Below are 115,343 nucleotides of genomic sequence, written 5' to 3'. Positions count from 1 at the left end.
GGCGGCGCGCTGGAAAGCCGCCTCGGCCTGATCCAGCGTTGCCTGATCCGCCGCAATGTTTGCCTTGTCCTTGTCGACGGCGGCGCGGGCAATACGGTCGTCCATTTTGAGGATCAAATCGCCAGCCTTGATATGCTGGCCGTCTTTTGCGGATATTTCCGTGACGAGACCGGCCTGAAGCGGAGCTATATTGGTAATGTCGGCCGCAACCGCCCAGCCAGTTGCGGCTGCATCCATCGGCAATGTCGCTTTGCCGGCAGCGACGGTGCTGACCGTGGGTGGGCCGCCATTGCGCCTTCCGCCACCCTGCCTCTGACCTTGCTGCGGCGCAGACTGGCCGTTTTGTGAGGGCTGCGTCGTCGCTCCGGCGGGCGCTTTGGCCGTCGTCGTTTCCGCCTGTGGTGAAACGCTGGCGAATTGTTTGAGATAGGGGATTTGGTCGAGCGGCAGGCGATCCTTGAAATACCACGCGCCGACGGCTGCGATGGCAAGGACGCTGAGGGCGGTCCAGAAACGTTTCATCTGACGGTTCCGCTTATGAGAGCGATACATGTTTACCGAACATGTGCGGCAAGCCTTGGGAGCAGCTTTTCCCCACAAGACACCCAATGCGCTGCGAAAGCACCTTAAACTTTTGTAATGGCGACGACAACGTCAGCTGGCATATCGCCTTGCGATGCAAGGCATATGGCGGCTTTCCGCATATGTTCGCCGCTGGGTTCAATGCAAGGCGGCTGAGGGTCTACGCCCCGGCTTCGATATGGAAGAGCGCGTTGATTTCCGCAAATCGCGATGGAAAGTAGGAAGAAAACCAGTCGCGCTTGGTGAGTAACTTGAACCACAGACTGGTTCTCCAACCATGCTCGGCCTGTCGGCATCTGAAGCACACCGGGCTCGCTTGCCCCTTTGGTTCCGACCAAACGAAAAAGCCGCCTCGTTTCAGAGGCGGCCTTGATGCGAGCGGTAAGATGTCGAGCGTCAGAAAGCCCGGATGGCGTTGCGTGTCGAGAGTACGTCCTCGGCGACATTGCCCGTCGTTGCGGGAACGGAGCCAACGAGATCCAGGAACTTATAAAGTTCGGTGGCCTGCGAATTCGTGACGTAGATGATGTCGCGATCCTGCATCGGGAACTTCGTGCTGGCGAAGAAGGTCGAGGGATCGCGAAGGTTGGCACGGAATATGACCGGAATTTCCTGGCCCGGGAATTTGGAGGTATCGATGCCGAGCTTCACGAGAAGATCGCGTCTGACGATACGATAAATATAGACCTGAGCGGGGTCCGCGCGGGAATCGAGCAATCCACCGGCCTTGCCAAGTGCATCCGACAGTTTGAGATCGGCGTCCTCGAACTCGAAACGTCCGTTGAGGCCGGAAGCGCCGAAGGCCAGATAGGTGCGGCGCTCACGCTCCACCATGATCGTGTCGCCCGGAACCACATAGATGTTCTCGGTGGGCGTGCTGACGAGATGATTGTAGTTGACGCGCGCAGTCTTTCCGCGACGGATCAGCGTAACGTAGGACTCGATATTCGGGGCGCTGAGGCCCTTTGCATAGGAGATGACGTCGAGAACGCGATCACCCGCTTCCGAAAGCTGGACCTTCGTGGGCTCCTTCACGTCGCCAAGCACGGAGGCCTGGGCGGAACGGCTGGAAATCTTGGTGATGAGAACTTGTGGTTCGATGGCGCGGTTGGCCAGCCGTTCTTCGATTTCGCTCTGAACGTCCTCGACATTGCGACCCGTCGCGCGGATCTTGCCGGCGTAGGGAACGCTGATATTGCCCTCCCGGTCCACCGTCTGGTTTGGCAGGCTGATATAATTGCCGGGACGGCTGCCTGCGTCGGCGGGAATGAAGAGGCCACCCGCCTGGCTTTCGAAGATCGCGACCTGCACCACGTCGCCGACACCCATCGGCAGCGCCGGAACGCCACCCTTGCCGCCGCCGAAGCTGCCGAGCAGGGTACTGGTGGTGGTATCGCCGACATAGTTCAGGACGGAGCTGTTCACATCGATGAGCGCGTAGTCGACGCCTGCGGTCTTCTTCTTGTCCTTGGTGCCGAACTTTACGGAAGCGTTGGATTCGATTGTCGCCGCATCAGGCCCTGATGCCGCAGTGACCGTGCAGCCTGCCAGTGCTGCAGAGGCAAGCAGAATCGAAACATTCAATAAACGCATTTGGTCCTCAAAATGAATTTTGTCCGAAAAGGAAATGACCCGGACGTCGGTATAATTTATAAAATAAGCACTTCATAAAGGATGCCGATAAAGGAAACCCTAATCGGCATTACATTCGTTCAGCAGAATCGCGTTCCGCAATATTGACGCTTTTATCAGGCATATGCCCAATTTCAGGCGCTGCTTCAAGTTCATTCAAAGTTCAAATGCGCCACCAAAGCCGGCACAACGCTCAATATCTCGCGTACCCGAATGGTGTGAGTTTTAGCCAGCCAGACGCCATAATCTCTTTGATTGCTGCAATGCGCTAGTGCAGTTTTGTCACGCTTGCGGGGTTTCTTTGGCGATTGATTCAAAGTATTGGTTAATCAATTGTTTTGCCAACATCTTTTATAATGCTGCTCCCTCATCAGGCCCGTGCTGCCAGCGCAAAATTCACGGTATCGGCAAATTCCCGCAGAAAACGTTCGCGGGAGAAGCGGGCGGCGTTGTCGATGCAGGCGTTCTTGTCGAAACGGTCGGAATTGTCGACGAATTCCTGGACGGCGGCGCAGATGGCCTCGGGGGTCTGTTCGCCGAAATAGAGGCCGGTCGGCTGGTTTGAGGCGCCGAGCGGAATGACGGTTTCCAGCACGCCGCCTTTGCCATAGGCGATGACCGGTGTGCCGAGCGCCTGGGATTCGACCGGCACGATGCCGAAATCGTCTTCCGCGGCGAAGACGAAGGCCTTGGCTTCCGCCATGTATTTGTGAAGTTCTTCATTGCCGACAAAGCCGAGGATTTCGACGTTGGGCGTGGCGATTTCACGGATGCGTTTCATGTCCGGGCCATCGCCGATGACGACCAGCCGACGTTCCGGCATCTTCGCAAAGGCTTCAACGATCAGATGCACCTTCTTGTATGGCACCAAACGTGAGGCGGTGACGAAATAATCGCCTTTCCAGTCGGAAGGGGAGAGATGGGAGGTGTCCACCGGCGGATAGATCACGGTAGAATCGCGCCCGTAACATTTGCGCACGCGGCTGCGAATGAATTTGGAATTGACCGTCATCAGGTCGACGCCGTGCGAGGTGCGAATGTCCCACATGCGGATGTAGTGCAGGATCGCGCGCGCGATCCATGAAGCGAACCCGCGATTGAGCCTGGTTTCCTTCAGATACTGGTGCTGGAGATCCCACGCATACCGGATGGGGCTGTGAATGTAAGAGACATGAAACTGGCCAGGGCCGGTGATGACGCCCTTGGCGACGGCATAACTTGAGGAAATCACCAGATCGTAGCCGCTCAGATCGAATTGCTCGATGGCGATCGGCATCAGCGGCAGATAGGAGCGATATTTTTTCCGGGCGAAAGGCATTTTCTGAATGAAGGAGGTGTTGACCGGGCGGCCGCCGAGGAACCCTCGGTCGCGCTCGCTCATAAAATCGACGAGGCAAAAGAGATCCGCGTGAGGATAAATTTCAAGAAGGTTGTGAAGCACTTTTTCGGCGCCACCTCTGTCGGTGAGCCAGTCATGCACGATTGCCGTCTTCATGATTTCCTCAATAATTTCAACGTAATAAAAATTTATAATCCGCCCTGGAATAAAGCTCGGCGGTGTAGAATATCAGGTCGGTCTGCAGCCCTTAAAAACACGGCTGGTGGAGGCAAATGACGTAACGATTAATAGGAAAGTGAGGGTATGTCTGGCGTAATCTGGTGTTGGTATAATCCTCAATAGCACTTTGTTCGCAGATGCGAAATATCCAACCTGCTTAATTCGCTTCCTCGGTTTCCCGGCCGAAGGCCAGCCGCGCCCCTTCCTGCAGCGATATTGATACCTGTCGATGGCCGGAAGCCGCGCCTTTTTGGGCTGAAACCTCGATTTTTCTGGCTTCACGCTTTGTTTTCGTCTCCGCCGAATCTGCCTTCCCATTTTGTCCAGCCAATGAATTCCGTCATCCCGCGGCAAGGTCATTGACAAGGCGTCTTATCGAGATATTCTGTTATAAAGATGCATATAACATAATAATGGAATACGTAAGGTTGGAACTAAGAGCTGGGAGCTTAACAATGAGACGTAAACTTGCATTTCTCGCCACCGCCGCTTTGTTGCTTGCGCCGGGTGTGATGATGGCTCAGGAAAAGGGCGGCGTCATCAACGTCGCCACGATCGGCGAGCCGCCGACGCTCGATCCGATGGCCTCGACGGCCGATCTCGTCGGCATCGTCACGCAGCATATTTTCGAAACGCTCTACACCTTTGACAAGGGCTGGAAGGTGACCCCGCTTCTAGCGGAAAGCCTGCCTGAAATCAGTGCTGATGGTAAAACCTACACGATCAAGCTGCGTCAGGGCGTCAAGTTCCATGACGGCAGCGACATGACCTCCGAAGATGTCGTCGCCTCGCTTGGCCGCTGGATGAAGATCGCCTCGCGCGGCAAGCAGGCCGCAGGGTTCATCGAGAATATCTCCGCACCGGATGCAGGGACGGTGGCGGTCACCCTCAAGCAGCCCTATGCGCCGCTGACCTCGCTGCTCGCCTTCAACAATTCGGCGGCGATCATCCTGCCGGCTGAAAAGCAGGCGGAGCCGATGGCGGAATTCATCGGCACCGGTCCCTACATGCTGAAGGAGCGCAAGGCCGACCAGTATATCCAGCTCGTCCGCTTCGACGGCTACAAGTCCCGCGATGGCGAAAGCGACGGTTACGGTGGCGCACGCCATCAATATCTCGATGAAATTCGCTTCGTTCCGGTGCCTGATCCGAATACCCGTGTCGAGGCCGCCGTTTCCGGCCAGTATGACTATGTCGATTCCATTCCGGTCGAATCTTTCGACAAGGTGAAGTCTTCGTCGGCGTCGCAGCCGCTGATGCTGAAACCTTTCGGTTTCCCGGTCTTCGTGTTCAACACCAAGGAGGGACTGTCTTCCAAGCTTGAAGTGCGCAAGGCGATAACCGAGGCGCTGAACATGGAAGACATGCTGGCAGCCGCTTTCGGTAGCAAGGATTTTTACGCGCTTGACGGCGCCTATTATCCCGACAATTTCTCCTGGCACACGGAAGACGGCGTCGAGGGCAATTACAATGTCGGCAATCCGGAAGCTGCTGCGGAAAAGCTCAAGGCGGCCGGTTATAATGGTGAGCCGCTGCGCATCCTCACCAGCCGCCAATATGAGTTCCACTACAAGATGGCGCAGGTCGCTGCGGAATATCTGAAGCTTGCCGGCTTCAAGGTGGATATGCAGGTGGTGGACTGGGCGACGCTGACGCAGCGCCGCGCCGACCCGAAGCTCTGGGACATCTATATCAGCCACAGCCCTTTCCTGCCGGAACCGGCGCTGATGGGCGCGCTGTCCACCAGCTCGCCGGGCTGGTGGGACACGCCGGCGCGCAAGGCGGCGGTTGATGCCTTCACCTCCGAAGCCGATCCGGACAAGCGTATCGCGCTCTGGGCCAATGTGCAGAAGACGATCTATGCCGAGCTGCCGCTCATCAAGATCGGTGATTTCAACGCCGTGGCGGCCAAGTCCAACAAGCTGGAAGGCGTCGATCCGGCTCCCTGGCCGTATTTCTGGAACGCCTCGGTTACGAAGTAAGGCCGGTTTGGCAATCGAGTGCCGGGTACTGCATCCGGCACTTCCGTCGCCACGGACCTCCTGTCCTTGCCGCGTCTCCATCCTCGTCCCTGTGCTTGTCACAGGGATCCAGCCAGCCCAAGTCCTCGGGCTGGGAGGAGTCGTTCCGCCGCGCAGACACGCGTCGGCTGGATTCCTGTGACAAGCACAGGAATGAGGGGAGTATCAAGCAGACGCGGAAGGTCCGAATTTTTACGACCATAAGTGCCGGAATTGTCGGCACTTATCGACAACTCTATTCAACCGTCGCTGGTCGCGGCTCATCACGCGCTTTGGAGCTTTTATTCTTGATACGGTATATTTTCCAGAGACTTGCCGGAATGATCGTGGTGATGTTCCTCGTCGTCACCATCGTTTTCGTCATCCTGCGCGTCACGCCCGGAGATCCGGCTGCGGTGATGCTGGGGCCGGATGCCTCGGCGCAGGACATAACGGAGCTGCGCACCCGGCTCGGTCTCGATCAGTCGCTTGGCGTGCAATATGTCTATTATATCGGGCAATTGCTGAAGGGCGATCTCGGCCAGTCGATCTTTCTCAACATGCCGGTCGGCGCAGCACTTCTGGATCGGGCGGAACCGACCTTCTTCCTGACGATCTTTTCGCTGCTGATCGCCAGTGCCATCGCGCTTCCCATCGGCATTTATGCCGCTTACCGGCGCGGTTCCTTCGTGGATCAGGCCGCCACCACCATTGCGATGCTGGCGGCGAGCATTCCAAGCTTCTGGCTCGGCCTCATCCTCATGCAGTTCTTCGCCGTCCGGCTCGATATGTTCCCGGTCTCGGGATATGGAGGTCCAGGCGCAAGCTTCCTCGAGCGCATGTATCACCTGACCTTGCCGGCAATCGCGCTCGGCCTCGTTTCCTCGGCCCTCATTTTGCGTTTCACCCGCGCCTCGATGCTGGATGTTCTCGGCGACGATTATGTCCGCACCGCCAGAGCCAAGGGTGTCAAGGAGCGGCGGGTGGTGATGAAACATGCGCTGAAGAATGCGCTCATTCCCATCCTGACCGTGCTTGGTCTCACCGCCGCCGTACTGATTTCCGGCGCGGTCGTCACGGAAACCGTCTTCGGCCTGCCCGGCATCGGCAATCTTGTCGTGTCGGCCGTGTTGCGACGCGATTATCCGGTCATTCAGGGCGCGCTTCTCGTCATCGCCGGGCTTTACGTGCTCATCAATTTTGCCATCGACATGCTGTATCTGCTGGTCGATCCGAGGGTTCGTTACTGATGGCCGATATCACCTCCACCGCCCAGCCGGCGCGCAACCCGACCGTCCTGTTCATTCGGCGTCTCCTGAAGCGCAAGACGGTCGCCGCCGGTCTGATCGTGCTGCTTGTTTTCGTGCTGCTTGCCGTTTTCGCACCGATGATCGCGCCTTATTCGCCGTCGAAACTGTCGATCGTGAACCGTCTGAAGCCGCCGAGCGAACTCTACTGGTTCGGCACCGACGAATTCGGCCGCGACGTCTTTTCCCGCACCATCTTTGCCGGAAGGCTATCGCTTCTCGTTGGGGCCGCCGTGGTGGCGCTCTCGGCGTTGATCGGCATCACGCTCGGCCTGCTTGCCGGTTTCTTCCAGAAGCTGGATACGCCGATCGCGCGGTTGATCGATGCCATGATGGCGTTTCCGGATATTCTGCTGGCTATCGCGCTGGTGGCCGCGCTCGGCCCGTCGCTGACGACTGTCATCATCGCACTTGCCGTCGTTTACTCACCGCGTCTTGCCCGCATCGTGCGCGCTTCGACGCTGGTGATCCGGGAACTGCCCTATGTGGAAGCGGCCAAGGCGCTCGGCATCTCCACCTTCCACATCATGACGCGGCATGTGCTGCGCAATCTGATCTCGCCAATCCTCGTGCAATGCACCTTCCTTTTCGCCAGCGCCATGCTGGCCGAGGCTGGGCTTTCATTCCTGGGGCTTGGTGTCAGCCCCGAAATTCCGACCTGGGGAACCATGATCTCCGCCGGCCGCCAATATATCGGCCAAGCGGACTGGATGACCTATTTCCCCGGCTTTGCCATCATTCTTTCCGTGCTCTCGCTGCAAATGGTCGGCGATGGGCTGCGGGACATGCTCGACCCAAGACTGCGAAGGGATTTGTAATATGACGTCCGGTGAACAGGCGAAAGCGCCTCTTCAAGCTCCCATTCTTCTCTCCAATGTGAAACCCGTCGGCTTCGGAAAGGGCGCGCCACAGGCCTCGACCGATATTCTGATCGGCGGCGATGGCAAGATCGCGGCGGTCGGGCCTGCCCTTCAGGCGCCGGCGGATGCGCAGCGCATCGATGCGAAGGGCGCATTCATCTCGCCCGGCTGGGTGGATCTGCACGTGCATATCTGGCATGGCGGCACCGATATCTCCATCCGTCCCTCCGAATGCGGGGCCGAGCGCGGCGTGACGACGCTGGTGGATGCCGGTTCGGCAGGCGAGGCGAATTTCCACGGTTTCCGCGAATATATCATCGAGCCCTCGAAGGAACGCATCAAGGCCTTCCTCAATCTCGGCTCCATCGGGCTCGTCGCCTGCAACCGCGTGCCGGAACTGCGCGACATCAAGGATATCGATCTCGATCGTATCATCGAATGTTACGCCGAAAACAGCGAGCATATCGTCGGCCTCAAGGTGCGGGCGAGCCACGTCATCACCGGTTCCTGGGGTGTTACGCCGGTCAAGCTCGGCAAGAAGATCGCCAAGATCCTGAAAGTGCCGATGATGGTGCATGTGGGCGAACCGCCAGCACTTTACGACGAGGTGCTGGAAATTCTCGGCCCCGGCGATGTCGTGACCCACTGCTTCAACGGCAAGTCCGGCTCCAGCATCATGGAAGACGAGGACCTGTTCAATCTCGCGGAACGCTGCGCCGGTGAAGGCATCCGGCTGGATATCGGTCACGGTGGCGCATCCTTCTCCTTCAAGGTGGCGGAATCGGCGATTGCGCGTGGCCTTTTGCCCTTCTCGATCTCCACGGATTTGCACGGCCATTCGATGAATTTCCCGGTGTGGGATCTGGCGACGACCATGTCGAAGCTACTTTCGGTGGATATGCCTTTCGAAAATGTGGTCGAGGCCGTCACCCGCAATCCCGCCTCCATCATCCGCCTGGACATGGAAAACCGCCTCGATGTCGGTCAGCGCGCCGATTTCACGGTTTTCGATCTTGTCGATGCCGATCTGGAAGCGACCGATTCCAATGGCGACGTTTCGCGTCTGAAGCGGCTGTTCGAGCCGCGTTACGCGGTCATAGGTGCAGAGGCCATTGCTGCGAGCCGTTATGTGCCAAGAGCGCGCAAGCTCGTGCGTCACAGCCATGGTTATTCCTGGCGCTGAACCAGATTGGAGGCGCGGAGGGGCAGTCAGCCCCTCCGCCTTCCGCAGAGATTATGGGATACCCGTCCCGGCATTATGAGGAATTCGCGTGAAACAGTCTTCGCTTGAGGCAGAGGGGCGTCATTCGCCCTACGACCGGCTTGCCGCGCTCGGCATCTCGCTGCCGCCACCGCCGCCGCCGATCGCCAATTTCGTCACGCATGTGGTGGAAGGCAATATGCTTTATCTTTCGGGACAAGGCCCGAGGGAGGAGAACGGACACCTCTACGCCGGCAAGGTAGGTGCCGAGATCGGGCTGGATGAGGCGTACCAGCATGCGCGACTCACCGGCATCAATCTTCTTGCCGTCATGCATGAGGCGCTGGGGACCTGTCGCGGGTGAAGAAGGTGGTCAAGCTGCTCGGCATGGTCAATGCCGTCAGCGATTTCCGCGATCATCCGAGCGTCATCAATGGCTGCTCCGATCTCTTCATCGATGTGTTCGGCGATGCGGGACAGCACGCCCGCTCCGCCGTTGGTTTCGGCTCGCTGCCGGGCAACATCACCGTTGAGATTGAAGCGATCATCGCGCTGAGGGATTGAGGCCGTTCAATGGTTGCGCCAGCCCATCAGCTTCTCGATCCTTTCGGCCGAAACCCTGACCTGTTCGGTGTAGTGGTTCTCGTCCGCCAGCACCTTCTGTTCCGGCAGCACGATGGAAATCGTCGCCACGCATTCGCCCCTGTTGTCGCAAATCGGCGAGGCGATGCAGGCGACAGCGTAGTCGGACTCGGCGACCTGTATCGACAGCCGGTCGTGGAAGGCAGCGCCCGCCGATTGCGACAGGGTCTCCGGGTTGATTTCCGCGCGGCCCGTGGGCGAGGTGCGGGCGCAGCGTTTGAACAGTTCCACGCGTTCCGCCTCCGGCAGATGCCCGACGAGCAGCCGGCCCGACGCCGTCCAGTTCAGGGGAACGCGGGTGCCGACGCGCGAGGCAACCTGAAAATGGCTGGGACCATCGGCCATGGCCAGCACCAGCATATGGTCGCCATCGCGACCGCAAAGCTGGACGGTCTCGCCCGCATGGCGGCAGAGATCATGCATTTCGTGGGTCGCGACACCCATGAAATCCAGCGAGCGGGCATAGGCAAGGCCGTAGTGATAAAGCCGCGCGCCGAGCCAGATGTTGCCATCGGCATTGCGCGCCAGCATGTTCTTTTCGACAAGATCGTCAACGATCACATAGACGGTGGAAAGCGGCGCCTTGATTGCCTTGGCAATAGCGTAAGCGCCGGCTGGCGATCCGGTTTCGTAAAGGTAATCAATCACCTGAAGCGCACGGTCGATACCGCTGACGCGCGAGCGCTTGGCCCCTTTCGCGTCCGGGTTTTCCTCGGTCGGGGACAGGGCGGGTGAAGACAATTCGTCCAGTCTATGGGCGTCCAATTTCCGGCTCCTCATGAGTTTTGAGAAGCTATTACATTATTATGGCATATATGTCGATGCCCATCGCATCGCAAAGACAGGAGAAAGACATGACCGAGGATATCAGAAGCAGGATCGGCCTTCGCCCGGTTATCAACGTCTCGGGCACCATGACGTCGCTTGGCGCTTCCATTGTCGTTCCTGAGGCAGTTGAGGCCATGGCGGCGATCCTGCCGCAATTCGTCGAGATTAACGATCTGCAGCGGAAGGCAAGCGCGATCATCGCAAGGCTGACGGGCGGCGAGGCCGGTTTCGTGACAGCATCCTGCTCTTCCGGCATCAGCCTTGCGGTTGCGGGGGCCATTACCGGTAACAATCTCCTGGCCATCGAAAAGCTGCCTGATACCGCGCCGGAAAAGAACGAGGTGCTGGTGCAGATGGGGCATGTGGTGAGCTACGGCGCGCCGGTGGATCAGGCAATCCGGCTCGCCGGCGGCAAGGTGGTCCTGGTCGGGCAGGCGACGTCCACTCATCGTTTTCACATGGAAAACGCCATCACCGACAAGACGGCGGCGGCGGTTTATGTCATCTCGCACCATGTTGTTGATTACGGCCTGCTGCATCTTTCCGAATTTGTCGAGATTGCCCACGCCAAGGGCGTGCCGGTTATCGTTGATGCGGCTTCCGAATATGATCTGGAGCTGTTTCTGGCCACGGGTGCGGATGTCGTGCTCTATTCCGGCCACAAGTTCCTCGGCGGTCCCACCTCCGGCATCGTGGCCGGCAAAAAGGAACTGGTGCGCAACGCCTTCCTGCAGAATATGGGAATCGGCCGCGGCATGAAGGTCGGCAAGGAAAGCATCTATGGCGTCATGGCGGCACTGGAAGCCTGGGAAAAGCGCGACCATGCCGGCATCCGTGAGCGTGAGACCGGCTATCTCAATCTCTGGAAGGATACGCTGGATGGCCGCCCCGGCGTGACGGCGCTGATCGAGCCGGATCCGACCAATAACCCGCTCGACAGGCTGCGCGTTATCATCAATGCCGAGGAAGCGCACATCACCGCCTGGGACCTGACGACGGCACTAGCGAGAGGCAACCCGCCGATCATTACTCGCGACCATGAGGTGGAGCATCGCTATTTCTATCTCGACCCCTGCAACCTTCATCCCGGACAGGAAACCATCGTGGCGTCGCGTCTGGCGGAGGAACTGGACAAGGCGCGCGCCTCCAACGAGGTGATTGCAACTCCGTTCGACGACCGCAGCCGCCACCGTTTCGATGGCATGCTGCGCTGGCCGGATTAAGGGAAGCGAGGGGGCCACTTGTTTCCTCTCCCCTCGGGGAGAAGAAACTCGCGGCAACTGCCCGCCCAAGCATTGCAACCAGAATAATAGAAGGGACCGATCATGACCATGCCGCAGGCAGCACCGATTGGTGCGGAAGACGCCGTGCTTTCCGTCCGCAATCTCACCACGTCCTTTCACGTGGATGGCGGCTGGAAACCCGTGGTGCGTGATATTTCCTTCGATGTCGGGCCGGGCGAGACGGTCGCGATCGTCGGTGAAAGTGGCTCGGGCAAAAGCGTCACGTCGCTCTCGATCATGCGGCTACTGGATCGGGAAAGCAGCAGGGTTCAGGGCGAAATCCTGCTTGGTGGGCGCAACCTGCTGTCCCTTTCCGAAGATGCCATGCGGCAGGTGCGGGGCAACGAGGTCGCGATGATCTTTCAGGAGCCGATGACCAGCCTCAATCCGCTATTCACCATCGGTGACCAGATTTCCGAAGCCTTGCTGTGTCACCAGCCGATGTCCAGGGCGGATGCGCGGGCTGAGACGATCCGCCTTCTCGAAAAAGTCCGTATTCCTTCGGCCTCATCGCGTTTCGATGAATATCCGCATCGCTTTTCCGGCGGCATGCGCCAGCGCGTGATGATCGCCATGGCGCTCGCGTCCCGGCCGAAGCTGCTGATTGCCGACGAGCCGACGACGGCGCTCGACGTGACCATTCAGGGCCAGATACTGGACCTCATCAAGACGCTTCAGGAAGAGGAAGGCACGTCGGTTCTGTTCATCACCCATGATATGGGCGTGGTGGCTGAGATCGCCGACCGCACCGTCGTCATGTATCGCGGCGAGCAGGTGGAAGTCGGCGCGACGGCCGATATTTTCCATCGCGGCAAACATCCCTATACCCGGGCGCTTTTGTCCGCCGTTCCGGTTCTGGGCTCCATGACAGGTGAGGAAAGACCGCTCCGGTTTCCCATCGTCAGCACCACCACGGGGGAAACGCAGCAGCCGGCGCGCCCGGGCGATACCGTCGATGCGAGTGCCCAGCCAGTGCTGAAGGTGGAAGGGCTGACCAAGCGCTTCGACATTCACTCCGGCCTTTTGGGACGGCTCAGCGGCCGCGTGCATGCGGTGGAGAATGTGTCCTTTGATCTGCGAGCCGGCGAAACATTGTCCTTGGTCGGCGAAAGCGGTTGCGGTAAATCGACAACGGGACGTGCGATCATGCGGCTGATCGAGCCGGATGCCGGTTCGGTGGTGGTCAATGGCGAGAATATTCTCGCTCTCGACAAATCAGGCATGCGCGAGATGCGCAAGACGGTGCAGATGATCTTTCAGGATCCTTTCGCCTCGCTCAATCCACGCATGACGGTGGGTGCGGCGATTGCCGAACCATTTCTGGAGCACCGCATGGGAAGCGCCCGCGAGGCGAAGGATGTCGTGGCTGACATGCTCAAAAAGGTCGGTCTCTCGCCCGATATGGCGGCGCGTTACCCCCACGAATTCTCGGGCGGCCAGCGCCAGCGCATCTGCATCGCCCGCGCGCTTGCACTGCAGCCGAAGGTGATTGTCGCCGATGAGAGCGTTTCGGCGCTGGATGTTTCGATCAAGGCGCAGGTCATCAACCTGATGCTGGATTTGCAGCAGAGCCTCGATCTCGCCTTCCTGTTCATCAGCCATGACATGGCGGTGGTGGAACGCGTCAGCCACCGGGTGGCGGTGATGTATCTCGGCGAAATCGTCGAGATCGGCCCGCGCGCGGCGGTCTTCGACAATCCGCAGCATGATTACACCCGCAAGCTGATGGCCGCCGTGCCGGTGCCGGATCCGGACCGCAGAAACACCCGGCGAAATGCCGCGAATGACGAGCTGAAAAGCCCGATCCGAGCGGTCGACTACGTGGTGAAGCCGCGTGAATACCGCGAGGTCTCGCCCGGCCACCTTGTCGCCTGTTAAAGCAGGTTAAAGACCCGGTACGTCGGACGTCGCGAAAGGCACACGGTAGCCGCGCTGGAAAGTTTCGCGCTGTCCGAGCTGGCGATACCATTGCTGTACCGCCGGAAAATCGTTGAGGTCGATTTTGTGGCGCGCGAAACGCGAGACCCATGGCCAGATGGCGATATCGGCTATGGAGAAATCTCCGGCGATGAATTCCCGGCCTGTCAGCCGGTCGTTCAATGTCTTGTATAGCCGCTCCACATCCGTCGTGAAACGCGTCTCCGCAAAGGGTGCCTGTCCGGCATTATAGGTCAGGAAATAATGGGCATAACCGAGTGTCGGGCCAAAATTGGCGCCCTGCCACATCAGCCATTCGGTGACGGTCAGCCGCGCAGCCTTGGAGGCAGGCAGAAGCCGCCCGACTTTTTCGGCGAGGTAGATCAGGATCGCATTCGATTCCGTCAGGATGGTGCCGTTATCGCGATCGGCGATCGCCGGGATTTTCGAGCCGGGATTGATGCGGGTATAGTCGGCTGAGAATTGCTCGCCTTTTTCGATGTCGATGGCGTGGCTGACATAGGGCAGGCCGAGTTCTTCCAGCGCAATCGAGATTTTCAGGCCGTTGGGGGTGATCCAGGTATAGAGGTCGATCATGCTAATCGAACATCGCCTCATCCAGCGGCAAAGCCCGCCTGCCTTTCTTGCCGGTCACGTCGGAAAGATCAGCATAAAGACCGCGCAATGTCAAAACCAGCTGGACGATGCGCGGATCGGTGACGCGATAGATGACCTGTTTGCCTTCCCGCGAGCCTTCGATCACGCCGGCGTCGCGTAATTCGGCTAGCTGCTGGGAAAGGGTCGGCTGCTGGATGCCGAGCTCATATTCCAGTGCTGAAACGGAGGCTTCCGTTTCCATGAGATAACAGACGATGGCCAGGCGATTGGCGTTGGCGACAAGCTTCAAAAGCTCGCTCGCTTCCACCACGCTGCGGCAGATGAGATTGGAAACCGGTTTCGTCACGATTACAGGCCCATTTTTCAAACTATAAAAAAGTAAATTGTATTGTGATAAATTTCAATGGCTTGATTAAGATTCGTTTGGCCGGATCAAGCATTTTTCAAAATCTACAGGATTAGTAGATTTCTCTTTCGCTTTCCGGACAAGGATCGCCAAAACGTTCCTCGAAAACATTCTATAAAAAAGTAGATTGATTGCGAAATGAGGTGTCGACATGAAAATCGGGGTCCATCCCAACAATCTGCATTTGCGGCTCGCCCGGCTCTGGCCCGGCGCGTTTGATAAATTCGATCCGGAGTTCGTGCCCTATCGCGAAGGGCGCGATACGGCGGCGCTTCTGGAAAAGGGCGACATCCATTTCGGCGGCACGGGTTCGACGCCGCCCATTGAGGCGGATGCGCGCGGGCTTTCCGCAGCCTATATCGCGGCCTCTGCGCCGAGGCCAGCAAACGGCGCGATCCTCGTGCGGCGGGATAGCCCGATCCGTTCCGCCGCCGATCTCTCGGGAAAGCGCATATCGCTGATCGACGGATCGTTTCACACCTATCTTCTGGCGCGCAGTCTGGAAGGGGCCGGGCTTGGTTTAGCGGACGTGACACGCATCGAAAGCGGCGACAGCGATAGCCTTCGCGACCTCGTGGAAGGCCGCGTCGATGCCTGGGTGACGATGTCGCCACGGCTCGAAAAAGCCCTGACCCATGAAGAGATCAGTCTTCTGGTCCGTTGCGGCTCCACCATTCCCAACCGCTCGCTGTTCTGGACGCTTGCGCGTCACACTGTGGCGCTGGAGAGGCGCGAGGCGATTGCCGCCGAACTGGACCGCGTTGGCCGGGCCGTCATGGCGGATATAGACAGGGCCGCAGCCCTTCTTGCCGCCGAGCCGGGAAGCGAAGGCGACGCGCAGTCATGGGCAAAGGTGCTGCGCTCGCGCGATCTTTCGGTGGTGCCCGCTGCCGAAAATATCCTTGCCGAACAGCAGGAGGAGGCCGATACGCTTTACAGGCACGGTCATTTCTCTTTACCGGTTCTGACGGGGCAATCAGCCAGCGCGGGAGGCGACAGATGAATGTTTTCTGGTACATGTGCGCGCCCGATGGCGCTTATCCCTGGCAACCGGAAGGTTCCCGCAAGGTCGATCTCGGTTATTACAAGCAGCTGGCGCTCGCTTACGACCAGCTTGGTTACACCGGCGCATTGTTTGCCACCGGCGCGCATGACGTCTGGGTTCTGGCGGGCGCGCTGCTTTCCTATACCGAGCGGCTGAAGTTTCTGGTCGCCATTCATCCCGGCCTTGTCGCGCCAACGCTGCTCGCCAAAATGGCGGCGACGCTTCAGGAGTTTTCGCGCGGACGTCTGCTGATCAATGTCGTCTCGGGCGATGCCAAGATGCTCGGCGCTTACGGCATGACCATGCCGCATGACGAGCGTTACGATATGGCGGATGAATATCTGCAGATCTGGCACCACCTTTTTGCCGGTGAAACGGTCGATTTCAAGGGGCGGCATTTCCAGACGGAAGGCGCAAAGCTGGCGTTGCCGGTGGGGCAGGGCATCGAGCCTCCGCCATTGTGGTTTGGCGGCTCCTCGGACAAGGCCATCGACGTCGCGGCCAAACATGTCGAGACCTATCTTTCCTGGGGTGAAACGCCGGACCAGATCGGCGCAAAGGTCGATCTCGTCAAGGCGCGGGCGGAAAAGCTCGGCCGCGAGCTGGAATACGGCATTCGCCTTTATGTTATTGTCCGCGATACGGACGAAGAGGCCTGGGCCGCCGCCGCCGATCTTTACGGGCGCATGGATGAGCGTGCCATTGCCGCCAATCAGCGTTTCGTCGGCAAGACGGATTCCGTCGGCCAGCAGCGCATGACGGCGATGCATGGCGGGCAGAAACCGGAGAACCTGCGCGATCTGGAAATCGCACCCAACCTCTGGGCCGGCATCGGCCTTGTGCGGCCGGGGCCGGGAACCGCGATTGTCGGTTCGCCGGATACTGTCATCCGCACGCTGGAGGCCTATAAGAAGGTGGGCGTGAATACCTTCATCCTTTCCGGCATGCCATTGCTGGAAGAGGCTTTCCGCTTCGGGGAAAAGGTTCTGCCGCGTCTTGATGTATCGCGGGAAGTCTCGTCGGCCAAACAATTCACCTGGTCGACCTTGTTCGATCGCGACCTCTCTGCAAAGGCATCGTGAGCATGGCCTTCCGGGAGTGGAGAAAAAAGACATGACGGCAAGTCCGGCAACAACAATTGCACAACGGCGCATCGGCCCGCAGCGTGTGGCTGAGCGCGCGCTTGCCGTCCTGGACAAGGCGCTCGGCGCGGTCGCCGCCGCCATTCTTGCCACGCTTCTTGTGGTGGTGCTGGTCAATGTCACCCTGCGTTATCTGTTTCACACCGGCTTCATCGGCGCAGAAGACCTCGGCATCTGGCTGCATGTGGCGATGATCGCGGTCGGCGCGCCGCTCAGCCTCAAAAGCGCGCTTGCCATGCGGCTCGATGTTTTCGTGCGGTTTTTGCCTCAGCGATTTCATGCGGCAACCGAAGTTCTGGCCGATGCCTTCTCCTTCGTCGCGGCGCTTATCCTCGCCTTCGGCGGGGTTGAAATCGCTGCGATGCTGGGCGGCACCTCTCCGACGCTCGGCCTGCCGGAATGGGTGCGGTTCGGCTTTCTCGGCGCTGGCGGCGCGCTGATCCTTCTCTATCTCGCGCTTCAGCGTGTCAGTGAAGGCAAGACGCTTGCCGTTCTCGCGTCTCTCGCCATTGCACTTGTGGCCTATGTTGGCCTGCCGGAAGTTTTCGTTGATACGACACTGCCGCCAAGCCTGTTTCTGGCGCTCACGGCGGCGTTGGGGTTGGTGCTGGCGGCACCGCTCGCCCATGCCTTCCTCGCCGCAGCTTACGTGGCGATCGCTTTCGGCAGCACCTTGCCCGAGCCGGCCATCGTTTCCTCGACGGTAACCGGCATGTCGAAATTCCTGCTGCTCGCCATCCCCTTCTTCCTGCTGGCCGGAAGCCTGCTGACGGAATCGGGCGTTGCCAACCAGCTGGTTCGTTTCGCCGCCGCCATGGTCGGACACCGGCGGGCGGGTTTGGCGCAGACGACGTTGTTGACCAGCGTGCTGTTTTCCGGCGCATCCGGTTCCTCGGTCGCCAATGCCGCCTTCGGCGCCTCGACGTTCCAGCCGGAACTGGTCAAGCACGGCTATCCGCCGGCGCAGGCGGGTGCGATCATTGCCGCCACCTCGGTGCTCGACAACGTCATCCCGCCCTCCATTGCTTTCTTGATCCTTGCCACAGCCACTAATCTGTCGGTCGGCTCGCTGCTGGTGGGCGGCTTCTTTGCCGGCGGGCTGATGGCGGTCTGCCTTGCGGTGGCGATCCATTTGAGCGTGCGCAGCGTCGATACCCTGCCGCGCGCCACGGGAGTTGAACGCTGGCGCTCCGCCATCGCCGCCATACCCGCCTTCGGCCTCGGCGTCATCGTGGTGGTCGGCATCCGCATCGGTATTGTCACCACCACGGAAGCGGCCGCACTTGCAGCACTCTACACGCTGCTTCTCGGCTTCGGGTATCGGCTGGGCGCGCGTCGCATTTTTGCAACCTTCCGGCAATCGGCCGGCGAGGCAGCGGCCATCGGCCTTCTGATCGGCACGGCGGGTCCTTTCGCCTTCCTGCTGGCGGTGGACAACGTCTCCGGCCTCGTGACCGATTTTGTCACCCTGCTCGGTGGCAGCAAGATCGCGGTGCTTCTGCTGTCCAACCTGATCCTGCTCGTGGTCGGGCTGGTGCTGGATATTGGTGCTGCCATCCTGCTCTTCGGCCCGATCCTGCTGCCCGCCGCAGTGGCCGCCGGTATCGATCCGATCCATTTCGGCGTCATTCTCGTGGTCAATCTGATGATCCATGGCCTGACGCCACCGCTCGGCATGCTGATCTTCGTGGTCAGCGGCGTCACCCGCATTCCGGCGACAGCGCTTTTCCGGGCCGTCGTTCCCTATCTTGTCTCTCTTCTCGTTTCCCTCGCCATTCTGTGCGCCTGGGCCATTATCTTCTAAATCCGGGGTTTTATTCATGACTACTATCGATCGTCGCAATCTCCTGAAATTCTCTGCCATAGGTGCAGCGACGTTTGCCGCGCCCGCGTTCGTGCGCAGTGCAAATGCCAAAACCCGTAGCATTACGGTCGCTTCCCTGTTCGCCGACGACAAGCCGGAGACGAAAATCTGGGTGAAGATCAGCGAACTGGTGGAGGCAAAGCTGCCCGGCCGTTTCCGTTTCAACATCGTCAAGAGCGGTGCACTGGGCGGCGAAAAGGAAGTGGCGGAAAACATCCGGCTCGGATCGGTTCAGGCGAGCCTGTCCACCGTCTCCTCGCTTTCCGGCTGGGTGCCGGAGCTGCAAATCCTCGATCTGCCTTTCCTGTTTCGCGATGCAGACCATGTGCGCAAGGTGGTGACGGGCGAGACCGGCAACGACTTGAAGACGAAGCTCGGCGCGCAGCAATTCGTTGCCGCAGACTTTATCAATTACGGCGCGCGCCATCTCCTGACCAAGGAACCCGTGACCAGACCGGAGCAACTGGAAGGCAAGAAAATCCGCGTCATCCAGAGCCCGCTGCACACCAGGCTCTGGAGCGCCTTCGGCACCACGCCCGTCGGCATCCCGATCACCGAGACCTATAATGCGCTGGCGACCGGTGTCGCCGATGCCATGGATCTGACCAAGTCCGCCTATGCCGGGTTCAAGCTTTACGAGGTCGTGCCCTATATGACCGAGACCGGCCATATCTGGGCCTCGGGTGTCGTCTATTACGGTGCGACATTCTGGAACCAGCTGGATGACGAAGAAAAGAAGGTTTTGCTGGAAGCATCGAGCGAGGGCGCGCAATATTTCAACCAGCTGATCGTTGAAGACGAAGCAAAGTCCGTCGAACTTGCGATTTCCAAGGGCGGCAAGGTTCTGAAGCCGGAAGCCCTCGACGAATGGCGCAAGGGCGCGCAGGGCGTGTGGCAGGATTTCGCCGGCACGGTTGGCGGCATCGGGAAGATTGAGGCTGTGCAGTCCGCATAAAAACGCCGGGCCTGACCCTGTCGAAAAAAGACCCCGTGCGTCAGCCAGGCGCACGGGGTTCTTTTTTTACTTGCTATCAGTGCGAAGCGCCCGAGCCGCCGACGGCGACGATGGAGAAGGGCTGGCCTTCCACCGCAACCGTGCGGGTCTCCTTCAGGCTTTCAGCATCCACCACGCGGACAAGGGCGTGGCGCGGGTCGGAAATGGCCACCTGACCATCGGCAACCGCAAGGCGCGGACGCGGATCACGCCAATGGCCATCCTTGCTATAGGGTTCGGTCACCCTTGCCTTGCGGGTAATGGCGCCTTCCAGCACGTCCAGCACATGCAGGTCGCCGTCTTCCGTTAGAATATAGGCGTTGCGCGGATTGGCGGGATCGAGAATGAAGTCGACGCGCCGGGTCGGCAGCTCGATGAGGCGGAACGCATCCTTGCTGTCTGGATCGATGAGGACGACCTTGTCCTCGCCGTAATTGCCGAGGAAGAACTGCATGGATTTGCCGCCAAGCAGCGTGCCGGTATAGGCCTTCGGGAAATCCTCTGGATAAGCCAGCATCTCAAGCTTCGGGCCATCCGTGCCGCCGGGCCGGGCAACCAGAATGCCTTCCTTGCAGCCGAAGGCGGCGAGCCTTGCGGATGTCGCCTCGCCATGCAGATCGGTGCATGTCGCCTGCTCGCCGACCTGTTTGCCGTCCCTGTCGAGAACGCGCAGACCGATACGGGGCGGCAGCGTATCGGGTTTCGTTTCGATTTCGGTGTCGGGCACGGAAACGAGAACGTAACGACCCATCGTCACCGCCACGCCGTGATGCGGGGCTGTCGTATCGATGGTGCGAACCTTCGCCTTGCCATCCAGCAAGGCCGCCTCATCGATGATCTCCGCCTTGCCGCCATGGTCATAGAAAAGGATGGCATGGTCGTCATGCGGCACGACGTGGAAAGGACGCTTGCCCTCGAAGGTGACCGGCAACAGCGCCGCATCTTCCACGTCCAGATCGCGATGCTCACCGTGATCGGAGAAGACGATGCCGGACTTGATCACATGCACCATGTCGGCATCCGACTGGGTGGCGAAAACCGTCTTGCCCGACGCGCTGGCGGTCAGCGCCGCATATCCTTTCAGATCGTAGCGCCCGAGTTCCTTGCCGGTTTCGAAATCGATTGCGCGTACGACCGGCTCGCTGTGATCGGCGACGAATAGCCGCCATGCTGTTACGCCGTCCTTGCTTTCTTCCGCATGCGCCATGCCGGAGGCAAGGGACGTGGCTAGCGCCAGGCATGTGGCGAGCGCGCCCACGCCAAGTTGCCGGTGAAGGGAGAATCTCATGGTGTTCCTTCCAGACGTTGTCATCCTCATGCTGATAAGGGCCGGTATCGAGGCCTTTGAGGATGTTTGTAATGTTATTACGTTACAAGTTACGTATTAGCATTATACGCAGGGTTCATGTCAACCGACGTGGACGTCGAACTGCTGAAAATCTGGAAGTATGTATCGGTGACGCGCGGAAGAGCTGGGGCTTCCGTGTCAGGCCACAAACGCGACGTCATCCTCGGGCTTGACCCGAGGATCCATATCCTTCAACGGCGCGTGGATCCTCGCCTCAAGGGGCGAGGATGACGGAAGGGGAGGTTGCGACGCTGAAGGCAGGCGCGTTGCAGCGCCTGCCTTTGCAATGATTAGCGGATGTCTTCGGGCAGAACGTCCGAAGGAATGTTCTGGTAGGAAACCGGGCGCATGAAGCGGCGGATCGACATGGTGCCAACAGAGGTTGCGCCGAAGTTCGTCGACGCCGGGTAGGGGCCGCCGTGAACCATGGCTTCGGAAACTTCAACGCCGGTCGGGAAACCGTTGGCGAGAACGCGGCCGGCCTTGCGCTCCAGGATCGGCAGAAGCTTGCGGCCGAGTTCAGCATCGCCGGCATCCAGATGCAGGGTTGCCGTCAGCTGGCCTTCGAAGCTCTTTGCCACTTCGAGCATTTCTTCGGTGCTGTCGACCGTCACGATAAGGCCAAGCGGTCCGAAGACTTCTTCGGCAAGCGCGTGGTTGGCAACCCAGTCCTTGCCGGAAACCCGGTAAAGATAAGGCGTTGCATTGCGCAGGTTGCAGGTGGTGGTCAGCACGTCGCGCACGCCGTTGCCGGCGGCGATACGGTCACGGCCGTCACGATAGGCGGCGGCGATACCGTCCGTCAGCATGACCTGCGGGCCGACTTCGGAGAGGGCCGCACGGGCGGTTTCCGCAACCGCATCCGCCTGCGACGACAGAACGACGGCGATGCCGGGATTGGTGCAGAACTGGCCGGCGCCCATGGTGAGCGAGCCCGCCCAGCCCTTGGCGATGGCCTCGCCGCGGGCGGAAACGGCTTCCGGCAGCAGGAACATCGGGTTGACGGAGCCGAGCTCGCCGAAGAAGGGGATCGGCTCGGGGCGCTGGGCGCAGAGATCGAACAGCGCACGGCCGCCGGCAAGCGAGCCGGTGAAACCGACCGCCTTGATGCGCGGATGCTGCACGAGCGCGGAACCGACATCGCGGCGGCCGCCCTGGATCAGCGAGAAGACGCCGGGATGCAGGTTGTGCTTCTTGACGGCGGCGAGAACGGCTTCGGCAACGATTTCGCCGGTGCCGGGATGGGCGGAATGGCCCTTGACCACAACAGGGCAGCCGGCTGCGAGAGCGGCGGCCGTATCACCACCGGCCGTCGAAAAGGCGAGCGGGAAGTTGGAGGCGCCGAAAACCGCGACGGGGCCGATCGGGCGCTGCATCAGACGGATATCCGGGCGCGGCAGCGGCTGGCGGTCCGGCAGCGCTTCGTCATGGCGGCGGTCCAGATAGTCGCCCTTGCGGATATGCGATGCGAAAAGGCGAAGCTGGCCAACGGTGCGGCCGCGCTCGCCCTGCAGGCGTCCTGCGGGCAGGCCGGTCTCGGACGAGCCGATTTCGGTGATGGCGTCGGCGCGGGCTTCGATCTCATCGGCAATCGTATCGAGGAACGCGGCGCGTTCTTCGCGGGTGGTGTAGCCGTAGCTCCAGAAAGCCTCTTCGGCTGCTTCACAGGCCGCATTCACCAGATCAACGGTGCCGACCGAAAAATCGAAAGCCTCGCCATGTGCAGGTTCGCTGCGGAATTTTGCATCCGTTGCGACCCATTCTCCTGCAACCAGATGTTTGCCGTGCGGCTTGAAACTCATTGTGCTCTTCCCTGAAAATCTGATCCTGTGTGGAAAAATCCACCCGACACCGTGACACCGGACCGAAGGGCGACAACGTGAACGCCATCAGCCGCGATCCGCGCCCGGTTGCCTTCTGCCTTAGCCCGTGTGGGGCCGCAACGAAAGGCGGTTTCGCAACTATTTGACCGAAAAGTGTGATTAATCGGGCGATGCGTGAAAAAGACGAGCTTCCGTTTACGTGCGGGGCGCTCTATTGTGACGCCATGATGACAAATAGACTTCCGAAATATGTCGCCTGGTCGGTGTTTCTGCTGATCGTGATCGTTACAGTCTGCCCGATCGGCTTTCGGCCGCATACGCTGACGACGGTCGGCATCGACCGCGCCGCCGCCTTCGCCCTCTGTTCGGCGGCCTTCGTGCTGGCCTATCCACGTTACTGGCTTGCCGTCGTCGTCGCGGGTGTCGTGGCGGCTTTCGGTATCGAGGCGCTTCAATTTCTGTCGCCCACGCGCCATCCGCATATGACGGACGCAGTCGTGAAAGCCGCCGGCGCCATCGCCGGCGGGCTTGCCGCTTTTTCCTGGCTTCAGTTCAAGGCGCGATTGACCGCAAGCTGACAGGGCCGCGCGGTCGATATTCCCTTGCTCAGAGACCCCGGCTTGCGAGCCCGAAGCGGCCATGCGACAGCGTGCGTTCGATGCCGCGCAGTTCCGCCAGCCCCTTCAGTCGGCCGATGGCGGGATAACCCGGCTGTGCTCCGCGCGTCAGATCGTCGAGGATTTCCTGCCCGTGATCGGGACGCATCGGGATGGTGTGGTCTTCACGGCCTTCGGCGCGACGGCGGCTTTCCTCTGAGAGAAGTGCCGCGATGACGGCGACCATGTCGGTTCCGCCTTCCAAATGTTCGTCCTCGAAGAAAGAACACGGCACGGTGTCCGTGTCGCGTGTCACATTGCGCAGATGCACGAAATGGATGCGATCGGCAAAGCGGCTGGCGATGAAGGGCAGGTCGTTATCCGCCCGCGCACCGAGGGAGCCGGTGCACAGCGTCACACCATTGGCGCGGCTGTCCACCTGGGACAACATATGGGCGTAGTCGGCCTCCGTCGAGAGGATGCGCGGCAGGCCGAGCAGGGGCCATGGCGGATCATCGCCATGGGCGCAGATGTTGATACCCACCTCCTCGGCAACCGGCGTCACCTCCGAGAGAAAGTCGATCAGGTTCTGTTGCAGCCTGTCGCGGTTGATGCCGTGATAGGAGCGCAGTTTTTCGAGAAGCTGGGCAAGCGTGTAACCATCCGCCGAGCCGGGCAGGCCTGCGCCGATATTACGCCCGAGCGCGGCGATCTTCGTGTCTGGCATCTCGGCGAAACGTTTCGTCGCTTCCTCCACCAGCCAGTCCGGATAATCCGCCTTCGCCTCCGGGCGCTTCAGGATATGAATGTCGAAGGCGGCGAAGTCGGGAAGATCGAAGCGCATCGCCTTTGCGCCGTGTCTGGTTTCCCAGCGAAGATCGGTGCGGGTCCAGTCCAGCACCGGCATGAAGTTGTAGCAGACGGTGCGGATGCCGGAGGCGGAGAGGCGGCGCAGCGTTTCCTGCCAGTTGTCGATGTGATTTTTCCAGTCGCCCGTCTGGGTCTTGATGTCTTCGGAGACCGGCACGCTTTCCACCACGTCCCAATAAAGCCCGCCGGCCCTGATCGCCTCATGCCGTTTGGCGATCTCGTCCACCGGCCAGACATCACCTGTGGCGATGTGGTGCAGCGCACTGACGATGCCTTCCGCGCCTGCCTGAGCCGCATCCTGAACCGTGACCTTGTCGACCGGGCCGAACCAGCGCCATGTATGTCTCATCTTCAATCCTCAAATATCATTCTGCGGAAAATGTCAGTTGCACCTTGCAGGCGGCGGAGCGGTCTCCGGCCTGTTCGAAGGCGGCTTTCGCTTCGCCAAGCGGGAAGCTGTGGGAAATGATCGGCCGCACATCGATCCCGCGAGACGAGATGAGCCGGGCGGCAATGGCGAATTCATCATGAAAACGCTGCGAGCCGCGCCAGAAGATTTCCTTGCCCACCAGCGCATTGAGCGGAATGGTAATATCGCCGGTAACACCCACCTGCACGATGGTGCCGCGCGGACGTACGCAGGCAAAGGCGGTGCGAAGCGCGGGGCCTGCGGCGGAGCAATCGAAAATGACGTCGAAATAACCCTTATTGTCCTGATAGGGTAGAAGCGCGTCCGCGTCCTTCGCGACATTGATCGTGCGGTCCGCACCCATGGCGGGCGCGCGTTCCAGTGCTGCGTCTGTGAGATCGGTGGCGACGATGATGCTTGCGCCGGCATGGCGGGCGGCGGCAATCGTCAGCAGGCCGATCGGGCCAGCGCCGGTCACCAGTACCTTGGCATCCTTGAGGTCGCCGGCCTGGGCCACAGCATGCAGGCAGACGGCGAGCGGTTCGGTGCAGGCCGCTTCGGCGGGCGAGGTGGCGTCTGAAAATGCCGCGCATTGTTTGGCGGGAACCACCAGCCGGTCGCGGAACATGCCCTGCTCATGCGGCAGGCGCATGGCGCTGCCCATGAAGCGCATTTCAAGGCAATGGATCGGCTGGCCCTTCAGGCAGAAATGGCAATGGCCGCAGGGCTGCGAGGGATTGACGGCGACGAGTTGGCCGATCGCAAGTCCGCTGACGCCGTCCCCAGCGCCCGCACGTGGCCGGATGCCTCGTGGCCGCAGATGATGGGCTCACGTACCCTGACGGGTCCGAAACCGCCGTCCTGATAATAATGAAGATCGGAGCCGCAAATGCCGCCCGCCGCCATGGTGAGCAGCACTTCGCCGGGGCCGGGTTCCTCTATGTCCTGCGTTTCGACGCGAATATCTTCACGGCCGTATAGGCGTGCCACGCGTGTCTGCATGACGGGGTCCTTTCGAATGCATACATTATTGAAAAAGCTGCGCGGCGCTGACCGCGCAGCTTGGTTTCGTTCAGCGGATAAGGCCAAGCTGCGTGGGCAACCACAGTGTGATCGGAGGTATGAACGTGATCAGCGCCAGGGCCACGAAAAGCGGGATCATCCAGGGCAAGATGGCGAGCGTTGTCCGCTCCACCGACATTTTCGAAATACGCGACAGCACGAACAGCACCATGCCGACAGGCGGGGTCAAGAGACCGATCATCAGGTTCAGCGTGACAATCAGTCCGAGATGGACAGGATCGATACCGTAACGCGCGGCGACCGGCATCAGGATCGGCACCAGAATGCTGATGGCGGCGATGGTGTCGAGAAACGCGCCGACAATCAGAAGCAGGATGTTGACGATGATGAGGAAGGTCCACCAATTGTCCGTCATGCCGAACATGAAGTCGGAAAACAGCTGGGCGGCCTGACTGACCGTCAGCAACCATGCGAAGATCGAAGCCGCCGTGACGATGAAGAGAACGGACGCGGTTGTCTCGATGGTATCGAAGCTGGCTTTGGCCAAAGTCTTGAATGTCATGGTGCGGTAGCGCACCAACCCCAGGAAAAGCGACCAGAGGACTGCGGCGACCGCTGCTTCGGTCGGCGTGAACCAGCCCATCGTCATGCCGCCAATCAGAAGTACCGGCGTCATCAACGCCATCACGGCGGAGAAATCGTAATACCAGTCGAGGGCAACAAGCACGGCGAGGCCGACAAGAACCGCGACATTGAGCGACATGCCGGCAAGGATCATCAGATAGACGGCGACCGGGAAGCTGAAGACGATCACTATTTCCAAGGAGGCTGAAAGCAGTTGTTTCAGCTCGAAGGGCGTGTCGGACCCCCAGCCCTTTCGTTTTGCGAAAATATAGACCGTGACCATCATCAGCACGGTCATGACGACGCCGGGGATGATGCCGGCCATGAAGAGCGCGCCGATCGAGGCGTTGGCCATCATTCCATAGATCACGAAGGGCAATGATGGCGGAAAGATCGGGCCGAGCGTCGCCGAAGCGGCAGTGACGCCGACGGCAGCATCGACCGGATAACCATGATCCTTCATGGCCTTGATCTCGATGGTGCCGATGCCTGCGGCATCCGCAAGTGCTGTCCCCGACATGCCGGAAAAAACCACCGAACCGATGATGTTGACCTGAGCCAGGCCACCCTTCATCCAGCCGACGAGCGCCAGTGCGAAACGGTAGATGCGGCTTGTCACCCCGGCGATGTTCATCAGATTGCCGGCGAGGATAAAGAACGGCACGGCGATGAGCGGGAAGCTTTCGACACCGGCGATCATGCGCTGGGCTGCGATGATATCGGGTGCCACGTCAAAGAGGATGAGATAAAGAAGCGAACTGACGGCCATGGAAACGGCCACCGGCGTGCCGATGATGAGAAGCAGAAGAAATGAACCGATGAGCAAAAGCATGGTTTTAGATTCCCTGTGTGCTTACGGCTTCCTGAGCCTTTTCACGCACGGTTTGCTTGCCGGTGATGTCCTTGATGAAATTGTGCAGGGCACGCAGGAACATCAGCGCGAAAGCGGCGAAAACGGTGTAAAAGACAATGCCGCGCGGCAGGTCGACGGTGACCATGCGCTCATCGCCGACGATTTCCAGATAGCGCCACATCAGCCAGGTGATGTAGGCAAAGAAACCGATGGTGATGAGATCGACGATCAGTTCGAGAAACCGTCCGACGGGTTTCGATACGAAGCGATAGAGCAGGTCGACGTGAATGTGCCGGAACATGCGCACACACATGACCGAGCCGAGAAAAACGACGACGACGAGGCAATTGGCGGCGATCTCTTCGGTCCATGCGAAACTGTTGTTCAACACGTAACGGGTGAAGAATTGCAGGAAGACGCAAAAACCCATGCCCCAGAACACGGCAAGGGTTATCCAGTCTTCCACCGCATAGGGTGAAAGGTCGACCGGGCCGTTTTCCTCCTCGAAGGCGTGCGCCATTTCTTCCACGCTGACGGGCGCGTGCTGCTGGTCAGTCATTGATGGAACTCCAGTCCAGGGGTCTCGGGTGATGGTGTCCCGGCACCTTCGGGCGCCGGGACACGCTCAGACATCACTTGATGGCGCGGATCGCTTCCCAGTCGGCCTTTTCGTAACCGAAATCTTCAAGCTTTACCTTGTCGATGACATTTTTCTCGAAGTCTGCCTTGTCGACCTCGGCCACGGTGATACCCTTGGATTTGAATTCGTCGACCAGCGCCTTTTCACGGGCTTCGATCGTCTTCGTCGTGCGGGCTGCGGCCTCCTGCATCACTTCGGTGAAGATTTTCTTGTCCTCATCCGAAAGGCTTGCCCAGCGGGTTTTGGAGACGAGGGTGTTGAGGTGGTCGACGATGTGGCCCGTCAGAACGATGTTCTTCTGAACTTCGTAGAATTTCTTCGCCTCAATCGTCGTCAGCGGGTTTTCCTGAGCCTCGACGGTGCCGTTCTGAAGCGCCAGATAGACTTCAGCAAAGGCGATCGGTGTCGTGTTGGCGCCACAGGCGCGCGGCATGGCCAGATAGGCGGGAACGTCGGGAACGCGCATCTTCAGGCCGGCCATGTCACCGCATTTTTCAATCGGCCGGTTGGAGGTGGTGTGGCGCGTGCCGTAATAGCTGACGGCGACGATGTGGTTGCCGGTCTTGTCTTCATAGCCTTTAGCAAGCTTCTTGAAGACATCGCTCTTGGTGTAGGCGATCAGATGGCTCGGATCGCGGAAGATATAGGGAAAATAGGTGACACCGATCGGCTTGTGGTCGCGCGCGGCGAAGCTCGAGCCGGAGATGATGATATCCACCGTTCCGAGCTTCAAACCCTGGTTGATATCGGCTTCCTTGCCGAGCTGTGAGGCCGGAAAGACATCGATCTTGTAACGGCCGTCCGTGCGCTTGGCGATTTCTTCTGCGGCCCATACCGAATCCGTATGGAACGGTTCGGACGTCTCATAGACATGCGCCCATTTCAGCGCCGTTTGCGCCTGTGCCGCCAAGGCTGAAAGCAGAATGGCAGCGGTTGCACCCATCAAAGTCGACAATCTGATTTTCATTCTTAACTCCTCCCGAATTAAAGTCAGATTTCTGTTTTTCCCGTCGCCGGTTGCGGCGCGGTCACTCTTCCCCGATCGTTTCCTCCCCGAAACTTTCGGAAAATCTCTTTTGCGACAGCGTCAGATGCTGCCGCATGGCCTCGCGCGCGCCTTCCGGGTCATTCGCCGCGATCGCGTCGCGGATAACCCGGTGTTCCTGAACGGCGAGGATCCACGTGTGCGGTCCCTCGAAATAGCTGGCGAGCTTTTCGAAATAGGGCGAAAGGCTGCGCTCGTCATAGATGAGCCCGGTGAAGCGGTTCAGCGCCGAGTTGCCGATGATATCGGCAATCGCGGTGTGGAAGGCGCGGTCGAGGTTGAGGGCCTGCGGCGAATTGTCGAGCGCGCCGGCCATGCGTTCGATAATATCGTCCAGTTTCGCGATACATTCGGACGTGGCTAGCCTTGCTGCCTCCTCGGCAATCGCGCTTTCGATGATGCAGCGCGCCTGCAGGATTTCGAACGGCCCATGGGCGTCCGGCACCGGCGGCTTTTCCTTGTCCGGCTTGCGGGATGCGTTCACATAAACGCCCGAACCCATGCGGATATGGATATGGCCTTCCACTTCCAACACGATCAGCGCTTCCCGCACCGTGGGGCGGGATACGCCGAAACGCTCCGCAAGGTCGCGTTCCGCCGGCAGGCGCTGACCATCGGTCAACTCCCCCGTCTCAATGAGCAAGCGAATTTGCTCCGCGACCAGCCGGTAAAGGCGGCGCGGCTCCAGAGCCACAAACATGATGTCCTCCCAGCGCGACAGTCTCCTCCAATCGCGCAAGCGGTAAGATGGTCTTACCAATTTCATTAGGGAGCATTTATGCGGTGCTGTCAATCAGCCTTGGCGGAAAAGTGAGCGGCGTAAAGCCTGAGGGCCAGCTTGGCATTGCCGCACTCCGGCACTTTTACCCTTTCCGTCATGCCGGACTTGATCCGGCATCCAGCCAGCCCAAGTCCTTGGGCTGAAAGGACCCTTCTCGCCGCGCAGACGCGCGTCGGCTGGATTCCGGCTCAAGGCCGGAATGACGAAGGGGGGATAGGCTCGCATACGAAATCATTGTTTCGCGTGCCGCCTGATTGGCGTTTCAGCCTTTAGTTATGTGCGAGTTTTAAGTTGCCATCGCTGCCGATTGTGATGTCCAGCTCACCGTAACCGCCAATGGAAAGATGCGTCGTTTCGATCGGATGCGAATGGGTGGCGTTGATGACGACTACCGTTGCGCCCATGCTTTCCCCGGCCTGAATACCGGCAGGGGCGTCCTCGAACACGACACAGTCTTCCGGCGCGACGCCAAGTTTTTCGGCGGCCTTTTTGTAGCCCTCGGGGTCCGGCTTGCCATTCACAACATCCTCGGCGCAGATCATCACCGGGGCGGTGTGAGGCCCGCAGCCGCCAGGCGCAGTTCGGCAAGCGCGCGGGCGGCGGAGGTGACGATCGCCCATTTTCCGGCCGGCAATTTCTCGAGAAATGCCGCCGCCTGCGGTATCTGGAGAATGCCCTCGACATCCTCCATTTCCTTTTGCAGCAGCATATCCGCCTGTTCCTGGATATCGAGGCCGGGAATAGCCTCGCGGCGCACCACTTCCGATGCGCGCATGCCGTGGATGCGCTGCAGGAAAGCATCTGGCTCGATACCGTTTTCCACGGCCCATTCGCGCCACACTCTTTCCACCACCGCAATCGAGTTGAGCAGCGTTCCATCCATGTCGAACAGGAAGGCGGCATATTCGCGCGAAAAGATCTGGCTGGCCGGCGGGACTTTGCTGTGCATCTCATTCTTCCGTTGGACGAGTGGGGTTTGCCACGTGTCTACAGCATCGACAGGCATAACGGAATCGCTTTTCCGCCGCGAAAGCAAATGGCAATCATTTCGCAAACGGGGGCGGATATTGTCTCAGAATCGTACGCGTGAATTCCTCTGCGACTCGCTCAGGGCAAGGCAGGGGGAGGGAGGTCCTCATTTGGTCATACGGGCGTCAGGTTGCAGCAAGGCTGGGGTGCTATCATGAGTTTTTGCAAGTGGTAAAAATACGCAAAATCAAAATGTCATCGTAGTTTTTGAATGTCTTGCATGAGAATTTCCATCGCGGAATTTTCTTAACGAAACCGTCGCTTTAAGGGCGTCGTTAACCATTTGTTAACCATATTCGAGGTACCTAATTGTCAACGATTTGTTTACCAAGATGACCAAAGTGCTAACAGACCAGCGTTCGATCCGTATCAAAGGCCGCTCCTTCCTCGCAGTCGTCCTGTCCCCCGAAGCTCCGCTCGATCAATGGCTGGAAAGGCTCGATGATCTCGCTGCGCGTTCGGCCGGGTTCTTCCTGTCGCGTCCGGTTGTCCTGGATGCGTCCGAACTGTCGCTCGACAAGGCGGGACTGAAGGCACTGCTCGCGGCGCTGACGGAACGCAATGTCGGCATCATGGGGATCGAGGGTGTCCGTCCCTCGATGATCGAACCGGGGATGCCGCCGTCGCTGAAGGGCGGAAAGCCCGCTTCCGATGTCGAGGTGGAGCCGGTTGCTGTCGCCTCCGCCGAATTGCCGGAAGAGAAGCCGCGTGCCGCAGGCGAGGTTCGTGCCGTCGTGCAGTCGCTGGTCATCAACGAGCCGGTGCGCTCCGGCCAGTCGATCATGTTTCCTGAGGGAGACGTGACCGTCATCGGTTCGGTCGCCTCGGGGGCAGAAATCATCGCGGGCGGTTCTGTGCATATTTACGGTGCGCTGCGCGGGCGGGCGATGGCCGGTTCGCTTGGCAATGTCTCGGCGCGCATCTTCTGCCGCAAGCTGGAGGCGGAGCTTTTGGCGATCGATGGCGTCTATAAGGTCGCCGAGGATATTGACGACAAGCTGCGCGGCCAGCCCGTTCAGCTGTGGCTGGAAAACGATACGATCAAGGCCGAAAAACTTGGCTGACGAGATAGAGAAAACAACACAGGAACAGGAGAGCCGTATGGGGAAGGTAGTCGTTGTTACTTCCGGCAAGGGCGGGGTTGGCAAGACCACCTCGACCGCAGCGCTTGGCGCCGCACTGGCGCAGAACAAGCAGAAGGTCGTTGTTGTCGATTTCGATGTCGGCCTGCGCAACCTCGATCTCGTCATGGGTGCTGAACGCCGGGTGGTTTACGATCTCGTCAACGTCATCCAGGGCGATGCCAAGCTGACCCAGGCGCTGATCCGCGACAAGCGCCTCGAGACCCTGTTCCTGCTTCCTGCCTCGCAGACGCGCGACAAGGACAATCTGACGCCCGAAGGCGTCGAATGGGTCATTGCCGAGCTGAAGAAACATTTCGACTGGGTTATCTGCGACAGCCCCGCCGGCATCGAACGTGGTGCGACGCTTGCCATGCGCCATGCGGATGTGGCGGTCGTCGTCACCAATCCGGAAGTCTCTTCGGTGCGCGACAGCGACCGCATCATCGGCCTGCTGGATTCCAAGACGCTGAAGGCCGAACGCGGCGAGCGCATGGAAAAGCACCTGCTTCTGACGCGCTACGATTCGGCCCGCGCCGAACGTGGCGACATGCTGAAGGTCGATGACGTTCTGGAAATTCTCTCCATTCCGCTGCTCGGCATCATTCCTGAAAGCACCGACGTGCTGCGCGCTTCCAACGTCGGCGCGCCGGTTACGCTGGCGGATGCCCGTTGTGCACCGGCCATGGCTTACTTCGATGCCGCCCGCCGCCTGTCCGGCGAGGAGATTCCGGTGGTCATTCCGGGTGAGAAGCGGGGTATCTTCTCGAAAATCTTCGCAAGGAGGGCTGCATGAGCATTTTCAGTCTCTTCCGCAAACAGAAGTCGGCCCCGCTTGCGCGCGAGCGCCTGCAGGTGCTGCTTGCCCACGAAAGGGCATCCTCAGGCTCCGATCTCGTCGCCATCCTGCGGGAAGAAATTCTCGCGGTCATCGCCAAACACGTGCAGATCGACAATGACCGGGTGCATGTGAAGATGGATCGCGACGAGCATGTCTCCATATTGGAGATCGATGTCGAGATCCCGTTGAGCGCCGACCTGCGCGCTGCTTGATGTTTCCTTCGAAAACGCCGCCCATATCGGGCGGCGTTTTCATTTATTCAGCCGTCGTATCAATCGGCTTTCGGAATATCTCCGCCAGATCGCCGGGCAGCGGGCGTTTGAGGTTCATCCCGTTTGGCGGTATCGGCGCGTTGAACCATTTGTCGTAGATTTTTTCGATTTCGCCGCTCGCGTAGATTTCCCCAAGTGCTTCATTGACGGCATCCCGGAAGCCGGTATCGCCGTGCCGGAGCATCAGGCCATAGGGCTGTGGCGGGGCAAGATATTCGCTCGAGATGGAATAGTCCTCCGGACGCCCGGTTTCGGCGACGAAGGATCGCAGGAGAATATCGTCCATGACGAAGGCCGAGGCGCGATTTTCCGTCACCATTTCGAACCCGCCTTCCGTACTGTCATTCTGCAGCACGGCGATATTCATGCCCAGTTTGCGATTGAGCACATTCAGCTGGCCGATATTGATTGTCCCGGTCGTCACCACCACGGTTCGTCCGGCAAGATCGCCGACGGTGGTGAGACCACTCGATTTCAGCGCGACATAGCGCGTGCCGGTGATGAAATGGCTGTAGGAGAACCACACGGCCTTGCGGCGTTCCTCCGTGTTCGTGCTCGCCACGCATTCCATGTCGATCGTGCCGTCATTGAGAAGCATGATGCGATTGCTGGGGGTACGTTTGACGAAGTCGATCTTCAGCTCCGGCAGACCCAGTTTTTTCTTGATGGAGCCGGCCACCCTCAGGCAAAGCTCGATGCTGTAGCCGATCGGCTCGGGGCCTGTGCCCAGATAGGAAAAGGGGACGTTGCGGTCAGCATAACCCAACCGGATGGTGCCGGTCTTGGCAATGGTTTGCAATGTCGGCGGCTGGGTATCGTCGCCGGCCGCAGCGGCGGGCAAAAGACTTAAAACCCCAAGAGCAAGCCACAATGTCGATCTCTGCATCGCGCATCTCCAGCTAAAATAAGTGCCAAAACATGTCTTCGTAAAAAATAGAGGCAGTGCGCCGGCTTGCACCGTCAGTCCCGGTATTCGCCTGGATTTTCATAGGCCTCTTTCAAGGAGGCAGTCATTGGCAGGTTCAGGTTCATGCCGTTCGGCGGAATGGGCTTGGTGAACCATTTCTCATAAAGGCCGTGAATGGCGGGGCCGGTGAATATCTGGCGCAGACTTTCGTTGACCGCCGCCTTGAAAGCCGGGTCGTCGCGCCGGAAAACCAGGCCATAGGGCTCAGGCGCGCTCAGCGTTTCCTCGGACAGCGCGTAGAGATCGGGGTTTTCGGACGTCGCCGCCAGCGCCGCCAGCAATATGCCATCCATGACAAAGGCGGAGGCCTTGCCGGCAACGACGAGTTCGAACGCCTCCTCGTTGGTCTTTGTCGGCATGACGGAGATATTGAGGTTCTTTTGCCGGTTTACGGCATTCAGCTGTTCGATGTTGACGGTGCCGGAGGCGGATGTGACGGACCGCCCGGCGAGATCGGCAAGGTTCTTCAGATTGTCCTGTTTGCGGGAGAGAAACTGCGTCGCGGTCATGAAGTTCGGATAGGAGAAATCCACCATTTTCCGGCGTTCGCTGTTGTTGGTCGTCGCGGCACATTCGATATCGATCTGGCCGCTGCGAACAAGGATGAAGCGGGTCGCCGGCGTGGCTTTGACATATTCGAGGTCGATCCGGTCGAGCTTCAGCCTTTTGCGGATGTCCTCGCTGATTGCCCGACAGAGATCGGTCGAAAAACCGGTAATTTCTCCACTGGGCAGCTGGTAGGAAAAGGGTGGCTCGGCTTCACGGTAACCGATGCGGATCTTTGCGGTCTTGGCGATCTGCTGAAGCGTGTCGCCTTCGTCGGCGGCTCGCAGCGGGGTGATGGGGGCAAAGCATGTGAGGAAAAGGCAAAATACTGCAAGGCGCATTTTATTTCCTTTGGCCGGCGGCCGGTTTCTCAAATCGCTTTTTGTGGTGGGCAATAGGTTTCCTGTAACGAGCGTCCGGTGTCGCCAAATTCGTCCTTACCGACGAGCGTTATGACAGCCCGGTTCTTGAGGACATGGGCAAGCGGGGCCGGCTCGGCGAAATAATAGCCCTGGGCCTCGTCGCATCCGGAAAGCTTGAGCGCCTCGACCTGTTCCCTGTCTTCCACACCCTCGGCGGTGACCCGCAGGCCGATCTGTTCGGCCATATCGATGATGGTGTTGACGATGGCCGAGCACATGGGATTGCCTGGCAGGCCGGACACGAATTCACGGTCGATCTTGATCTTGTCGAAGGAAACATGGGTCAATGTACTGAGCCCCGCATAACCCGTGCCGAAATCGTCGAGCACGAGGCGCACGCCCCTTTCCTTCAGGAGCTTCAGCGCCCGGGCGCTGCTGTCGCGCTCCAGCATCGCCGTTTCGGTCACTTCCAGTTCCAGCCGCTCCGCCGGAAAACCGGACGTTTCAAGCGCCCTGTCGACAATCGGGACGATATCATCATTGCCGAGCTGTACGGCGGATAAGTTGACCGCGAGCCGGATGTCCTTCGGCCAGCTCATGGCGTCCGTGCAGGCCTGTGCCAGCACCCATTCACCCAGAGGTTTGATGAAATTGTTTTCTTCGGCAAGCGTGATGAACCGGTCCGGCGTGATGATGCCAAGCTTGCTGTGCCGCCAGCGGGCAAGCGCCTCATAGGCGACGATGCGGCCGCTCTGCAGATTGACGACGGGCTGGTAATGCAGCTCGAATTCTCGATTTTCGAGGGCGGATTTCATGTCGATTTCAAGCGCATGCTTATGCTGCGCCGCCATGTCCATGCCGGGTTCGTAAAAGACGAAGAGGCCGCATCCCATGGATTTCGCCCGGTAGAGGCCGAGATCCGCATGTTGCAGAAGCTGGGTGCCGGAGGTGCCGTGATCGGGCGCGCAGGCGATGCCGATGCTGGTATCGACGCTGATGTCGCTGCCTTCGAGGTTGAAGCTGCGCGAGACCGCATGCACGACCCGTTTCGCCAAAGCGCCCGCATCCGCCCGACAATCGTCGGTCACCGACTGTATGATCGCAAATTCATCACCGCCGAGCCTGCTCACCATGTCGTTTTCGCCAAGCACGGAGGAAATCCGCGAGGCAACGGCCACCAGCAACGCGTCGCCCGCCGCATGTCCCAGCGTGTCGTTCACAGCCTTGAAGCGGTCGAGATCGAGCAGCATGACGTTGAACGGCTGGCCGGAAGCGGAAAGATGTTCGAGGCGATTTTCCAGCGTCTTCATCAGCAGCACGCGGTTGGGAAGTCCGGTCAGCGCGTCATGATGGGCCATATGTTCGAGCTGCTGCGCCATGTCGCGTATCTGCCGCAGGCGTCCGCGTTCCAGGACCGCCTCACGCAGCGTTTCGATGGCCGTGGCCATGTCGCCGATCTCGTCCCGCCGCTTCTGAAACGGCGTGACGACATCCGTTTCCTCGCGGGCGATCCTTAGCGTCGCCTGCACCAGCGCCGGAACCGGTTTCAGAAAGTGCCGCGCAATCACCGTTACGAGAACGCCGGTCACGGTCAGAACCACGATCAGCGCGATCAGCGAATTGTAGATCAGCTTCCTCTGCGCGCCGTAGAGTTCGTCCGAACCGCCGATGCTGACGGCGACCGCGCCGATCGGTTTTTTCGTTTCGGTGCTGATGATCGGCAGCAGGCCGATGTAGTGGTTCGACTCGCCGATGGTTGCAAAGCCGGTGGCGAAACGGGCGGCCACGGCATCTTTTGAGAAGATGGGATCGGTGGCGAGCGGTTTTTCGTCGTCGTCAGTGGCGTTGTCAAAGGCTGCGGCGATCTGCCTGAAGCCGGCATCGGCTTCGTCGTAACGGAAAAGCCAGACGGCATTTTTGGTTTGCGCGCCGATGAGGGCGAGAACGTCGCTGGGATTGAAGCCGGTGACGAGAATGGATTCGTCGTCGCCGATCGGCTTGTCGGTCAATATGCCGTTGACCTGTCCGTCCGTGTCGGCCGTGACGCTGACATAGGTATAGATGCTGCGCAGCGTGGCGCTGGCGATCTGCGAATTGACGCGGGCCTGGTTGAGCCATTGCTCGCTGGCGGCGGCAACGAACATGTACCAGCCGACAAGCGCCCCGATACTGTAGGAAAAGATCACGCCGCCGAGAAATATCAGGGTTATCTTGCTGGCGAGCGAACGCCGCCGCGAAAAACGGCCCGGTGCCGCCTGCGTCGTTGAGCGAAGCGTGTCACCGGTTTCAGTCTGTCTATCTATCCCCCGATAGGCAGTCTCTTCCATTCGCGATATTCCCCCGCGATGTCGCGTTATAATTGTTTTATGGAATTTTATAGGACATGCATTTCAATGGTGTCTGCTAAATAATTCAACAAAGTTTAGATGCGATTAAGAATTAATCCGTCTTTTTATAGTCGCCGCTTATATAAGGCGCGACGTTCCTGCACCTGAGGTTGAAGGAATCGGTGGCTAACGGTGAGACTCTGAAACAACACCGCTAAGTCAGTATGACAACCTTTGCGCGTTTCTCAAGTCAACTTCTCGGCCTGAATGGACACCGACCTGCCTTGCCAAGCAGCCGATAAACGGCATGTTGTGGGCACTATCCGATTTCAGGGAATATCATCATGGCTCACAGGGGCAAAAACATCGCTCAGCTTTCCGTTCTCATCCAGAGCGGGCATCTCGATCCGCGTGCTCTGGCGGAAGAGACGCTCGATGCGATTGGGAAAGACGACGACCAGGCGATTTTTGTCGGCCTGACGGCAGCGCGGGCGATGGCGGAAGCCGAGAGTGCCTCCAAACGCATTCGCGAGGGTCGTTCCTTTGGCGTGCTCGACGGTATTCCAGTGGCCTGGAAGGATCTTTTCGATCTTGAAGGCATGGCGACCACGGCCGGATCGACGGTGCTGTCGAACGATGCGCCTGCCTCCCGTGACGCGGATGTGGTGACGGCGCTGAAAGAGGCCGGAATGATTTCTATCGGCCGTACCAATATGAGTGAGTTCGCGTTTTCCGGCCTTGGCATCAATCCGCATTACCGCACACCGCGCAATCCTGTCTCCATGGACGGTCACCGTTTGCCCGGCGGCTCGTCCTCCGGTGCGGGCGTCGCTGTGGCCGCCGGTCTGGTGCCGGTGGCAATCGGGACCGATACCGGGGGATCGGTGCGCATTCCGGCCGCGTTCAATGGCGTGGTGGGTTACAAGGCAAGTCGCGGCCGTTATTCGATGCGGGGCGTTTATCCGCTGGCAAAAAGCCTGGATTCGCTCGGGCCGCTGACCCGCACCGTGCAGGACGCCATCTGGGTGGATGCAGCCATGCGTGGCAGATCGGCCGCCGATATCGCGCGTGCGCCTCTGTCCGGCCTGTCGCTCGTGGTGCCCGAAACGGTGTTCTTCGATGGCATCGAGGAGGGTGTGGCGGTCGCTTTCGAGCAGGCGGTGGAACGGCTTGCCCGCGCCGGCGCCTCCGTGCGGCGACAGGCATTCCCGGTCTTTTCGCAATTGTTTGATCTCATCAAGGAAAAGGGCGCGCTGGTGACGGCGGAAGCTTTCGCCCTGCACAAGGCGCGGCTGGAAGGCGCGGATGCTGCGCGCATGGATCCGCGCGTGGTGGCGAGAACCAGGCTCGGCGCGAATATCTCCATGCCGGATTACATCGGCATTCTGGAAGCGCGTGAAAGCATGACGGCGGCGTTTTCCGGGATGATCGGCAAGGACGAACTACTGGTGTCGCCGACATTGCCGCATGTTGCGGCAAAGGTCGCGCCGCTGATTGATAATGACGATGCCTTTTTCGCCATGAATGCGAAGACCCTGCGCAACACCCAGATCGGCAATTTTTTCGATCTCTGCGGTGTTTCCATTCCGTGTGGAACAGGCGAGGCAGGCATGCCGGTCGGCTTGCTGCTTTCCGGCCGGCACGGCACGGACGACCATGTTCTGGGTGTCGCGATGGCTGCGGAAGAGATCGTGCGGGGTTGAGAGGACGGTGCACACAGCCATTCTTCGTCACCCCGGACTTGATCCGGGGTCCAGCGCGATCAAGTCCTTGATCGCGAGAGACTCCTGACGCCGCGCAGACGCGCGGCTGCTGGATGCCGGATCAAGTCCGGCATGACGGAGAGAGTATTTGGCCGTCTCGACCTATAGCCTCACCGCGCCGCCCAGTTGGCGCCGCGGCGGAACATGGTCTTCATCTGCGGCACGGAAAATTCCTTGGCCTGATGGCCGAGCGCCGAATAGAAAACCCGGCCCTTGCCGTATTTGCGTTTCCAGACCACCGGCATCACCACGCCGTCGATCCACCAGGCATGGTCACCGGTGAATTTCGTCGTCGCCAGCACCTCGTTGGAAGGGTCGACATGCATGTAATATTGCTCCGAGGTATAGGGGAAATCGGAAATCCCCTCCATCAGCGGGTCGTCGGGGCGGGTGATGTTGACGTGATAGTCGATGATATTACCGGGATGGGCGACCCATTGGCCACCGATCATGAACTGGTATTCGACGCATTCCCGGAAACTGTCGCCGGCACCGCCGTGAAAGCCGGCAATGCCGACGCCGTTTTCCACGGCGGCAGTGAGGTTCTTGATCTCTTCCTTCTCGATCTTCGACATGGTGACGATGGGGACCACGAGGCTCAGATCATGCACGGAAGGGTCGGCGAAAGCCTCGGTTGAGTGCTCCACATAGACCTTGAAACCATCTTCCTCCAGCATGTCCTTGACGATGGTGGCGCATTCCTGCGGCTCGTGGCCGCTCCAGCCGCCCCAGACGATGAGTGCTTCGCGCATTTATTTTCTCCTCCGGATTATTTGCCGAGCTGGCCGTCGACCAGCGAAGTTTCGAGAGGAGCAGGGCGCTCCGCCTCGGTGGTGATGGAAACGGTCGTGCCGCTGTCCGATGCCGTCTGGAAGGCTTCCATGACCTCCAGCACATGCAGGGCAAGATCGCCATTGGCGCGGTGCGGGCGATTTTCGCGGATCGCATGGGCCATATCCGCTACGCCTATCGAGCGGTAATTACCGTCCGCATAGGGCGACGACAGTGCCTGCGGCTCGAACTGGCCGCCCTTTTTCAGCAATTGCACCTCGCCGCCAAAATGGTTTGGATCTGGCACGATCAACGTGCCTTCGGTGCCGTAGAGTTCCAGCGGCACATGTTTGTGGCCCGCCACATCGAAGCTCATGCCCACCTGCACCACGGCACCATTCTGGAACGCCAGTACACCGGAGACATGGGTGGCAACATGAACGGGGATTTTTTCGCCGTTTTTCGGCTCGCTGGTGATGAGACGCTCGTTGCGTGGTGCGATGGCGAAACCTGCCACCTTGGCAACCGGGCCGAAAAGGTTGACGAGATCGGTGATGTAATAAGGCCCCATATCCAGCATCGGCCCGCCGCCAACCTCGTAATAAAAGGCCGGGTTGGGGTGCCAGCGCTCATGGCCGGGGCACATGAAGGTGGCCGTGCCGCCAATCGGCTGCCCGAGCACACCTTCATCGATCAGCCGGCGTGCGGTCTGGTGTCCGCCGCCGAGGAACGTATCCGGGGCAGAGCCGATGCGCAGGCCCTTTGCCTTGGCCGCATCCGCAAGCCTTTTGCCTTCTGAGAAATTGATGCCGAGCGGCTTTTCCGAATAGGCGTGTTTTCCCGCCTCAAGCGCGCGTAGGCCCACTTCCACATGCGCCTTGGGGATCGTCAGGTTGACGATGATTTCCACGGAAGGATCGGACAGCAACTCGTCGATGCTTTTTGCCTGAAGGCCGAATTCGTCTGCCCGTGCCTTCGCGGCCTCCGCGTTCATATCCGCCAGTCCGCGAATGTCGAGAATGGGAAACGACGCCATGGCCTTGAGATAGGCGCTGGAGATGTTGCCGCAGCCGATGATGCCGATACCGACCCTGTTCATGTGATTTCCTCCCGTAAATCAGAAATGTCTAAGCCTGCTGCCCAGTCCTGCCGGCTAGACCGCTGGCCCCGTGGTGTTCCATGGCGATTCGTAAAGCTCGTAGAGAGCGACGGCCGCAGCCCCCTGCGCCCAGAGCTCATCGCTTGCAACGTCGAAAACCAGTTCCGCGACGCCGGCCAGCGAAGGCGGCACGGCGGCGTTGTAACTGTCGCGAATGCTGGCGATGAAGGGGTCGCCGAGTTCGAGGCTGGAGCCGGTGATGATGACCCGTGGCGGCGCAAACAGCGTGACGATATTGGCAAGTGTCAGGCCGAGTGCTGCGCCTGCGCGCAGGGCTGCCGCAATCAGTTCGTGGTCTTCCGCCGCAATCAGTGCATGGGCATGCTGCATTCCACGGCCGAGCCGGATCGCTTCGGCAAAACGCCCGTCCACGGGGCGAGAGCCGAGAATGGCATTTTCGCCCGCCTGGCTCGCCAGCCGCACCGTACCCTCGCTGGCAAGGCCGATCACGAGGTCGCCGAGATTGTGGCTGAGGCCGCCGGCACCGCGAAACAGCTGGTTCTGGTGCAGAACGCCAAGCCCCAGCGTCTGTTCGAGCGAAATCAGCACCATATCTTCCAGATCGCGGGCATGGCCGAACCAGTGATGGGCGAGCGTGATGGCGTGGGCGTCGCTTTCGATGATGGTCGGCGAATTCAGCCGTGCTGTCATTTCCTCGGCGAAATTGACGTTCACTTCCCGCAGGATGGGGCTGCTGCGGATCTTGCCGGTGCGATGTTCGATGACGCCGGGAAGGCCAAGGCAGACCATGTCCACATCTTCCAGCGACAGCCCGGCATCGACCACACAGCGCCGCACACCGTCCTCCACCAGGTCGGCGATGACGCCGATGGGCTGACGGTCGACACGGATCGGCAGGGCAAGCGTTGAAAGCACGTTGCCGCAGAAATCGGTAACGACGAAGACCATGCGGCTTGCCGCGATCTTGGCGCCTACGACGCGGGCGGCATCCGGGTTCAGCTCCAGCATCACCCGTGGCCTGCCGCGCGCTCCCTCGGTGCGGATATCTCCGAGGTGACGGGTCAAGATCAGCCCGTCATCCAGCAGCGATGCGGTGATCGCCGAAACGGTGGTGGTTGAAAGCTGCGTTCTTTCGCTGATTTCCACCCGGGATATCGGCCCGTGGCGGCGGATGCTGTCAAGCACGCTCAGCCTGTTGATCGCGCGCATCAATTCTGGGTCTGCGGTCTTCATGGGGTCCTGCTGCGATCAATGCCGGTTCGAGAACCGATTTATGTCGGGTTACGGATTAAATAACGGTGTAGGGGAGGGGTGTGTCAAGCTGTTCGCGCAAAAAATCGGCAACCTGCCTTGACATTGGGCGAGGCCTAATGTGAATTAATCCGCATTGGGGAATAAATGAGGAAATCCCCGAGGGAGGATCACCATCATGACGATTTGGCACGCAGGCGCAAGCCTGAGCGGCAGGCTGACAGGCTTTGCCACAACGACAAGCATTGCTCTCATGCTCGGCACCGCCAGCGCCTCGGCCGCGACGGTCGTTAAATGGATGCATGTGGAGCTGGACCCGAAAGCCGTGGCCGTCTGGGAGGAGATTGCCAAGGATTTCGAGACCAAGCACCCCGATGTGGATGTGCAACTGCAATTTCTGGAAAACGAAGCTTTCAAGGCGAAATTGCCGACCCTGCTGCAATCCAACGATGTTCCGGATTTCTTCTATAGCTGGGGCGGCGGCGTTCTTGAGGAACAGTCCAAAACCGGCGCGCTGAAGGATCTGACCGAAGTTTTCGACGCTGATGGCGGCAAGCTTCGGCAGGCCTATAATGCTTCCGCAATCGACGGGTTGTCGTTTGACGGCAAGGTCTGGGCCGTGCCTTACAAGGTCAGCCTCGTCAGCTTCTTTTACAACAAGGAGCTGTTTGCCAAGGCCGGCGTGAAGGCGGAAGACATCAAGAGCTGGGATGATCTCGGCGCCACCGTCAAGAAAATCAAGGAAGCGGGCATCGTTCCGATCGCCGGTGGCGGCGGTGAAAAATGGCCGATCCATTTCTACTGGAGCTATCTCGTCATGCGCAATGGCGGGCAGGCCGTGTTCGATGCCGCCCGCAAGGGCGAGGGCGAAGGCTTCATGGATCCTTCCATCATAAAGGCGGGCGAGCAGCTGGCCGAATTCGGCAAGCTTGAGCCCTTCCAGCCCGGTTATCTCGGCTCCACCTGGCCGCAGGCGCTTGGCGTCTTCGGTGACGGCAAGGCGGCGATGATCCTCGGCTTCGACAATACGGAGGCCAACCAGCGCAAGAATGCGGGTGACGGCAAGGGCCTTGCAGCCGACAATATCGGCCGCTTCGCCTTTCCCGCCGTCGAAGGCGGCGCGGGCAAGGCCACCGACACGCTGGGCGGGCTGAATGGCTGGGCAGTCACGAAGAACGCCTCCAAGGAAGCGCTCGATTTCGCGGCATTCCTGACCAGCAAGGAAAGCGAAGAGAAGATGGCAGCAGCCGGCATGATACTGCCCGTTGCGACGGGTGCTGACGGTGCGGTGAAAAACCCGCTGCTGGCGGATTCGGCCAAGCAGCTTGCCGGCTCCACCTGGCACCAGAACTTCTTCGACCAGACGCTGGGCGCAGCCGTCGGCCGCGTCGTCAATGATGTCTCCGTCGAGATCGTCTCCGGCCAGATGAGCGCGGAAGAGGGTGCCAAGCAAATTCAGGATGCTTTCGAGCTTCGCTGATTTTCGGTTCCATGACGGCGCCGCGCGGGACGCGGCGCCGCAGTATCTGCCTGAATGAAAGCGGATAGAGATGACGGATATTTCCATGACTTCTGCGTCCATAACGGCGCGCGGCGCGACGAAGATAAAGCGCAAACAAAGCTCGGTCGCGCATGACCGGGCGCTGACCCTGCTGGTCTTCCTGCCGCCCGCACTTCTGCTCTTTACCCTGTTCGTCATCCTGCCCATGGGCGAGGCGGCGTGGTACAGCCTCTACCGCTGGAACGGTTACGGCACGCCGACCGATTTCGTGGGTTTGAAGAATTTTCAGGTGCTGTTCGGCAATGCCGCCTTCTCGCAGGCTCTGCTGAATAACGGCCTCATCATCCTGATTTCCGTGCTGATCCAGATCCCGCTGGCGATCTGGCTTGCCATGATGCTGGCGCACCGCTTGCCCGGCGTCGTCGCCTTCCGGCTGGTTTTCTTCCTGCCCTATGTGCTGGCGGATGTCGCGGCCGGTCTGATCTGGCGCTTCGTTTATGATGGCGATTATGGCCTCTTCGCCGCCATCTCCAATTTCTTCGGCTTCGCCAATCCTTACGTGCTGGCCGACAAGGATGTGGCGATCTACGCCGTGCTCGGCGTCATCGTCTGGAAATATTTCGGTTTCCACATGATGCTGTTCATCGCCGGCCTTCAGTCCGTCGACAAGAATGTTCTGGAGGCTGCCGAAATCGATGGCGCTTCCGGCTGGCAGAAATTCCGGTATGTCACGCTGCCGATGCTCGGTTCCACGGTGCGACTGTCCGTCTTCTTCGCGGTGATCGGCTCGCTGCAACTGTTCGACATGATCATGCCGCTCACCGGCGGCGGTCCGTCCAACTCCACGCAGACCATGGTCACGTTCCTCTACACCTACGGCGTCATGCGAATGCAGGTGGGGCTTGGCAGCGCGGTCGGCGTCGTTCTTTTCATCATCTGCGTGACGCTCGCCTTCGGTTACAAAAGGATTTTCATGCGCCATGACTGACACATCCACCTCCGTCCGCATGCCGCTGCAAACCAAGCTTTATCTTTACATATCGCTGAGCCTCATCGCGGCCATCGTGCTCATCCCGCTTCTGACCACGGCGCTCGGCGGCTTCAAGACGCTGGGAGACCTGCGCGTCAACCCGTTCGGCGTTCCGGCCGAATGGCAATGGGCCAATTACGGCGATATTCTCTTCGGCAAGCGCTACTGGCTGCAGATTTTCAACTCGCTGGTCATCGCGCTGTTGACGGTGTTCCTAACGCTGACCGTCTCGGCCATGGCCGCCTTCACCTTCGCGCATGTGAAGTTCTTCGGCTCGTCCTTCCTGCTGAATTATTTCCTGCTGGGGCTGATGTTCCCGGCGGCAACCGCGATCCTGCCGCTGTTCATCCGCATCCGCGATCTCGGCCTGCTCGACACCTATTGGGGTGTGGTGCTGCCGCAGGTGGCTTTCGGGCTCGGCATGAGCATTCTTTTGTTCCGCAATTATTTCCGCAATCTGCCGGAGGAGCTGTTTCAGGCCGCTTTCGTGGATGGTTGCGGCTATCTGCGCTTCTTCTGGCACATTTCGATGCCGCTCTCGCGGCCCATCGTGGCGACCGTCGGCATCGTCTCCTTCGTCGGCAGCTGGAACAGCTACATCCTGCCGCTGATCATGCTGAATTCGGAATCGAAATATCCCTGGCCGCTCGGCATCATGGTCTATCGCGGCGAATTCGGCACGGAATGGCAGCTCGTTCTCGCCTTCATCACGCTGACGATCCTGCCGACCGTCATCGTTTTCTTCCTCGCACAGAAACACATCATCGCGGGCCTGACGGCCGGTGCCGTCAAATCGTGACGTGAAAGGAGCAAAATATGGCTTCCGTCGAACTGAGAGATATCGCCAAGTCCTATGCCTCGCTCGATGTCATTCACGGCATCTCGCTTGATATTACGGACGGTGAATTCATCGCGCTGGTCGGGCCTTCCGGCTGCGGCAAATCCACCCTGCTGCGCATGATTGCCGGGCTGGAGGAAATCACCGATGGGGATATTCTCATCGGCGGCACCGTCGTCAATTCCATGACGCCGCGTGAGCGCAACATCGCCATGGTGTTCCAGTCCTATGCGCTTTATCCGCATATGACGGTGGCTGAAAACATGGGCTTCAACCTGAAGCTGGCCGGCCAGCCAAAAAACGTCATTGAGGAGCGCGTGGCGGAAGCAGCCCGCATGCTTGATCTCGGCAAGCTGCTGGACCGCAAGCCCTCGCAGCTTTCCGGCGGCCAGCGTCAGCGCGTCGCCATGGGCCGCGCCGTGGTGCGCAATCCGGCCGTTTTCCTCTTCGATGAGCCGTTGTCCAATCTCGATGCGAAGCTGCGTGTGCAGATGCGGAGCGAAATCAAGACTTTGCACCAGAAGGTTGGAACGACTTCCATTTATGTCACGCATGACCAGATCGAGGCGATGACGCTGGCGGACCGGGTGGTGGTGCTCAATCACGGCCGTATCGAGCAGCAGGGCACGCCACTCGAACTTTACAAGACGCCTGCCAATCTCTTCGTTGCCGCCTTCATCGGCTCGCCGGCCATGAACCTCATCGAAGGCGTGGTCGATGGCGAGGGCGATCAGCCCGCCGCGCGTCTCAAGGACGGAACCGCGATCCGCATCGCCGCCACACGCAAGGTCAAGCGCGGCCAGCCGGTGACGATCGGTCTGAGACCGGAACATATCGGCTCGACCGTCGGCGGCGATATCTCGCTGTCCGGCAGGACGGTGCTGGTGGAGCCGACCGGTGCGCAGACGCATGTGGTCTTCGAACTGGCGGGCGATCAGGTGACGGCGGTGGTGGATGGTGAGCAGCTGGTCAAGGTTAACACCCCCTTTGCCGCCACTGTCCATCATGAGCGCGTCCACGTGTTCGACAGGGCGAGCGGGCTGGCGCTTTAGCCGCTTTCTGGTTTTTTAGCGAAGAGCGAAATTCTCTCGCCCCTTGGCATTTGGGGGCTTGTTTGAAAATAACCAGCGGTTAGCTTGGCGATTGGGAGAAAAAGCGGTTTACCGCTAAACTGTATCGATACAGGGAGGAGATTTCATGAGAACGATCAAGGGGCCGGGTCTTTTTCTCGGTCAGTTTGCCGGTGATGCCGCACCTTTCAACAGCTGGGACGGCATTACCAAATGGGCGGCGGAAAAGGGTTACGCCGGTGTGCAGGTGCCGACCTGGGCCGGACAATTGATCGATCTCAGAAAAGCGGCGGAATCGAAGGATTATTGCGACGAATTCGCCGGTGTCGCCCGCCAGAATGGCGTTGAGGTGACCGAGCTTTCCACCCATTTGCAGGGCCAGCTGGTTGCCGTTCACCCGGCCTATGACGAGGCCTTTGACGGTTTTGCCGCGCCGGAAGTGCGCGGCAATCCGAAGGCCCGTCAGCAATGGGCGGTGGAGCAGGTGAAGCTGGCGCTGAAAGCCTCGAAGAATCTCGGCATCAAGGCCCATGCGACCTTTTCGGGCGCTCTCGCCTGGCCCTTCATCTATCCCTGGCCGCAGCGGCCGGCCGGTCTGGTGGAAACCGCCTTCGACGAGCTGGCGAAACGCTGGACACCGATCCTCGATTATGCCGATGAGCAGGGCGTGGATGTCTGCTACGAAATCCATCCGGGCGAAGACCTGCACGATGGCGTCACCTTCGAGATGTTTCTGGAACGGGTGAAGAACCACAAGCGCGCCAACATGCTCTACGACCCGTCGCATTACGTGCTGCAATGCCTCGATTATCTCGACAATATCGACATCTACAAAGACCGCATCAAGATGTTCCACGTCAAGGATGCCGAGTTCAATCCGACCGGCCGGCAGGGCGTTTATGGCGGTTACCAGAGCTGGGTCAACCGCGCGGGACGCTTCCGCTCGCTGGGGGATGGACAGGTTGATTTCGGTGCGGTCTTCTCCAGGATGGCGGCCAATGATTTCGACGGCTGGGCCGTGGTCGAGTGGGAATGCGCGCTGAAACACCCCGAAGACGGTGCCCGGGAAGGGGCCGAGTTCGTCAAGCACCATATCATCCGCGTCACCGAAAAAGCCTTTGATGACTTCGCATCTGCTGGCACCGACGATGCGGCCAACCGGCGCATGCTTGGGCTTTGAAAGCATTTCCAGGAAAAGTGTGAGCGGCTTTCCGTGCGGAAATGCGCTTAAAAAAATGCCGAGGAGATATTATGGCTATTGAAGGAAAAACAACCGACAAGGCGAACAGGCGCATTCGCCTTGGCATGGTGGGCGGCGGTTCTGGTGCATTTATCGGCGGCGTTCACCGCATGGCCGCGCGGCTCGACAATCGCTTCGATCTCGTGGCGGGTGCCCTGTCGTCCACGCCGGAAAAATCCATTGCCTCCGGGCAGGAGCTCGGGCTTGATCCGGAACGTTGCTATGGCTCGTTCGAGGAAATGGCCGAGAAGGAAGCACTTCGCGAGGATGGCATCGAGGCGGTCGCGATCGTCACGCCCAACCATGTGCACTATCCGGCGGCAAAGGCATTTCTGGAACGCGGCATCCATGTCATCTGCGACAAACCGCTGACCTCCAATCTGGAGGATGCCAAGAAGCTGAAGGAGGTGGCGGACAAGGCCGATGCGCTGTTCATCCTCACCCATAACTATACCGGTTATCCGATGGTTCGGCATGCACGGGAACTGGTACAGACCGACGCACTCGGGACTATCCGTCTGGTGCAGATGGAATATCCGCAGGACTGGCTGACGGAGGCGGTGGAACAGACGGGCGCGAAACAGGCCGTCTGGCGCACCGATCCGGCGCAATCCGGCGTCGGCGGCTCAACGGGCGATATCGGCACCCATGCCTATAATCTCGGCTGCTTCATTTCCGGTCTGGAAGCCGATGAGCTGGCGGCGGATGTGCACACTTTTGTCGAGGGCCGACGGCTGGATGACAATGCGCATGTGATGCTGCGCTTCAAACCCAATGGCGGCAAGCAGGCGGCCAAGGGTCTGCTCTGGTGCAGCCAGGTTGCGGTGGGTCACGAAAACGGGCTGAAAATCCGTGTTTACGGCGACAAGGCCGGTCTCGAGTGGACGCAGGCCGATCCGAACTATCTGTGGTTTACGAAGCTCGGTGAGCCGAAACAGCTCATCACCCGCGGTGGTGCCGGTGCAGGGGCCGCGGCCGCACGCGTCACCCGCATTCCTTCCGGCCATCCGGAAGGTTACCTTGAAGCTTTCGCGACCATCTATACCGAGGCCGCGCATGCCATCGAGGCTCGCCGCACCGGCTCGGCGTTGGACAAGGCGGTGATTTATCCGACAGTCGATGACGGAGTGAAAGGTGTCGCCTTCGTCACGGCGTGCGTTGAATCCGGCAGGAAGAATGGTGGTTGGGTGAAGCTGTAACAGAGCAGGGGGCGTCAACTGTCCCAAGCTGCTGACAACCCATCCTCGCATTCCACGTCATCCTCGGGCTTGACCCGAGGATCCATTACCCGGTGCGACCATGGATCCTCGGGTCAAGCCCGAGGATGACGGAGGAGGGGTCGTCTTACCATCGATGGGAAAACATAAATGCTGAGCGCATGCGGCTCGTCGCCTTCGTCATCGCTCGGCCAAAGCTTGGACTCCTTGATTAGAGGTTTGGTCTCACCCCATCTGACGACGTTATCAATTAACGCGTGTCGTCTGCTGCTGCGCCCGTTCCGTCACGGGGCAACCGTCCTGAACCTTGGTCCAGGACGAGACGTTGAGTTTCATCTCGCAGCGCGCGAGATAAGAGCCGCCATCGACCTTTAGACAGGATGTTTGGCCGAGTTCGAACATGACGCCGCGATTTCGGCATTTGCAATTGTGGGCATCCGCCAAGGTAGGAATAAGGGCCATGATGAGGCCAAGTATGAGCACTCCAGGACGCATGGCTGAGGCTCCAAGTGACACGCCTCCAGATTATACCTGTCAGAAGGCATAGTCAAAAATGGGCTCTGCCTGCTGATGCACGTGCCCGGGCGGGGATAGCCGCCTCGAATTCTCCCGCGTTCACCCGATCAAAATCGCCCTGATATCATTCACATTCGTCAGCGTCGGACCCGTCACCACAAGATCGCCGGCTGCCTTGAACGCGGTATAGCTATCGTGGGTCACGAGCGACTGACGCGGATCGATACCGGTATTGCGCATGCGCACCAGCGTATCCGGCGTCACCAGCGCGCCGGCTGCATCTTCGACGCCGTCAATGCCGTCGCTGTCGCCGGCAATGGCCCATATGCCCTCTGCGCCCTTCAGTGTCAGCGCAAGGCTCAGCAGGAATTCCGTGTTGCGGCCCCCCTTGCCAGCCGGCCCCCTGCCGATTGTTACCGTGGTTTCACCGCCGGAAAGCAGCACGGCCGGGCCTTTGAGCGGCAGACCCTTGCGGCTGGCGGACAGTGCGATACCGGCCATGACGGCGCCGACATCCTTGGATTCGCCTTCAAGGGAATCGCCGAGGATGAGTGGTGTAAGGCCGAGCCTGACGGCCTCATCAGCCGCCGCCTGCAGGGCGAGCGAGGGTGCCGCGATCATCCTGACATCCTCGTCGATATCGCCGGCCTTCGGTGTTTCCTCACCTTTTTCCAGTACTTTGCGCACCGTTTCGGGAAGGTCGAGTTCATAGCGCGAGACGATTTCCCGCACGGTTTTAATGTCGCTCTGATCGGCAACCGTTGGGCCGGAGGCAATTTCGGAGGGGTCGTCGCCCGGCACATCGGAAATCAGCAGCGACACCACCTTGGCCGGCTTGGCTGCCAGCGCCAGCCGTCCACCCTTGATGCGGGAGAGGTGCTTGCGCACGGCGTTCATTTCGGAAATCGTCGCGCCGCTGGCAAGCAGGGCACGATTGACGGCCATCTTGTCCGCAAGCGTCATGCCTTCGGCGGGGGCGACCATCAGCGCCGAACCGCCGCCGGAAATCAGCGCGATCACCATGTCGTCTGCCGTCAGCCCCTCAACGGCGGCGAGAATGCGTTTTGCCGCTTCCGCGCTCATATCGTCAGGCACCGGATGCGATGCTTCGATGATCTCGATGCGTGTGGTCGGGACAGCATGGCCGTAACGCGTCACCACCACACCGGAAAGATCGACATGCGGCCATGCCGCTTCCAGCGCTGCGGCCATGGCGGCCGAGGCCTTGCCCGCGCCCACCACCACGCATCGGCCTTTGGGCGGGGAGGGAAGGTGGTGGTGCAGCACCTTTGCAGGATCGGCGCTCGCGACTGCCGCCATGAATATCCGGTTGAGGGCGTCTCTTGCGGACGCGTCGTTCCATGTGCTCATCGGTTCATACTCCGATCCAGAGGAAGCCGAGCGCGAACACGGCCGGCAAAGCCTGAATGAATAGGATTTTCATATTGGCGGTGATGGCGCCAAAAATTCCGGCCACCAGAACGCAGGCAAGAAAGAAGACCTTGAAGCTCAGCCCTTCATCACCCTGGATCAGCCCATAGACCAGCCCGGCGGCCAGAAACCCGTTATAAAGCCCCTGATTGGCGGCCAGCACTTTCGTCTGCCGGGCGAAATCCGCAGAAAGACCGAAGGCCCTGCGGCCGGCGGGCTTTTCCCACAGCAGCATTTCCAGAATGACGATGTAAAGATGGATGGCCGCAACCACGGCAATCAGAATGCTGGCGATCATCGGCGGTTTCCTCCAAAACCCTGATGTCCGTGGCACATCGGTTCCCGTGAGAAGAACGGCAGCGAGCGGACAATTCCGTTTTAACGGCGGGACGAGGCGCTGCAAGGCCAGAATCTTCTCTTCCCGTGCAAACTGTTGATGAGTGGCAGTCTGTTGCTTGACTCTTTGCTGAAATAGGAACAAAACAAGAACAGTAGTGATGAATAACCGGAATTGAAACCCGTCATGCCATGCAAAAGCGCGCGGACCAGTTGCTCGTTGTCGAAGAGCTGCGTGAAAGGCTGGAAAGGATCGGTAACGGCCCTCAGCGCCTGCACGAGACCTTGCCTTTCGGCGTGGATGCCATCGACCATCACCTGCCGGGAGGCGGGCTGAAACTCGGTTGCCTGCATGAGGTGAGCGGCGGCGGCAATGGCGCTGCCGATGGTGCGGCGGCGGCCCTTTTTGCTGCCGGTGTGGCAGCAAGGCTGTCCGGCAAGGTTTTATGGTGCGTGACCCGGCGAGATCTGTTCATGCCGGGATTGACGCAGGCCGGGCTGTCGCAGAACCGGGTCATCATCGTTGAATGCCGCGATGAAAAAGGCGTGCTCGACTGTTTCGAGGAGGGCTTGCGCTGCAATGGTTTCGGCGCGGTGATGGGTGAATTGGCGAAGTTGCCGATGAATGCCTCGCGGCGGCTGCAACTGGCGGCGGAAACCTCTGGTGTTACCGGCATCGCCATCCGCCGTTTCCGGCGCGCGGCCGATGCGGCGCTGTTCGGCGAGCCGACGGCGGCGGTGACCCGCTGGCGTGTCTCGGTCCGGCCCTCTTCGCCCTTGCCGGTGCCGGGTGTGGGCAGGCCGCGCTGGTTTCTGGAACTTTTGCGATGTCGCGGCGGCGAAAGTGCTGAATTTGAAGTGGAAGCCTGTGATGCAAAGGGTCGTCTCGCTCTACCTGCCGACATGGCCGACGGATCGCTACCGGCGTCTTTCGGGCAAGGACGCGCCGCCGGTTGAAAAGCCGCTGGTCATGATCGGCCGTCAGGGCAGCCGCCGGCTGGTGCTGGCGCTCGACAGGGCAGCGAAGGCGGCGGGCATCCGGCCCGGCACGCCGGTCAGCAAGGCGCAGGCGCTGGTGCCCGGCCTTCTCGTCGAAAATCTGGATGCGGGCGCCGATGCCCGCGCCCTGCAGCAGCTCGCATTTCACTTCCTGCGCATCTACGCCCCCATCGTCGCCGCCGATCCACCGGACGGGCTGGTGCTTGATACGGCGGGGGCAGACCATCTGCACGGCAATGAGGGGCTGATGCTGAGCGGCATGGTCAACCGCCTGCATGCCGCTGGTTTTGCAGCCCGCGCCGCCATTGCCGATAGCTGGGGAGCGGCCCATGCGCTTGCCCGTTTCGGCCGTGAGGAAATCAGCATCGTGCCGCCGGGTGCCCAGCGGACGGTGATCAGTGGATTGCCGCTTTCCGCGCTCCGGCTGGAGGAGCGTATCGTGTCAGGCTTGAAGGTGCTCGGCTTCCGTACCATTGGCGAACTTGCCGAGGCTCCGCGTGCGCCGCTTACCCTGCGTTTCGGCCCGGAACTCGTTCGCCGCCTTTCCCAGGCTTTCGGGGAGATCGGCGAACCCATAGAACCGGTGCGCGTGGCCGAGCTGGTGGAGGTGCGGCGCGCCTTTCCCGAGCCGATTGCGGCGGCGGAGACGATTGCCCGTTATACACAGAAGCTTGTTACAGGCCTTTGCACAGCGCTTGAAAAACGCGGCCTCGGCGCACGTCGTGTCGATCTGGTGCTGCACCGGGTGGATAGCGGCCTGCAGGCGGTGCGGGCAGGCACCTCCAGACCGGTGCGTGATGTCAAACAGCTGGTTCGGCTCCTGACCGACCGGATCGACACCATCGATCCCGGCTTCGGCATCGAGATGATGGTGCTGACCGCCACCCATGCCGAGCCGCTTGTGGCTGTACAGGCCCGTTCCTCGCTTCTGGAGGAAGGCCGTGCGGACATCGCCGATACGGTGGATGTCATCCTCAATCGCGGCCACAGGGTTTATCGTTATGCAGCGGTGGCAAGCGACGTGCCGGAACGTTCCGTTGCCCCCGTGGCGGCGCTTGCGCCTGAAGATACGCTCGGCTGGCCTGGCCACTGGCCCCGCCCTGTCAGGCTTTTTGCAAGGCCGGAACCCATCGAGACGCTGGCGCTGCTGCCCGACCACCCGCCGCGTTATTTCCTCTGGAAGGGCGTGCGCCACAATGTGCGGCGCGCCGACGGGCCGGAACGGGTGTTCGGCGAATGGTGGAAACGCGACCGGGAAAAGGCGGCCGTGCGCGATTATTTCACGGTGGAAAACGAAAGCGGAGAGCGTTTCTGGATTTTCCGCTCCGGTGATGGCGAACATGCCGAGACGGGTTCGCAGGGCTGGTTTATCCATGGGGTCTTCGCATGAGCACGCCGCGTTATGCCGAGCTGCAGGTGACCACGCATTTTTCCTTCCTGCGCGGCGCAAGCTCCTGCGAGGAGCTTTTCGAACAGGCCAAACGCCTTGGCATCGAGGCTTTGGGTATTGTCGACAGAAACAGCCTTGCAGGCATTCCCCGTGCTTATGAGGCGGCAAGCAACCACGGCATCCGGCTCATCATCGGCTGCCGCCTCGATCTGGATGACGATCTTTCCGTGCTTGTCTATCCCATGGATCGCCCGGCTTACGGGCGGCTTTGCCGGCTGCTTTCCGTCGGCAAGAAAAGGGGAGGCAAAGGCAAATGCCGGCTGACATGGGATGATCTCGTGACCTATGGTGAAGGCCTGATCGTAGTGCTGCTCGCCGATCTCGCCGATGATCTCTGCGCGCTTCGCCTGCGGCGACTGAAAGCCGCTTTTGCGGACCGGGCCTATATGGCGCTAAGCCTCAGAAGACGGCCCAACGACCAGATGCGGCTTTTCGAACTGTCTGGGATGGCCGAAGCCGCTGGTGTGCCGACAGTGGTGACCAATGACGTACTGTTTCATGTGCCCGAGCGGCGCATGCTGCAGGATGTCGTTACCTGCATCCGGCATAATTGCACCATCGACGAGGCGGGTTTCCGGCGCGAACGCCATGCCGACCGCTATATGAAACCACCGGAAGAGATGCACCGGCTGTTTGCCCGTTATCCTGAAGCGCTCTGCCGCAGTCTCGAAATCGCGAAACGCTGCAAATTTTCGCTGAAGGAACTGGTCTATCAATACCCTGAAGAGCGCAGCCTGCCGGGGCTGACGGCGCAGCAGGCGCTGGAGAAGCTCGTCTGGGAGGCGGTGCCAGGGCGTTATCCGGATGGTCTGCCGGAGAAGGTGAAAAGGGCGTTGCATCATGAGCTTGGCCTCATCGGAAGGCTGGAATATGCGCCCTATTTCCTGACGGTGAATGCCATCGTCCGCCATGCGCGCTCGCTTGATATTCTCTGCCAGGGGCGTGGCTCGGCCGCCAATTCGGTGGTCTGTTACGTGCTCGGCATCACTGCCATCGATCCCGTCAAGGTCGATCTCCTGTTCGAACGTTTTGTTTCGGAAGAACGGCGCGAACCGCCGGACATCGACGTGGATTTCGAGCATCAGCGGCGCGAAGAGGTCATCCAGTGGGTTTATGACACCTATGGTCGCGACAAGGCCGCGCTCTGTTCGGTCGTCACCCGTTATCGCGGGCGCGGGGCGCTTCGCGATGTCGGCAAGGTTTTGGGCCTGCCGGAAGATTTGACGAAACTTCTGTCCTCGCAGGTCTGGCGCTGGAGCGAAGGAGTGGGTGAAAAACAGGTGCAGGAGCTGAACCTCAATATGGAGGATAGACGCCTGAAACTCGCCTTCGAGCTGGCCAACCAGCTTGTCGGCACGCCGCGCCATCACAGCCAGCATCCGGGCGGCTTCGTTCTGACCCATGACCGGCTGGACGAGCTGGTGCCGATCGAACCCGCCGCCATGGACGACCGGCAGATCATCGAATGGGACAAGGACGATATCGATGTCGTCAAGTTCATGAAGATGGATTGCCTGGCGCTCGGCATGCTCTCCTGCATGAAGCGCGGTTTCAACATGCTGGAAGAGCGCACGGGCGTTAAATACGATCTCGCCACTGTCCCGCAGGATGATGACCCCACCTATGCCATGATCCAGAAAGCCGATACGCTCGGCACCTTCCAGATTGAAAGCCGGGCGCAGATGTCCATGCTGCCGCGGTTGAAGCCAAAGATATTTTACGATCTCGTCATTCAGGTCGCCATCGTTCGTCCCGGTCCCATTCAGGGCGATATGGTGCACCCCTATCTTCGTCGCCGTGACAAAAAAGAAGAGGAACATTATCCGAAAGAGGAATTGAGAGGCGTGCTGGGCAAAACGCTGGGCGTGCCGCTGTTTCAGGAGCAGGCGATGCGCGTCGCCATCGAATGCGCCGGTTTTTCACCCGGCAAGGCGGATCAGTTGCGTCGCGCCATGGCAACCTTCAAGAATGTCGGCACCATCTCCAAATTCCGGCAGGATATGATCGATGGCATGGTGGAACGCGGTTATGAGCAAGAATTCGCCGAACGCATCTTCAAGCAGCTGGAAGGGTTCGGCAGCTATGGTTTTCCTGAAAGCCATGCGGCCTCCTTCGCGCTGATCGCCTATGCCTCCTCATGGCTGAAATGCCATCATCCCGATATTTTCTGTACGGCGCTTCTCAATTCACAACCCATGGGGTTTTACGCCCCGGCGCAGATCGTGCGTGATGCGCGCGATCATGGCGTGGAGGTGCGCCCGGTCTGCGTCAATAACAGCCGTTTTGATTGTACGCTGGAGCCTACGGGCAAGAAGAATGGCAAGGGTGAGGAGCGGTTTGCCGTGCGGCTTGGCCTGCGCATGGTGAAGGGGCTTTCCAACAAACATGCTGCCGATATCGTCACCGGTCGGCAGGATCGGCCTTTCGCCTCCGTCGACGATCTGTGGCGAAGGGCGGGTGTTCCCGCCGCTGCCCTAGTCTGTCTCGCCGAAGCCGATGCCTTTCTGCCGTCGCTTTCGCTTGCCAGACGCGAGGCGCTCTGGGCCATCAAGGCCTTGCGGGATGAGCCGCTGCCGCTTTTCGCCGCTGCCGCCAGCCGGGAAAACACCGTGGTGGACGAGCTTCAGGAGCCATCCGTCACGCTCAGGCCCATGACGGATGGCGGCGAGGTGGTGCAGGATTACGGCCATGTGGGGCTGACGCTGCGCGAACATCCCATGACCTTCCTGCGGCATGATCTTTCCCGCCGCCGCATCGTCACCTGTGCGGAGGCGGTGCGCGTTCGGGATGGCACATGGCTGGAAACGGCCGGTCTGGTGCTGGTGCGCCAGCGCCCCGGTTCGGCAAAGGGCGTGATCTTCATGACGCTGGAGGACGAGACGGGCATTGCCAATGCGGTGCTGTGGGTCAAAACCTTCGAAAAATACCGCCGTGTGGTGTTGTCAGCCGGCATGGTCGGCATTTACGGCAAGATCCAGCGGGAGGGCGAGGTGGTCCATCTGGTCGCCCACCGGTTGACCGACCTGTCGGAGGCGCTGGCAAGCGTGGGTGAGCGCAACCACGCCTTCCCCCTGCCGCACGGGCGTGGCGATGAGTTTCACCATGGTATTCCGCCGGAAGATCACCGTGCAAACAGGAAACATCCGCCGCCTGCCGCCGATGATGAAGATGAGGTGGAGCGGATAAAGGTCATCTCCCGCAACTTCCACTGAGATGAAGGCTTAGCTCACCTTTTGCGCGCCACGATGTAGGGGCGCCTGTCTTTGCCCCTCGTGGCATGGATTTCCGTGGCCAGAATGTCGAAGCCGCCCGCCATTATATGCCGGCTCAGTTCGGTCGCATTGAACACGCCGGCATAGGGTGCCTTGCCGATTGCCCGCATCACCGGCAGCACAAGGCGGATAAGCGGGTTCATATCGCCGACGCAGGGTGTCTTGGTGATCAACAGTCCCTGCGCGCCAAGCAGGGAATGGATATGCTGCAATGTGCCGGGCAGGTCGCGGACCAGATGAAGATAATTGAAACCCAGCACCGCATTAAACGGCACGTCGCCAGGCAGGATTGCTTCCGCAGTCGTTACGCGGAAGGCAAGGTTCGAAAGAGCGCCGGCGGCGGATTTTCGCTCCTCGGCAATCGCGATCATGTCAGCGGAAATATCCGTCGCAAGGTAGTCTTTGACACCGCCCGCCAGCCGGATTGCCGTTGTCCCGGTGCCGCAGCCCAGTTCCAGCACCCTGTCATCCGGTTTCAGCAGGGCGCGGGTTCGCTCCAGCGTTCGCTCATATCCCGCTTCATCCGAAACTCTGCCCTTTGCATATTTCCGCGCGCTCCGGTTCCAGAAACGGGCGTCGTCGGCAATGCTCATGATGGATGCTCCCCGGACGGCGCTCTTCCGCTTCAGGCGTATCTGCTCTCACGCAATATCCTATCCGGTTTGTTTGACGCTTTTAAGCTGCATCCTCCAGCCCGGCCGTGTCCTTCCTGCGGAACTGGCTGGGTGGCGCGCCGATCACCCGTTTGAAGGCGCGACTGAAGGAGGCTTCGGAATCGTAGCCGAGTTTTTCCGCCGCCAGCGTCACGCGCATGCCCTCACGCAGCCACAACCGCGCCTGATGCATGCGAATGCGCACCACATAACGCGCCGGGCTTTCACCGACCACACGGGTGAAGCGTTCCGCGAAGCTGGAGCGGGACGCGCCCATCAGGGAGGCAAGCTCTTCCACGCTCCAGTCCTTTTCGGGGGTGAGGTGGATGGCGGCCAGCACCCGCCCAAGTTCGGGATTGCGCACGGCGGCAAGCCAGCCGCTGGAATCGCCGCAGCCATATTCCACCCATGTGCGGATCAAGGTCGCCGTCAGGACATCGGCAAGCCGCGCCAGAATGCCGCCGGCACCGACGCGGTTCAGTTCCACCTCGCGCGCCATGGCTTCCAGGAGATGCGGAATGGCCGGGTCGCTTTTGGCCAGATCACTGGTCAGCATCACATCCGGCATAAGCTGCAACAGCGGGTGCAGATTATCCATGTTGAAACGCATGGAGGCGGTAAACGCCACCGTGTCGCCACCGGCGCTGGCGCATTGCATGTCAAAAATGCCCTGGCACACTTCCTTCTTGCCGAACCGGTCGAAGGGGGCGGGCCTCACATCCTCGCCGCTGCCCAGTATATGCGCATGGCCACGGGGCAGAAGCACCGCATCGCCGCATTTCAGCGTCAGCCATTCCCCGGAAGGTTTCCGCAATTTGGCCTGTCCAACACCGATGAAATGAAACCGCGCCGCCTCCTGTTCGGGAAAGGCTGTCGCCCAGGGCGTCGCCATGCGGCAGCGACCGTATTCAACACCGTCAAGCCGCAGGCCACGCAACATTTCCGTCAGTGCATCATTCATGGCAACTCACAAATTCGGACGTTTGGTTAAGGAATGCGGATTTTCTAGCATGGAAACGCCGGGTTGTCACGCATAGGTTACGAGCATCGATTTGCGGGCGACGAGCCGGGCTCCCACCGGCTTCATCACTTTACCATTCTGTTTCAGGGCGCATTTCAGAATGCGCATCAGGAGATTTTCATGAACACCCGGACAATCAACGAACTTGAATATGTGCCGCGCAAAAAGGAGCCGGATGCGAAGTGGGCCGCCGTGGTTTCACTTTCGCTCGGCGTGTTCGGACTGGTGACGGCGGAATTTCTGCCGGTCAGCCTTCTGACACCACTGTCCACCGATCTTTCCATCAGTTCCGGCATTGCCGGCCAGTCCATCACCGTCACTGCGCTGGTTGCGGCGGTGGCTGGTCCCGGCGTCGTCATCGGCACACGCAGCATCGACCGCCGCTGGACCCTGCTCGGGCTTACCATGCTGTTGATCATCTCCAGCACGCTGGCTGCCTTTGCCAATGGTCTTTTCATGCTGTTTGCATCGCGCGTCCTGCTTGGCATCGGCCTTGGCGGCTTCTGGGCCATGTCGGCAGCGCTGGCGCTGAGGCTCGTGCCGCTCGATAAGATGCCGCGCGCCATGGCCATCATTCTGACGGGCGTTTCGGTCGCCACCGTCTGCGCTGCCCCGGTGGGTGCATGGATCGGCGCGACGCTCGGCTGGCGTGCGGCCTTCGTCGTCGCCGGCGTGCTCGGCGTCATTGCACTTCTCGTGCAATTGCTCACCGTTCCGTCCCTGCCGCCAGCCGGCGCGCCGGGTCTTTCCACGATGTTCCGCCTGTTGCAGCGCCCACAGGTCAGGATCGGCCTTCTGACGACGCTGTTCATTGTCGCAGGTCACTTTGCCGGCTTTACCTATGTGCGCCCGTTCCTCGAAGACGTGCCGCAGCTTGGCGTCGAGGCGATCTCGCTGGTTTTGCTGGCCTACGGTATCGGCGGCTTCTTCGGTAATCTCTTCGGCGGTTTCCTCGCCGAGAAAAACACGGCCTGGGCGGTGACGTTCGCCGCCACCCTCATCGCCGCGTCCGCCTCGGTGCTGGTGCTCGCCGGTGCATCGCCCATCGTCGCGGGCCTCGCCATCGCCTCCTGGGGCTTTGCTTTCGGCGCACTTCCGGTGAGCGTGCAGAGCTTCATCACGAGGGTCGCTTCCGATGAGGCCGAAAGCGCCGGCGCGCTTTTGCTCACCACCTTCCAGATCGCCATCTCCAGCGGTGCGGTTCTGGGCGGTCTGCTGATCGACCTTCAGGGCGCAACCATGGTCTTCGTCTTCGTGTCGATCGCCGCACTCCTCGGCGCATCGCTGATGGCGTCGCGCCGGGGTGTGGTGCCGCAGGTCGAGGCGTCGCAGGGGTAAGAAAAACCCGCATTCTCTTGCGGGTCCGAAGATAAGCGAAAGCGTTGCCGCATGTTTCTTCTCCCCGACGGGGAGAAGAAACATGCGGCACCCGCTCGATCCATATTATTCCGTCTTCAAGGCGCCTTGATCGCCTTCTGCGTCCGGTCCTTACCAACCTCGATCACGTGGCGCATGGCCTTCACCGCGGCATCGGCATCCCGAGCCGCAATGGCGTGCACGATGCGCAGGTGATTGGAGGCAATTTCGGCAATGGTGCCGGGTGAGGCTGCCGGTGACGAAAGCTGGAAGGATATGGCGAGTGCCGCTTCGATGAGCCCGCTTGCCGAACGCATGAAGGGATTGCCGGACATATGCGCGACGGCAAGGTGGAATTCGAGATCGACCTTGGCGATGGTCTCCGGCGTATGTTTCGGATTGTCGAACTTGGCGGCGATCACGTAAAGGGAAACGATATCGTCATTCGAGGCCTGAAGGGCCGCAGCGGCAGCGGCGGCCGGTTCGAGCGCGAGGCGGATTTCCGCCAGATGCGTGACGAATTCCTCGTCTATGCCGGCTTCGCAGCGCCAGCCCAGCACATCCGGGTCGAAGAAGTTCCAGCTTGAACGGTCGAGAACGCGGGTGCCGACCTTGGCCTTGGGTTCCACCAGCCGCTTGGCCGCCAGCGTCTTCATTGTTTCACGCAGCACGGTGCGCGAAACCCCGAAACGCAAGGACAGTTCGGCATCATTGGGCAGGAGAGAACCTTCAGCTATTCTGCCCGAAACGATGGCGCTGCCGAGTTCGGAGACCACATGGGCGTGGCTGTTCCGGCGTTTTCGTCCGCTTATCGTCGTTTCGAGCAGCCCCAAGCAAGCCTCCGTTTGCAATTATGCCGGATGCGGTCCGGCCAGTCTCCTGTTTGAATACCAGATGATTGCGCGCTGCAACACGATGAAGACGAAAAGCAGCACGCCGATGACGATTTTCGTCCACCAGGAAGAAAGCGTTCCATCAAAGACGATGTAAGTCTGGATCAACCCCTGGATGAGAAGGCCGATAAAGGTTCCCGCCACCAGCCCCGTGCCGCCGGTCAGAAGCGTGCCGCCGATGACGACGGCAGCGATGGCGTCGAGTTCAACCCCCACCGTCGCCAGCGAATAGCCCGACGAGGTGTAGAGCGTGTAGACGATGCCGGCGAGACCGGAGAGAAAACCGGAAAGCGCATAGATGCCGATCGTCGTTGACCCGATCGGTACGCCCATCAGTTCGGCCGATTGCGGGTTGCCGCCCAGTGCATAGACATTGGCGCCGAAGCGGGTGCGGCTGGCGATCAGCATGCCGGCGGCAAAGACGAGAAGCATCACCATCGCAAGCGCCGTCAGTCTGCCACCGCCGGGAAAGCGGTAATAAAAGCCCTGTATCGCATCGATGAAGGGATGCGAGATCGGCACGGATTGCGTCGAAATGAGATAGGCGGCACCACGCGCCAGGAACATGCCCGCCAGCGTCACCACGAAAGGCGGGATGGCGAGGAAGCGGATCATCGCCCCATCAGGCAGCCGAACAGTGTCGAGACCACCAGCACGATGGCGAAGGCCAGCAGCGGGTGGATATTATAGGTGCCGACCATGACGGCGACGAAGACGCTGGTAAAGGCGATGACCGATCCGATGGACAGATCGATGCCGCCCGACAGGATGACGAAGGTCATGCCGACGGCGGCGATGCCAAGAAAGGCATTGTCGGTCAGAAGATTGCCGATCACCCGTGTCGACAGGATCGCCGGATATTGCAGCACGCAGAGAAGATAGGCGATGACGAAGATCGTCAGCGTGGTGAGGAAAGGAAGGTTGCGGCTGTGGATCATCGCGCGGTTCCTTCCTTGGTCATGCTGCTGGCGGCGGCCGGTTTCGGGTGCGGCTTCGGCGTTCTGACGAAGCCCAGAACCGTCATGATCGCCGGTGATTGCAGCGTCAGAACCACCATGATGATGCCTGCCTTGATGATGAGGTTGAATTCCGGCGGGAAACCGGAGACCAGAATACCGGTATTGATGGTCTGGATGATGAGTGCGCCGATGAGCGAGGCGGTGATGGAGAAGCGGCCGCCATTCAGCGAGGTACCGCCGATCACCACTGCCAATATGGCGTCCAGTTCCAGCCACAGCCCGGCATTGTTGGCATCCGCGCCACGAATATCTGCGGTTACGATCAAGCCGGCGATGGCCGCGCAAAGGCCGGAAACGGCATAGACGAAAAACAGCAGGAAGCGTGCTCGAACCCCGGCGAGCGCTGCCGCATGGCGATTGATGCCGGTCGCCTCGATCAGGAAACCGAGCGCGCTTTTGCGCACCAGAAGGCCGATCAGCAGTGCGGCCGCCACCCAGATGATGACAGGCAGCGGAATGCCAGCGAGTGAGCCGGAGCCGATGGCGGAGAAACCGTCATTATTGAAGGTGAGAATGACACCTTCCGTGATCAGTTGGGCGATGCCGCGCCCCGCCACCATCAGGATCAGGGTGGCGATGATCGGCTGTATGTCGAGCAGGGCGACCAGCACCCCGTTCCACAACCCGCAGGCAATGCCCACCGCCAGCGAGACGACGATGACAGAGGGGATGGAATGGCCATTGCTGATGAGCGTGGCGGCAACCGCTCCGCAAATGGCGATGACCGCGCCGATCGACAGATCGATGCCTTTGGTGGCGATGACGAGCGTCATGCCGATGGTCAGCAGCGCCACGGGGGCAGCACGCACGAGGATGTCCATCAGGCTGCCATAGAGCCTGCCGTTCTGGAACGAAACATGCAGGAAGCCCGGCGAAACGATTGTAATCGCTGCCAGAATGACGAAGAGGGCGATAAGCTGGGGAGCAAGCCTTTTCAGGCGTCGTGTCACAGCCACCATCATGCCGCCTCCGTTCTGGCCGCATCCGCGATGGCCCGCATGATGTTATCGGCCGTCACCTCGCCGCCCTTCAGTTCGCTGACATGCCGGCGGTCGGACAAGACGACGACCCGGTGGGCAACGGCTGTAAGTTCCTCCAGTTCGGATGAGATGACGATGAGCGACATGCCCTCGGTACAGAGTTTTTCGATCATCTTGAGGATTTCCGCATGTGCGCCGATATCGATGCCTCGGGTGGGCTCGTCGAGGATCAGAAGCCGGGGTTGGGTGGCGAGCCAGCGCGCCAGAATGGCCTTCTGCTGGTTGCCGCCGGACAGGAACTTTATCGGCCGGTCAGGATCGGCAGGTCGGATGTCGAGCGATTTGATGAAGCTTTCAGCCAGTTCAGCCTTCTGCCTTCGGGAAAGCGGACGCGCCCAGCCCTGACGCGCCTGAAGCGCCAGCGCAATATTGTCCGTCACCGAAAAATCGCCGATGATGCCGTCCGACTTGCGCTCTTCCGGGCAGAAACCGAACCCCGCCGAGATCGCGGCTTCGGGAGACGAAATCGCCGCCGCTTTTCCGTCGATCATCGCCATGCCGGTATCGGGTCGGTCGATGCCGAAGAGCAGGAAGGCGGTTTCCGTCCGTCCCGAGCCCAAAAGGCCGGCGACGCCGACGATCTCTCCCGGCCGGATGCCGAGATCGAAGGGGGCGATGCTGCCGCGTTTGCCGTAACCTTCGAAACGGATCGGCGGCTCGCCCTCGGCAACCGTATCGTCGGTCGCCTGGTGTTCGTGTGTGATGTGCTGAAGCTCGCGGCCCAGCATCATTGAAATCAGTTCGGACCTCGGCAGGCTGCCGATGTCGCGTGTGCCGACAAGGCGGCCGTTGCGCAGCACCGTCACCCGGTCGGCGATATCATAGACCTGATTGAGGAAGTGGGTGATGATGACGATGCCGATGCCGCGCGCGCGCAGGTTTTTCAAAACCCCGAACAGCATCTCGACCTCATGGGCATCAAGGCTGGCGGTGGGTTCGTCCAGCACCAGCACCTTGCCGGAAAGATCGACGGCTCGGGCAATGGCGATGATCTGCCGGATGGCGACGGAATAGCTGGAAAGCAGCGCGTTGACGTCAATGGAAAGCCCGTATTGGGCAAGCAGCGCCTGCGAATTCTTCTGCATCGTGCTGCGGTCGATAAGTCCGAAGCGGCGCGGCTGGCGGCCAAGAAACAGGTTTTCGGCCACCGTCAGGTTTTCGAGAAGGTTCACTTCCTGATAGACCGTGCCGATGCCGAGCGACTGCGCCTCGCCGACATTGGCGGGCGATATCTCGCCGCCCTCCAGAAAGATCGCGCCGCTGTCGCGGTGGTAGACGCCGGTCAATATCTTGATGAGGGTCGATTTGCCCGCGCCGTTTTCGCCGAGCAGCGCATGGATTTCCCCGCGCCTCAGCGAAAAATCAACGCCGTCCAGCGCCGTGATCCCGAGAAAGGATTTACCGATGGAGCGTGCTTCCAGAAGTGGTGCGGTTTCGGGCATGAGCAGGTTCCGTAAGAAATAAAACCATGACGGAGCGGCGCAGCTTATGTCTCGCTCCTGAAGTCGCTTGCAAGCCTTTCTCAAGGCACCACGTCATCCTCGGGCTTGACCCGAGGATCCACCTTTCACGGGTATGAATCCTCGCCTCAAGGGCGAGGATGACGTGGTAGGGCTTTGCGCCCTTTACAACATGCCAGAGACCGGCGCGAACGACGCGCCGTTCCTCCGAAGACATGGCTCAGTACCCCAGGCCCTTCTTCGCCTCGTAGACCTTCATCGGGTCGTCGGATGCCGTGTAGAGCTTGGATTCGGTCTGAATCCACTTCGCCGGCTCCTTTTTGTCTTTCAGGTAGGCTTCAAGCGCGTCGAAGGCGGGGCCGGCCATATCCGGCGTCAGTTCCACCGTCGCATTGGCCTCGCCATCCGCCATGGCCTTGAAAATGTCAGGCACCGCGTCGATGGAGACGATCTTGATGTCGGTTCCGGGCTTCAGGCCGGCTTCCTTTATCGCCTGGATGGCACCGACGGCCATGTCGTCATTATGGGCATAGACAGCACAGATATCCTTGCCGCCGCCTTCGGCCTTGATGAAGCTTTCCATCACTTCCTTGCCCTTGGTGCGGGTGAAGTCACCCGTCTGCGAGCGCACGATCTTGATGTTGGCATGGGATGCAATGGCATCCTCGAAGCCCTTCTTGCGGTTAATGGCGGGCGAAGAGCCTGTCGTGCCCTGCAATTCGACGACCTTGCAGTCCTTGGAGCCGACATCCTTGACCAGCCAGTCACCGGCAACCTTGCCTTCATGCACCTGATCGGAAGTGACGGCGGTCAGATAAAGATCGTCCGGCGCTTCGATCTGGCGATCGAGCAGGATGACGGGGATTTTTTCTTCCTTGGCTTCCTTCAAAACGGCGTCCCAGCCGGTTGCGACGACGGGCGCAATCAGGATCGCATCGACGCCCTGCGCGATGAAGCCGCGAACGGCCTTGATCTGGTTTTCCTGCTTTTGCTGGGCGTCGGCGAATTTCAGCGTGACACCGCGCTTTTCGGCCTGCTGTTTGGTGACGGTTGTCTCAGCCGCACGCCATCCGGATTCAGAGCCGATCTGCGAGAAGCCAACGGTGAGCGATTGCGCGGAAACACTGGATGCAAGGCATGCGGAGACGGCGACAGTGAATGCCGCAAGAGCTTTTCTCATCTTATCCTCCCAGAGATGATGTCAGCGTGACGCGGCAGTATGAGCATATAGTAATACTCTTGAAAAGGGGTTTTTTAGCAGTTTCGTAATTAGCGTCATGTCGGTTTTGTCGGTATTTTGTCATAAAATACGATGAATCAACGGGTTGTGAGTCTATTTTCTCACTGATTCATGCTCGAAAATGCGCCCCCGACGCACCGCGATCCAGCTTGACAGGTCACTGTGGCATCAAATAGTAATATAAATAGAAAGTCAGCTTGTGACGGAATGCTGGGCCATGGGTCGGCTGTAATCCGGTAAAGCAGGGAGGAAGAGGCCGTTGAGCAGCGCCGGCATGGTCGTAAACACCGAAAAATATTCGGCTATGGTTGAAGAACAGCCCAAATCCACTCGTCTGGACCTGCTCTGTCGGTTATGCGTGATCCCCAGAAGCTGATTCCATTTTCCTTGCGCACAACATAAGCTTGTCGCATTTCGTAATATTTTACCGTTGGCCACTTCCGGCTGGAGACCCGCATCATGACTAAATCCGACAATCTGCCCGCAACCCAAGGCACGGGAAGCAAGCTTCGTTCGCGCGCGTGGTTCGACAACCCCGCCAATGCGGACATGACCGCGCTTTATCTCGAGCGTTACATGAACTTCGGTCTCAGCCAGGCCGAGCTTCAGTCCGATCGCCCGATCATCGGCATTGCGCAGACCGGTTCGGACCTTTCGCCCTGCAACCGTCACCATCTGGAACTCGCCAACCGCCTGCGTGAAGGCATTCGCGAAGCCGGCGGCATCGCGATTGAATTTCCGGTGCATCCGATCCAGGAAACCGGCAAGCGCCCGACCGCCGGTCTCGACCGCAACCTCGCATATCTCGGCCTCGTGGAAGTGCTTTACGGCTATCCGCTCGATGGCGTCGTTCTGACCATCGGCTGTGACAAGACCACGCCTGCCTGTCTTATGGCGGCGGCCACCGTCAATATTCCGGCCATCGCCCTTTCCGTCGGCCCCATGCTGAACGGCTGGTTCCGTGGCGAACGCACCGGCTCCGGCACCATCGTCTGGAAGGCGCGCGAACTGCTGGCCAAGGGCGAGATCGATTATCAGGGCTTCGTCAAGCTCGTGGCTTCGTCGGCCCCCTCGACCGGCTATTGCAACACCATGGGCACGGCGACGACCATGAACTCGCTTGCCGAAGCGCTGGGCATGCAGCTTCCCGGCTCCGCCGCCATCCCGGCTCCTTACCGTGACCGTCAGGAAGTTTCCTACCTCACCGGCCTGCGCATCGTTGAAATGGTCAAGGAAGACCTGAAGCCTTCCGATATCATGACCAAGGACGCCTTCATCAACGCCATCCGCGTCAATTCGGCCATCGGCGGCTCCACCAATGCGCCGATCCACCTCAACGGCCTTGCCCGCCATGTCGGCGTCGAGCTGACGGTCGATGACTGGCAGACCTATGGTGAAGACGTGCCTTTGCTCGTCAACCTGCAGCCGGCCGGCGAATATCTCGGCGAAGACTATTACCACGCCGGCGGCGTTCCGGCTGTCGTCAACCAGCTGATGACCCAGGGGCTCATCATGGAAGACGCCATGACCGTGAACGGCAAGACCATCGGTGACAATTGCCGTGGCGCCATCATCGAGGATGAGAAGGTTATCCGTCCCTATGAGCAGCCGCTCAAGGAGCGCGCCGGTTTCCGCGTTCTGCGCGGCAACCTGTTCTCCTCCGCCATCATGAAGACGAGCGTGATCTCGGAAGAATTCCGCAACCGTTACCTCTCCAACCCGAATGATCCGGAAGCCTTCGAAGGCCGTGCCGTGGTGTTTGACGGTCCGGAGGATTACCACCACCGCATCGACGATCCGTCGCTGAAGATCGACGCCAACACCATCCTGTTCATGCGCGGTGCCGGTCCGATCGGTTATCCGGGTGCGGCGGAAGTGGTGAACATGCGTGCACCGGATTATCTCCTTAAGGAAGGTGTCAACTCGCTGCCCTGCATCGGCGATGGCCGTCAGTCCGGCACTTCGGGCAGCCCGTCCATCCTCAACGCTTCCCCGGAAGCGGCGGCAGGCGGCGGTCTCGCCATCCTGCAGACGGGCGACCACGTCCGCATCGACGTGGGTCGCGGCAAGGCCGATATTCTGATTTCCGGTGAGGAACTGGCAAAGCGTTACGAGGCGCTGTCGGCCGAGGGCGGTTACAAGTTCCCCGACCACCAGACGCCCTGGCAGGAAATCCAGCGCGGCATCGTCAGCCAGATGGAAACCGGCGCGGTTCTGGAACCGGCCGTCAAATATCAGCGCATCGCCCAGACCAAGGGCCTGCCGCGCGACAACCACTAACGGTAAGGTTGCTTTGGCCGACCTCTTTTTTACATCAGCCCCGGGTTTCATCCGGGGCTGACATTTTTTATCTTCGATTGAGCGCCCGGAATTCAGAACTACCGGAATCGAGGTACGATTAGTCCTTCGGTTGGCTCAGCTGATTTCCCAGATAGGGCTGGAAGAACATGTAAAGCCCGCTGAAGATGAGCAACGTCAGCGGAAGCAGCGGCGCATAAACGATCACCAGCGGCGTGGGACCGAATGCCATTGAGCCAAAATTCGCCAGAATGGTGACGGTCAGCAGAATCCCCAGCCAGCGATGGCCCTGTCGTATCCAGTGTTTCAAGATCAAACTCGCCTCCGCGAAAAATCATCCAGGATGGAATGTGGCACATGGGCGCGTCTCAACGCGCCTGAACCAGCTTCCAGCCATTGCCGGAAGGATCGCGGAAGCTCGCATCCACCGAGCCGTAGCGGGCGATCGGTTCCTGGGTGAATTCAACGCCGCGTTTGTTCATGGCGTCAAAGGCTGTCTGACAATCCTCGACCACCAGAACCAGCGGTGGCATCGCACCTTTGGCCACGGCTTCGTTCAGATTTTGCGCCGTCGCCTCGTCAACGGTCGGCGTCTGCGGCTGAAACAGGCCCAGTTGAAAATCCGGCTGGTCCGGGTGCTGCACGGTCAGCCAACGATAATCGCCGTTGCGTGCGTCCGTGTGCACCCGAAATCCGATTTTCTCGACATAAAATTGCAGCGCTTCGTCCTGATTATGAACGTAAAGCCCGACGACTTGAACACCATTTTTCATGAGCTATCTCCCTTTGGCCCGTCGTACCTACCGCTTTCCGTCTGTCGGCGCTTCTCCGAAACTGCGATTGTGAGGTGGGGGCGATGTGCGGCGCTGACGAAACAATGCGGAACCTGCTCAAGATCTGCCGGCAAAGCCCGCATCCTCCGCCGCAATTCACTGGGATTTTCCCCGGTCACGTCACGGAAAACGCGGCCGAACGTACCGATGCTGTTCCAGCCGGTCTGCAAGGCGATTTCGATGATCGGAAGGTCCGTGTCGCGCAACAGCGCAACGGCACGCTCTACCCGGCGGGTCAAAAGATAGCGGTGAGGGGGTATGCCGAAAGCATCGCGAAACGATCTTGCGAAATGAGCCTGCGAGGCGCCACTGACGCGCGCAAGACGTGAAACAGGCCAAGCCTCATGGGGTGCGGCGTCCATGTGATCTCGTGCGCGCAGAAGGCGGCGCAGCAGTTTCAGGTCTCTGTTTGCAGAGTTTTTGTCATTTTCGGACCGGCGCATCCGCCAATCATTGAATGAACCGGCGGCCCTTGACAAGGTTGATGCCCTGTCGGCCGCCGTTCGACGCTCAAATCACCGGATAAAGCGACCAGAAGAACAGTTCATATTCCTGGTCGCGGTCGTCATTGTGCTGTTCGTCATCCGGTCTGCGCGGAGTCTTGTCCTGAAAATCGGTCTCCACCCGCTCATTAACGACGGGCATCCTTCGGCCGATGCCAAAGAGGTCAAAGGAGAGCATGTTGAACCCTGCTACCATGGCCGTTTCCCTTCTTCACGCGAGTTAACGTAGCGTTAAGTTTCGCGCGTTGCCACGATTTCGTCAAGATTGGCCGGGGAATTTGTCTACCATTTTTAACAACAATGACGTGATCGGCGTTCCGCCGGTGCCGGATTTAGCGCAATGATCGTTTATCTGTGCGATTACAGACCGTCCCCGAAGGCTGCAAAATAGCTTTTTTCCGCCGCTTCCAGCGCGGAATCAGTGTCCGCTCTATGGCCGAGGCTTCTCAGGGCGCTTGAAACGGCAGCGATATTGGCTTTCACCGCCTCCGGATTTGCGCGCCGGCCGGTGTGATTAAGCCTTATCAGTCGTTCCGCGCCTGGGCCCACACCGCCGGAAATATCGGCGCCCTGTTCCGTGGAGACGGCTGAGAGAAATGCCCCGGCTTCGATGGCGTCTGGCAATATTGCCGTGGAAACCAAAGCGGAAGCGTGTGTCTCCTCAACCCATGTCGGTATGCCGAGTGCATTGATGCCGGCGCGCGCGGCGGCCGCGGCCCGTTTGTGGCGTTCGTTGGCGGAGGCAAGACCTTCCGCCTCGATCCGGTCGAGTGCCGCCTCAAGGGCGAAAAATTCCAGTGGGGCCGGCGTTCCGGGAAGCGCGCCGCGGCCGGTATCAAGCCAGAGTTTTTTCTGGTCGAGAAGCGAGAGCATGGAGTTTTCCGGCGCTGCGCCATGGGACAGAAGCTCCCACGCCTTTGGGCTGACCGAGATGGCCGACACCCCGGCTGGACCCGCCAGCGCCTTTTGCGGACCGATGACTGCAATATCAATGTCCAGCCGGTCCGCCTCGAAGGCATGGCCGCCGATGGAAGCGACGGCATCGACCACGGTGACGATGCCCCTGTCTTTGGCGAGTGCTGCAATGGCGGGCAGGGGATTGAGAATGCCGCTCGCCGATTCCGCATGGACGATGGCGAGAAGATTAAAGCCGGTTCCATCGTCCAGCGCCCGCTCGACCTCCTGAAGAGAGATCGGTTTGGCGGGGCTGGCGGTGAGGTTGCGGACCGTCGCTCCGCCTCGTTCCAGCCAGCCGCCGAACCACGCGCCATAGGGGCTGGTGACGATATTGAGCGCCCTCAGACCCGGCCGCGCGAGGCTGGCGGCGGTGGCCTCGAGTGCCAACACCGCTTCCGCCTGTATCAGAAGCACATCGTTCCTTGTGCCCATCAGGGCTGCCAGCCGGTCGGCAAGGACGGCGTAACGGTCTGCGGGAAAGGCGGGAGGGTCGAGAAGCAATGCATAATCCGGGGCGGGCATATCGTCTTATCCTTGGGTGGTGATGGTGAGCCGCGGCGCAGCCTCGATCAGGGTTCGGGCAGTCGAGGATTGCGGTGCGGAAACGATGTTTGCGGTCCTGCCTATCTCAACGATCCGTCCTGCCTCCATGATGGCGACGCGATGGCAGACGGCGCGGATGACAGAAAGATCGTGGGAAACGAAGATGCAGGCAACGGCCGTCTCGCGCTGTATTTCGACCAGCAGCTCAAGAATTTGCCGGCGGACGGAGACATCCAGTGCCGAAACCGCTTCGTCCAGAATGAGAAGCGATGGCTTGAGCGCAATCGCCCGTGCAATTGCCACGCGCTGCCTCTGGCCGCCGGAAAGCTCGAAAACGGAGCGGCCGGCATGGCTGGCGGGTAGGCCGACACGGTCAAGAAGGCGGCGGATTTCCGCCGGTCGCTCCCGTCTGCCGACGATGCGGTGGATACGCAGCGGCTCGCCTATGGCGTCCTCGACGCTGGCGCGCGGATTGAACGCGCCATGCGTATCCTGAAACACCATCTGCATCTGTCGCCGGGCGGCGCGCAATTTGCTGCCATCGAGCGTCAGCCAGTCACGGTTTTCAAAATTGACGGTGCCTTCGTCGGCGGGGATCAACCGCATCAGGATGCGCGCCAGCGTCGATTTCCCGCAGCCGGAGGGGCCGGCAAGCCCCAGCGTCTCGCCGGGCTGAAGTGAAAAGGAGATATCGGAAAGCGCTTCCACCGTGCGTCCGCCGGTCCGGTAGGTTTTCGAGAGGTCTTCGACGCTGAGGAGAACCTCATTCATGGCAGTGCCTCATTGATAAGAGGCGGTGTGGAGAGGTCGAGATAGTCGGAGAGCAGCGCGCGCGTATAGTCATGCGCAGGCGCGGATAACACCCGCCGGGTCGTGCCGTGTTCCACCAGACGACCTGCGCGCAGAACCGCGATCTCGTCGGCAAGGCTGGAGGCAAGGCCGATATCATGGGTGATGAAAACCAGCGTTCTTTCTTCTTCACGCACAAGCGTATCCAGCAGCGCGGCGATGGCGGCCTGGCTTACCGTGTCGAGCGCGCTCGTCGCCTCGTCGGCGATCAGGATTGCGGGATGCGCGGCAATGGCGGCGGCAATTGCCACGCGCTGTCTCTGCCCGCCGGAAAGCTGATGCGGATAGGCGGTCAGAAGATGGGAGGGATGCGGCAACCGCACACGCTCCAGAAGGTCGCGGGCAAGATCCCGTGCCTGGCGCCATGAAAGGCAGAGGTGCCGCACCGCCCCTTCGGCCACCTGTTCGCCGATGGTGAGAACCGGGTTCAGCGTTGCGCCGGTATCCTGAAAAATGGTGCCGATATCACGCCCCGGCATGGGCCTGTCGGTGAAAATACCGCTGTCGCGGCTCCAGGAAATATCGCCGGAAACCCTAGCGTTCACGGGCAGAAGCCCGGCAATGGCCCTGGCGAGCGTCGATTTGCCCGAGCCGCTTTCGCCGATGATCGCCAGCCTCTGTCCCTGCCGGATCGTCAGCGAAACATCTTGCAGTGCCGGTGCATCGCCCGCCGCATAGCGGACGCTGAGATCGTCGATCCGGCAGAGTGCATTGCCGCTCATGGCGCGTCCTTCCGTGTCGCCATCGCTTTGTTGATGCCTTCCGCCAGAAGATAGACGCCGATGACGGTCACCAGAAGGCCGATGCCGGGGATGACGGAGAGAAACGCCGCCGAGCGCAGGACGTTGCGTCCTTCGGCGATCATCGAGCCCCAGGTGACGATATTCGGATCGCCGAGACCGAGGAAGGACAGCGCCGCTTCGGTGAGAATGGCGGCGGCGACGATGATGGCGGCAAGCGCCAGAACCGGCGGCAGGGCATTGGGCAGGATCTGCCGAAAGGCAATCTCCAGCGGATGCATGCCGATGGCGCGGGCGGACTGCACATAATCCCGCTCGCGGATGCTTAAAACCTGCGCGCGCATCAGCCGTGCCGGATCCGCCCAGGCGCCAAGCGCAATCGCAAGGATGACGATGGGCATGGAGGGGCCGATGGTGCTGACGAAAGCGAGCGCCAGAAGGAAATTCGGCACGATCTGGAAGGCATCGGTAACGCGCATCAGGGCTTCATCGATAAGCCCACCCGCAAACCCCGCAATGGTGCCGATGACGGTGCCGATCATGAGGGCGGCCGCGGCAGCGCCGATGCCGACGAGCAGGGATGCCTGTGCTCCGTGGGCAAGTTCAGCCAGCACATCCCGGCCCAGCCGGTCGGTGCCGAGGGGGGAGGCGGCGTCTGTGAAGGGCGCTATGAGCGGCTCGCCGATGATCGAGAGCGGATCGCCGGGAAACAGGAGGGGCGCGGCAATCGCCGTCACGGCAAGCAGCGTCAGGAGAATGACGCCCGTTACGCCCTCGAAACTGTGCAGGAGCCGGGAAGCGAAACTCATGCCTGTTGCTCCCCGCTGCCGATGCGCGGATCGAGAACGGAATAGAGAATATCGACGGCAAGATTGACGAGGATGACGAAGACGGCGCTCGTCAGGATGATGCCCATCAACAGCGGCGTGTCGCGGCCGCTGACGGCTTCCTGCGCCAGCCGGCCAAAGCCGGGAATGGCGAAGACGCTTTCGATCACGACGCTGCCGCCCAGCATGGTGGCTGCTTGCAGGCCAAGCACGGTGACAAGCGGCAGGGCGGCGTTGCGGGCGACATGGCGCAGGACGATGCGGCGTCTCGAAAGCCCCTTGGCCTTGGCGAACAACACGAAATCCAGTGGCCAGACCGCCGCCATGGCCGTGCGCATGACGCGCAGGAAAAGCGCCAGATAGATCAGCCCGAGACTGGCGACCGGCAGGACGAGATGGCGCGCAATGTCGAGCGCCCTTGCCAGGCCCTGTTTTCCAGAGGCGATGGTTTCGATGCCTGACGTCGGCAGCCACCTCAGTTGCACGGCAAAGACGATGGCGAGCACGAGGCCGAGCCAGAAGCCGGGTGTGGCGTAAAGCGCCAGTGACAGGGCCGACAGCACACGGTCCGTCAAACCGCCCGGACGCGCGCCCGCTACGATGCCGAGCGCTGTGCCGGTGATGAAAGCAAGCGCGGTGGCGCTGCCCATCAGCAGCAGCGTGTTCGGCAGACGCTCGAGGATCAGCCCCAGCACCGGCCGGTCGAAGGCAAGCGACCAGCCGAAATCCAGCTGCATTACCGAACTGGCATAGAGCCAGAAACGGGCCAGCACCGAACCATTCAGCCCATATTGCTCGCGCAACGCATCCCGCAGCCCGGCATCGCCGCCGCCGATGGAGACGAGATAGGCGTCGACCGCGTCACCCGATGCGTTTTCAAGCAGAATGAAGGTGAAGATGAGAACGATCAGCAGCACCGGAATGGCGCTGACCGCTCTTCTCCGCAGCAATGTTGCCGCGCGTCTCACGGCGCTCCCTCAGGTGTCGACCGCCGTGTCGGCCCAGTTGGAAACGGCCCAGCGCGGATTGCTGGCGACATTTTTGACCTTATCGCGCGCCACCGTGATGAAACCCCATTCGGCGACATTGATCAGCGGCAGATCGGCGACGACCTGTTTCTGGAAATCCTTGTAAAGCGCCGTTCGGGCCGCCGCATCCACCGTCACTGCCGCCTTGTCGATCAATTCGTCCAGCGCCTTGTTCTCGTAGCCGCCCTGATTGGAGAAACCGACGCCGGCGGGGATGCCGGAGCGGACCAGAATGGTGGTCGAGATTGCCGGATCGCCACGGAAGACCGGCGGCGCAACGGCGAGATCGAAGGCGTGATCGGTGTAGACGGCTTTCTGGTGCGCGGCGGAGTCATTATTGACCAGTTCGGCATCGATGCCGATTTCCTGCAACGCCTGACGAAGATAGGAGCCGAACTGCTTGGTTTCATTGAAGTAGGGCGCGGGCAGAAGCTTCAGCGAGAAACGCTTTCCGTCGGGCCCGCGTGCATAACCCGCCTCGTCCAGCAGGGCGTTTGCCTTGGCGGTGTCGAAGTCATAGGTCTCGACATCGTCGGTGTAAAATTCCGGTGCATTCTTCGGCACCGGGCCGGTGGATGCCGTGGCATAACCGAGGAAGACCTTGTCGATGACGAATTTCCGGTCGATGGCATGGGCGATGGCCTTTCTCACCTTGAGATCGGCCAGCTCCTTGCGGCGATGGTTGATTTCAACCACCAGCTGATAGGTCAACGCCTCGTAGCCATCGGCAATCACTTTGATGCCCGGAACCTTGGCGATGCGGGCAAGATCGGCAAGCGGCACGGCGGAAAAGGCGGCGAGCTGGATTTCTTCCGCTTCCAGTGCAGACGCGGCACCCGCCCGGTCGGGCAGGACGCGATAGATGATTTCCTCAAGCTGCGGCTCACCCTTGCCCCAATAGTTCGGGTTGCGGGTCAGGCGATAATATTCGCCGGGCTTGTATTCCGCAAAAACGAAAGGCCCGGTGCCGACCGGTTTTGCATTGGCCGGGTTGGTGGCGATATCGGTGCCTTCATAAAGATGTTTCGGCACGACGCTGGTAACGACCGGCAGCGCATTGCGGATGAGCTGGAATGGGGTGGGCTTGGAGAAACGGAAGACGGCCGTGTGGTCATCAGGCGTCTCCACCTTTTCAAGATTGGCGAAGACCAGCCGGCCGAGATTTTGCAGCGGCTTCCACACCGACAGTGCCGAAAAGGCCACGTCCGCCGAAGTGAAGGGCTTGCCGTCATGCCAGGTCACGCCCTCGCGCAGCTTGAAGGTGGCGCTCAGGCCATCATCCGATCCCTGCCATTCAGTCGCAAGGCGGGGCTCCAGCCCGTCCTTGCCGCTGAAGGAGGCTTCCGCAAGTGGCTCGACGATCTTGCTTGAGATGTAAAACACGCCGTTGGAGGCGACTATGGCCGGGTTGAGGTTCTTGGGCTCGGAATCGGCCGCGACGATCAGCCGTCCACCCGGTGCCGTCTGCTGTGCTGCGGCAATGCCGGCAAGTCCCGTAGTTGCGGCAAGAGCGAGCGAGGTCTTGAGAAGCGAGCGGCGGGACAGGTGGACAGGCGACATGAATTCACTCCGGAATGAGGGCGGGGCGGGCCTTTCCGCAGGGCCGCGGCCTGCCCGATCTTAAGACTGCAACCTCGGCAGTGTCCACGTTAATTCGTTGGCTTTACAGCAATGATTTTACGTTGCGTGCGCGTTTGCGGAAACAATATGCCTCAGAGTGACGAGCCCCTTTTCTCCCGCCGTCTCGATTGCAGGCTGGCGTTGCCCAAAAATCTGATTTAGCGCAATGAAATTAAAGGCTTGGGATACCGTTCCCCAAGCGCCATGTGCCGTGCTTCGCCTGTGGAGGAGGTGAAAATCTGCCTCCGCCGCCCCATTTGGAAAGGGGTAATTAACCTTTATTTTCTATTTCAAAAGGATCGAAATATGTACGTTTATGATGAGTGTGCACGCTGCCATGAGCTTCTCCCGATCAAGATTCCAGAATCCGTCCAATAGCGTAGGGGAGGGGAGCGACAAGGCTCGTGATGCCGGCAGCCAGGTTGCCGGTCAGCAGGCAGCGGCAATGAAGGCGGGTGTTGCCCACCGTCCGAATGCCGATGTCAGTGCCGCAGACGCCATCGAGGGTCGGGCTGAGATGCCGGGCTGGCAGAATGCTTTCGTGCTTGGCCCGAATGTCCGTTTTACCCGTACGCCCGAGAGCGCCTTTAGCCGGCGCATGCCGGTCGAGACGCCGCATATTCCTGAAGAAGAAATCGCCGCTGCTGCCCTTTCCGAATCTGTCGAGCCTGAAACGGTCGAACAGCCGGAGACCGCCGTGCAGCAGGAGATTGTGCAGCAACCGGTGGTGAAGTCGCCGGAACGACGCCTCCCGCCGCCGCGCATGCCGTTTCTGCCGCAGCCGCCCGACGCACGGGGTGCGAGAGCGCTGACCTACAAATTGCGGCTTGAGCTTGCCCGCAAGCAGGCGGAAGAGGCTGCCGCTGCGGCCCTGACGCCGCCTCAGGCAGATGCGGCCGTGATCCGTGCAACGCCGGTGCCGGCGATGCCTTCACTCGCTCAGCCGCTGCCCGAAGCGTCGCTTGCCGATGCCGGGCAGGTCGCCGTGCCGCGGACTTCCATTCCTGCTTTTGCCGCCCATCTGCCGGACGAGCTTTTCTGGGAAGTCATGACGCTCGATCTGCGTGATGATGCCGGCGAGGGCGTTTCCGCATCCGCGCGCGCCGTGCTCGCAGGTCAGGTACGGGTAAATCCTGTGCTGACAGCGCCGGTGGCTGCAGCGCCCGTCGTCACCTCCGCATCGCCCGCAACCGCCCCCATCCGGCTTTCGGCCGAGCCCCCATTGTGAGAGTCCCCGGCGGTTCCGCCATCCGGCTCTATCGCGAGATCGGCGTACGTCAGTCCGTGGTCCCGGCCGCGGTTGAGATTGCCGAACCGGAGATCGCACCGCAGCCGGTCGTGGAAGCGGCGGCGGTCGTCGAGCCGCAAAAGGCTGTGGAGCAGGCTCAGCCGGTGGAAAGAATTGTGGCCGAGCCGCGTTTTACGCCCCGCGCGCCCATTCAGGCTTCGCAGCCAATGTTCCGGGAAGCGCCGGTCTTTGCCGACGGCGAATATGAGTACCCCTCCATCGATCTTCTGCAGCAGGCTCGCGTCCAGCAGACCACGACAATGACCCCGGAGGCGCTGGAACAAAGCGCCGGGCTTCTTGAAAGCGTGCTGGAGGATTTTGGCATCAAGGGCGAGATCATCGATGTCCGTCCCGGCCCCGTCGTGACGCTTTACGAGTTCGAGCCCGCACCCGGTGTGAAGTCCTCGCGTGTTATCGGCCTGTCCGACGATATCGCCCGCTCGATGTCGGCGCTCTCGGCGCGTGTCGCCGTCGTGCCCGGTCGCAATGTCATCGGTATCGAACTGCCCAACCCGGTGCGCGAGACGGTTTACCTGCGTGAGTTGATCGAAGCGACTGACTACAGCGAAACCCGCCAGAAGCTCGCGCTTTGCCTTGGCAAGACCATCGGTGGCGAGCCGGTGATTGCAGAACTGGCGAAGATGCCGCATCTGCTCGTTGCCGGCACCACCGGTTCGGGCAAGTCGGTCGCCATAAACACCATGATCCTGTCGCTGCTCTACCGGCTGAAGCCGGAGGAATGCCGCCTGATCATGGTCGATCCCAAGATGCTCGAGCTTTCGGTCTATGACGGTATTCCGCACCTGCTGACCCCTGTCGTCACCGATCCGAAAAAGGCGGTCATGGCGCTGAAATGGGCCGTGCGCGAAATGGAAGACCGCTATCGCAAGATGTCGCGTCTGGGCGTGCGCAATATCGACGGTTACAATGCAAGGGCGGCTGCCGCCCGTGCCAAGGGCGAGACCGTGTTCTGCAACGTGCAGACAGGTTTTGACCGCGCCACCGGCGAGGCTGTCTACGAGCAGGAGGAAATGGACCTCACCGCCATGCCCTACATCGTCGTCATCGTCGATGAGATGGCCGACCTGATGATGGTCGCGGGCAAGGAGATCGAAGGGGCGATCCAGCGCCTGGCGCAGATGGCACGCGCCGCCGGCATCCATCTCATCATGGCCACCCAGCGCCCGTCCGTCGATGTCATCACCGGCACCATCAAGGCCAACTTCCCGACCCGCATCTCCTTCCAGGTGACGTCGAAGATCGACAGCCGCACCATTCTCGGCGAACAGGGTGCGGAGCACCTGCTCGGCCAGGGCGACATGCTGCACATGATGGGCGGCGGCCGTATCGCCCGTGTCCACGGCCCGTTCGTTTCGGATGAGGAAGTGGAAAAGGTCGTGGCACATCTGAAGACTCAAGGGCGTCCGGAATATCTCGGCACCGTCACGGAAGATGCCGACGAAGCCGACGAAGAGGCGGAAGAGGAAACGGCTGTTTTCGACAAGACGTCGATGGGTGACGACGACAGCGACGATCTCTACGAAAAGGCCGTAAAAGTCGTCATGCGCGACAAGAAGTGCTCGACTTCCTACATCCAGCGCCGCCTGTCCGTCGGCTACAACCGCGCCGCCTCGCTGGTGGAGCGCATGGAGCAGGAAGGCATTGTCGGTCCTGCCAACCATGTCGGCAAACGCGCCATCATTGCCGGCGAGCGCGATGCCTATGAGGCAATGGGCAGCGACGACTGATTGATCCATCCGGGGCGCGATATTCGATTGCAAAAACGCGCCCCATGAATAGCCTGTGCGGCATGGATTCTGGAATCGGGAGGGTTCCCCGCATGTCGCATAGCAATGAAAACGTCACGGTTCTCGCAAGGCTGGACGAGCTGGAGCGCTTTTGCCGCGCCGTTTTTCTGGCTGTTGGCACCGATGATGAAACGGCCGATGCGGCGACCCGCGCCATGATGCATGGCACGCGGCTGGGTGTGGACAGCCACGGCGTGCGGCTGCTTGCTCACTACGTTACTGCGCTTGAAGGCGGGCGTCTCAACCCGCGGCCGCAGATCAGCCGTGTTTCCGGCTTTGGAGCGGTGGAAACGATCGACGCCGATCACGCCCATGGCGCCCGCGCTACCTATGCGGCCATGGATAACGCCATGGCGCTCGCGGAAAAATTCGGCATCGGCGCGGTGGCGATCAGGAACTCTTCCCATTTCGGTCCGGCCGGGGCCTATGCGCTGGAGGCGGCGCGGCGGGGTTACATCGGCCTCGCCTTCTGCAACTCCGACAGTTTCGTACGCCTGCACGATGGCGCGATGCGTTTCCACGGCACCAACCCCATTGCCGTCGGCGTGCCGGCGGTGGATGACATGCCCTGGCTTTTGGACATGGCCACAAGTGCGGTACCCTATAACCGGGTTCTGCTTTACCGCAGCCTGGGGCAGCAATTGCCTGATGGTGTCGCCTCGGATGGCGACGGTATCGATACGCGCGACCCCAATGCCGCTGAAATGCTTGCCCCGGTTGGCGGCGAGTTCGGCTTCAAGGGGCGGCGCTGGCGGGGATGGTGGAGATTTTCAGTGCAGTTCTTACCGGCATGAAGCTCAGCTTCGATATCGCCCCCATGCCCGGCCCGGATTTTTCCACGCCGCGTGGGCTTGGGGCCTTCGTTCTGGCGCTGAAGCCGGAAGCCTTCCTTGAACGCGAGGTGTTCGACGAGGGCATGAAGCGTTATCTCGAAGTGCTGCGGGGGTCGCCGGTCCGGGAAGATTGCAAGGTCATGGCGCCGGGCGACCGGGAATGGGCGGTGGCGGCAAGACGGGAAAGGGAAGGGGCGCCTGTCGATCCCGTCACCCGTCAGGCGTTTTCCGAACTCGCGGCAAAATTCTCGATCAGCCTGCCCGCCTATCACTAAAGCCGAGAGACGGCTTCTTGCCGTCGCCATCATTTTTCAGGCAGGGCGAAGCATCATATTGGGACGCGAATAGGGGGCAGCAGCCGGGCTTAGCCTCTCGGCAACGACGGGGCGTCCGAGATAATAGCCCTGCGCGTAATCGATCTCCAGCTGGCGTATCAGCCTCAACTGCTCTTCCGTTTCCACGCCTTCGATCAGGATCTTGTGGCCGCGATTGCGGATGAGGCGGATCATGTCCTGCAGCATCGCCCGGCCACGCGGGGTCTTGCTGTCATGCAGGAAGGAGCGGTCGATCTTGACGGTGTCGAAATCCGTCATGCGCAGCCAGGAAAGGCCGGCGAAACCAGTTCCGAAGTCATCCAGCCAAATATTGATGCCGAGCGTCTTCAAATCGTTGAGGCAGCGCAGCAGATCCGAATGCATTTCCATGTCCAGACCTTCGGTGATTTCGAAGGCTAGCCTGTTGCCCGCAATTCCCGCTTCGACGAGGATGGCGGCGACCGAGGTGGCAAAGCCGGGGTTCTTCAACTGCATCGGCGACACGTTGACGCTGACGACGGAAACCTTGTCATCGGCCAGAATCTGCTTGCAGACGGTCTTGATGGTCCAGAGGCCCAGTTCCAGGATCGTGCCCGTGCGCTCAGCGATCGGAATGAAGATGTTTGGGGAGACGAAGCTGCCGTCGAGCAGCCGCAGCCGCATCAGTGCCTCGGCCCCCGCCGTTTCGTTGGTAGATACATTCAGGATCGGCTGATAGACGAGGGAAACGAGGTCTTCCGCGACGGCGATTTTCAGAAGTGCGGCGATGTTTTCCGTCTCGTCGCTGGTCTGCGGATCGTCGGGGTCGAATAGTTTCATGCAATTGCGGCCGTTGCCCTTGGCGATATAAAGCGCCCGGTCTGCCTCGTTGATGATCTTTTCGAGTTTGCCGTCCGGATTGGGGCGGGTGAAGGAGGCGCCGATGCTGACGGTGACGATGAAGGTGCCGTCCCGGCGCTGGTCATGCGCAAGCGACAGGTCTTCCACGGTGTGCCGGATCGTTTCGGCAAGCTCACCCACCTGCTGCTTGGACCTGAACGGCGCGAGCACGATGAATTCCTCACCGCCATAACGGCCAATCGAAGCGCCATGGCCGATGATCGCGTCCTGCAGGGCGTTGCCCACCGTCACCAGACACTTGTCGCCTTCCTGGTGGCCGTACCGGTCATTGTATTTCTTGAAGAAGTCGACATCGATGAGGAGAACGGCAAAACCTTCCTCCTTCTTGCTCCAATTGTCCCACAGCAGGCGCAGATGATGATCTATGGCGCGGCGGTTCTGCAGGCCGGTCAGGGAATCGGTGTTTGAAAGCCGCAACAGCGCCTGTCCCCGCTCTTCCGCCGCCTTCTGCTGGGCCTTGGCCTCCAGCGCATTGAGGAAGACGTGGTAGCGTTCCCGGTTCAGGTTCCAGTTCACGTAGGACGTGAAGACGAAGCAGGATATGTAGAAGGTGCCGAAAGCGAGCTTGTAGAAGATGTCTTCGGGAAATTGCGTCACGGCCAGGAAATAGGTGACGAGAATGATGCCTGAAGACACAAGCGAAAGATGGAAGCGGAACGTGAAAAACAGATTGGCGCCCATCATGAAGATCGCCCCGAAAACCATGTAATAGGACATGTTTTCAAGATTGTCGGTCAAGAGCGACGGCACCAGCCAGCCGATATATCCCATGACGAGCGCGGTCGCGCAGGTCAGGTCAAGCGCTGCGGTGCTGGCGTTGATGCGCAGCTGTATTTCCAGCGTCAGCAGGGAGAACAAGACCACGAGTACGCGGGCGATGATGGTGTAGAAAGCGACGTCAGGTATCAGAATGATGTCGGTAACGGCAAACAGAAGATAGATGAAAACAGCCGTCCACAGGCCCTGTCTGATCGAACCACGGCGACTGCGCTCACCTTCCTGCTGGTAAAGGGCAAGAAGTTCATCAGAAAACCGGGAGTCCGGCCGCCGATAGTCTTGCTGTCCATTCACCTCTCCCGATGTGTGCTTCATGCACTTTCCCATAGTGTTGCGTATACTTTATCAAGTAACTGCTTATTCCACTTTTCCGTGTGCTGTCGCACCCGGTGCGGGTTCCTGCCGATCTCTCCCAATGCGTGCGGAAAACATAGAAAGGAAGAACGCATCATACGTTCGCAACATTAAGTTTCGCTAAACCGCGTATCCACTTTCTCCTCCGCCCCTAAGTGTGACCAAAAAAATACGCTAATCTACTAATCTATCCCTACACCGCTCAAAAATCGAAAGCGAGTGGCCTTCCGTCTCCCAGAAACGTATAGTTAACAATGTGTTAATACTGGAGGCTGAAGTGGTGCGGGTAAAGAAGAAAAATCTTGACGGGGCAAGTCTGATCACCCCGGATACTGTCGCAAAAGAGATTTTTGCACGCAAGACGGAAAATTTCGATGAGCAGTTCGCAGTTGCAAAAGCAGAAATCGCGCTCATTCTCGAATTGGCACAGCAGCAATTTGACAATGGTGTTTCGGCACGTGAGATAATACATCGAACGGCCGGCGCGCTGCATGGTCTGCGGGAGAAGCTCCACTCCAGCGTGTGGGCAGAACTGATTCCGCTGGTACAGAATCACTCGGTATCGGACTATTTTCTCGAAGATCCCTTCACGCGCTGGTCGTTCGAAAAGCCGAGAGGTTATTCGGGAGATGCCCAGCTTCTCGACTTCATCTACGGCCACGACAGCGTCGCCGATCTGGTGAAGAAAGCCACGCCGCTTGGCGCGGCACTTTATGACTACACCAGGGATGCCAGTTCCTCGGTTGCCGTGCGCGAGCGGCGGGATCTGCTGACGCGCTTCGTCGACGAGGCTGCGGCCCGGCATGGCGAGGAAACGGAAATCCTCACCATTGCGTCGGGACATCTGCGCGAGGCGGATGCATCCGTGGCGTTAAAAGAGGGAAGGATAAAGCGCTGGGTGGCGCTCGATCAGGACCCCTTGAGCGTCGGCTCCGTCGCGCGTGATTTCAATGGCAGCCGCATCGAGGCGATCGACGGCTCCGTGCGCGATATCGTCCTGCGCACGCAGGAACTGGGCACGTTCGATCTGGTCTATGCCGCCGGTCTCTATGATTATCTGAACGACAGGGTGGCGATCAAGCTCACCCGGCGCTGCATGGAGATGCTCAAACCCGGCGGAATGTTCCTCTTCGCCAATTTCTCCGAGGATATCGTTGTCGACGGTTACATGGAAACCTTCATGAACTGGGCGCTGCTGCTGCGCTCGAAGGCGGATATGTGGCGCATCGTCAATGCCAGCGCCGATCCCTCAAGCATCGAGGCGGATGTGTTCTTCGGCGAAAACCACAATATCGTCTATGCGACGATGCGTAAGAAGGGCTGAGGCCCGTCTCTTGGCTGAGGCTTCATTGCTGGCTGTTCAGGTGGAGCGAGTGGGTGCCGCTTGTTTCTTCTCCCCGCCGGGGAGAAGGTCGCGGCAGCGGGATGAGGGGGCAAGCTCGCAGCCTATCGCTACCTCGCCCCCTCATCCGACCCTTCGGGCCACCTTCTCCCCGGCGGGGAGAAGAAACAAGCGGCGACGACGTGCCTCATGTCATTGCCTATGACATCCTGTTACCCGCTCGTCCGCCACCAATAACCATTTGATTAAACGCTGCTGCGGGCCTAAGAATCCGCGCCGAATGCGTTGCAGAATGGAATGGCTGAAATGAAGAGATATTATTCGGATATGGGCGGTCTGGCGGGGCAGACGGAACTGCTGTCGAGCAAGGCTGTTTTCAAGACGGCCTATGCGGTCATCCCCAAAACCGTCATGTCCGATATCGTGACGAGCGTGCTGCCGCACTGGACCGGCACGCGGGCCTGGATCATTGCCCGGCCGATGACGGGTTTTTCCGAAACCTTCGCGCAATATATCGTCGAGGTGCAGCCCGGCGGCGGCAGCGACCGGCCGGAGCCCGATGAAAGGGCGCAGGCGGCGATCTTTGTCGTCGATGGTGAAATGACCGTGGAGTTCGAGGGCGCGCAGCATGCCCTGCGGGAGGGTTCCTTCGCCTTCCTGCCAGCCGGCTCGCGCTGGCAGCTTCGCAATTCCGGCAAGGCGCCCGTCAAGTTCCATTGGGTCCGCAAGGCGTTTCAGGCAGTCGACGGCCTTGAGCCGCCGCCGGCGATCTTTTCGCATGAGGATGAGGTTGCTTTGTCGGCCATGCCCGATACGGACGGCAAGTGGGCGACGACCCGGTTCATTGATCCGGAGGATGTGCGTTACGACATGCATCTCAACATCGTCACCTTCCAGCCGGGTGCGACCATTCCCTTCATGGAAACCCATGTCATGGAACACGGTCTCTACGTGCTGGAAGGCAAGGCCGTCTACCGGCTGAACGAGGACTGGGTGGAAGTGGAGGCGGGCGATTTCATGTGGCTGCGCGCCTATTGCCCGCAGGCCTGTTACGCGGGCGGGCCGGGCCGGTTCCGCTATCTGCTCTACAAGGATGTGAACCGGCATGTGAAGCTCTGGTAACGGGCGGCATATTGCCTGAAACCGTGAATTATCGCGCAATCCGCGGGCTTGCGCGATAAATGCTTGCGTTAGATCGAATATCCCTAATAAATCCCAATATGCGGTCGGCAATCGCTGCGCCGCACGATTTCGGCATCCGCCCGCATTCATCCTGAAGAAGACTACCCGTATGATTGAGACGATCGATACCAATATCTTCAATCTTGCGCCCGTGGCGATGTGGATCGAGGATTTCAGCGAGGTGAAGAACCAGTTTGATATCTGGCGGGCACAGGGTGTCGAGGATATCCGGACGTTTCTCCTGGAGGATTTGTCCCGCGTCGCGGCCTGTTCGCAGAAAATCCGCGTGCTTCAGGTCAACGCCAAAACGCTGGAGCTGTTCGAAGCGCGCGATCAGGCGCATCTCGTCGACAATCTGCACCGGATTTTTCGCGATGACATGCTCGAAAGCCACGTGAACGAGCTTTCGGAACTCTTTGCGGGCAAGACGGAATTCACCAGCAATGCCGTCAATTATTCGATCGGTGGAAAGCGGCTGGATATCCAGCTGCGCGGCGCGGTCATACCCGGCCATGAAGAAACGCTCGGGCGGCTGCTGCTGACGACCGAAGATGTGACGGAACGCGAGGAGGCGCGCCGCAAGGAGCTTGTCAACCGCCGTTATGCCGAAGGCATGTTCAAGCATTCGCCGGTTTCCCTCTGGGTGGAGGATTTTAGCCGGGTCCGTCGGCTGATCGAGGAAGTCAGGGAGCGCGGCATCGTCGATTTCCGGGTGTTCATGGATGTGCATCCCGAATTCGTGCGGCAATGCATGAGCGAAATCCGCGTGATCGACGTCAACCGGGCGACGCTGGACCTGTTTTGCGCGCCGGACCGGCAGGTCCTGCTGCAGCGGCTTGGCGATATTTTCCGCGGCGAGATGGAAAAGCCGTTCCGTGAGCAGTTGATGGAGCTTTGGAACGGCAATCTCACCCACCACCGGGAGGTGGTGAACTATGCGCTCGACGGGTCAGAGCGGCATGTGCTGCTGCATTTCTCCGTTTTTCCCGGCCACGAGCGCGACTGGTCGCTGGTGCAGGTGGCGCTGACGGACATCACCGCGCGCAAGAAGGCGGAAGCCTATCTCGAATATCTGGGCAAGCACGATGTGCTGACCAAGCTGCACAATCGCGCTTTCTATTCCGACGAGCTGAACCGGCTGGACCGCAGCGCGCTGCGGCCCGTCTCGGCCATCGTGATCGATCTCAACGGCCTGAAGGACGCCAATGACAAGCTCGGGCACGATGCCGGTGACGCATTGTTGCGGCGCATGGGTGAGGTCCTGAACGGCGTCGTGACCGCGCCGAACCATGCGGCGCGCATCGGCGGTGACGAATTCGCCATCCTGCTTCCCGGGGCGGACAAGCAGATCGCTGCTGCCATGGTCGATACCGTTTATGAGCTGCTGAAGATCAATAACCAGTTCTATTCCAGCGCGCCGCTCAGCCTGTCGCTCGGTGTTGCAACCAGCGAGGCCGGCGAGACGATGGAATCGCTGGTGCGCCGCGCCGATATGAATATGTACGAGCAGAAAAACGCTTATTATGCAGCGCTGCGCAACAGATCTGCCGATAACAGCGACACGACGAAGGCTGGTCCGCAGCCGGAAAACACGACCGTGAAGCGCCTGTTCTGACGGCTGGGCGACAAGGGCGCTTTCGCCAGTCTGTTCATTCCTTTCACCATTTCAAGTTCCGGCAGCGGGATTGCCCACGAGCCCTGCCGCCTGCCGCGGGTAACCCGTTTCGCGGGCGCTCATGTTCGCTCTTCCGCAAAAAAAATCCACGCCAATTCCGATTTTCAAGCTGGCAAGCGGCCTTCACAAGCGCGTGACACCGCTGCTGCGCTGCAACAAATATGTTGCCACTATTTTACATACGTCTTAGTATGTATGTAAATGTGACCTATTTTATGGATTCGGAGCGCAGTATGGCGAAGAGATTGGGGCAGATCGTGGCGGTGTTCTTGACGGGCATCGTTCTGGTCGGATGTAGCGATGAGCAGGCGTCCGCGCCCGGCGCTCCTCCACCCGGCGCGGTGAAGGTCGTGACGGTGAAACAGGAAGAATTGCCCATCAACAACGAATTGCCGGGACGCATTGCACCGACGAGGCTTGCCGAAGTGCGCCCGCGCGTTTCCGGCATCATCGTCGAACGGGTCTTCGAGCAGGGTTCGCTGGTGAAGCAAGGCGACGTTCTCTACCGGATCGATCCTGCGCCGTTTCAGGTTCGTGTAGACAGCGCGGAAGGAACGCTGCGGCGGGCGCAGGCCGCGCAGCTGCAGGCACGGCAGACGGCGGACAGACAACAGCAGCTGCGCCGCTCCAACGTCGGCTCTCAGCAGGAATTCGACAATGCCATCGCCCAGCTGGCGCAGGCCGACGCCGAGGTGGCTGTTGCCGAAGCCGGTGTCGCAGAGGCGAAGCTTAACCTGCAATATGCCAATGTAACGGCACCGATCAGCGGCATGATCGGGCGGGCACGGATCACCGAAGGTGCGCTTGTCAGCGCTACGGGTTCGGAAAATCTGGCGACGATCCAGCAGCTCGATCCGATCTATGCCGACTTCACCCAGCCGGCCGCCGATCTCATTCGCCTGCGCAAGGCCCTGCAGGACGGCCAGCTGATGACCGGCCCGAACGAGGCCGAAGTGAACCTGCTGTTTGATGATGGCAGCCGTTATCCGCTTCCCGGCCGCCTGCTGTTTTCGGAAGCCGCGGTCGATGAAACCACGGGCCAGGTGACGCTGCGTGGCGAATTCCCGAACCCGAATGGCGACCTGCTGCCGGGCATGTATGTCCGCGTCCAGATCCAGCAGGGCATTGAGAGGGCGGCTTTCGCCGTACCGCAGCAGGCCGTGCAGCGCGATGCGGGCGGGCAGGCGAGCGTGCTTGTCGTCAATGCCGAAGACACGGTCGAGCAGCGGCGTGTCAGCGTCGGTCGCTCCATCGGCGACCGCTGGGTGATTTCGGAAGGACTGAAGGATGGCGACCGCGTCGTTGCCGAAGGTTTCCAGAAAACCGCGCCGGGCGCCAAGGTAAAGCCTGAACCATGGTCTGTGGAGCCCGATGTCGCTGACGCCGCCGGCAGCGAGGGTGCGGCTTCGGCCGAGACCCCGGCTGCGAAGCAATAAGGACCGATTTCATGGCACGTTTCTTCATCGATCGGCCCATCTTCGCCTGGGTCGTCTCCATCTTCATCATGCTGGCGGGCCTGCTCGCCATTCCCATGCTGCCGATTGCGCAATATCCGAACGTGGCGCCGCCGCAGATTTCGATTGCGACCAACTATCCGGGTGCAGCGCCCGAAGACATTTACCAGAGCGTCACGCGTCCCATCGAGGAAGAGCTGAACGGTGTCCCGGGTCTTCTCTATTTTGAATCGACCTCGGAATCGTCCGGCAGCATTTCCATCAACGTCACCTTCGCGCCGGGCACCAATATCGGCGAGGCACAGGTCGAGGTGCAGAACCGCATCGCCCGTGTCCAGCCGCGCCTGCCGCAGGCGGTCACGCAGCAGGGCCTGCGCGTCGAACAGGCGGGCACCTCGTTCCTGATGATGGTGGCGCTCACCTCCATGGATGGCAATACCGACGCCATCGGCCTCGGCGACTATCTCAGCCGCAACGTGCTCGGCGAATTGCGCCGTGTGCCGGGCGTCGGCAGCGCGCAGCTATTCGCCACCCAGCGCTCCATGCGTATCTGGATGGACCCGGACAAGATGCTCGGCCTCAGCCTCACCTCGTCCGACGTCATCTCCGCCATTCAGGCGCAGAACTCGCAGGTTGCGGCGGGCCGTATCGGCGCGTCGCCCAACCCGATCGGCCAGCAGATTTCGGCCACCGTCAACGTGCAGGGCCAGCTGACAACGCCGGATGAATTCGGCGCCATCGTTCTGCGCGCCAATCCGGACGGCTCGTCCGTCCGGCTGCGCGATGTGGCGCGTGTGGAAGTTGGCGGCGAAAGCTACGCCTTTTCCAGCCGCCTGAACGGCAAGCCCAGTGCGGCCATCGGCGTGCAGCTCTCGCCCACCGGCAATGCGCTGCAGACCTCCGATGGCGTGCGCGCCACCATGGAAGAGCTGTCGCGTTATTTTCCGCCCGGTCTGGAATATGAAATTCCCTACGACACCAGCCCCTTCGTGAAGATTTCGATCCAGAAGGTGATCAACACGCTGGTGGAGGCGATCATCCTCGTCTTCGTGGTGATGTTCGTCTTCCTTCAGAACATTCGCTACACCATCATTCCGACGCTTGTGGTGCCCGTGGCGCTGCTCGGCACCTGCGCCATCATGTATGTGTCGGGTTTCTCGATCAACGTTCTCACCATGTTCGCCATGGTTCTCGCCATCGGCATTCTGGTCGATGACGCGATCGTCGTCGTCGAGAATGTCGAACGCATCATGGCGGAAGAACACCTGTCGCCGAAGGAGGCGACCCGCAAGGCGATGGGCCAGATTTCCGGCGCCATCATCGGCATCACGCTGGTTCTGACGGCGGTGTTCGTGCCCATGGCCTTCTTCCCCGGGGCGGTCGGCATCATCTACCAGCAATTCAGCCTGACGATGGTGGTCTCCATCCTGTTTTCGGGTTTCCTCGCGCTGTCGCTCACACCGGCGCTCTGCGCTTCGTTCCTGAAGCCGATCAAGGCCGGGCACCATGAGAAGAAGGGCTTCTTCGGCTGGTTCAACCGCGGCTTCGACAAGGCTTCGCATAAATACTCCTCGTCGGTCGGCAGCATCATCAAGCGTTCCGGCCGGTTCATGATCATCTATGCGGCGCTGCTTGCCGGTCTCGGCTGGGCCTATATGCAATTGCCGAGCTCGTTCCTGCCAAACGAGGACCAGGGCTACCTGATCGTCGACATCCAGGCGCCGGCGGAAGCCAGCAGCGAACGCACCCTGCAATCCATCCAGGAAATCGAAAAGATCTTCCTGGCGGAACCGGCGGTCGATCGCGTGATCGCGGTTTCGGGCTTCTCCTTCTCCGGTTCCGGGCAGAATGCCGGTCTTGCCTTCGCGACGCTGAAGGACTGGAGCGAGCGTGGACCGGAGGATTCCGCCTCCGCCATCGCCCAACGCATCAACGGCAAGCTGTGGGGCCTGCCCGGGTCCATGGCATTCACGCTGTCGCCGCCGCCCATTCAGGGTCTCGGCAATTCCAGCGGCTTCACCTTCCGCCTGCAGGACCGTGCGGGTGCCGGACAGGCTGCGCTGAGCGCCGCCGGTGCGCAGCTGATGGCGGCCGCGCAACAGAGCCCTGTTCTGGCGGGCCTTCGTGTCGAAGGCATGCCGGATTCGCCGCAGGTCAACCTCATCATCGATCGTGAAAAGGCCAATACCTTCGGTGTGACCTTCAGCGACATCAACGCCACCATCTCGGCCAATATGGGCTCGTCCTACGTCAATGACTTCCCCAATGCCGGCCGCATGCAGCGTGTGACCGTGCAGGCGGAGCAGGGCCAGCGCATGAAGACCGAGGACCTGCTGCACCTCAACGTTCGCAACGCCAATGGCGGCATGGTGCCGATCAGCTCATTCGCCTCGGTGGAATGGGTACGCGGTCCCTCGCAGGTGGTCGGTTATAACGGCTATCCCGCGGTCCGTATCGGCGGGCAATCGGCACCCGGTTATTCCTCGGGTGACGCGATCGCTGAAATGGAGCGTCTGGCGGGCGAGTTGCCAAGCGGCTTCGGTTTCGAATGGACAGGCCAGTCGCTGCAGGAAATCCAGTCCGGTTCGCAGGCGCCGGCGCTGATCGGGCTTAGCGTTCTGTTCGTGTTCCTGCTTCTGGCGGCGCTTTACGAAAGCTGGTCCATTCCGCTCTCCGTCATGCTGGTGGTGCCGCTCGGCGTCATCGGTTCGGTGGCGGCGGTGATGATGCGCGGCATGCCGAACGACGTCTACTTTCTGGTCGGCCTCGTCGCCATCATCGGGCTTTCGGCCAAGAACGCGATCCTGATCATCGAATTCGCCAAGGATTTGCGGGCGGAGGGAAAATCCACCTATGATGCGACGGTGGAGGCGGCGCACTTGCGCTTCCGGCCGATCCTGATGACCTCGCTTGCCTTCTCCCTCGGCGTTCTGCCGATGGCGATCGCTTCGGGTGCAAGCGCGGCCAGCCAGAACGCCATCGGCACCGGCGTGCTCGGCGGCATGATCTCGGCGACGATCCTTGCGATCTTCTTCGTTCCCGTCTTCTTCGTATTCGTCATGAAGATTTTCGGGGATCGGAAGAAGGACAGCCAGATTGCTGCTGACGCCGTATCGCCTGCGGAATAAAACGGATGAAAAGGCCGGCATAGTCATGTGATTGATGGGCCGGCAATGCAAACAGGCACGGTGCGAAGGCACCGTGCCACGATTCGAAGGAGACATCAGCATGCGCCGTACCAAGGCCGAGGCAGAAGAGACCCGTCAGGCGATCCTTGCCGCTGCCGAGCGGGTGTTCTTCAAGAAGGGCGTGGCCAACAGTTCGCTGGACGAGGTGGCGGCCGCTGCCGGTGTGACGCGCGGTGCGATATACTGGCATTTCTCCAGCAAGAGCGACCTTTTCATCGGGCTTTATGAATCGGTCGCCTTGCCCGAATCGGATCTGCTCGATTTCGATGACCCCGATCTGAAAGGCCTGGCGCTTCTCGCCAAAATCGAGGAAGCCGCTTGCAAGTGGCTGGCCCTGCTGGCGGGAGACGAACAGCGCCAGCGCATCATGACCATCAGCCTGCGCACCAACTATTCCGATGAGTTCGCACCGGTTCTGCACGCGCAGGAGGAATTGGACCGTTCCCAGAAAGAGCGCCTCGAGGTGGTTTTCGAGCGCGCGGAGGCCGAAGGCGCTTTCAATGACAATTGGACGGCGGAATCGGCACTCGATGCGATCTACTGGCTGATAAAGGGCATTTGCTCCGACTGGCTGCTCTTCGGCAAGCGTTTCGATCTGGCCAAGGAAGGTGCCGAGGCTGTGCATCGTCTCATGAAGGGTTTTCAGCGTTCCCCGTCGTCATGACCGGATTTCGGGACCCGCTGGCGCGGTCAAATTTGAGTGTATTCTAAAAGACCAGCGAAATTTGCTTTACGTACCTCAAAACGGACGCTAGCTTCTTCCTTGAGCTTTGGGAGGAGTTCGCAGATGGTCATTTCAAATAAAATTAAGGGGCAAACGCCGTCCATTCGCGCCGGACACCGGTGATGGCACATGGCTTTTGCTGAAGCATCTCCAGACCCGGCCCTTATCCGGACGGTCGGGCTGTCGAAGTCTTTTGGTCCGGTACAGGTTCTGAAGGATATTGAGATCGCGGTGCGCGCCGGCGAGGTTCACGCCATCATCGGCGAGAACGGCGCTGGCAAGTCCACGCTGATGAAGCTGCTTGCCGGCAACGAGAAGCCGTCGGGCGGTGAAATCCAGATAGACGGCGAAGCCGCTACGCTGAGCGGCCCGGTGGACGCCGAACATCGCGGCATCGTTCTCGTGCATCAGGAAATATTGCTGGCGCCGGATCTGACGGTGGCGCAGAACATCTATCTCGGGCGCGAATTGCGTAAGGGACCGATGGTGGACGACCGAGCCATGCGCGAGGGTGCCCGCAAGGCAATCGGCGATCTAGGCGGCACGATCGATCCGGACGCCATCGTCGGCAGCCTGTCGATTGCCCAGCGGCAACTGGTGCAGATCGCCCGTGTGCTGCTGGTGCCGCATCGCGTAGTAATTTTCGACGAGCCGACCGCGAGCCTTACCCCCATTGAAACCGATGCGCTGCTGAATGTCATCCGTGACATCAGGGCGAAAGGCGTGGCGGTCCTTTATATTTCGCACCGCCTGCCGGAGGTGAAGGAGATCGCCGACCGGGTAACGGTGTTGCGCGACGGCAAGCTGGTCGCTTCCCACCCGATATCGGCACTCGAGCCAGCGGATATGGCGCGGTTGATGGTGGGGCGCGATGTGGCAAAGCTCTATCCTGACCGCAACGCCGGCGGCGAGCACGAGCCGGTTCTGCAGGTGAAGCATTTCACGGTGCCAGGCTACGCGCAGGACGCCGGTTTCAGCCTCCGCAAGGGCGAGATTCTCGGTTTTGCGGGTCTCGTTGGGGCAGGCAGAACGGAGCTTATGGAGGGCGTGCTTGGCCTGCGGCCGGGGCGCGGCACGATCCGCCATCTCGGCAAACCCGTGCATTTCGCCAAGGCGGAAGACAGCCTGAAGGCCGGCATCGTTTATCTGAGCGAGGACCGCAAGGGCAAGGGATTGCTGCTGGCCAAGGATTTGCGGGTCAATCTCACGCTTGCCTCGCTCAAGAAATTCAGCCGACTGTTCCAGATCGACACCCGCCGGGAGACGGCGGCGCTCGACGATGCGATCCATGATTTCGATATCCGCACCGGCCGCAAGGATCTGCTGGCGGGCCAGCTTTCCGGCGGCAACCAGCAGAAGCTGCTGCTTGCCAAGATGATGCTGCTCGATCCGTCCATCGTCATCATTGACGAGCCGACGCGGGGCATCGACATCGGTACGAAGGAGCAGATTTACCGTTTCATCGCCAAGCTTGCGGATGAGGGGCGCTCGATCATTGTCGTCTCCTCGGAAATGCCGGAGCTGATCGGCATTTGCGACCGCATCGTCGTGATGCGCTCCGGCAGGATCGTTGGCGAGGTAACGGGGGAGCGCATGACCGAAAACGACATCGTGGCGCTGGCGACAGGCGTTCACACACAAGAGGTGGCCTGAGGTGAAGATGCGCAAGGGGAAAAATACTGAGGGGAAACATGACTGAGGCCGCACTTGATAACGGCAAGACGCCGAAGACCTCGAAGGACTGGGATCTGCGCGCCGTAGCGCCCTTTGTGGCGCTGGCTCTGCTTCTGGTTCTTGGCACCATCGCCAATCCCAATTTCATCGGCATCGACAATCTCCTGAATGTCGTTACCCGCAGCGCCTTCATTGCCATTATCGCGCTTGGCGCAACTTACGTCATCACATCCGGCGGGCTCGATCTTTCCGTTGGCGCCATGGTCGCTTTCGTGGCCAGCCTGATGATCCTGTTCATGAACAGCGGTGTCATCGCCAGTCCGCTGCTGATGCTGCTCGCCGCCATGGCGCTTGCGGTCGCCATCGGTGCGGCCTGTGGGCTCGCCAACGGCCTCATCACCACCATCGGCCGCATTGAACCCTTCATTGCCACGCTTGGCACCATGGGCATCTATCGCGGGCTGACAACCTGGCTGTCGCAGGGCGGCGCGATCACGCTGCGCAACCCGGAAATCCAGACGCTTTATCGCCCGGTCTATTTCGGCAACGTCTTCGGCGTGCCGGTGCCTGTCATCGCCATCTTCGTCACGGCCGCCATCGCCGCCTTCGTGCTTTACCGCACCCGTTATGGCCGGCATCTGACCGCTGTCGGCTCCAGCGAGGATGTGGCGCGATATTCCGGCATTTCGGTCGCCCGGGTCCGCACCATCGCTTATGTCGTGCAGGGCCTCTGTGTTGCCGTCGCCGTTCTGCTTTACGTGCCGCGTCTCGCCTCCACCTCGGCCACGACAGGCATGTTGTGGGAGCTGCAGGCCATCACCGCCGTCGTCGTCGGCGGCACGGCACTGCGCGGCGGGGTGGGGCGCATCTGGGGCACGATCTGCGGCGCCTTTATTCTGGAGATCGTCGGCAACATCATGATCCTGTCTAACTTCGTCAGCGAATATCTGATCGGCGCCATCCAGGGCGCGATCATCATCATCGCCATGCTGGTGCAGCGCTCTTTGAGCCGCAGATAGCAGGGCGCGATGGGGAGTTTGACCGCGTATGTGGGGCAGGCGCGGTTGTAAGAGGAGGAACGCCCCGGTCTTGGGAGGAAAGAGACTATGCGTAGAAAATTCATCGGCGTGGCCTTTGCCGCGCTGGCTGCGGTGCTTGCGGGCTCGGCCCATGCGCAGGACAAGAAGGTCACCATCGGCGTATCTATTCCGGCGGCCGACCACGGCTGGACGGCGGGCGTCGTCTACCATGCCGAACGGGTGGCAAAGCTTCTGATGAAGGAGCATCCGGGTCTGAACGTCATCGTCAAGACCTCGCCGGATGCCGCCAATCAGGCAAACGCGCTTCAGGACCTCGCCGTGCAGGGGCTGGACGCGCTGGTCGTCTTGCCGTCTGATCCCGATCCGCTGGTAAATGCCATCAAGGAAATCAAGGACAAGGGCACCTTCGTCGCACTCGTGGACCGCGCGCCGAGCGTCAATGATAATTCCATCCGCGATCTTTACGTTGCCGGCAACAACCCGGCGCTTGGACAGGTGGCGGGTGAATACATCAAGAAAACCACGCCTGATGCGGAAGTGGTGGTCATTCGCGGCCTGCCCATTCCCATCGACCAGCAGCGCCAGGACGGTTTCGACAAGGGTATCGCCGGCTCGAACGTCAAGGTTCTCGATCGCCAGTACGGCAACTGGAACCGCGACGACGCCTTCCGCGTGATGCAGGACTATCTGACCAAATACAAGAAGATCGACGTGGTCTGGTGTCAGGATGACGACATGGCCATCGGCGTGCTTGAAGCGATCCAGCAGGCGAAACGCACCGATATCCAGTATATCGTCGCGGGCGCCGGTTCCAAGGACATGATCAAGAAGGTCATGGACGGCGACAAGCTGGTGCCGGTCGACGTGCTCTACCCGCCGGCAATGGTGGCGACCGCCATGCAGCTGACGGCCGGTCATTTCTACGATCAGGTGCCGGTTGCCGGTGAGTATATTCTCGATGCCACGCTCGTCACCAAGGACAATGCCGAGCAGTTCTACTTCCCGGATTCGCCGTTCTGATAAGGGGTCCGGCCACGCGATGCCCGCTGAAAGGCGGGCGTCGATGCTGCTAAAAGTTTTGCCGAGGCTTGAATTTGGCGAGACGATTGCATCCCCACTCCGTCACCCCGGACTTGATCCGGGGTCCAGTGCGGTCAAGTCCTTGATCGCGGGAGAGTCCTTTCACGGCGCAGACGCGCCGTGGCTGGATGCCGGATCAAGTCCGGCATGACGCTCGGGGAGCGTCAGCTACGTCACCCGTTCTTGCGAAACCACGCCGAGAGATAATCCACGAAGCTGCGCACCTTGGCGGGCAGGTAGCGGCGGTGCGGATAGACCGCGTAGATGCCCCGGTCCTTGGAAATATAATCGTCGAACAGCGTCACCAGCTCTCCGGACTGGATATAGGGTCGCGCGATGAAATCCGGCACCATGGCGATGCCAAGCCCGGCCCGTGCGGCGCGCAGCGTTGCCTGCGGGCTGTTGACCTCGATGGGGCCGCTGATGGCCACCGAGTTCGAGCCGCCATCCGGTTCGAAATATCGAACGGAGTTGTGGAAGCGGGTGTTGGTGTCGATGATGAAGGGAACGCGGGCGAAATCCTGCGGGCCGTCGAGCGGCCCGTGCTGGGCCACGAAATCCGCCGTCGCCACGGCATAGACCCGGAAATCGGAAAGCTTGCGGGCAATCAGGCCCGAATCCTCCAGCCGCGTGATTCGAACCGCAAGGTCGAAGCCCTCCTCGATCAGATCGACGAACCGATCCTCGGCGACGATTTCCAGCGACAGTTCCGGATTTTCCTTGGCGAAGTCGATCAGGCTCTGGCCGACATCGGCGTCGATGAAGGTACGGGGAACCGAAATCCGGAGCTTGCCTTTAAGATCGGCATTCTTCTCCCTTACCAGATCGGCGAGATTGTCGATTTCCTTGAGGATATCGGAGGCGGTGCGGTAATAGGTGTGTCCCGCCTCCGTCAGCGAGAACTGCCGGGTGGTGCGATTGAGGAGCAGCGCACCGAGATCGTCCTCCAGTTCCCGCACATATTTGGACAACAGCGCCTTGGAGCGCCCGGTCTTGCGTGCGGCGGCGGAAAAACCCTCCGCCTCGACGACATCGATAAAGGCGCGGATGCGGGTCAGCGTGTCCATGAAAATCCTCCGGTTCGTTCCATATAATTGAACGCTGGGAGGCGACTGTTCAACCCTAAATCCGCTGCTGAAAAAATCCGCGCTTTGATGAAAAAATCCTCTTGATTATGACGGCGAATATTCTTATCTCCCGTGCTGCCCAAAGTCGCACGTGCCCATGTGTGTCCGCCGAGTCCTCGATGTGGTGAGGATTTAGGTAAGGTACCTGGAACTAACCCCTCCAGTCGCTATTCCGGCCAACCGGGAAATGCGAGGACATATGAAGCAACGACGGTGCGGGCCTTTCTGGTTCTCTGCCGGCTTTCCATCAGCCGGGGTACTGAAGAGGCACACCATCATTGCCTGAAGTGCGGTCGGGTCAATCCCTCCAATCGATGGCAGACAAAGCCGAATGATGCTCTGGCAGGGCGTCGTTCACATTCGCGCCTTGAGCGTATGCTATCGAATCTGCGCCTCCACCGGCTGATTCGTATGCATATCTCGAGCGTCCTTTGTCCTCCGGATTTTCCGGAGCCGGTTTATAGGGAATATATCGATGACGACTGCACGCATTCTCGACTTCATCAAGACCCGACGTCCCGAAGGCCCTTGCCTTGTGGTCGATCTCGACGTCGTGCGCGACAATTTCAACGCGTTCCGGCACTCGCTGCCCAACAGCGCGATCTACTACGCCGTCAAGGCGAACCCGGCTCCTGAAATCCTGAAGCTGCTCGCTTCGCTCGGCTCCAACTTCGATTGCGCCTCCGTGGCTGAAATCCAGATGGCGCTCGATGCGGGTGCGACTTCCGACCGGATTTCCTTCGGCAACACCATCAAGAAGGAACGCGATGTCGCCCGCGCTTATGCGCTCGGCATCGATCTCTTCGCCGTGGACAGCCACGAGGAAGTCGAGAAGGTTGCCCGTGCCGCTCCTGGCGCGCGCGTCTTCTGCCGCGTTCTGACGGATGGCGAAGGTGCCGAATGGCCGCTGTCGCGCAAGTTCGGTTGCGTACCGCAGATGGCTGTCGATGTTCTCGTCTACGCACATCAGCTCGGTCTCGAATCCTACGGCGTTTCCTTCCATGTCGGCTCGCAGATGATGAATCTCGACGCATGGGATGCGGCGCTCGCCGATGCCAAGCGCGTCTTCGGATCGCTTTCCAAGCAGGGCATTCACCTGCAGATGGTCAATATGGGCGGCGGTTTCCCGACCAAGTACCTGCGCGACGTTCCTGCTGCCGAAGAATACGGCCAGGCGATCGACACGGCGCTGCGCAAGCACTTCGGCAACCAGATCCCGAAGACGATCATCGAGCCGGGCCGCGGCATGGTGGGCAATGCCGGCGTCATCAAGGCGGAAGTCGTCCTCGTGTCGAAGAAGTCCGACAACGACAACCACCGCTGGGTGTTCCTCGACATCGGCAAGTTCGGCGGTCTCGCCGAGACGATGGATGAGGCGATCCGTTACCCGATCCGCACCGAGCGCGATCAGGACGAGATGCAGCCCTGCGTTCTGGCCGGTCCGACCTGCGACAGCGCCGACGTGCTGTATGAAAAGAACATGTATCCGCTGCCGGTCTCTCTGACGATCGGCGACGAAGTTCTGATCGAAGGCACCGGTGCCTATACGACGACGTACTCCGCGGTTGCCTTCAACGGTTTCGAGCCGCTGAAAGCCTACGTCATCTGATCCGAGCGCCGCCCGCTGAAAAGGGCGGCGTCTCGACCAAGCTTCCGTTCCGGCCCTGCCGATTGTGCTGTTGCGCAAATCCCTGCTTGCTGCTCCTCTTCCAGCCGAGGAAAGCGTGTCGGCGGGCCGGAACGGCTCCACCATTTTTTCATCAAGGGCCGCGTGTGGGCGGTTGTGTGACGGGAGGCCAAGGATGGCCGCTCTTTTGAATTCGGTACGGGCATTTTTCACGCCGCAGACATTTCATGTCGATCAGGAAAATCCGGGCGATGTCGTTGCCCGTGAAAACCTGCTTGACCGCGCCATGGGCGCTGGCCGCCGTCGCAAATCGTCCGAAAAGCTGCGCGCCGGCCGGGTTCCGGCCGAAGGTCTGGCGCTCGTCGCTCGCGATGAGGATGGTCATGTCATTGGCACGGTACGCCTGTGGAATGTCGAAGCCGGCATTTCGCGCGAAGGACGCGCGGTTGAAGCGCTGCTGCTCGGCCCGCTGGCCGTCGATGCTGCCCATGAGGGCAAAGGCATCGGCTCGGCGCTGATGCGCGCTGCGATCTCCGAAGCCACCAAACGCGGTCACGGCGCCATCCTCCTCGTGGGTGACGCACCCTATTACGAGCGTTTCGGCTTTTTCGCCGACAAGGCGCAGCACCTGATCATGCCGGGCCCATTCGAGCGTAGCCGTTTCCTGGCGCTGGAATTGAGGGCCGGATGGCTGGAGGGTGCAGCCGGCATGCTGGTTGCGAGCGGCCGCCGGCTCTTTGCCTGAGACGATTTCCGTTGAAATATTGCCCTGGCTGAAAGGCCGGGGTTTTCATTTGGCGGGTCGGTGTTCACTACGTTCTTGCGCACTTCCGGGACGTGAGGTCATCTTTACGCGCCGGCTGTACGGAGTCACGTATTCTGACCGGAGGAATACTTAAATCCGGGCTTTTTTTGCGCGTCATTTTGACCGGGGAGTCAGCTTGAAATGGCTAATATCTGTATCTCATTGAATCTAAGATAAAAAAACTACAGAATTTTGCAGACTTTTAAACACAGCTCGAGATCGAGCGTGCCTCTTCTATTCGTCGCGGCAGATCAATTTGAGCGACTTTGGCAGCCTTTCAGTTTGTCCCTTGCGATACTGAGCCTCATCGGTTCTAAATCGAACTCTGGGAGCAAAATCGATGAACAACCCACGACCTAGCGAAGCAGCGACGGCCAATAGACCATCGCTTGATCATTTCGACGACGAAGCGGCACGTTCTCGATTACTAGCTGAAGTAATCCGGAAATGGGGTGCTGCTGGCGCAGTTGCCTACGAACTTAGCGATCTTTCCGATACAAGCCACGATGCCCGCGACGTCTCGTATGCAGACCTCGGAATTGAATGTGACGCGTTTGTAGTTCGCTTCGGCGAAGACGTCGGTCTCTATCTCGATGAAAAGCAGGATGTGTTCGTTGATCGAGTCTTCGTTGTTGAGCAGATGTACGAGGGGAGGGATGGAGTGTTTCTTACTATCGTGGCCAGTCGCGCGGGTCGCGTACCTGAACTGTCAGAGGAGACCCCACTGATAGCGAGCGGCTGGGTCGATGCTGACCGATCTGTAGATGACGGATTGGTGCACTTCGGCTTGGTTGGCGATCCCGCGATTTTGAAAGCCAAAAATCTGTTCGACATCGAGATGGCTCTCGGTCAGGCTCTCGCAAGGGTGGGCGCGGGCGCGAAATCAAAGCCTCATACGTCAACAAGTTACAGCGCTTAACCGCTTCCTCGCTATCTGGCGTGGGACGGCATCGAAGTAGTGAGTTCACTATTTAAGAAGCTGAGGGAGTGCGGAAGCAATCCAGATCGCTTGCTTTTCATTTTATCGTCGACGAAAGAGAAACACCGCAGCGGCGCTTTCAGATAAAGGAAGTGGCGCACTCCACATCGCGTTAGTGTAACGGCTGTAATCCGGAGGTCCGTTGATTCTTTGAATACTTCCTCGTCCACGATCCTAACTTATACGATTAATCGCTTCTTGATTTTATACGATTGGTTGTTAGTCTCCCCTTCTTGACGGGAGGTGGATCATGGTTTTTGATTTCGGTGGACTGGAGAAGCCCAAAGCGAGGAGCGCGTCTCCCAATCCGCGGGACATTTTCCGCAGTCGACCATCCGGGAAGGCGAAAATCAAGGAGCTCTGGCAAGGCCAAGCACAAGCGCTGGACGAATGGTACAGGAATCCGAAGCAAGACACCTTGATCTCAATGTATACTGGTGCCGGAAAAACTCTGGTTGGGGTTTTGATCGCCCAGAGTTATCTTTTGCAAGGCGTCCGAAATGTACTTTACGTTTGCCCGACGATTGACTTGATCCATCAAACGGTTCGCGAAGCCAACGGTATCGGGATTATGCCGACCACTTTTTACCAGTCGAAATTTTCAGACCAGAATTTTGCCCAGTCAAAATCGTTTTGCATAACGACTTATCAGGCCCTGCTGAACACTCGGAACAAATTCCAAGGCCAGAATGCGCCGGGTGCTGTCATCTTTGATGATGCGCATGTCGGTGAGCGTTTGGTCCGAGACGCGTTTACCCTGACAATTAGGAAGGCAAAGAACGAAGTTCTCTATTCCCAAATTGCGGCGATCATCAAGGAGTGCTTCCATGATATCGGTCAGGTCTACAATTTTGAGCAGATTGTTTCGGATTTCTCCTCAGGTTCCGTAGCGCTTTGCCCACCAAACGGAGTGCACAACCGCAGCCACGAGTTCCAAGCCGCGTTGGAACCGCACATCGACAGCGATATCGGCCTTCAGTTGCCGTTCGATTATCTGCGTGGACATTTGCAGTACTGCGCGATTACCATCAGCAAATTCATAATCGAGATCACACCTCCTTTTATTCCCGCACTCCATGTCCGCGCCCTTGAAGACAAGAGTGTGCCCAAGGTCTTCCTTTCGGCCACGGTCCAGTCCAAGGGCGATATCGTCCGTGCGTTTGGTCGATCCCCAAGGGTGATTGAACCGGACGTTGACGCCGGCCTCGGTGAGCGGCTCATGTTGTTTAGCTCGTCTCTGAACAAATTCTGTGACGACGTGAAGGGTCTCCAAGCCCTAAGCAAAAAAGTGAAGGTTCTGATCGCTACCCCGACGGAGAAGGCGGCAGATAAATGGGACGACTTTGCCTCCCCGCCCAAGAGCGCCGATACATTCACGCAAAGGCTGAACGAGTTCCGTGCGGGGACGACAGGGGCCTTCATGTTGCTGGGTAGATATGACGGCATTGATTTGCCCGACGATGACTGCCGTGTCATGGCGGTTGATGGAGTGCCAGTTGGTTCGGCGCAGCTGGAAAGATACCTGTTCGATCGTATTAAGTTAGATCAGACATTCTTCCCTCGGGTCGCCAATCGTTTCACTCAGCTCTTTGGCCGTATCAATCGCGGAAAGAACGACTACGGCATCTACTTCATCTATTCCAGCGATGCCGAGAACTGGCTGCGAAACGTTGCTAACCAAGCGTATTTTCCGAAAGTCCTTCAGGAACAGATACGTCTTTCTGAGGAGTTCTGCGATCAGCTGAAAGACATGACGCCCGAGAAAATCGAGTCAATCGTGACCCAAATCATCGAGCGCGACCAAGGCTGGCTTGGGTATTATCAGGCGCAGATCGGTCAGAACCCGATCGACGAGAAGCGCATCAGCGATCGTGAGGACTACACAAAATTTGATGATGAGCTAGCGAAGCGCGAAGCGAATTTCATTCTCATGCTCTGGCAGGGGGATCACAGTGGAGCGCTCAGGCAGTTCGAGGAAATTATCGATGAAGTGCGGATGAAGAATCCGCGCCTCGCTGGTTGGTATGCAATCTGGCTCGGCGCGGCCAACGCCATTCTCAGTCGGTCCGACGCTATGTTCGATTGGTTTGACGAGGCGAGAAACAGGCTGGGCGGCAAACTTCCACTGCCCCGTCAGGAACAGGAGGAAGTCGGCCTGCTTCCGGCCTGTAAAACCGTAATCGAGGAGGGGCTACGCGAGTTCTGCGCGCTTACCGTGCCCGAAGCTAGTCGCAAGCTGATGAAACTGATGAAAGCAACTGAATCTGCGTACGGTGATCAGTCGCACAAAAAGGCGGAGGAAGCGGTTAGAGTCATTGGGGCGGCGTTGGGCTTCGAGTCTAGGCGGCCTGATACAGATGAGCACGACGGTCCGGACAACGTTTGGATCGATCATAATACCAAGGTAGCGATCCCCATCGAGTTGAAGACGGACAAGCTCGGCAGCAATGCGATTAACTCTGAAGAAGTCGGGCAAGTCTACCAACATCTCGAGTGGGCGAGGTCACGCTATCCGGACTACAATGTTCCCGGCATACTCGTATACACGGAGAGCAAGTCGGTGACAGCGAGCAGTAATCCATCCAATGACATGTTCTTCGCCGATCAAAAGGCGTTGAAGGCGCTACAGGCTTCCTTCATCGCCGGCGTGACGACACTCTCGAAGCTGTCGCCGTTGGAGAAATATGGGAAAGCGTCCGAAATTGGCAGTGAACCGGCGTGGCAACCTCTGGCAATTTTCGAGCGGCTGAAAGCCGGGTGCCTCAAGGGGGATTGAATCGGGGCCGATCGATTGATCGGATGCTGCGCGCGGCTCCCCCACGACGGATCAACGACCACGGCCTCAAATTCGGAGACTTTATCCAGCTCGTACAAAACTAGCTTGCTCCGCTCGCCAGTGTCGCCCGGACCATCCGACTTCATCGGGCGACGGGCGATTGACCTCACGTCGCCCGCGACTTGTTGTGAAATCACCGGCGTAGTCTCCGTGGAGAAACTCTTGGTGCTCTTCCGTAGAAACAAGATTGCAGAACAGGCAAAGGCGAGCAAGTTCGGCGCAGAGCATTGATCGCGTTTCGGCAAGGCGTCTTCAATTTTACGGCTTAGCGAGTGCCGGGCATCACATCTTCAATACAATCTAGGAGTGACGATAAGGATCAAGTAATTCACGCTTGATTTGTATAGGTCCGGCATGAGACACCACGAAATACCCTAATATTACGAGAGTCCTCTATGTCCGACGCGAGTCAATCAAAAGCGCAGGATTTCAGCCAGCTGGTAAGGTCAAAGATCGAGGAGATCAGGCCAAGACTACTTGATCTTTCTGCGAAGAACCCTTTGGTATCTTTGAGTTTCGGTTCTCGTTCCGCAGGGTATGTCCGCGTTGTCAACGAGCTTCCCGACAGGCTATTTTATTCGCTATTGAATGACGTTTCGCTTGATTTTCGCGCGCTGCCACCGCTTGAGGATGGCCCGCCCGACGAACAGGGTGCCTCCTTCCTTGAGGAGTTTGCAATCGGGCTGGTGACAGACCCCATATATCTTGAGCAGCATTCGAAATTGAACGCGGATGCTGTCGATTATCCAGACCTAGCGCGAACATTGGAGCGGGAGCTAAAAGACCGCATCCGTGAAAAACTCGGGATGCCGAAACGGATCACGCGAAAAGATGAACCTCTCACCCAGCATGCCCGTAATCACGGCATTGATCCTGGGTTTGACCTGCCTGAACCTAGCGAAAACATAGACTCGAAACATAACGATGACCTCATCCAGACGCTGCTTCTCGGGCCAGATTTAGAGCGCAAGCTTAACGGACTGATGGCCAAGGGAAAAACTTGGCAGCAAGAGACGGGCTTAAACCTGCTTCGTGGCGCGTTTGGTTTCCTGGAGTGGAAGGACCCCAAGCGCGGCGATAACCGCGTTTATTACTCTCCCTTGGTGCTGTTGCCTACGTCAATGTCGCGCCAGAAAACTTCTGCAGGACCGGTATTCACTGTCGAAGGTGCCGGAGAAGAAGCAGAGACAAATTTGGTACTGCGCGAAAAGCTCCGCCGTGAATTCGATATCGAGCTACCTGTTTTCGGCGGCGGGTCTCTTGAGGCCTATTTTGAGGAGGTTTCCGCTGTCGAGCAGACAAAGGTTTCTTGGCGTGTCCGTCGTTGGATCGTGTTCGGTGTGTTTCCCGCAGCACGCATGGCCATGTACGAAGACCTTGATACAGCTATATCGGATTTCTCCGAAAACAGCGTAATCGAAAACCTCCTTGTTGGCTCTGAGGTTGGACAAGCCGGGGCGATTGCGAACGAGTACGAAGTCGACGCTCCAGATGTCGAGGCGCACGTCCCTCATCTAGTGAAAAAGGCGGATGCTTCACAGTTTAGCGTCCTCGTTGATCTCGTGAAAGGCAAGAACATCGCTGTCGAGGGCCCGCCTGGGACAGGGAAGTCCGATACGATCGTCAACTCGATTGCCGCGGCGTTGGCGAAGGGCAAGAAGGTACTTTTCGTTGCCGAAAAATCCGCGGCCCTGAAAGTCGTCCATTCTCGTCTCGAAGAAGTTGGGTTAGGGGAGTTCGTTTTGCCGCTTCTTGCGGGAAAGGGGAGCCGAGAGGAGTTCATGGACTCGCTTCGAGCGCGACTTGATGCGGTGGAACCATCGCCCCGGTATATGCAACAAGAACGAGAACGGTTTGCTGCAGCTAGAGACCGCTTGGCGCGCTACGTCAGCATCCTTTCAGAAGAGTGGAACGGTAGCGGCAAATCAGTCCATGCTGTTTTGGGCGCTGCGATCGCGACACAAGATGCCCTGTCGAGCCTAACGCCAACGGCCGTATTGGAACATCGGTTGCCCAAGACCGATCTCAAGGAACACGAGATCAACAACTTGGTTGAGGCGGTACGAAGATTGGCAGAGATATCCTCCACGGATGCCGCCAAGCGTCCGTATTGGCGCGGCACCACATCCCTCGACACCAGCCCATTCAAGATGAACGCTATTATTGCCCGCACCGAGAAGGCGGCGTCGTCCTATAAGCGGTTTGATGAGGCCCTTTCGACCCTGCGCAAGCGGACAGGCATTTCGACCCTTACGCTTAGCGATGTTACTCAGCTAGCTTCATGGATAAATCGTCTCGTCGAATGGAATCCGCAGTCTTTGTCGGACGACGATATCACAATTGCGGTCGCGGCTCCCGCGTCAGCGATTTCGCAATTCCTTGACCGATGTGCGAGCGCTCAAGAGAAGGTGGCAAAGCTCAGTGAAGTTGTCACCGATCCTTTGATGCCAGACCTTTCTGATTCACTCACCCGTATCGCCGATATCTGTGAGGCGAACGGGATCGTAAGATTGGATGCATCTGATCGGATACTGCAAATCGAATTTCACTCGAATGCCAAAATCGAGGCAGAACGGCTTAGCGCCGATGTATCGGCTTTTGTACGCCGTGTACCCGGTGCAGCAGAATGGACTGTCCGAGACGTGCGCAACGCGCGTAGAATATGGTCGGAAACCAGTGAGCGAGTTGTCGCACAGCGCCGTGCGAGCTTGATCGACGCGGCTTCGATCGAAACCCTCAGGGGGCTTTTAGAAAGGGCAGAGGCTCTTCGCCAGCGGCACGCGGAGTTAAGTGGCGCAGTCACTGTTAAAACTCGTCTGAAGGCGTCCGACGTTGAAGGCCCACTTGTTGTGATCAGACAATCGGGAGCATTCAGCTTTCTGTCGGGAGCTTTCAAACAGGCGAAGGCGTTTTACCTGTCAATTTCCAAAAGAGGCACTTTCGACAAAACTACGGCAATCGACGATCTCCAGCGATTACAAACGTTCCTCGAGGATGAGGAAGCGTTCAACGAGAGGGCTATCCGAAGCGGAGTTTTTGGCCCCAGCTTCGAAGGTCGAGAAACAGATTTCCAGACCTTCGAAGAGTTGGCCCGCCTCTATGCCGAGATTGATAAGACACTTCCTGGTTTCGAACATCGCGAGATCAGGTCTTTCCTAAAGACGGCAGAGGCCGATCTGGTTGAGAGCATGCCTGCCGTTGGGGATTTGCCTCCCGAAATGAAGTTTGGAGCGGTCGAGGATTTCGGCAAGGAGTCGTCGACGGTTCTGGCTCAACTACGTGAGGTCCACGAGGAGCTCTCGAGACTGGAAGTCCAACTTCTGCCATCTGGTCGGGAATTTGGACCGTCCGCGATACGGTCGCTAGCCGCTGATTTAGACCGGTTGCAGACAGCTCTTCTCCAATTGGATTCATTTCCCCAAGCTGCCCAACTCAGAGGACGCTTCGTGGGCTGGAGAACCGATTTTCAGGCAACGAGACCGCTTATTGAACTCGCTTCCCTGTTCGAAGAGGCAGGCAAGTCCGGCGAAATCCTCCGCCGGAGTCTTCAGGACAAGGACTACTCTCTGCTGGGTGAGGAGACCAGTGCAGCGGTCGCTACTGGTGCGGAAGCTAATGCCGCGCTCACCGATGCATCGCGGGAGGCAGTCTGCGATCTGCGAGCCAACGCCAACGATCTGCACGCATCTGCAATGGGCACATTCCTTTCGGCGGCTGCTACCGATGCAGAGGGACTAGAGACAGCGATCCTGATTTCGAAGGCTATGACGGACGTGGCTCGCTTCGGAATGATGGAGACTGTTGATTTGCTTCAAACGCAAGTCGCCGGCTGGGACAAGCTGCCTCGAATGGTGGAAGCGCTGGTTCGTCGGGCGGCGGCCGAACGCGTGTATGACAAATACGGATCAGAGTTGGCTGGTTACTCCGGCAAGCAGCTCGAGGACATCCGAGCCGAATTCAAGCATGCCGACGACAATGTCAGGAAACTCTCACGTAAAGCCCTCCGGTCGGAACTCATCGCAGGGGCAAGGCCAGCAAGCGGAAATTCACGCGGTCGTGTTGCTGACTATTCCGAAATGGGGCTTCTCGAGCACTTGGCAAACCAAAGGCGAATTCGCGTTCCATTGCGCGACATCACGCGTCGTGCCGGCCGCGCACTACTTGAACTCAAGCCTTGCTGGATCATGTCACCACTTGCCGTCGCCCAGTTCATTCCAAAGGGATCAATCCACTTCGACATATGCGTGATCGACGAAGCATCCCAGATGCCTCCCGAGGATGCTGTTGGTGCTTTGTATCGCGCCCATCAAGCGATGATCGTAGGTGACACGAAGCAGTTGCCGCCTACGAATTTTTTCCAAAAGATTTACGCGGGCGACGATGAGGACGACGACAAGCCCGACGCTGTTACCCAGGAATCTGTGCTGGAAATGGCGAACGGTGCATTCCGACCACGTAGGATGCTTCGTTGGCACTACCGGTCCCGCCACTCTGCATTGATCAGATTTTCAAATAGGATGATGTACGACGACGACTTGGTCGTTTTCCCATCATCGAACGAGGATGATCCGTCTATGGGCGTCTTCTCTACATTCACGTCGGGCATCTACAAGGCCGGCTTGAATCCTGTCGAAGGCGAGGCGGTGGTAGAAGCGGCACTGGATTTCATGAAAACCGATCCGCATCGATCGCTCGGTGTCGTAGCAATGAATAAGTCGCAATCGGACTTCATTAACGAGCGTCTTCAATATGCAATCGCTAGAGACAAAAGGGCGACCGAGTACGTCGAGCGCTGGAGTGCGGAGAGAGGTGGGCTCGAGGAGTTCTTCGTAAAGAACCTCGAAAACGTCCAGGGCGACGAGCGCGATGTGATTTTCATATCGACGGTCTACGGCCCACCTGCACGTGGTGAACGCGTCCGCCAAGCGTTCGGTCCGCTGAACGGCGCAACTGGTAAACGGCGTCTGAATGTTCTCTTCAGCCGCGCTAAAGAGCAAATTCGGACGTTTACGTCCATGACAAGCGACGACCTTCTTGCGGAGGAGGGAGGCAATGAAGGGGCGCTCATGCTCAAGCGTTGGCTCCAATACAGTGCTGGAGGTCTCCTTGAAGCTTCGTCCGGCACTCACGGTGCATTCGATTCACCGCTTGAGCAGTACATCGCCCAGCAGATCGAAACCATGGGATGCACTGTCGTTCCCCAAGTAGGCGTCGTTGGCTATTCGATTGATCTGGGTATCAGACATACGGAATGGCCAAACGGCTTCATCATGGGGGTCGAGTGCGATGGGGCAACATACCATTCCTCAAAGTCGGCGCGTGACCGTGACCGTCATCGACAGGAAGTTCTGGAAAACCTGGGTTGGAAAATTCACCGGGTTTGGAGCACGGACTGGTTCGACAATCCGCGTAGGGAGGCCGAACGACTTCGAACGGCGATCTCCGCCCGTTTGTCGGAGTTGAAGGATCGGGCCACCCGGCCGCTGCCTCAAAAGCCAATCGTGATTGAAAAGTCCGAACCGAAGGTTCCGTCGCCCAAGACGCGCCCGATTGGTGAAGATGATGGGCAGACCACCCTTGCACTGCGGGCGCACCCTACGCCCGCGCCAGGGACGAGTAGTGCTGCGGCCAAAACAATAACGGCCAGATTGGGGGACACCGTTCGTTTGCGCTATCTGGACAAAAATCAGGAAACCTATCAGTTCAAGATCGTCAAAGAACCGAGCCAACCCGAACGCGGAATTGTGAATCAGTCAGCCCCGTTGGCGAAGAGCGTCATCGATACGGGAGAAGGGGAGGAGATCGAAATCCTTCTCGGCAGCTTGATACGGAGGGCGGTCGTTGAAAAGATTTCCCGATAGGTCTCGACTTTACGCTAACGCTAATATGACCACTTATCGATTTTTAGGCGGGCCTCCAAGCACTTAGGACACCGAGAGATGTCCATGTGCATGCGGAGTTAAATTGATGAGAGGAGAGAAAATTGGCGGAGAATGCGTTTTGGGACAGTTTGTCCACTCTCCATTTCTCTAACGAGGCAGAGGTAGAAACGCGTTTGGTATTGCCATTACTCAACGCCCTCGGCTACCAAAATTCCGACATCCGGCCGAAGCCTCCCGTTGAAATCCGTGTTGGCAGCAAGAAGCAAAAGGGCAGGACGCCCGAGGCTGATTTCGTCGTGTACACTGGAAAGCCGCATAACCGTAACACGGCGGCTATCGTCGTCGAGGCAAAGCGTCCTAGAATCCCACTGCATGACGGTGTCGCCCAGGCGGAATCCTATGCCCAGCATCTGCGCGCACCTCTTATTCTGGTGACGAACGGAGTGGTCATGCAAATTTGGCAGCTCCAGCCCACGTTGGACAATGACTTGGTGTTCCATGCAGATGTCTGTGACCTGGCGTCAAGGCGATCCGATCTGGAGGCGATCGCAGGCGTCGAGGCCGTTCGCATTATTTGTGCCAACCTTGCGCATAAGCGTGTTGCTACGATTACTGAGGATTTTTCAGCTTTCGAAGAACGGGAGTTGGATAGGCTGTCGGCGCTGGGCCCGTGGATGCAACGCACCTTGCATGACCCTCAGGCCGATCAACCCGTCAGTTCACAAAGCCTCGTTGAGGGGTATAAGAGGGGTGTTATCATATTAGGGCCGTCCGGCTATGGAAAATCCATGCTCGCGGCTTCGTTGTGTGTGCAGGCGATTGAGCTGCGACGACGCGGGACACGACAGCATCTTGTAATCGAAGTCTTTATCCCGGACGTCGCTGTAGACGAAACGGGGATTGAAAAATTCCTGCACGAGCGGATTTCCCGCCAAGTTCCGCAGATAACGGAACTCGTTCTCCGAGATCGGATCAAAAGAGATGGTATCACGGTTGTTGCGGACGGTTTCGAACGTTTAGAGCCTCGGTTGCGCGAGAAGTGGATTTCCAGCCTGCGAAGTTTTTGCCGTGATTATCCGCACGCTCAGGTTTTCGTGATGTCCCGCGCGACTGGTCGGGAGCTCGCCACTCTTGGCCTGCCAATACTACGTCTCGATGGCTACAGCGAGAGCGACCTACAGAGGTTGATGAAGCTGCGAAACGTAAGTAGGCCCAGTCTCTTGGGCCGATCACCGGCAATGTCGGGTCACCTTGAAGGGCTATGTAAGGAGCCGCTGATAGCAGACCTCGTCGTGTCTTACATTAGAGAGCACAATCGCTATCCAACACATGTACGCCCACTTTACGAAGACTGGGTAAGCAGATTGCTGATTGACTTCGGTGAGATCGAGAAATTGAAGTACCGAGCCTCGCTCACGGCGCTCGCAAAGGCTACGCGCGTCGCGCCACTGACCTTCGAAGAGGCTGCGGCTGTCGTCTCTGGCGATGGCAATGCCACGGTTACGTTAGAGCGATTGACGGACGCCAATGCCATAAGCATCACGGAGAGTAGAATCGAACTGACCCACGAGGCGCTTGCTGATTATCTCAGGGCGTTGGCGTTCATTCATGACGCGGGTAGTGACATCAAGTCTCGCGTCGAGGAACTGGACCTAGAGGAGACTTCGCAGTTCCCACGTCTTCTTCTGGCTGCGGCCGAGACATTGGAGCAGAGCCAAACCATATGGGATGCGATAGCACGGGCTAATCTCCAGACGGCGATTGACTGCCTCCATCTCACGCCTGGAACCGGCGTGGCCACCGGTCAGGACTCGCGTGGACCAAAATCCGAAGCGTATGAGTTCCTCAAAGTGGTTTTAAACGCTCTCGATACCGTGGTCGAGGCGCACCTGGAACCGATGACGACCTCGATAAGGTTCGCTTTGATCGGTACGGATGTCGATGAGATGGGAATAATCGGTGATCTCAGCCAAGACCACGCCTTCTATGCCTTTCGCGCCCTGAAGCCGGGGATGCCAAGGATCGAGGTCAAGTCTCGGACAGACGCGCACCGCAGGTTCGGCATAAATCTCAAAGCGTTCGGTCTGGGTTATGACGCAGGCCGCATAATTGGAATTAAGGCGGTTGGTTCGGCGCTCTCAAACGCGATCAAGGCGCGGCGCATTCGGGGCGGTATGGTATGGACCGAGGAGCTCGTTATGAGTCGGATCAACCACTTGGAGCGCGAATACAAGATCGTCATGCCCGACGGATACGCGCTAAAGCCAATCAGAAAAGCGCTTAGCGCATTTGAAGACCGCGTCATCTTACCGCCTTCCAACCGCCGCGGCCAAACTTTTAGAATGTGCGACCTAATCGCACATGTGGACTTTCTACTAAATTCCGGCGTCACGAATTTGCAGCAGTGGTGGTGCGATCCCCTGAGGCTCGATTTGAAACAACCTAATGATCAGCGGAAGCTCGCGAAATCACTCGACGCGCTTCATAGCAGACGGCAAATTGCGTATGCGGAGATTGTTGAAAACTCGTTTCCTGCCTTAGCACCGCTACTGGGGAATTTCCGAGAACTTCCTGTTCGAAGAAACATTGAGGTCGAAGTCATCAAGGATGCGACCCACCCTGAAATCTCTCTCAATTATTGGGACGAGCCAATGGAGCTTTTTTCAGAAGCCGGTGCAGTGGTGTCCTTTCCGCTCACTCCATCGGACGACTGGCGTTCTTGGGAATTTATTGAAGAGCTGCATCTAAGAAACCTCGGACGAATCGCCCAGTTCTCAGGCGACCGATCTCACTTTGCGACCAAAACGGGGGCCGCGATTCTCCGCAACCTAGTAGTGGGTCGTTGGGACGGAGACGGGCTCCCTGATGAGACGGGTGTCGTTCGAGATGTTGTAAACTGGCTGGCAAAAGATGTACGTCAGCTTTTTGAAGAAGTCCCAGGGTCATTAGATTCTACGAATTAGGGCGAGAGCTTGCAGTGGCCGTAAAAAAATCATCGAGTCCGACGAGCTAGCCGGGGTTTTACTTATTTGGAGAGGACACGTGGACGAACTCAAAAAAGCAGCGTCGCGATTTCGCGAACTTATCGTGGGGACACCGAAGAACAGCCTCCCAATCTCGTTACAGGATTTTCCGAATGGTTCATGCGGAGATGCGACCCTTCTTTTAGGTCAATATCTTGCTGAGCAAGGGTATGGTGAGTTTCGATACTATCTTGGATGGCGCGGCGGAAAATCCCACGCCTGGCTCCAGTCCGGATCGGTGATCGTTGATATTACCGCGGATCAATTCGAGGATTTCGACGATCCAGTCGTCGTCTCGGACCGATCACCGTGGCACGATTGTTTCGCTGGGACCGGCCAGCATATCGCGCGTATAGATGTTTTCGGGGAACAGGCAAAAGCAGTGCTTGGTAGCGCATATATAGCCATCTTGAATTCGCCCAAATGATGCTGCCAAAAACGTAAAAGGATTTTTTTGCCGATGCGAAGGTCCAATCACAGTAAAATCGGAAGCTGATGCATAAGCGATTTGAGGCGTGGTGCGAATCCTCATCTAAATGGACTATCGAAGCAGGTTCGACCCCCAAATGAAGAAGGGAGGCCATCAGACCTCCCTCTCCAAATTCTCGCTACCCGCTTCATAGCGTCCCGATATTCTCCCCTTACGGGTTTGACCTCGGTTAACGGTGCTCGCGCGGCCCTGCAGGGTTTTAGGCCCTGCTTCATATTTAACGACCCTGAGGTTGATACAGGGTCGCGGATTGCTCCGATTGCCACTGATCATACTCAAGTCAGTAGAAGGGGTCAAGTGCTACCGAGCTCCGCTGAGAAGACACATCGCTGAAACTGATGCGCCTAGTTGGTTCTGGACTACTTGCCTCAGAGACAGGATCGAAGACCCTGTTGCGAAAAGATCGTCTACCAGTAGTACATGCCTGTCCGCAAGCGGGGGCGCTTCGCCCTCAAGTATAAAGGAATGGAAGAGATGGCGAATGGAAATATCTACCTCTTTTGCCTGCCATTCTCGATTTTGGTCTGTCCTCTCCAACGTGCTGAGTTGCGACGTGAATGTCACCTTCAGACCAGACCTGACACGAGGCGGATTTGCTTTTACCTCCGCAAGAACCTCACCAACTTTCATTTTCCTCAGGAACGTTGGATCAATAATCGGTTTCTCAAGTGTATGCGCAACTAATGCTGCGAACTTTCCGCATAGGGGTGAGGACGAAGGGACCGGCATGCAGTAGTCGATTTCCGCGAAGTCTTCCGATGCAGAGGAGATGATTTGTACTGCTCTTTTCATCAACTGCTTCTCCCAAAATGGGGTGATTGAAAAGCCGCGCATGCCCTTTAAGGCAAAAATCAACGGATTGCCATCGTCTCGCCGACTACCGTTGTGGTTCCGACGGAATACGTGAACGAGGGGAATACCTTTTAAATGACCTCTGCTAGGATTTCCATCTAGTGAAGTATCAACGCCGTTTTCGTGTCGGTGATTGATGCTCACCTGGTTCGTTTTGCTTACTTCAATTCCCATGTCATCATTTTCAGCTTAGGTCTGTCGCAACCGAGAGGGAGGGCGGCTAAATTACCATCGGGTAACGTTCTATGGACACTTCATATCGCAGCTGTCTTACCTATTTATAATTGAGAAAGCTCAATTTTAGCGTGAACAACTGTGCGACCATCATCCAAAATCTCATACGGGCGCTACTTCCTTTACCCGCCACAAGGCTTCCTCGAGAAAAGGTCCAATCTGCGCGCGATCGTAGAAAGCACAACCACCCTCCGCAGTTGAGATGGCCGGCGGCACCGCATTGCCTCTAAGCAGACTGCGGACCTGCCGTTGGCTTAGCCCAGTCGCTTTGATGAGCTGGTTCACGGTGACATAGCGTTCTCGGAATTCAGCCAACTCTGCTCGCGACGTCACTCGATAGACGACAGCTCCATTGTCTGAGCGCACCTCGTCAAAGCCAATCAATCGATTGTTCTGAAGAGCCAAAAGACTTCTTTGGGAAATTTCCAGAATCCCCAAAGCTACCGCGTTATCGACGTGGCTGCCGGAAAATCTGGCGTTCTTTAGTTCGGACGGATGGACCATAACGTCATCGAGGAGCGATGGTCGTCCACTAAGTGCGACACGTTTCAGTTCACCTCTGACGATTTTTACGATTAGATCGATCCGATTAATTCCCATTCGCTCGGACACTTCTTTGATCGACTGCATCTCGGGCTCAAGCGCAGTGGTGGCTACCTTCTGGATGGTTTCGTGAAGTTCTTTCACTTCGACCTCCGAGATCAAGCGGGTATTGCGTCTCCCTCGATGACCGATTTGATCGAAGTCCAAACGACGCAATACGCCGGCGGCAGTGAGTTGGCTCACCAACATGGGCTTGCATCTGAGAATAGTTGCCGCCTCGCGAAATTGGATCGTGCCACCGGACATCCGTTCAAATAATGCCAGGGCGCTGACGGGGATTGCCTTCGTGTTGATGTTGGTATCGGTCAGCCGACGCCGAACGACGGGTGGGGACAACCCGGTCACAGCAGCAATATGCGCGACCGTCGTCCATTTTTCCTCCTGTGTACGCGCAAACTTTTTCACTGAGGCCGTAAGGGGATATCTTTCTGCCACATGAGCCTGGAACAGTTCGCAGATTTGTTGATAGCTCTCTTTGTGTTGGCTTTGCCGGATATGGGTATAGAAGCGACCGTAACGAAGAAACGTGCCCGCTGCCGCACCTTCTGAAATGCGGTCGAGAGCTTTGTGAAATTGGTCCACGCCTCCAGCCAGGACTTCATACCCAACGTCGGTGGCATCGCCGACAGCGTCTTGCGTCAGCAGTTCAAGGGTCTGGTCTCTGCCGTGAACTAATGCCACTCCCAGGACGCGGCTGATGTTGAGAACTACCGCGGTCTCAAGCTGGTCGATTAGCGGCCCATGAGAAACGTTGCTATAAAATCGGTCACCGATAAACAAATCGACAGGGCCGGCCGGCCGATCGGAAAGTCCAGAAGACAGCCTCTGAATTTCCTCCTGTTCGACATCGAGTTCCACGCAGAAGTCGAACGAAGGACTGGTTTTACGTCCGGGAAGTTCGACAAGTTCACAGTGGTGGACATGACAGATGCGATACGGCTTCAAGAGCCAAAGTGCCCGCCGATAGCGACGCGTTCCAGGAATACGATCGTCGCACAGCTCGTCGGCCTCAAAGCATTTCGGGCAGAAACGAAGCGTATTCCTGATCAGCAAAGCCTGTTCAAATGTCTGCCCGAATAGCGTCGTGGACCGATAGGTCGTAACCCCGGTCGCGTGGTGTGAGAGCTGCTCGCTTGGTAGTCCGGCAAAGGAAGACAGCATTTCGATGGCGTCGGGCTTGCCGTGGTTCAGACCATGGAAGGACATCCCAT

At 59.3% G+C, this 115,343-nt stretch carries 84 protein-coding genes and 6 pseudogenes (2 of these 90 cut by a window edge); 45 read left to right on the top strand and 45 right to left on the bottom strand.

Annotated features, from left to right (window positions below):
* From G3A56_RS18100 to G3A56_RS18090, 3 genes are all read right to left on the bottom strand, one after another.
* Positions 1 to 522, bottom strand: the beginning of a protein-coding gene (locus G3A56_RS18100) for an efflux RND transporter periplasmic adaptor subunit (protein WP_082185775.1). 777 nt of this gene lie to the left of the window's left edge; 522 of the gene's 1,299 nt are visible here — the first part of the coding sequence; its start codon is at positions 520 to 522; the stop codon falls past the left edge of the window.
* A gap of 456 nt (positions 523 to 978) precedes the next feature.
* Positions 979 to 2,175: a polysaccharide biosynthesis/export family protein gene (locus G3A56_RS18095; protein WP_003500767.1), complete on the bottom strand. Its 1,197-nt coding sequence runs from the start codon at positions 2,173 to 2,175 to the stop codon at positions 979 to 981.
* Between the two features lie 409 nt (positions 2,176 to 2,584).
* Positions 2,585 to 3,709 carry a glycosyltransferase family 4 protein gene (locus G3A56_RS18090; RefSeq protein ID WP_082185776.1) on the bottom strand — a complete coding sequence of 375 codons (1,125 nt, stop codon included), beginning with the start codon at positions 3,707 to 3,709 and terminating at the stop codon, positions 2,585 to 2,587.
* A gap of 518 nt (positions 3,710 to 4,227) precedes the next feature.
* Between G3A56_RS18090 and G3A56_RS18085 the strand changes: the two genes are divergently transcribed.
* The 5 genes and pseudogenes from G3A56_RS18085 (at position 4,228) to G3A56_RS18065 (ending at position 9,704) form a co-directional block, all read left to right on the top strand.
* On the top strand, positions 4,228 to 5,754 hold the full coding sequence (locus G3A56_RS18085) for an ABC transporter substrate-binding protein (protein ID WP_082185777.1): 1,527 nt from the start codon (positions 4,228 to 4,230) through the stop codon (positions 5,752 to 5,754).
* Between the two features lie 326 nt (positions 5,755 to 6,080).
* The gene (locus G3A56_RS18080) at positions 6,081 to 7,022 is read left to right on the top strand and encodes an ABC transporter permease (RefSeq protein WP_035243569.1); all 942 of its coding nucleotides are present in this window, start codon (positions 6,081 to 6,083) and stop codon (positions 7,020 to 7,022) included.
* On the top strand, positions 7,022 to 7,897 hold the full coding sequence (locus G3A56_RS18075) for an ABC transporter permease (protein ID WP_003500772.1): 876 nt from the start codon (positions 7,022 to 7,024) through the stop codon (positions 7,895 to 7,897). Before G3A56_RS18080 ends, G3A56_RS18075 begins: the two co-directional genes overlap by 1 nt.
* Position 7,898: 1 nt before the next feature.
* Positions 7,899 to 9,122: an amidohydrolase/deacetylase family metallohydrolase gene (locus G3A56_RS18070; protein WP_003500773.1), complete on the top strand. Its 1,224-nt coding sequence runs from the start codon at positions 7,899 to 7,901 to the stop codon at positions 9,120 to 9,122.
* An 88-nt stretch (positions 9,123 to 9,210) separates the two neighbouring features.
* Positions 9,211 to 9,704: pseudogene (locus G3A56_RS18065) on the top strand (RidA family protein).
* A 6-nt stretch (positions 9,705 to 9,710) separates the two neighbouring features.
* Here the strand turns inward: G3A56_RS18065 and G3A56_RS18060 are convergent.
* A complete protein-coding gene (locus tag G3A56_RS18060) occupies positions 9,711 to 10,547 on the bottom strand; it encodes an IclR family transcriptional regulator (RefSeq protein WP_164056764.1) in 837 nt (278 codons plus the stop codon).
* 89 nt (positions 10,548 to 10,636) lie between these two features.
* Between G3A56_RS18060 and G3A56_RS18055 the strand changes: the two genes are divergently transcribed.
* Both G3A56_RS18055 and G3A56_RS18050 read left to right on the top strand, forming a co-directional pair.
* Positions 10,637 to 11,833 (top strand): aminotransferase class V-fold PLP-dependent enzyme, encoded by a 1,197-nt coding sequence (locus tag G3A56_RS18055; RefSeq protein ID WP_035243611.1) that lies wholly within the window; start codon positions 10,637 to 10,639, stop codon positions 11,831 to 11,833.
* A gap of 102 nt (positions 11,834 to 11,935) precedes the next feature.
* Positions 11,936 to 13,771 (top strand): ABC transporter ATP-binding protein, encoded by a 1,836-nt coding sequence (locus G3A56_RS18050; protein WP_082185779.1) that lies wholly within the window; start codon positions 11,936 to 11,938, stop codon positions 13,769 to 13,771.
* A gap of 6 nt (positions 13,772 to 13,777) precedes the next feature.
* Here G3A56_RS18050 and G3A56_RS18045 read toward each other — a convergent pair whose 3' ends face one another.
* Together G3A56_RS18045 and G3A56_RS18040 are read right to left on the bottom strand one after the other, a co-directional pair.
* Positions 13,778 to 14,407 (bottom strand): glutathione S-transferase family protein, encoded by a 630-nt coding sequence (locus G3A56_RS18045; protein WP_082185780.1) that lies wholly within the window; start codon positions 14,405 to 14,407, stop codon positions 13,778 to 13,780.
* 1 nt (position 14,408) lies between these two features.
* Positions 14,409 to 14,774 (bottom strand): ArsR/SmtB family transcription factor, encoded by a 366-nt coding sequence (locus G3A56_RS18040; protein WP_082185781.1) that lies wholly within the window; start codon positions 14,772 to 14,774, stop codon positions 14,409 to 14,411.
* 211 nt (positions 14,775 to 14,985) lie between these two features.
* Between G3A56_RS18040 and G3A56_RS18035 the strand changes: the two genes are divergently transcribed.
* From G3A56_RS18035 to G3A56_RS18020, 4 genes are read left to right on the top strand one after another with little or no spacing between them, the layout of a single operon-like run.
* A complete protein-coding gene (locus G3A56_RS18035; RefSeq protein ID WP_082185782.1) occupies positions 14,986 to 15,837 on the top strand; it encodes an ABC transporter substrate-binding protein in 852 nt (283 codons plus the stop codon).
* A complete protein-coding gene (locus tag G3A56_RS18030; RefSeq protein ID WP_082185783.1) occupies positions 15,834 to 16,961 on the top strand; it encodes an LLM class flavin-dependent oxidoreductase in 1,128 nt (375 codons plus the stop codon). The genes G3A56_RS18035 and G3A56_RS18030 overlap by 4 nt, the downstream gene beginning before the upstream one ends.
* A 31-nt stretch (positions 16,962 to 16,992) precedes the next feature.
* Complete coding sequence (locus tag G3A56_RS18025; protein ID WP_082185784.1) at positions 16,993 to 18,825, top strand: TRAP transporter large permease; 1,833 nt, start codon at positions 16,993 to 16,995, stop codon at positions 18,823 to 18,825.
* A 16-nt stretch (positions 18,826 to 18,841) separates the two neighbouring features.
* Positions 18,842 to 19,840: a TRAP transporter substrate-binding protein gene (locus G3A56_RS18020; protein ID WP_082185785.1), complete on the top strand. Its 999-nt coding sequence runs from the start codon at positions 18,842 to 18,844 to the stop codon at positions 19,838 to 19,840.
* Positions 19,841 to 19,916: 76 nt separating this feature from the next.
* Here G3A56_RS18020 and aztD read toward each other — a convergent pair whose 3' ends face one another.
* Positions 19,917 to 21,167, bottom strand: a complete 1,251-nt coding sequence (gene aztD, locus G3A56_RS18015) for a zinc metallochaperone AztD (RefSeq protein ID WP_082185786.1) — start codon at positions 21,165 to 21,167, stop codon at positions 19,917 to 19,919.
* Between the two features lie 350 nt (positions 21,168 to 21,517).
* The gene (locus G3A56_RS18010) at positions 21,518 to 23,029 is read right to left on the bottom strand and encodes an aldehyde dehydrogenase (NADP(+)) (protein WP_082185787.1); all 1,512 of its coding nucleotides are present in this window, start codon (positions 23,027 to 23,029) and stop codon (positions 21,518 to 21,520) included.
* A 245-nt stretch (positions 23,030 to 23,274) separates the two neighbouring features.
* Between G3A56_RS18010 and G3A56_RS18005 the strand changes: the two genes are divergently transcribed.
* On the top strand, positions 23,275 to 23,628 hold the full coding sequence (locus G3A56_RS18005; RefSeq protein ID WP_164056763.1) for an antibiotic resistance protein VanZ: 354 nt from the start codon (positions 23,275 to 23,277) through the stop codon (positions 23,626 to 23,628).
* Positions 23,629 to 23,656: 28 nt separating this feature from the next.
* Here the strand turns inward: G3A56_RS18005 and uxuA are convergent, their stop codons facing one another.
* The 7 genes and pseudogenes from uxuA to G3A56_RS17970 form a co-directional block, all read right to left on the bottom strand.
* Positions 23,657 to 24,865 carry a mannonate dehydratase gene (gene uxuA / locus G3A56_RS18000; protein WP_082185789.1) on the bottom strand — a complete coding sequence of 403 codons (1,209 nt, stop codon included), beginning with the start codon at positions 24,863 to 24,865 and terminating at the stop codon, positions 23,657 to 23,659.
* Positions 24,866 to 24,881: 16 nt separating this feature from the next.
* A pseudogene (locus G3A56_RS17995) lies at positions 24,882 to 25,927 on the bottom strand (L-idonate 5-dehydrogenase).
* A gap of 70 nt (positions 25,928 to 25,997) precedes the next feature.
* A complete protein-coding gene (locus G3A56_RS17990) occupies positions 25,998 to 27,404 on the bottom strand; it encodes a TRAP transporter large permease (protein WP_082185791.1) in 1,407 nt (468 codons plus the stop codon).
* A gap of 4 nt (positions 27,405 to 27,408) precedes the next feature.
* Positions 27,409 to 27,984 carry a TRAP transporter small permease gene (locus G3A56_RS17985; RefSeq protein WP_082185792.1) on the bottom strand — a complete coding sequence of 192 codons (576 nt, stop codon included), beginning with the start codon at positions 27,982 to 27,984 and terminating at the stop codon, positions 27,409 to 27,411.
* Positions 27,985 to 28,057: 73 nt separating this feature from the next.
* Positions 28,058 to 29,032: a sialic acid TRAP transporter substrate-binding protein SiaP gene (locus tag G3A56_RS17980; RefSeq protein WP_003500816.1), complete on the bottom strand. Its 975-nt coding sequence runs from the start codon at positions 29,030 to 29,032 to the stop codon at positions 28,058 to 28,060.
* A gap of 61 nt (positions 29,033 to 29,093) precedes the next feature.
* On the bottom strand, positions 29,094 to 29,810 hold the full coding sequence (locus G3A56_RS17975) for a FadR/GntR family transcriptional regulator (RefSeq protein ID WP_082185793.1): 717 nt from the start codon (positions 29,808 to 29,810) through the stop codon (positions 29,094 to 29,096).
* A 350-nt stretch (positions 29,811 to 30,160) separates the two neighbouring features.
* A pseudogene (locus tag G3A56_RS17970) lies at positions 30,161 to 30,840 on the bottom strand (HAD family hydrolase).
* Between the two features lie 412 nt (positions 30,841 to 31,252).
* On the opposite strand from G3A56_RS17970, the gene minC reads away from it, so the two are divergent.
* The 3 genes from minC to minE are packed head-to-tail and all read left to right on the top strand — an operon-like array spanning position 31,253 to position 33,094.
* Positions 31,253 to 31,984, top strand: a complete 732-nt coding sequence (gene minC / locus G3A56_RS17965; RefSeq protein ID WP_003500825.1) for a septum site-determining protein MinC — start codon at positions 31,253 to 31,255, stop codon at positions 31,982 to 31,984.
* 37 nt (positions 31,985 to 32,021) lie between these two features.
* The gene (minD, locus tag G3A56_RS17960) at positions 32,022 to 32,837 is read left to right on the top strand and encodes a septum site-determining protein MinD (RefSeq protein WP_003500827.1); all 816 of its coding nucleotides are present in this window, start codon (positions 32,022 to 32,024) and stop codon (positions 32,835 to 32,837) included.
* Positions 32,834 to 33,094, top strand: a complete 261-nt coding sequence (gene minE, locus G3A56_RS17955) for a cell division topological specificity factor MinE (protein WP_003500829.1) — start codon at positions 32,834 to 32,836, stop codon at positions 33,092 to 33,094. The genes minD and minE overlap by 4 nt, the downstream gene beginning before the upstream one ends.
* Before the next feature lie 43 nt (positions 33,095 to 33,137).
* Here minE and G3A56_RS17950 read toward each other — a convergent pair whose 3' ends face one another.
* The 3 genes from G3A56_RS17950 to G3A56_RS17940 form a co-directional block, all read right to left on the bottom strand.
* Positions 33,138 to 34,040: an amino acid ABC transporter substrate-binding protein gene (locus G3A56_RS17950; RefSeq protein ID WP_082185795.1), complete on the bottom strand. Its 903-nt coding sequence runs from the start codon at positions 34,038 to 34,040 to the stop codon at positions 33,138 to 33,140.
* Between the two features lie 74 nt (positions 34,041 to 34,114).
* Complete coding sequence (locus tag G3A56_RS17945) at positions 34,115 to 35,008, bottom strand: amino acid ABC transporter substrate-binding protein (protein ID WP_082185796.1); 894 nt, start codon at positions 35,006 to 35,008, stop codon at positions 34,115 to 34,117.
* A 29-nt stretch (positions 35,009 to 35,037) separates the two neighbouring features.
* Entirely contained in the window at positions 35,038 to 37,356 is a 2,319-nt protein-coding gene (locus G3A56_RS17940) for an EAL domain-containing protein (RefSeq protein ID WP_082185797.1), read from the bottom strand.
* 344 nt (positions 37,357 to 37,700) lie between these two features.
* On the opposite strand from G3A56_RS17940, the gene G3A56_RS17935 reads away from it, so the two are divergent.
* Positions 37,701 to 39,059 carry an amidase gene (locus G3A56_RS17935; protein WP_082185798.1) on the top strand — a complete coding sequence of 453 codons (1,359 nt, stop codon included), beginning with the start codon at positions 37,701 to 37,703 and terminating at the stop codon, positions 39,057 to 39,059.
* Positions 39,060 to 39,229: 170 nt separating this feature from the next.
* Here G3A56_RS17935 and G3A56_RS17930 read toward each other — a convergent pair whose 3' ends face one another.
* Genes G3A56_RS17930 through G3A56_RS17920 form a run of 3 tightly spaced genes read right to left on the bottom strand, consistent with a single transcriptional unit; the run spans position 39,230 to position 42,243 of the window.
* Entirely contained in the window at positions 39,230 to 39,871 is a 642-nt protein-coding gene (locus G3A56_RS17930) for a ThuA domain-containing protein (RefSeq protein WP_003523774.1), read from the bottom strand.
* Between the two features lie 17 nt (positions 39,872 to 39,888).
* The gene (locus G3A56_RS17925) at positions 39,889 to 40,989 is read right to left on the bottom strand and encodes a Gfo/Idh/MocA family protein (protein ID WP_082185799.1); all 1,101 of its coding nucleotides are present in this window, start codon (positions 40,987 to 40,989) and stop codon (positions 39,889 to 39,891) included.
* 54 nt (positions 40,990 to 41,043) lie between these two features.
* Positions 41,044 to 42,243: an ROK family transcriptional regulator gene (locus tag G3A56_RS17920; RefSeq protein WP_082185800.1), complete on the bottom strand. Its 1,200-nt coding sequence runs from the start codon at positions 42,241 to 42,243 to the stop codon at positions 41,044 to 41,046.
* A 196-nt stretch (positions 42,244 to 42,439) separates the two neighbouring features.
* Between G3A56_RS17920 and G3A56_RS17915 the strand changes: the two genes are divergently transcribed.
* From G3A56_RS17915 to G3A56_RS17890, 6 genes are all read left to right on the top strand, one after another.
* Positions 42,440 to 43,741, top strand: a complete 1,302-nt coding sequence (locus G3A56_RS17915) for an ABC transporter substrate-binding protein (protein ID WP_082185801.1) — start codon at positions 42,440 to 42,442, stop codon at positions 43,739 to 43,741.
* 70 nt (positions 43,742 to 43,811) lie between these two features.
* Positions 43,812 to 44,750 carry a carbohydrate ABC transporter permease gene (locus G3A56_RS17910; RefSeq protein WP_082185802.1) on the top strand — a complete coding sequence of 313 codons (939 nt, stop codon included), beginning with the start codon at positions 43,812 to 43,814 and terminating at the stop codon, positions 44,748 to 44,750.
* Entirely contained in the window at positions 44,743 to 45,591 is an 849-nt protein-coding gene (locus G3A56_RS17905; protein WP_082185803.1) for a carbohydrate ABC transporter permease, read from the top strand. The genes G3A56_RS17910 and G3A56_RS17905 overlap by 8 nt, the downstream gene beginning before the upstream one ends.
* A gap of 17 nt (positions 45,592 to 45,608) precedes the next feature.
* Positions 45,609 to 46,682 carry an ABC transporter ATP-binding protein gene (locus G3A56_RS17900; RefSeq protein WP_082185804.1) on the top strand — a complete coding sequence of 358 codons (1,074 nt, stop codon included), beginning with the start codon at positions 45,609 to 45,611 and terminating at the stop codon, positions 46,680 to 46,682.
* Positions 46,683 to 46,827: 145 nt separating this feature from the next.
* Positions 46,828 to 47,880: a sugar phosphate isomerase/epimerase family protein gene (locus G3A56_RS17895; protein ID WP_082185805.1), complete on the top strand. Its 1,053-nt coding sequence runs from the start codon at positions 46,828 to 46,830 to the stop codon at positions 47,878 to 47,880.
* A 71-nt stretch (positions 47,881 to 47,951) separates the two neighbouring features.
* Positions 47,952 to 49,139: a Gfo/Idh/MocA family protein gene (locus tag G3A56_RS17890; RefSeq protein ID WP_082185806.1), complete on the top strand. Its 1,188-nt coding sequence runs from the start codon at positions 47,952 to 47,954 to the stop codon at positions 49,137 to 49,139.
* 264 nt (positions 49,140 to 49,403) lie between these two features.
* On the opposite strand, the gene G3A56_RS17885 is transcribed toward G3A56_RS17890, so the two are convergent.
* The 3 genes from G3A56_RS17885 to G3A56_RS17875 all read right to left on the bottom strand — a co-directional run bounded on the left by G3A56_RS17885 (position 49,404) and on the right by G3A56_RS17875 (position 51,402).
* On the bottom strand, positions 49,404 to 49,652 hold the full coding sequence (locus G3A56_RS17885; protein ID WP_082185807.1) for a hypothetical protein: 249 nt from the start codon (positions 49,650 to 49,652) through the stop codon (positions 49,404 to 49,406).
* Between the two features lie 120 nt (positions 49,653 to 49,772).
* Positions 49,773 to 51,044: a glycerate kinase type-2 family protein gene (locus tag G3A56_RS17880; protein ID WP_082185808.1), complete on the bottom strand. Its 1,272-nt coding sequence runs from the start codon at positions 51,042 to 51,044 to the stop codon at positions 49,773 to 49,775.
* A 4-nt stretch (positions 51,045 to 51,048) separates the two neighbouring features.
* Positions 51,049 to 51,402 carry a DUF1304 domain-containing protein gene (locus G3A56_RS17875; RefSeq protein WP_003500906.1) on the bottom strand — a complete coding sequence of 118 codons (354 nt, stop codon included), beginning with the start codon at positions 51,400 to 51,402 and terminating at the stop codon, positions 51,049 to 51,051.
* 230 nt (positions 51,403 to 51,632) lie between these two features.
* Here G3A56_RS17875 and G3A56_RS17870 point away from each other — a divergent pair, with 230 nt between their 5' ends.
* From G3A56_RS17870 to G3A56_RS17860, 3 genes are read left to right on the top strand one after another with little or no spacing between them, the layout of a single operon-like run.
* Entirely contained in the window at positions 51,633 to 52,397 is a 765-nt protein-coding gene (locus G3A56_RS17870) for an ImuA family protein (RefSeq protein ID WP_003500907.1), read from the top strand.
* Complete coding sequence (locus tag G3A56_RS17865; RefSeq protein ID WP_167373936.1) at positions 52,312 to 53,829, top strand: Y-family DNA polymerase; 1,518 nt, start codon at positions 52,312 to 52,314, stop codon at positions 53,827 to 53,829. The genes G3A56_RS17870 and G3A56_RS17865 overlap by 86 nt, the downstream gene beginning before the upstream one ends.
* Positions 53,826 to 57,101: an error-prone DNA polymerase gene (locus tag G3A56_RS17860; protein WP_082185809.1), complete on the top strand. Its 3,276-nt coding sequence runs from the start codon at positions 53,826 to 53,828 to the stop codon at positions 57,099 to 57,101. The genes G3A56_RS17865 and G3A56_RS17860 overlap by 4 nt, the downstream gene beginning before the upstream one ends.
* A 14-nt stretch (positions 57,102 to 57,115) precedes the next feature.
* Here G3A56_RS17860 and G3A56_RS17855 read toward each other — a convergent pair whose 3' ends face one another.
* Complete coding sequence (locus G3A56_RS17855; RefSeq protein WP_082185810.1) at positions 57,116 to 57,754, bottom strand: class I SAM-dependent methyltransferase; 639 nt, start codon at positions 57,752 to 57,754, stop codon at positions 57,116 to 57,118.
* Positions 57,755 to 57,836: 82 nt separating this feature from the next.
* Positions 57,837 to 58,775, bottom strand: coding sequence for an AraC family transcriptional regulator (locus G3A56_RS17850; protein ID WP_082185811.1), 939 nt, complete (start codon positions 58,773 to 58,775; stop codon positions 57,837 to 57,839).
* 180 nt (positions 58,776 to 58,955) lie between these two features.
* Between G3A56_RS17850 and G3A56_RS17845 the strand changes: the two genes are divergently transcribed.
* Positions 58,956 to 60,173 (top strand): MFS transporter, encoded by a 1,218-nt coding sequence (locus tag G3A56_RS17845; RefSeq protein ID WP_082185812.1) that lies wholly within the window; start codon positions 58,956 to 58,958, stop codon positions 60,171 to 60,173.
* 116 nt (positions 60,174 to 60,289) lie between these two features.
* Here G3A56_RS17845 and G3A56_RS17840 read toward each other — a convergent pair whose 3' ends face one another.
* The 5 genes and pseudogenes from G3A56_RS17840 to ytfQ all read right to left on the bottom strand — a co-directional run bounded on the left by G3A56_RS17840 (position 60,290) and on the right by ytfQ (position 65,783).
* Positions 60,290 to 61,024: a FadR/GntR family transcriptional regulator gene (locus tag G3A56_RS17840; RefSeq protein ID WP_035220762.1), complete on the bottom strand. Its 735-nt coding sequence runs from the start codon at positions 61,022 to 61,024 to the stop codon at positions 60,290 to 60,292.
* 18 nt (positions 61,025 to 61,042) lie between these two features.
* Positions 61,043 to 62,022 (bottom strand): annotated as a pseudogene (gene yjfF, locus G3A56_RS17835) (galactofuranose ABC transporter, permease protein YjfF).
* Positions 62,019 to 63,062 (bottom strand): ABC transporter permease, encoded by a 1,044-nt coding sequence (locus tag G3A56_RS17830; protein WP_164056869.1) that lies wholly within the window; start codon positions 63,060 to 63,062, stop codon positions 62,019 to 62,021. The pseudogene yjfF and the gene G3A56_RS17830 overlap by 4 nt, the downstream one beginning before the upstream one ends.
* Positions 63,062 to 64,585 (bottom strand): sugar ABC transporter ATP-binding protein, encoded by a 1,524-nt coding sequence (locus tag G3A56_RS17825; protein ID WP_082185815.1) that lies wholly within the window; start codon positions 64,583 to 64,585, stop codon positions 63,062 to 63,064. Before G3A56_RS17825 ends, G3A56_RS17830 begins: the two co-directional genes overlap by 1 nt.
* A gap of 238 nt (positions 64,586 to 64,823) precedes the next feature.
* Positions 64,824 to 65,783, bottom strand: coding sequence for a galactofuranose ABC transporter, galactofuranose-binding protein YtfQ (gene ytfQ, locus G3A56_RS17820; protein WP_082185816.1), 960 nt, complete (start codon positions 65,781 to 65,783; stop codon positions 64,824 to 64,826).
* 519 nt (positions 65,784 to 66,302) lie between these two features.
* Between ytfQ and G3A56_RS17815 the strand changes: the two genes are divergently transcribed.
* Complete coding sequence (locus G3A56_RS17815; RefSeq protein WP_082185817.1) at positions 66,303 to 68,123, top strand: IlvD/Edd family dehydratase; 1,821 nt, start codon at positions 66,303 to 66,305, stop codon at positions 68,121 to 68,123.
* A 118-nt stretch (positions 68,124 to 68,241) separates the two neighbouring features.
* On the opposite strand, the gene G3A56_RS17810 is transcribed toward G3A56_RS17815, so the two are convergent.
* From G3A56_RS17810 to G3A56_RS17765, 10 genes are all read right to left on the bottom strand, one after another.
* Positions 68,242 to 68,451 (bottom strand): hypothetical protein, encoded by a 210-nt coding sequence (locus G3A56_RS17810; protein WP_175414392.1) that lies wholly within the window; start codon positions 68,449 to 68,451, stop codon positions 68,242 to 68,244.
* A 58-nt stretch (positions 68,452 to 68,509) separates the two neighbouring features.
* Complete coding sequence (locus G3A56_RS17805) at positions 68,510 to 68,914, bottom strand: VOC family protein (RefSeq protein WP_082185819.1); 405 nt, start codon at positions 68,912 to 68,914, stop codon at positions 68,510 to 68,512.
* Positions 68,911 to 69,417, bottom strand: coding sequence for a helix-turn-helix domain-containing protein (locus G3A56_RS17800; protein ID WP_082185820.1), 507 nt, complete (start codon positions 69,415 to 69,417; stop codon positions 68,911 to 68,913). The genes G3A56_RS17805 and G3A56_RS17800 overlap by 4 nt, the downstream gene beginning before the upstream one ends.
* 67 nt (positions 69,418 to 69,484) lie before the next feature.
* Entirely contained in the window at positions 69,485 to 69,673 is a 189-nt protein-coding gene (locus G3A56_RS17795; RefSeq protein WP_035243619.1) for a hypothetical protein, read from the bottom strand.
* 164 nt (positions 69,674 to 69,837) lie between these two features.
* Positions 69,838 to 70,956, bottom strand: coding sequence for a pyridoxal-phosphate-dependent aminotransferase family protein (locus G3A56_RS17790; RefSeq protein ID WP_082185821.1), 1,119 nt, complete (start codon positions 70,954 to 70,956; stop codon positions 69,838 to 69,840).
* Positions 70,957 to 70,962: 6 nt separating this feature from the next.
* Entirely contained in the window at positions 70,963 to 71,748 is a 786-nt protein-coding gene (locus tag G3A56_RS17785; protein ID WP_082185822.1) for an ABC transporter ATP-binding protein, read from the bottom strand.
* Positions 71,745 to 72,548, bottom strand: a complete 804-nt coding sequence (locus G3A56_RS17780; protein ID WP_082185823.1) for an ATP-binding cassette domain-containing protein — start codon at positions 72,546 to 72,548, stop codon at positions 71,745 to 71,747. Before G3A56_RS17780 ends, G3A56_RS17785 begins: the two co-directional genes overlap by 4 nt.
* A complete protein-coding gene (locus tag G3A56_RS17775; protein ID WP_082185824.1) occupies positions 72,545 to 73,375 on the bottom strand; it encodes an ABC transporter permease in 831 nt (276 codons plus the stop codon). The genes G3A56_RS17780 and G3A56_RS17775 overlap by 4 nt, the downstream gene beginning before the upstream one ends.
* Positions 73,372 to 74,361, bottom strand: a complete 990-nt coding sequence (locus G3A56_RS17770; RefSeq protein WP_082185825.1) for an ABC transporter permease — start codon at positions 74,359 to 74,361, stop codon at positions 73,372 to 73,374. Before G3A56_RS17770 ends, G3A56_RS17775 begins: the two co-directional genes overlap by 4 nt.
* A 9-nt stretch (positions 74,362 to 74,370) precedes the next feature.
* Complete coding sequence (locus G3A56_RS17765; protein WP_082185826.1) at positions 74,371 to 75,981, bottom strand: ABC transporter substrate-binding protein; 1,611 nt, start codon at positions 75,979 to 75,981, stop codon at positions 74,371 to 74,373.
* A gap of 376 nt (positions 75,982 to 76,357) precedes the next feature.
* Between G3A56_RS17765 and G3A56_RS17760 the strand changes: the two are divergent.
* Positions 76,358 to 79,077 (top strand): annotated as a pseudogene (locus G3A56_RS17760) (DNA translocase FtsK).
* A gap of 92 nt (positions 79,078 to 79,169) precedes the next feature.
* Positions 79,170 to 80,245 (top strand): annotated as a pseudogene (locus tag G3A56_RS17755) (Ldh family oxidoreductase).
* Between the two features lie 36 nt (positions 80,246 to 80,281).
* Here the strand turns inward: G3A56_RS17755 and G3A56_RS17750 are convergent.
* Positions 80,282 to 82,276, bottom strand: coding sequence for a putative bifunctional diguanylate cyclase/phosphodiesterase (locus G3A56_RS17750; protein WP_082185829.1), 1,995 nt, complete (start codon positions 82,274 to 82,276; stop codon positions 80,282 to 80,284).
* A gap of 316 nt (positions 82,277 to 82,592) precedes the next feature.
* Here G3A56_RS17750 and G3A56_RS17745 point away from each other — a divergent pair, with 316 nt between their 5' ends.
* The 9 genes from G3A56_RS17745 (at position 82,593) to G3A56_RS17705 (ending at position 95,614) form a co-directional block, all read left to right on the top strand.
* Positions 82,593 to 83,639: a class I SAM-dependent methyltransferase gene (locus G3A56_RS17745; RefSeq protein ID WP_164056762.1), complete on the top strand. Its 1,047-nt coding sequence runs from the start codon at positions 82,593 to 82,595 to the stop codon at positions 83,637 to 83,639.
* 315 nt (positions 83,640 to 83,954) lie between these two features.
* Entirely contained in the window at positions 83,955 to 84,779 is an 825-nt protein-coding gene (locus G3A56_RS17740) for a bifunctional allantoicase/(S)-ureidoglycine aminohydrolase (protein WP_035220747.1), read from the top strand.
* 169 nt (positions 84,780 to 84,948) lie between these two features.
* Positions 84,949 to 86,454 (top strand): sensor domain-containing diguanylate cyclase, encoded by a 1,506-nt coding sequence (locus tag G3A56_RS17735; protein WP_082185830.1) that lies wholly within the window; start codon positions 84,949 to 84,951, stop codon positions 86,452 to 86,454.
* Between the two features lie 293 nt (positions 86,455 to 86,747).
* On the top strand, positions 86,748 to 87,950 hold the full coding sequence (locus G3A56_RS17730; RefSeq protein ID WP_082186084.1) for an efflux RND transporter periplasmic adaptor subunit: 1,203 nt from the start codon (positions 86,748 to 86,750) through the stop codon (positions 87,948 to 87,950).
* A gap of 11 nt (positions 87,951 to 87,961) precedes the next feature.
* Positions 87,962 to 91,096 carry an efflux RND transporter permease subunit gene (locus tag G3A56_RS17725; RefSeq protein WP_082185831.1) on the top strand — a complete coding sequence of 1,045 codons (3,135 nt, stop codon included), beginning with the start codon at positions 87,962 to 87,964 and terminating at the stop codon, positions 91,094 to 91,096.
* Positions 91,097 to 91,196: 100 nt separating this feature from the next.
* The gene (locus G3A56_RS17720; protein ID WP_082186085.1) at positions 91,197 to 91,820 is read left to right on the top strand and encodes a TetR family transcriptional regulator; all 624 of its coding nucleotides are present in this window, start codon (positions 91,197 to 91,199) and stop codon (positions 91,818 to 91,820) included.
* Positions 91,821 to 92,009: 189 nt separating this feature from the next.
* Positions 92,010 to 93,533 (top strand): sugar ABC transporter ATP-binding protein, encoded by a 1,524-nt coding sequence (locus G3A56_RS17715; RefSeq protein ID WP_082185832.1) that lies wholly within the window; start codon positions 92,010 to 92,012, stop codon positions 93,531 to 93,533.
* Positions 93,534 to 93,571: 38 nt separating this feature from the next.
* Positions 93,572 to 94,573, top strand: a complete 1,002-nt coding sequence (locus G3A56_RS17710) for an ABC transporter permease (protein WP_082185833.1) — start codon at positions 93,572 to 93,574, stop codon at positions 94,571 to 94,573.
* An 87-nt stretch (positions 94,574 to 94,660) separates the two neighbouring features.
* Positions 94,661 to 95,614 carry a substrate-binding domain-containing protein gene (locus tag G3A56_RS17705; RefSeq protein ID WP_003500046.1) on the top strand — a complete coding sequence of 318 codons (954 nt, stop codon included), beginning with the start codon at positions 94,661 to 94,663 and terminating at the stop codon, positions 95,612 to 95,614.
* A gap of 233 nt (positions 95,615 to 95,847) precedes the next feature.
* Here G3A56_RS17705 and G3A56_RS17700 read toward each other — a convergent pair whose 3' ends face one another.
* Entirely contained in the window at positions 95,848 to 96,741 is an 894-nt protein-coding gene (locus G3A56_RS17700) for a LysR family transcriptional regulator (RefSeq protein ID WP_082185834.1), read from the bottom strand.
* A gap of 535 nt (positions 96,742 to 97,276) precedes the next feature.
* Here G3A56_RS17700 and odc2 point away from each other — a divergent pair.
* The 7 genes from odc2 to G3A56_RS17665 all read left to right on the top strand — a co-directional run bounded on the left by odc2 (position 97,277) and on the right by G3A56_RS17665 (position 112,380).
* Positions 97,277 to 98,410 (top strand): ornithine/lysine decarboxylase, encoded by a 1,134-nt coding sequence (gene odc2 / locus G3A56_RS17695; protein WP_003500043.1) that lies wholly within the window; start codon positions 97,277 to 97,279, stop codon positions 98,408 to 98,410.
* Between the two features lie 193 nt (positions 98,411 to 98,603).
* A complete protein-coding gene (locus G3A56_RS17690; RefSeq protein WP_082185835.1) occupies positions 98,604 to 99,173 on the top strand; it encodes a GNAT family N-acetyltransferase in 570 nt (189 codons plus the stop codon).
* A 400-nt stretch (positions 99,174 to 99,573) separates the two neighbouring features.
* Complete coding sequence (locus G3A56_RS17685; RefSeq protein WP_082185836.1) at positions 99,574 to 100,152, top strand: hypothetical protein; 579 nt, start codon at positions 99,574 to 99,576, stop codon at positions 100,150 to 100,152.
* Positions 100,153 to 100,462: 310 nt separating this feature from the next.
* Positions 100,463 to 102,988 carry a DEAD/DEAH box helicase family protein gene (locus G3A56_RS17680; RefSeq protein ID WP_082185837.1) on the top strand — a complete coding sequence of 842 codons (2,526 nt, stop codon included), beginning with the start codon at positions 100,463 to 100,465 and terminating at the stop codon, positions 102,986 to 102,988.
* A 455-nt stretch (positions 102,989 to 103,443) separates the two neighbouring features.
* The gene (locus G3A56_RS17675; RefSeq protein WP_082185838.1) at positions 103,444 to 108,909 is read left to right on the top strand and encodes a DUF4011 domain-containing protein; all 5,466 of its coding nucleotides are present in this window, start codon (positions 103,444 to 103,446) and stop codon (positions 108,907 to 108,909) included.
* 122 nt (positions 108,910 to 109,031) lie between these two features.
* Positions 109,032 to 111,893, top strand: a complete 2,862-nt coding sequence (locus tag G3A56_RS17670) for a type I restriction enzyme HsdR N-terminal domain-containing protein (protein ID WP_164056760.1) — start codon at positions 109,032 to 109,034, stop codon at positions 111,891 to 111,893.
* A gap of 79 nt (positions 111,894 to 111,972) precedes the next feature.
* Positions 111,973 to 112,380 carry a hypothetical protein gene (locus G3A56_RS17665; protein WP_082185840.1) on the top strand — a complete coding sequence of 136 codons (408 nt, stop codon included), beginning with the start codon at positions 111,973 to 111,975 and terminating at the stop codon, positions 112,378 to 112,380.
* 363 nt (positions 112,381 to 112,743) lie between these two features.
* On the opposite strand, the gene G3A56_RS17660 is transcribed toward G3A56_RS17665, so the two are convergent.
* Positions 112,744 to 113,469 (bottom strand): phosphoribosyltransferase, encoded by a 726-nt coding sequence (locus G3A56_RS17660; protein WP_082185841.1) that lies wholly within the window; start codon positions 113,467 to 113,469, stop codon positions 112,744 to 112,746.
* 162 nt (positions 113,470 to 113,631) lie between these two features.
* A protein-coding gene (locus tag G3A56_RS17655) for a TniQ family protein (protein ID WP_082185842.1) crosses the window boundary here: on the bottom strand, positions 113,632 to 115,343 show its 3' portion. 103 nt of this gene lie beyond the right edge of the window; the window shows 1,712 of its 1,815 coding nt (coding positions 104–1,815); its start codon lies beyond the right edge, outside the window; the stop codon is at positions 113,632 to 113,634.

The organism is Rhizobium oryzihabitans, assembly GCF_010669145.1.
In the GTDB taxonomy this organism is placed as follows: domain Bacteria; phylum Pseudomonadota; class Alphaproteobacteria; order Rhizobiales; family Rhizobiaceae; genus Agrobacterium; species Agrobacterium oryzihabitans.
Note: the sequence above shows the minus strand (reverse complement) of the source record. Positions and strands in the feature narration are given on the sequence as shown.

Excerpts from the sequence above, each read along its gene's own strand:
- G3A56_RS18095 (WP_003500767.1), bottom strand. The coding sequence starts at position 2,175 with ATGCGTTTATTGAATGTTTCGATTCTGCTTGCCTCTGCAGCACTGGCA.
- G3A56_RS18090 (WP_082185776.1), bottom strand. The coding sequence starts at position 3,709 with ATGAAGACGGCAATCGTGCATGACTGGCTCACCGACAGAGGTGGCGCC.
- G3A56_RS18085 (WP_082185777.1), top strand. The coding sequence starts at position 4,228 with ATGAGACGTAAACTTGCATTTCTCGCCACCGCCGCTTTGTTGCTTGCG.
- G3A56_RS18075 (WP_003500772.1), top strand. The coding sequence starts at position 7,022 with ATGGCCGATATCACCTCCACCGCCCAGCCGGCGCGCAACCCGACCGTC.
- G3A56_RS18070 (WP_003500773.1), top strand. The coding sequence starts at position 7,899 with ATGACGTCCGGTGAACAGGCGAAAGCGCCTCTTCAAGCTCCCATTCTT.
- G3A56_RS18055 (WP_035243611.1), top strand. The coding sequence starts at position 10,637 with ATGACCGAGGATATCAGAAGCAGGATCGGCCTTCGCCCGGTTATCAAC.
- G3A56_RS18050 (WP_082185779.1), top strand. The coding sequence starts at position 11,936 with ATGACCATGCCGCAGGCAGCACCGATTGGTGCGGAAGACGCCGTGCTT.
- G3A56_RS18045 (WP_082185780.1), bottom strand. The coding sequence starts at position 14,407 with ATGATCGACCTCTATACCTGGATCACCCCCAACGGCCTGAAAATCTCG.
- G3A56_RS18035 (WP_082185782.1), top strand. The coding sequence starts at position 14,986 with ATGAAAATCGGGGTCCATCCCAACAATCTGCATTTGCGGCTCGCCCGG.
- G3A56_RS18030 (WP_082185783.1), top strand. The coding sequence starts at position 15,834 with ATGAATGTTTTCTGGTACATGTGCGCGCCCGATGGCGCTTATCCCTGG.
- G3A56_RS18025 (WP_082185784.1), top strand. The coding sequence starts at position 16,993 with ATGACGGCAAGTCCGGCAACAACAATTGCACAACGGCGCATCGGCCCG.
- G3A56_RS18020 (WP_082185785.1), top strand. The coding sequence starts at position 18,842 with ATGACTACTATCGATCGTCGCAATCTCCTGAAATTCTCTGCCATAGGT.
- aztD (WP_082185786.1), bottom strand. The coding sequence starts at position 21,167 with ATGAGATTCTCCCTTCACCGGCAACTTGGCGTGGGCGCGCTCGCCACA.
- G3A56_RS18010 (WP_082185787.1), bottom strand. The coding sequence starts at position 23,029 with ATGAGTTTCAAGCCGCACGGCAAACATCTGGTTGCAGGAGAATGGGTC.
- G3A56_RS18005 (WP_164056763.1), top strand. The coding sequence starts at position 23,275 with ATGATGACAAATAGACTTCCGAAATATGTCGCCTGGTCGGTGTTTCTG.
- uxuA (WP_082185789.1), bottom strand. The coding sequence starts at position 24,865 with ATGAGACATACATGGCGCTGGTTCGGCCCGGTCGACAAGGTCACGGTT.
- G3A56_RS17990 (WP_082185791.1), bottom strand. The coding sequence starts at position 27,404 with ATGCTTTTGCTCATCGGTTCATTTCTTCTGCTTCTCATCATCGGCACG.
- G3A56_RS17985 (WP_082185792.1), bottom strand. The coding sequence starts at position 27,984 with ATGACTGACCAGCAGCACGCGCCCGTCAGCGTGGAAGAAATGGCGCAC.
- G3A56_RS17980 (WP_003500816.1), bottom strand. The coding sequence starts at position 29,032 with ATGAAAATCAGATTGTCGACTTTGATGGGTGCAACCGCTGCCATTCTG.
- G3A56_RS17975 (WP_082185793.1), bottom strand. The coding sequence starts at position 29,810 with ATGTTTGTGGCTCTGGAGCCGCGCCGCCTTTACCGGCTGGTCGCGGAG.
- minC (WP_003500825.1), top strand. The coding sequence starts at position 31,253 with ATGACCAAAGTGCTAACAGACCAGCGTTCGATCCGTATCAAAGGCCGC.
- minD (WP_003500827.1), top strand. The coding sequence starts at position 32,022 with ATGGGGAAGGTAGTCGTTGTTACTTCCGGCAAGGGCGGGGTTGGCAAG.
- minE (WP_003500829.1), top strand. The coding sequence starts at position 32,834 with ATGAGCATTTTCAGTCTCTTCCGCAAACAGAAGTCGGCCCCGCTTGCG.
- G3A56_RS17950 (WP_082185795.1), bottom strand. The coding sequence starts at position 34,040 with ATGCAGAGATCGACATTGTGGCTTGCTCTTGGGGTTTTAAGTCTTTTG.
- G3A56_RS17945 (WP_082185796.1), bottom strand. The coding sequence starts at position 35,008 with ATGCGCCTTGCAGTATTTTGCCTTTTCCTCACATGCTTTGCCCCCATC.
- G3A56_RS17940 (WP_082185797.1), bottom strand. The coding sequence starts at position 37,356 with ATGGAAGAGACTGCCTATCGGGGGATAGATAGACAGACTGAAACCGGT.
- G3A56_RS17935 (WP_082185798.1), top strand. The coding sequence starts at position 37,701 with ATGGCTCACAGGGGCAAAAACATCGCTCAGCTTTCCGTTCTCATCCAG.
- G3A56_RS17930 (WP_003523774.1), bottom strand. The coding sequence starts at position 39,871 with ATGCGCGAAGCACTCATCGTCTGGGGCGGCTGGAGCGGCCACGAGCCG.
- G3A56_RS17925 (WP_082185799.1), bottom strand. The coding sequence starts at position 40,989 with ATGAACAGGGTCGGTATCGGCATCATCGGCTGCGGCAACATCTCCAGC.
- G3A56_RS17920 (WP_082185800.1), bottom strand. The coding sequence starts at position 42,243 with ATGAAGACCGCAGACCCAGAATTGATGCGCGCGATCAACAGGCTGAGC.
- G3A56_RS17915 (WP_082185801.1), top strand. The coding sequence starts at position 42,440 with ATGACGATTTGGCACGCAGGCGCAAGCCTGAGCGGCAGGCTGACAGGC.
- G3A56_RS17910 (WP_082185802.1), top strand. The coding sequence starts at position 43,812 with ATGACGGATATTTCCATGACTTCTGCGTCCATAACGGCGCGCGGCGCG.
- G3A56_RS17905 (WP_082185803.1), top strand. The coding sequence starts at position 44,743 with ATGACTGACACATCCACCTCCGTCCGCATGCCGCTGCAAACCAAGCTT.
- G3A56_RS17900 (WP_082185804.1), top strand. The coding sequence starts at position 45,609 with ATGGCTTCCGTCGAACTGAGAGATATCGCCAAGTCCTATGCCTCGCTC.
- G3A56_RS17895 (WP_082185805.1), top strand. The coding sequence starts at position 46,828 with ATGAGAACGATCAAGGGGCCGGGTCTTTTTCTCGGTCAGTTTGCCGGT.
- G3A56_RS17890 (WP_082185806.1), top strand. The coding sequence starts at position 47,952 with ATGGCTATTGAAGGAAAAACAACCGACAAGGCGAACAGGCGCATTCGC.
- G3A56_RS17885 (WP_082185807.1), bottom strand. The coding sequence starts at position 49,652 with ATGCGTCCTGGAGTGCTCATACTTGGCCTCATCATGGCCCTTATTCCT.
- G3A56_RS17880 (WP_082185808.1), bottom strand. The coding sequence starts at position 51,044 with ATGAGCACATGGAACGACGCGTCCGCAAGAGACGCCCTCAACCGGATA.
- G3A56_RS17875 (WP_003500906.1), bottom strand. The coding sequence starts at position 51,402 with ATGATCGCCAGCATTCTGATTGCCGTGGTTGCGGCCATCCATCTTTAC.
- G3A56_RS17870 (WP_003500907.1), top strand. The coding sequence starts at position 51,633 with ATGCAAAAGCGCGCGGACCAGTTGCTCGTTGTCGAAGAGCTGCGTGAA.
- G3A56_RS17865 (WP_167373936.1), top strand. The coding sequence starts at position 52,312 with ATGCAAAGGGTCGTCTCGCTCTACCTGCCGACATGGCCGACGGATCGC.
- G3A56_RS17860 (WP_082185809.1), top strand. The coding sequence starts at position 53,826 with ATGAGCACGCCGCGTTATGCCGAGCTGCAGGTGACCACGCATTTTTCC.
- G3A56_RS17855 (WP_082185810.1), bottom strand. The coding sequence starts at position 57,754 with ATGAGCATTGCCGACGACGCCCGTTTCTGGAACCGGAGCGCGCGGAAA.
- G3A56_RS17850 (WP_082185811.1), bottom strand. The coding sequence starts at position 58,775 with ATGAATGATGCACTGACGGAAATGTTGCGTGGCCTGCGGCTTGACGGT.
- G3A56_RS17845 (WP_082185812.1), top strand. The coding sequence starts at position 58,956 with ATGAACACCCGGACAATCAACGAACTTGAATATGTGCCGCGCAAAAAG.
- G3A56_RS17830 (WP_164056869.1), bottom strand. The coding sequence starts at position 63,062 with ATGGTGGCTGTGACACGACGCCTGAAAAGGCTTGCTCCCCAGCTTATC.
- G3A56_RS17825 (WP_082185815.1), bottom strand. The coding sequence starts at position 64,585 with ATGCCCGAAACCGCACCACTTCTGGAAGCACGCTCCATCGGTAAATCC.
- ytfQ (WP_082185816.1), bottom strand. The coding sequence starts at position 65,783 with ATGAGAAAAGCTCTTGCGGCATTCACTGTCGCCGTCTCCGCATGCCTT.
- G3A56_RS17815 (WP_082185817.1), top strand. The coding sequence starts at position 66,303 with ATGACTAAATCCGACAATCTGCCCGCAACCCAAGGCACGGGAAGCAAG.
- G3A56_RS17805 (WP_082185819.1), bottom strand. The coding sequence starts at position 68,914 with ATGAAAAATGGTGTTCAAGTCGTCGGGCTTTACGTTCATAATCAGGAC.
- G3A56_RS17800 (WP_082185820.1), bottom strand. The coding sequence starts at position 69,417 with ATGCGCCGGTCCGAAAATGACAAAAACTCTGCAAACAGAGACCTGAAA.
- G3A56_RS17795 (WP_035243619.1), bottom strand. The coding sequence starts at position 69,673 with ATGGTAGCAGGGTTCAACATGCTCTCCTTTGACCTCTTTGGCATCGGC.
- G3A56_RS17790 (WP_082185821.1), bottom strand. The coding sequence starts at position 70,956 with ATGCCCGCCCCGGATTATGCATTGCTTCTCGACCCTCCCGCCTTTCCC.
- G3A56_RS17785 (WP_082185822.1), bottom strand. The coding sequence starts at position 71,748 with ATGAATGAGGTTCTCCTCAGCGTCGAAGACCTCTCGAAAACCTACCGG.
- G3A56_RS17780 (WP_082185823.1), bottom strand. The coding sequence starts at position 72,548 with ATGAGCGGCAATGCACTCTGCCGGATCGACGATCTCAGCGTCCGCTAT.
- G3A56_RS17775 (WP_082185824.1), bottom strand. The coding sequence starts at position 73,375 with ATGAGTTTCGCTTCCCGGCTCCTGCACAGTTTCGAGGGCGTAACGGGC.
- G3A56_RS17765 (WP_082185826.1), bottom strand. The coding sequence starts at position 75,981 with ATGTCGCCTGTCCACCTGTCCCGCCGCTCGCTTCTCAAGACCTCGCTC.
- G3A56_RS17750 (WP_082185829.1), bottom strand. The coding sequence starts at position 82,276 with ATGAAGCACACATCGGGAGAGGTGAATGGACAGCAAGACTATCGGCGG.
- G3A56_RS17740 (WP_035220747.1), top strand. The coding sequence starts at position 83,955 with ATGGCTGAAATGAAGAGATATTATTCGGATATGGGCGGTCTGGCGGGG.
- G3A56_RS17735 (WP_082185830.1), top strand. The coding sequence starts at position 84,949 with ATGATTGAGACGATCGATACCAATATCTTCAATCTTGCGCCCGTGGCG.
- G3A56_RS17730 (WP_082186084.1), top strand. The coding sequence starts at position 86,748 with ATGGCGAAGAGATTGGGGCAGATCGTGGCGGTGTTCTTGACGGGCATC.
- G3A56_RS17725 (WP_082185831.1), top strand. The coding sequence starts at position 87,962 with ATGGCACGTTTCTTCATCGATCGGCCCATCTTCGCCTGGGTCGTCTCC.
- G3A56_RS17720 (WP_082186085.1), top strand. The coding sequence starts at position 91,197 with ATGCGCCGTACCAAGGCCGAGGCAGAAGAGACCCGTCAGGCGATCCTT.
- G3A56_RS17715 (WP_082185832.1), top strand. The coding sequence starts at position 92,010 with ATGGCTTTTGCTGAAGCATCTCCAGACCCGGCCCTTATCCGGACGGTC.
- G3A56_RS17710 (WP_082185833.1), top strand. The coding sequence starts at position 93,572 with ATGACTGAGGCCGCACTTGATAACGGCAAGACGCCGAAGACCTCGAAG.
- G3A56_RS17705 (WP_003500046.1), top strand. The coding sequence starts at position 94,661 with ATGCGTAGAAAATTCATCGGCGTGGCCTTTGCCGCGCTGGCTGCGGTG.
- G3A56_RS17700 (WP_082185834.1), bottom strand. The coding sequence starts at position 96,741 with ATGGACACGCTGACCCGCATCCGCGCCTTTATCGATGTCGTCGAGGCG.
- odc2 (WP_003500043.1), top strand. The coding sequence starts at position 97,277 with ATGACGACTGCACGCATTCTCGACTTCATCAAGACCCGACGTCCCGAA.
- G3A56_RS17690 (WP_082185835.1), top strand. The coding sequence starts at position 98,604 with ATGGCCGCTCTTTTGAATTCGGTACGGGCATTTTTCACGCCGCAGACA.
- G3A56_RS17685 (WP_082185836.1), top strand. The coding sequence starts at position 99,574 with ATGAACAACCCACGACCTAGCGAAGCAGCGACGGCCAATAGACCATCG.
- G3A56_RS17680 (WP_082185837.1), top strand. The coding sequence starts at position 100,463 with ATGGTTTTTGATTTCGGTGGACTGGAGAAGCCCAAAGCGAGGAGCGCG.
- G3A56_RS17675 (WP_082185838.1), top strand. The coding sequence starts at position 103,444 with ATGTCCGACGCGAGTCAATCAAAAGCGCAGGATTTCAGCCAGCTGGTA.
- G3A56_RS17660 (WP_082185841.1), bottom strand. The coding sequence starts at position 113,469 with ATGGGAATTGAAGTAAGCAAAACGAACCAGGTGAGCATCAATCACCGA.